Raw genomic sequence first — 96,503 nt, forward strand, 5'->3', positions numbered from 1 at the left:
GGTGAGGCCGAGGGCCTCGGCCGGGTCGACCGGGGTGAGGTGGGCGCGCGGGGCGTCCTGCGTGTTCAGGGTGAGGCGGGCCCGCTGCGCGAGCCCGGCGATGGACTCGGTGAGGGGCCGGGCGCCCAGGCCGTCGGCGACGTCGCGGGCCTGCCGCAGCAGCCCGGCGGCGCGCTCACGATCCGCTTCGGCGCCCGCCCCGGCCGCGGTGGCGAGGAGGGACTCGGCCAGGCGGAGCCGGGCACGGGCGAGGTCGTAGGGGCGGCCGAGGGGTTCGAGCGCGGTGACGGTGGCGGACCAGTCGTCGGGGGCGTCGCGGTCCTCGGCGCGGAGGAGTTCGGCGCGTACCCACGTCTCGTAGGCGGCCCAGACCGGCACGGGCGCGGGGAGCTTCCTGGCCGCCCGGCGGATGCTGTCGATGGCCTCGGTCCGGCCGGGCTCGGCGGCGGGCAGACCGCGCGTATCGGCCTCCGAGGTGGCGGCTGCCAGGAGCAGGGGCCAGGTGTAGCGCTGGGTGCCGGGCGGGAAGCCCGTGGCCAGGGCCCGTTCGAGCTCGGCGCGTGCCGTGGCGACGCCGGAAGCGCGGTCGGCCTCGCCCGCCGCGATGCCGAGGGCGGCGGTGACCATGGGCAGGGAGTACTGCGGCATGAGGCCGTGCAGGCCGTAGTGGTCGCGGGCCACGGTCAGTTGGGCGGCGGCTTCGGCCACGTCGCCGCGGCCCAGGGAGACGACGGCGAGGTGCAGGGCCGAGCTGGCCCGTGGTTTGACGCTGAGCGCGCCGCGGCGGGCCGCCTCGCAGGCTTCGACCGCCTCGTCCCAACGGCCGAGCGAGAAAAGGGATTCCGCCTGGTTGACCTGGACCCAGCTCTCGGTGTCCGTGAGTCCGTACTTCCGGCAGAGCGCGAGGCCCTGCTCGCCGACCTCGATGGACTCCAGGGAGCGGCCCACGCCTTCGAGTACCGAGGGCAGGTTGACATGGATGTGCGGGATCCTGGAGACCAGGCCGGGCGGTGCCACGCACCGGTCCCTGACCGCGTACATCTCCGCGAAGCCCTCCTCGACGTCGCCCGCGTCGACCAGGAGGCCGCCGAGGATGAGCCGGGCGTTGAGTTCGGTCTCCTCGGCCTTGACCATCCGGGCGTACTCGACGGCACGTTGGGCCGCTGCCAGGGTCTCCTCGCCGGGGTTGTGGAGCATGCCCCAGGAGGCGACGTTGGTGAGGACTTCGGCATGCACCTCGGACGGCGGAAGGCCGCGGACAAGATCCTGGGCGGTGGCGATCTCCGCCCAGCCGTCGCCGCGGCCGAGCGTCGAGGTGAGCCGGGAGCGCTGGATCCAGAACCAGGCGGCGCGCAGGGGATCTTGCTCGTCCTCGAGGAGCCGCAGCGCGCGCTTGGTTATCTTCAGGGCGCGCTCGCGCTCACCGCAGAGACGACCGGCGACGGCGGCCTCCGCCATCAGGTCGAGGTAGCGCAGCGGGGTGGTGGCGGGGTCGCAGCCGCAGGGGGGATAGACCTCTGCGTAGTCGAGGGGGCGCAGTTCGTGGCGTACGTCGTCGGGGGCGTCGTCCCACAGCTCCATCGCCCGTTCGAGCAGGCGCAGTTGCTCGGAGTACGCATAGCGGCGGCGGGCCTCGACGGAGGCGCGCAGGACGGCCGGAAGCGCCTTCGCCGCGTCGTGTGCGTGGTACCAGTAGCTGGCGAGGCGGGCGGCGCGCTGGTCGGCGGCGACGAGCGAGGGGTCGGCTTCGAGGACCATGGCGAAGCGGCGGTTGATCCGGGAGCGCTCGCCGGGCAGCAGGTCGTCGCTGACGGCCTCGCGCACCAGGGAGTGCCGGAAGCGGTAGCCGTCGGCGTCGGGCGAAGGCAGCAGGATGTTGGCGCCGACCGCGGCCCGCAGCGCCTCGATCAGATCGTCCTCCGCGAGCTTCGCCACCGCGGCGAGCAGCGGGTACTCCACGGTCGAGCCGCCCTCGGCGACGATCCTCGCCACCCGCTGAGTGTCCTCGGGCAGCTCCTCGACGCGTACGAGAAGGAGATCGCGCAGGGAGTCGGTGAGGCTCGCGCAGCTGCCGCCGTGCGCGGCGACCGCGAGTTCCTCGACGAAGAAGGCGTTGCCGTCCGAGCGGTCGAAGATGTCGTCCACCAGGGACTGCGCCGGCTCGGCGCTGAGGATCCCCGCCATCTGACGGCCGACCTCACCCTTGCTGAAGCGCGAGAGTTCGATGCGCCGCACGGTCCGCAGCCGGTCGAGTTCGGCGAGGAGGGGGCGCAGGGGGTGGCGGCGGTGGATGTCGTCGGCACGGTAGGTGGCGACGACGACGAGGCTGCCGCTGCGCAGGGTGCGGAAGAGGTAGGCGAGGAGGTGCCGGGTCGAGGCGTCGGCCCAGTGCAGGTCTTCCAGGGCGATGACGACCGGGCGGTCGGCGGCGAGGCGCTCCAGGAGGCGGGCGGTCAGCTCGAAGAGGCGGGCCATGCCTTCCTCGTCGTGCTGGGCGTCGGTGCCGCGACGGCGCTGCGGGGCTTCGCCCAGTTCGGGCAGGAGCCGGGCGAGCTCGCCCTCCTGGTCGGCGGCCGCGGCGTCCACCTCGTCGGGGAGCTGGCGGCGCAGGGAGCGCAGGGCGCTGGAGAAGGGGGCGAAGGGGAGGCCGTCCGCGCCGATCTCGACGCAGCCGCCGAGCGCGACGACGGCGCCTTCGGCGCGGGCCGCCGCGGTGAACTCCTCGACGAGGCGGGTCTTGCCGACGCCTGCCTCGCCGCCGAGCAGCAATGCCTGCGGCTCGCCCGTGCCGGGGGTGTTCCCCCTGGCACGGGCGAGTGCGTCGTTCAGAACTCCCAGCTCATCGGCGCGGCCGACGAACACGGGGCTTACAGACCTGGTCTCCACAGCGGTGAGCATCGCACAGGGTGCGGGGGCCGTGGCAGTGGATATCCCAGGGGCTTCGGCGGACGTCCCCGCGCTCATTACGCGGCCCGGGTGAAGCGGGTGCGCCTCAGGGTCGTACTCACCCGCCCCTCGGTTTCCTGGCGGGCCGAGCGGCGGGCGGCGCGGGCCGCCTTCGCCTCGCGGACGAGGCGGTGGTGGTCGGCCTCGCGGGCGAGGTCTGCGGCGCGGAGCTGGTGCATCTCGTACTCGAACATGGTGACTCCCTGTCTGACTGACCTGACCTGACTCGGTCTTCGGCTTCGCTTTCTGCGATGCCTTTACTTTCGTCTGCCAGGCAGGGGTGGCACATCGGGAGAGTGCCGCATGTTGAGGGAGCGGGGGGCCTTAGGGGAGCGGAAGGGGGCCTTAGGGATCCTTACTGAGTACGCCGGAGGGGCTGACGCATCAGCGTCAGCCCCTCCGGCGTACTCAGTACCTCGCCTCGCCTGCTATCAACTGGTCGACGGCAGCCCGAAGATCAGGTCCGAGTACTTGGCGATCGCGAGCAGCAGGCCGATGACGCCGAGGGCGACACCCGCCCAGGCCACCGACTTGATCCACGGTGCCTGCGGCTGCTGGCTGGGCGCGCCGAACGCGGGCCTGACCAGGACGATGAACCCGACGACCAGCGCGGCGAGCGCGAAGGCTCCGGCGATCAGCGCCGTGATCTGCCACGAGTCGCCGTACAGGGCCTGGATCTGGTCGGCGACGCTCGCCGACTGCTTGGTCTCGAGCTGCCCGACGATGTTCGAGCGCGCCGCGGCGACCGTGCCGAGCCAGCCGCCGGACAGGCCGATCACGCCGAGAGCGGCGGAGACGACGGCTGCGGCGCCCTGGAACACGCCACTGGACTTGGCCCCGGCGACCTCTTCGACCACGACGAGCTCGTCGGCGTCATCGGCGTCGTCGACCTCGACGGCGTCCTTGGCCGCGGCCTCGCCATCGGCGGTCTTCTCCACCTTGACGGCGTCCGTCTCGGTGGCGTCCGTGGTGTCCGCGGCCTCCGGCTCTGCGGGCTTTGCGGCCGTCTCGGCCGCGGTCTCGTCCTCTGTCTTAGTTCCCATGCCCCGCACCGTACGGACGGAGTCTGAGAAGTTTCTTAACGAGCCGCCGAGCCCTCGGCACCGGCTCCCTGCCGTGCCTCCCGCGCCTTCCGCCACTCGGGCGCGAGGACCGACCACACCTCCATGTCGTGCCGCACTCCCTGCCAGGGAAAGCTCTCCCGCAGCACCCCGTCCTTGCGCATCCCCAGCCGCTCGGCCACCGCGATGCTGGGCTTGTTCAAGGAGGAGACCAGCCACTCCACGCGGTGCATACCGCGCACGTCCACCGCCCAGTCGATGAGGACCCGGCTCGCCCTGGAGACCAGACCGCGCCCGGCGGCCGAAGGCTCGAGCCAGACGCCGACCTCGCAGGATTCCGTCGCAGTCTCGAAGATCCGGAAGAACACACTGCCGACGAGCGTGTCCGCCAGCCAGATGCCGTACATCCGCCCGGTGTCGGCGGCCTGCTTGTCGGCGTAGGCCTGGAGCCGCTCCCGTGCCGATTCGAGGTCCGTCACGTTCACGGTCAGGGGCACCCATGGGCCGGCGTACTCCCGGGCCCGATCGATGTGCGTGAGGAATTCCTCGGCCTGCCAGGGCTCGATGGGCCTCAGCTCAGCGTCCTCGCCCAGCGATATCGCGAACATCCCGCTCCTTCGTCCCGTCCGGCATTACGGGGATCTTCGCACTCGCGGTGTCCGGGTTCGAGCGATATTCCGACGGCTCGATGCTGATACGCGGCAGCCAGCGGTCGAGGCGGCGCGGCAGCCACCAGTTGGCGCCGCCCAGCATGTGCATCAGGGCGGGCACCAGCAACGTACGCAGGACGAACGCGTCGAGCGCGACAGCGGCGGCGAGGCCGATGCCGAACATCGCGATGACCCGGTCGCCGCTCAGGACGAAGGCGAGGAAGACCGAAATCATGATCACGGCGGCGGAGTTGATCACGCGGCTCGTCTCGGCGAGGCCGACGCGGACGGCCCGCCGGTTGTCGCCGGTCTCCAACCACTCCTCGTACATCCGGCTGACCAGGAAGACCTGGTAGTCCATGGAGAGCCCGAAGAGGACGGACACCATGATCACGGGCAGGAAGGGTTCGACGGGCCCTGCCGAGCCGAGGCCGAGCAGTTCGCTCCCCCAGCCCCACTGGAAGATCGCGACGACGACCCCGAAGGCCGATGCCACCGCCGCCACATTCATCGCGGCGGCCTTCAGGGGAATGCCGATCGAGCGGAAGGCCAGGAGCAGCAGGACGCAGCCGAGGCCGATGACCACGCCCACGAAGAGCGGCAGCTTGCCGATGATGATCTCCGCGAAGTCGTCGTAGCTCGCCGTGACACCGCCGACCCGCAGGTCGAGCGACGTGTCGGCCTCGGCCCTCGGGATCACGTCGTCACGCAGCCGGTCGACGAGCTCGCTGGTCCGCTGGGACTGCGGGGACGAGTCCGGTACGACGGTGACGTAGGCGGCGGTGCCGTCCGCGTCGTACGTGACGGGGCTGACGGATGCGACGCCCTTCGTCGACTCGAGTACGGGGCCGAGGTTGGCGAGGGCGAGCCGGTCGCCGGCGCCGTCGACGTCCGTGACGAGCGTGAGCGGGCCGTTCACGCCGGGCCCGAAGCCGTCCGCGAGCAGGTCGTAGGCCTGGCGTGTGGTGGACGACGCCGCGTTGTTGCCCTGGTCGGACGTGCCCAGATGCAGGGAGAGCGTGGGCAGGGCGAGCAGCGCCATCACGGCGATGGCGACGCCGCCGAGCAGCTTGGGGTGGCGCTCCACGAAGGCGGACCAGCGGGCGGCGAGCCCGGTGGGCAGCTCCGGGGCAGGGCCGTGCTCGGCGAGCGCGCGCCGTTCGCGGCGGCTGAGCGCGCGCGGGCCGATCCAGGACAGGAGCGCCGGGAGCAGGGTCACCGAAGCGGCGACCGTGAGGAGCACGGTCAGCGAGCCCGCGATCGCGACGCCGTTGAGGAAGCTGAGCCGCAGGATGAGCATCCCGAGGAGCGCGATGCACACGGTGGCGCCCGCGAAGACGACCGCGCGCCCGGTGGTGGCGACCGCGCGTTCCACGGCGACGGCCACCGGGAGCCCCTGCTTGAGGCCCTTGCGGTGTCTGGTCACGATGAACAGGGCGTAGTCGATGCCGACGCCGAGCCCGATCAGGGTGCCCAGCATCGGCGCGAAGTCCGCGACGGTCATGAAGTGCCCGAGCAGCACGATGCCCGCGTATGCCGTGCCGACCGACACGAGGGCCGTGGCGATGGGCAGCAGGGAGGCGGCGAGCGAGCCGAAGGCGAGGAAGAGAACGACGGCGGCGACGGCGACCCCGACGATCTCGGCGGTCTGCGCGCTCTTGGATTCGGTGAGGGCGACAGCGCTGCCGCCGAGCTCGACGTCCAGGCTGTCGGAGCCGGCGGCCTTCGCCGTGTCGACGAGGGCCTGTGCGTCCGCCTTGTCGATGGCGTCGGCCTGCTCGTGGAAGGTGACGGTCGCGTACGCGATGCGGGCGTCGTCACTGATCTGTGTGGCGCCTCGTTCCGTGTACGGGCTGCTGACGGAGGCCACCGCGGGCATCCCCTCGATCTTGTCGAGGGTGTCGGTCATCGTCTGCTCGACGTCCGCCGCACGCACCGTGGTGCCCGCTTCGGTCCGCCAGACGACGGTGTCGCTGTCGCCGCCGAGGCCTTCGAAGCCTTCGTTCAGGAGCTGGGTCGCACGGCCTGACTCGGTGCCGGGCACTTCGTAGTCGTTCGAGTACGCCGGTCCGGCGACGGCCGCGGCGCCGGCGGCGCCGCCGAGGGCCACGAGCCAGAGGAGCACAGCGAGGAGGCGGTGCTTCACACACCATCGTGCGAGTGCTGCCACTGACCGGCTCCCTGATGTGGTTCGTGGATCTTTGTCGGGAACAGTCTTGAATGACCTGGACAGCCCGCAAAGAACGCATGAGCAATGACATAAGCGCCAGAGAGGTACTTTGGCAGGAGCTGGAGATCGTTGGTCCGGTTCGTGGGTTTCCTCACAAGGACACAAAGGGTGTGCGAGGCCCCAAGGGGACCTCGCACACCCTCAGAACTGGGGCTTCAGCAGAACTGGGCTTCAGCCCGACACGCTCGCGTGTCCGTTCTCTATGTGCCCCATCAGACGGCGCCGGAAAGCCGGCTCGCCCGCCGCCGTCACCTGAACGTCGTACCAGCCGTGCTCGTCACCCGTGTGCCAGGCGATCGTGCGACTGCTGCCCGCCTTGACGCGGACGACCCTGGTCCGCTTCCTGACGTCACCCTCGTCCACGTACCCGAGCGGTTCGACGGTGAAGACGAGCTCCTTGTGGCCCCGATTGGCCAGGGTGACGTGGATCTCGCGACGGGTGATCGCGGAGGCGAGCTGCGCGTCGCCGTCCTTGCCGCCCGCGAACTCGCGCCGGAAGCCGTTCGGCCCCGTGATCGTGAAGGCGTACGCGTCCTTGGCCACCGGCACGGTCCAAGAGGCCTCGCGGACGACGTCCTGGTGCTGCGGGACCGTGAACTCACCGGCGTACGGATAGAGCGCGAAGTGCGCGCTGGAGCGGCCGCCATTGCGAAGCCGCACCGAGAGAGCACCGCTCTCGCCCGGCTTCACGTACGCGTCCGGCTGGTAGGGCAGCGGGCGGGCACGCCGGGTGCCGGGCTCCTGGACCGGCATGGACTGCTTCAGCGGCGGCTGCGGGGCCCAGCGGCCGCTGAACGCGGGGATGACACCGGGCTTTTCGACGTCCGGCTGCCGATGGCCGCGCTTGAAGTCGAAGGCGCCGGTGAGATCGCCGGTGACCTTGCGGCGCCAGTCGCTGATGTTGGGTTCCCGCACACCGGTCCACTTCTCCAGGAAGCGCACGACGGAGGTGTGGTCGAAGACTTCGGATGAGACGTATCCGCCGACGGTCCAGGGCGAGACGACGAGCATGGGGACGCGCGCGCCGAGCCCGGTCGGAAGGCCGTTCCACCGCTCTTCCTTGTCGTCCACGCCGGGGACGGGCGGCGGGACGTGGTCGAAGAAGCCGTCGTTCTCGTCGTAGTTGATGAAGACGGCGGTGCGCCGCCAGACCTCGGGGTGCGAGGCGAGGGCGTCGAGGACCTTGTAGACGATGGTCGCGCTGTGGATCGGCGAGGAGACGCTGGGGTGCTCGGAGTCCTGGGCCGACGGCACCAGATAGCTGACCTTGGACAGCTTGCCGCCCGCGACGTCCTTGGCGAACTCCTCCGCGAGCTTGCCGGTGGGCACGCGCCGCAGGCCGCGGTCGAAGAGCGACTTCTCCGCCTTGGTGAGGGTGGCGACGCCCTCCTCCAGGGTGGCGAGCAGCTTCTCGCGCTCGGCGTCGTCCTTGGCGTCGCGCACCTTGGCGTAGAAGGCCTCCATGAAGGTGAGGCCGGTCTTGGCGAGGACCTTCTTGGCAATCGCCTTGAAGGTGGTGAAGAACTCGATCTGGTTGTCGGTGAAGTTCTCCCACTCCGTGTACGTCTGCCAGCTCACGCCCGCCTTCTCCAGGCGCTCGGCGTACGTCCCCCAGCCGTAGCCGGGGTGCTTGCCCTCGTCGTACGCGTCGTTGTCGACGGCCCGCTTGCCGTTCGCCTCGAAGCCGGTCTTGCCGCTCCACAGGTGGTTGCGGTTGGGGCTCGTCGAGGAGTGGATCGAGGAGTGGTAGGCGTCGCAGACGGTGAAGGTGTCGGCGAGTTCGTAGTGCAGCGGGATGTCGTCGCGCGTGTAGTACGCCATGGTCGCCGCGGTCTTGGCGGAGATCCAGCCGTCCATCCAGCCGTCGTGCCAGGCCTTGGCGCCGCCGGTCCAGGAGTGGTCGAGGGCGCCGATGTACTGGAGGTCCTTCTTCTGCGCGGCGGCGGCCTCGCGGACCGGGAAGGGCATGACGGTGCGGAGCACGCCCGGCTGCTCGAACACGGATTTCCCGCCGGGGAGCTGGACGGCGTTGCGGTCGCCGAAGCCGCGTACGCCGCGCAGGGCACCGAAGTAGTGGTCGAACGACCGGTTTTCCTGCATCAGGATGACGACGTGCTCGATCGAGTCGAGCCCACCGCTGCCGGACGCGGTCCTGCCCTGTGCCAGTGCCTGCTGCAACGACGGCGGCAGAAAGGATCCGACGGCGGCGGCGCCGAGTGCGCCACCGCCGACTGCCATCAGGCGTCTGCGCGATATCTCCGGGGACACGTACGACCTCCAGTCGACGACCAATGGTTCTCTGCTGATCCATTGACCTGCTCCGCCGGGACGGTAGTGAAGTCTGGTTTCCCTGTGAAGACTTGGGGACGAAGTCGACGTGAACGGATGGGCGGGGCCCTTCTGATGGATCTCCGTGGGAGAAGGAGCGGCGTTCGGTGCGTGCCCTCGGCGGGCGGTGTGAAGGGTCATGTGGCGGAGCCACCTGTCCCTTTGCGCCGTGCGTTGAGGGTGCGTGCCGGGCGTCGCGACGCCGCGGAGATCCATCAGAAGGGCCCTAGGGCCGACCGGCCCAGAGCGCCACTGTCGACGCCACGAGCGTGAGAGGGACGGTCAGCAATCCGAGCCGCGTGAAGGTCCCCAACTCCGCGTCCGTGCCGTGCTCGTGCAGGATGCGGCGCCACAGCAGCGTGGCGAGGGAGCCGACGTACGTCAGGTTCGGGCCGACGTTGACGCCGATCAGCGCGGCGAGGACGGGGCCGGGACCAGCGGGGGCGACGACGGGCAGAAGGGCCAGGATCGCGGGCAGGTTGTTGATGAGGTTGGCGAGCACGGCGGCGACGGCCGCCACGGCGAGCAGCGCGGGCAGCGACGCGCCGTCCGGCAGGAGCCACTCGATCCCGGAGCCGAGGCCGTTGTCGACGACCGCCTTGACGACGATGCCGAGCGCGAGCACGAAGAGGCAGAAGAGGGGGCTCGCCGAGCGGACGATTCCGGTGGCGGTCGTACGTTTGCGCAGCAGCGCACGGCCCGCGAGGACGGCCGCCCCTGCGAGGGCGGCCCACAGGGGCTCGAGGCCGACGAGGGAGGTGACGACGAACCCGGCGAGTGTCAGGCCGAGGACGGCCAGCGTGAACACGGGCACGGGGGTCGGCTCGGTCTCCTTGGGCTCCAGGGCGCCCGCGGCCAGATCGACGGCGAAGTACCGCCGGAAGGCGACGTACTCGATACCGATGGCGACCAGCCACGGCAACGCCATGAGCAGCGCGAACCGCGTGAAGGTGAGCCCGCTGGCGGTGAGGGCGAGGAGGTTGGTGAGGTTGGAGACGGGCAGGAGCAGCGACGCCGAGTTGGCGAGGTGGGCGGTGGCGTAGACGTGCGGGCGCGGCCTTGCCCCGACGCGGGCCGCGGTGGCGAAGACGACCGGGGTGAGCAGGACGACGGTGGCGTCGAGGCTCAGCACGGCGGTGACGGCGGCGGCCACGCCGAACACCCCGCCGAGCAGCGCCGTGGTCCGCCCTCCGCAGAGCCTGGCGACAAGATCCCCTGCGGCGGCGAAAAGCCCGTCGGCCGCGCAGAGTTGAGCGAGCACGAGCACGGCGGCGAGGAACCCGACCACGGGCAGCAGACTCCCGACCTGCGCGAGCGCGTCCCGCGGGGAGACGGCCCCGAGTCCTACGACGAGCCCGGCAGCGGGCAGCGCGGCGGCGGCCTCGGGCCATTGCCGCGGCCGTATGACGGCGAACGCGAGCACGGCGAGCAGCAGGCCCACGGAGAGGATCTCGGCGGTGAGGGTGTTCAGGGGGACGCTCCGTGGCCCGGGTGGGGCGGGTGGTTCGAACAGCACCCCGACCACCCACTCGATCGCTCCAGGGCAATCGGGTGGGTGAGCGGGAAGAATCCGCCGCGAAGCGGCGGTTCAGGCTCGGGCACGCGCAAGGCGGCGCACCCGCGAAAGGTGCGCCGCCATGGATCCCGTACGAGCCGGAGAGGCTAGCCCTCCACGCCCAGCTTCTCCAGGATCAGTTCCTTGACGCGGGCCGCGTCGGCCTGGCCCCTGGTGGCCTTCATGACCGCGCCGACCAGCGCACCGGCCGCCGCGACCTTGCCGCTGCGGATCTTGTCGGCGATGGCGGGGTTGCCCTCGATCGCCTCGTCCACGGCGGTCGTCAGGGCGCCCTCGTCCGATACGACCTTCAGGCCGCGCTTCTCGACGACCTCGTCCGGCGTGCCTTCGCCGGCCAGGACGCCCACGAAGACCTGGCGGGCCAGCTTGTCGTTCAGGTCGCCCTTGGCGACGAGCTCGGCGACCCGGGCGACCTGCTGCGGGGTGACCGGCAGCTCGTCGAGGGCCTTGCCCGACTCGTTGGCGCCGCGGGCCAGTTCGCCCATCCACCACTTGCGCGCGGCAGCCGAATCGGCGCCCGCCTCGATGGTGGCGACGATCGGGTCGACCGCACCGGCGTTCAGCATCGACTGCATGTCATGCTCCGTGACACCCCACTCCTCACGGAGGCGGTTGCGGCGCACGCGCGGCATCTCCGGGAGACCGGAGCGCAGCTCCTCGACCCACGCACGGGCCGGGGCCACCGGGACGAGGTCGGGCTCCGGGAAGTACCGGTAGTCCTCGGCGTTGTCCTTGATGCGGCCCGACGTCGTGGAGCCGTCCTCCTCGTGGAAGTGACGGGTCTCCTGGATGATCGTGCCGCCGTCGTTCAGGACGGCCGCGTGGCGCTGGATCTCGAAGCGCGCCGCACGCTCCACGGAACGGAGCGAGTTGACGTTCTTCGTCTCCGAGCGCGTACCGAACTCCTCACGCCCGTACGGACGCAGGGACAGGTTCACGTCGCAGCGCATCTGGCCCTTGTCCATCCGGGCCTCGGAGACGGCGAGCGCCTTGATGACCTCGCGCAGCTCGGCGACGTACGCCTTGGCGACCTCGGGAGCCCGCTCGCCCGCGCCCTCGATCGGCTTGGTGACGATCTCGATGAGCGGGATACCGGCGCGGTTGTAGTCCAGGAGCGAGTGCGATGCGCCGTGGATACGACCCGTCGCGCCGCCCACGTGCGTGGACTTGCCGGTGTCCTCCTCCATGTGGGCGCGCTCGATCTCCACGCGGAAGATCTCGCCGTCCTCCAGCTGGACGTCCAGATAGCCGTTGAAGGCGATCGGCTCGTCGTACTGAGAGGTCTGGAAGTTCTTCGGCATGTCCGGATAGAAGTAGTTCTTCCGGGCGAAGCGGCACCACTCGGCGATCTCGCAGTTGAGGGCGAGGCCGATCTTGATGGCGGACTCGATGCCGATCTCGTTGACGACCGGCAGCGCGCCGGGCAGTCCGAGACAGGTCGGGCAGGTCTGGCTGTTGGCGTCCTGCTTGAGCTCGGTGGAGCAGCCGCAGAACATCTTGGTCTTGGTGCCCAGCTCGACATGGACCTCGAGGCCCATGACGGGGTCGTACGTCGCGAGGGCTTCCTCGTACGACACCAGGTCAGTCGTGACAGTCACGGTGAAACTTTCCCTCTCAGCCCAGCAGGACGTCGTCGTCGCCCAGGCGCTTGAGCTCCCGGTAGAGGATCGCAAGGCCGGTGGCGATGGCGGCGGCGGACACTGCGGCGTCGATCAGCCGCAGGGTGTCGTTGTCGGTGCGTGCCATCTTCGCCTGCTTCGCGACACTGATCGCGCCGAAGGCGGTGCTGGCCAGCGAGACGTAGACACCGGTCTTGGACTTCTTGAAGTTCTTGGCCTTCTTTGCCATGGCACTCACAGCGACGGAGCCTCCTCAAGCAGCGGGTGACCCCACCTTTCCACGAAGGCGGCCTCTACGGCAGCGCCCACCTTGTAAAGGCGGTCGTCCTTCATGGCTGGGGCGATGATCTGCAGCCCGACGGGCAGGCCGTCCTCCGGCGCGAGGCCGCAGGGCAGCGACATGGCGGCGTTGCCCGCCATGTTCGACGGGATGGTGCACACGTCCGCGAGGTACATCGCCATCGGGTCGTCGGCGCGCTCACCGATCGGGAAGGCGGTGGTCGGCGTCGCGGGCGAGACGATCACGTCGACCTGCTCGAAGGACTTCTCGAAGTCCTTCGTGATCAGGGTGCGGACCTTCTGGGCGCTTCCGTAGTACGCGTCGTAGTAGCCGGAACTCAGTGCGTACGTGCCCAGGATGATGCGGCGCTTGACCTCGTCGCCGAAGCCGGCCTCGCGGGTCAGCGCGGTGACGTCCTCGGCGGACTTCGTGCCGTCGTCGCCGACGCGCAGGCCGTAGCGCATGGCGTCGAAGCGCGCGAGGTTCGAGGAACACTCGGACGGCGCGATCAGGTAGTACGCGGAGAGCGCCAGGTCGAAGGACGGGCAGTCCAGTTCGACGATCTCGGCGCCGAGCTCCTTGAGCAGCGCCACCGACTCCTGGAAGCGCTGGACGACACCTGCCTGGTAGCCCTCGCCCGCGAACTGCTTGACGACGCCGACGCGCATCCCCTGTACGGAGCCGTTGCGGGCCGCCTCGACGACCGGCGGGACCGGGGCGTCGATGGACGTCGAGTCGAGCTCGTCGTGCCCGGCGATGACCTCGTGCAGGAGCGCGGCGTCCAGGACCGTGCGGGCGCAGGGACCGCCCTGGTCGAGGGATGACGAGAACGCCACCATGCCGTAGCGCGATACGCCGCCGTAGGTCGGCTTGACGCCGACCGTGCCGGTGACGGACGCGGGCTGGCGGATGGAGCCGCCGGTGTCGGTGCCGATGGCGAGGGGGGCCTCGTACGAGGCGATGGCGGCGCTGGAGCCGCCGCCCGAGCCGCCGGGGATGCGGGTGAGGTCCCACGGGTTGCCGGTGGGGCCGTACGCGCTGTTCTCGGTGGAGGACCCCATGGCGAACTCGTCCATGTTGGTCTTGCCGAGGATGACGACGCCGGCTTCCTTCAGCTTGCGCGTGAGGGTCGCGTCGTACGGCGGGATCCAGCCCTCGAGGATCTTGGAACCGGCCGTGGTCGGGATGCCCTCGGTGGTGAAGATGTCCTTGAGCGCGAGCGGGACGCCCGCGAGGGGGCCGAGCTTCTCGCCCTTCTCCCGCTTGGCGTCGACGGCGCGGGCCTGCGCGAGGGCGCCCTCGCGGTCGACGTGCAGGAAGGCGTGCACCTTCTCGTCGACGGCCTCGATGCGGGCGAGGTGGGCCTCGGTGACCTCGACGGCCGTGAACTCGCCGGAGGCGATCTTCGAGGCGATCTCGGCGGCGGTGAGCCTGATGATGTCGATCTTGCTGTCCGTCATGGTGGTTAGTCCTCCCCCAGGATCTGCGGCACCTTGAAACGCTGCTGCTCTTGGGCCGGGGCGCCGGAGAGCGCCTGCTCGGGGGTGAGCGACGGACGGACCTCGTCCGCGCGCATGACGTTCGTCAGCGGCAGCGGGTGGGAGGTCGGCGGTACGTCTTGGTCGGCGACTTCGGAGACGCGGGCGACCGCGCCGATGATGTCGTCGAGCTGTCCGGCGAAGTGGTCGAGCTCTTCGTCCTTCAGCTCCAGACGTGCAAGGCGGGCGAGGTGGGCGACCTCCTCGCGCGTAATGCCAGGCATGCGGCGATCCTCTGGGGGTGGGTGAGTGTGTGGTTGGTGGCCCCAATCCTATGGGGCCCCACCCCATGCCTGTGAAACGGATTCCCTCGGCGGGGGTCCGGACGGCCTCGGCGGGGGTCCGGACGGCCTCGGCGGGGGTCCGGACGGCCTCGGCAGCGGCCCGGACGGTTCCATGCCGGGGGCTCGAGGGCTTCCCGCGGCTACTTCAGCGCGTCGGCCTCTGCGGCCTCCGCCGCCAGGCGGGCCGCTTCCGCCTCCTCCGCGGCGACGTCCACCGGCCGCCGCCATCCGCGGGAGCCCCGCGCCCGCAGCCACGCGGTGGTCTCGTCGGCGGGCATCGCGGCGGCGACGAGCCAGCCCTGTACCGCGTCGCACCCCAGGTCCCGCAACCGCTCCCACGTCTCGTCGTCCTCGACGCCCTCGGCGACGACGAGGAGGCCCAGGGAATGTGCGAGGTCGACCGTGCAGCGCACGATCTCCGCGTCCTCGTTGTCGATGGCGAGCCGCGCCACGAACGAACGGTCGATCTTCAGCTCGCTCACCGGAAGCCGCCGCAGATGCACCAGGGACGAGTACCCCGTACCGAAGTCGTCGAGCGACATCTTGACGCCGTGACCCGTCAGGCCCGCCAAGGTGTCGGCGGCCCGCTGCGGGTCCTCCAGGAGCACGTGCTCCGTTATCTCCAGCTGCAACGCCCCCGGAGGGACCCCGTGCCGGGCGAGCCGCGCCGCGACCGCGCCCGCGAAGCCGGGGGTGTGGACGTCGCGCGGCGACACGTTCACCGCGACCGGGACCTTGAGGCCCATCGCCTGCCACTTCGCCACCTGGCCGAGCGCCGTCTCCAGGACGTACTCCGTCAGGTGCGGCATGAGTCCCGATGACTCGGCGATGGCGATGAACTCGTCCGGCGGCACCTTCCCGCGCTCGGGATGCACCCACCGCACCAGCGCTTCGAGCCCTGCCACCTGTCCGTCGAACTGAACCTTCGGCTGGTAGTGAAGCTCGACATCGCCCGCGTCGAGCGCCCGCCGCAGGTCACCCAACAGGCCTAGCCGGTCAGGGGTGTTGGAGTCCCGCTTCGACTCGTAGACCTCGACGCCCGTGCGGTCGCGCTTGGCCTGGTACATCGCGACGTCCGCCCGCCGAAGCAGCCCTTCCGCATCCATCGCGTGGTCGGGGAAGACGGCGAGCCCCGCGCTGGCCTCGAGGACCAGGGTCAGGCCGTCCAGGTCGAGAGGCGAGCCGAGGGCCGCGACCAGCGAGCGCGCCACGCGGGTCGCGGACGTCGTGGAGTCGGCGATGGGCAGCAGTACGGCGAACTCGTCACCGCCGAGCCGCGCGGCCTCCGCACCGCGCGGCAGGGCCAGCCGCAGCCGGTCGGCGATCTGCAACAGCAGCCGGTCGCCCGCGAGATGACCGAGAGTGTCGTTCACCGAACGGAAGCGGTCCATGTCGATCAGCATCAGGGCGGACCGCGCCCCGATCCGCTCGGCATCGTCCAGAGCCGTCCAGGTCCGCTCGAGGAGCCACTGCCGGTTGGGCAGTCCGGTGAGCGGGTCGCGCAGCTGCTCCTCGGCCCTGGCCCGCGCGATCCACAGGGTGGAGTCGAGCGCGACGAGGGGGATCGCGAAGAGCGGAAGCAGGATGGGTGTCGAGGCGGCGACCACGCAGATCAGCGGCGCGATGCCGAGCAGCGCGACGCCGACGAGCCCCTGTCTGACCAGGGCCGTACGGGTGACCGTCGGCAGGGCGCCGGTGCGCGGAGCGTGGACGTACCAGAGAAGGACCCGGGTGACGACGAGATAGGCGACAGCGGCGAGCGCCACTTCGGGGGCGGAGTACAGGTCCCAGGTCTCGGGCAGCCAGGGCGACTCCGTCGACGGCGATGTGCCGAACGCGGCCATGGCGAGGGCACCGGCGGCGATGCCGAGGATGTCGACAGCGCCGTGCAGGATGCCCTGGCGCCAGCGGTGGCGGCGCGCGACGCCGACGAGCACGACGACGGTGAGGCTGACCATCCCGGCGGGCACCCAGCCGTACAGCAGGAGGACGGCGACGGTGAGCGCGCCGCCCGAGCCCGTGCCGCCCCACCAGCGGTCGCGGCCGAGCGCGACGAGGTGGCCGACGATGAGCCCCGTCAGGACGGCGAGGGACCAGCCGACGGTGCCGGAGGGGAACAGCGCCTGGCGCCCCGTGAACGCGTAGAAGAATCCGGCGCCGAGCACCACAGCGGCCGTCGCCACGACGGCAACCGGAAGCACCGGCCAGGGGTCGCGCTCGTCCCCCTCATGGTCCGGGCCGTGCCCCTCGGAGCTGCGCCAGAGCGGTCGGCGCCGTTCCCCGACGCCGGACACGGCAGAACCGTGCCCCGCCGTGTCCCGGCCGCCCGGGGCCGCGCCCACGCCGAGTTCCTGCGTTCCGTACCCGCCAGTAGTGCTCCAGGCGCGTTCGCGTCGCTCGACCGCGGTGCTCGCGACGACGACGGCGCTTCCGCTCTCCGCCTCGCGCTCGCGTGTCTCCCGTGCCGCTCTGCGTCCGCTGAGCCACGCGCCAGGGCCGCGCCGCAGGCGCGCGCGCAGCCGGGGCTCCGGTGCGGCGCTCTCGGTCGGTTCCATTCCCGTCCCTCTCACAGCCGGCGGTGCCCACGCCACGCGGACTCGGTCCAGAAGTCAGCCGCGTCTGGAAATCCGCCCCCCAAGCTCTTCATGACCAGGGGATACCCCCATCGCAGCGGGGCACGGCAGGCGCACACCTCAACAGTAGGCCGCAGAAGGCTTCTACGGGCAGCAGTCCACTACGGTTGCCCGAATGCGACCCGGCCACCCGTATGCCTCTGGTATGCGCCGAACGGGTGGTCTTCAACCGCTACTCCTCGGTCGGAAGCGCGACTTCCTTCGCCGCTTCCGGTCCCTGTTCCAGCAGGACAGCGAAGCCTTCCTCGTTCAGAACCGGAACCTTCACCTGCATCGCCTTGTCGTACTTCGACCCCGGGTTGTCCCCTACGACTACGAAGGATGTCTTCTTCGAAACGGAACCCGTGACCTTCGCACCCCGGCTCTGCAACGCATCTTTTGCGCCATCCCGCGTGTGGTGCTCGAGCGTGCCCGTCACGACGACGGTGAGGCCTTCGAGCGGACGCGGCCCCTCGTCCTCTCCCCCGCCCTCTTCCTCCATACGGACCCCGGCCGCCCGCCACTTGCGCAGGATCTCGCGGTGCCACTCCTCCTCGAACCACTGCTTCAGGGAGGCCGCGATGGTCGGGCCCACGCCCTCGACGGCGGCGAGCTCCTCCTCCGTGGCCTGCTCGATGCGCTCGATGGACCGGAATTCGCGGGCCAGCGCCACCGCGGCGACCGGCCCGACGTGCCGGATGGAGAGGCCCGTGATGATCCGGGCGAGCGGGCGCTCCTTGGCCGCCGCGATGTTCTCCAGCATCGAGACGGCGTTCTTCTTCGCCTCGCCCTGCTGGTTGGCGAAGACCGTGGCGATCTTCTCCTCGCCGGTCTTCGGATCGCGCTTGGGCAGGCCGCTGTCCTGATCCAGTACGTACGCCTTGATGGGCAGGAGCCGCTCGATGGTGAGGTCGAAGATGTCGCCCTCGTCGAGAATCGGCGGCTCGGAGGGCTCAAGGGGCTTGGTGAGCGCGGCGGCGGCCACATATCCGAAGTTCTCGATGTCCAGGCATTTGCGGCCCGCGAGGTAGAAGAGACGCTCGCGCAACTGGGCGGGGCAGGACTGGGCGTTGGGGCAGCGGAGGTCGATGTCGCCCTCCTTCATCGGCCGCAGCGCCGTCCCGCACTCGGGGCACTCGGCGGGCATCACGAACTCCCGCTCGCTGCCGTCGCGCAGGTCGACGACGGGGCCGAGGATCTCCGGGATGACGTCGCCCGCCTTGCGCAGGACGACCGTGTCGCCGATGAAGACGCCCTTCTTCTTCACCACGTCCTGGTTGTGCAGGGTCGCGAACTCGACCTCGGATCCCGCGACGGTGACGGGCTCCACCTGGGCGTACGGCGTGACGCGGCCGGTGCGGCCGACGCCCACGCGGATGTTGATCAGCTTGGTGTTGACCTCCTCCGGCGCGTACTTCCAGGCGATCGCCCAGCGCGGGGCGCGCGAGGTCGAGCCGAGGCGGCCCTGGAGCGGGATCTCGTCCAGCTTCACGACGACGCCGTCGATCTCGTGCTCCACGGCGGAGTGGCGGTTCTCTCCGAAGTACGTGATGAATTCCCGTACGCCGTCGAGCCCTTGGACCACCTTGTTGTGCTGGGCGGTGGGCAGGCCCCAGGCGTGGAGGAGCTCATAGGCGTGACTGAGGCAGTCGATGTCGAAGCCCTCACGGGCGCCGATGCCGTGCACCACCATGTGCAGCGGGCGCGTCGCGGTGACGCGCGGGTCCTTCTGGCGCAGTGAACCCGCCGCCGCGTTGCGCGGGTTGGCGAAGGGCTTGTCGCCCGCCTCCACCAGGCGGGCGTTCAGCTCCTCGAACTTCTCCATGGGGAAGAAGACCTCGCCGCGGATCTCGACGAGGGCGGGGATGTTGTCGCCCTTGAGCCGGTCCGGGATGTCCGCGATGGTGCGGACGTTCGGCGTGATGTCCTCGCCGGTGCGGCCGTCGCCACGGGTCGCCGCGCGGGTGAGCTTGCCGTCCTCGTACGTCAGGTTCACGGCGAGGCCGTCGACCTTCAGCTCGCACAGGAAGTGGTAGTCGCTGGTGCCGACGTCCTTGGCGACGCGCTCGGCCCAGGCGGCGAGCTCCTCGTCGTCGAAGGCGTTGTCCAGGGAGAGCATTCGCTCGCGGTGCTCGACCGAGGTGAACTCGGTCTCGTACGCCCCGGAGACCTTCTGGGTCGGCGAATCGGGCGTACGCAGCTCGCTGTACTGCTCTTCCAGGGCTTCGAGCGAACGAAGGAGCTTGTCGAACTCGGCGTCGCTGACGACCGGTTGGTCGTTCACGTAGTACCGGAAGCGGTGCTCCTCGATCTGTTCGGCCAGCTGGGCGTGCTGATCCCGTGCCTCGGCGGGCACAGAGCCTTGCTGTTCGACAGCCACCGTTACGTCCTCCCGTTACGTCATACCCAATTACTCAGGGTTGTCCGCGAGTGATCTCGCTGCCCGGCCGCAGTGGGCGAGCACCGCGCGCGAGTACGCGGGAGATGCCCCCGCGAGGCCGCACGACGGAGTGACCACGACCGACTCCGCGAGAGAACCCGGATTCAGCCCCAGCCTGCGCCACAACGTCCTGACACCCATGACGCTACCGGCAGGGTCTGACAATGGGCTGTCCACGCCCGGCACGACACCCGTGAAGAGCTGCGTGCCACCCTCGACGGCCTCACCGATCGCCTCGTCGTCACGCTCGGTGAGCAGCGAGAAGTCGAACGAGATGGCGTCCGCCCCGGCACGGCGCAGCAGCGCGAACGGGACGTCGGGCGCGCAGGAGTGCACGACGGTCTGCCCGTCATGGACCCCCAGGATCTCCCGCAGGGTGCTCTCCACGAGCTGCCGGTCCACGGCGCGGTGGGTGCTGTACTCGCTCGCGGTCTTGATCTGTCCACGCAGTACGCCGACGAGCGAGGGCTCGTCGAGCTGGAGCACGATCCGGCCACCGGGGATGCGGCGGCGTACGTCCGCGAGGTGGGTGCGCAGGCCTTCGGCGAGCGACCCCGCCAGGTCCCGGCAGGCGCCCGGATCGGAGAGTGCGGCCTGGCCGTTCTTCAGCTCCAGGGCGGCGGCGAGGGTCCACGGCCCGACGGCCTGCACCTTGACCGGACCCTCGTACCCCTGGGTGAACTCCTCGAGGGCGTCGAGGTCTTCGCCGAGCCACGCCTTCGCGCGGCGCGTGTCCCGTCCTGGCCGGTCGCCGATCCGCCAGCCGCTGGGCTCCACGCGCGCGTAGAGCTCGACGAGCAACCCCGCGGTCCGCCCGATCATGTCGGCGCCGGGCCCGCGGGCGGGCAGCTCCGCCAGGAACGGGAACTCCTCAAGGCTTCCGGAGACGGTCTTCGCGGCCTCGCGGGCGTCACCGCCCGGCATGGACCCGATGCCGGTGGCCGGGCCCCAACGATGCTCGCTCACTTTCCGGGCCGCACCGTCAGATCGTTGACCTCCGCGTCACGCGGCAGGTCGATGGCCATGACGATCGTCGTGGCGACCGACTCCGGGTCGATGAAGCGGGAGGGGTCGTACGCCTTGCCCTCCTGCTGATGGACCTTGACCTGCATGGCGCTCGCCGTGCGGCCCGGATAGACGGAGGTGACGCGGACGCCGTTCGCGTGCTCCTCGGCGCGCAGGGCGTCGGCCAGGGCCTTGAGTCCGTGCTTGGAGGCGGCGTAGGCGGACCAGTCGGCGTGCGCGCTCAGGCCCGCGCCCGAGTTGACGAAGACCACGTGCCCCTGGGCGACGCGGAGCTGGGGCAGGAAGTGGCGGGTCAGCTCGGCGGGGGCGATGAGGTTGACGTTGAGCTGGTGCCGCCAGGACTTGGGGGTGAGGTCGCCGACCCTGCCGAGGTCCACGACGCCCGCGATGTGGAGCAGGGAGTCGACGCGGTCGGGCAGCGACTGGTGGCCGAACGCCCAGGAGAGCTTGTCGGGGTCGGAGAGGTCGCCCACGAGCGTGGTGGAGCCGGGGAATTGCGCCGCCAGTTCCTTCGCCCGGCCCGCGTCCCGTGCGTGCAGGACGAGGACGTCGCCGCGCGCGTGGAGACGACGGGCGACTGCCGCGCCGATGCCGGAGCCTGCCCCGGTGATCACATGTGTTGCCATGCGCCCATCGTCGCACCCCGGCAGGCGCAGATCAGCGCGTGCCCATGCACTCTTCCAGGTAGGCGAGGGCGCCGACGGCCTCCTCGGCGAAGAAGACGAGGCCGGTCAGCGGCACCGGCAGGAAGCCCTCGTCCTCCATGCGGTTGAACTGCTCCTTCAAGCCGTCGTAGAAACCCGCCGAGTTGAGCAGGACCACCGGCTTGGTGTGCTTGCCGTGCTTCTTCAGCTCAAGGATCTCGGTGGCCTCGTCCAGCGTGCCCGTGCCGCCGACCATGATCACGACGGCGTCGGCCTTCTCCAGGAGCAGCGCCTTGCGCTCGGCGAGGTCGCGCGCGATCACCATCTCGTCGGGCGCGGAGACAGCCCTGGCCTTGGCGGCGAGGAAGTCGACCGAGACGCCGACGAGACGCCCACCCGCCTCCTGCACACCGTCCGCCACGACCTTCATCAGACCGCTCTCCGAACCGCCCCACACCAGGGTGTGGCCGCCCTTGCCGAGCAGTTCGGCGAATTCACGCGCGGGACCGGTGTAGCGCTCGGGGAGGTCGGCTGCGGAGAGAAAGACACAGATGTTCATGGCTTCACCGTACGATCCGGCACTGACAGCCGGGAAGAAGGCTGCCCGCCACAGCGCTGTAGTGGACAACGACCGCTCGCAGAAGGGCACTCATCGTGACCGCAGGACACAAGATCACCATCGAGCAGGGCACCGATCTCGTACGCGTGGTGCGGGACGGCCAGGTCGTGGCCGAGAGCCGACGGCCACTGCTGCTGCGCGAGACCGGCTTCCCCGTGCGCTACTACCTCCCGCCGGAGGACGTACGCACCGATCTCCTGACTCCGTTGGACACGACGACGTACTGCCCGTTCAAGGGAACGGCGTCCTACTGGTCGCTGCCGGGCGGCAAGGACGGCGAGGACACAGCGTGGGGATATCCCGAGCCGAAGGACGCGGTGGCGCAGATCAAGGACCACTTCTGTTTCTACGAAGTAGAAGTAGAAGCAGAAGCCGCGTGAGGTCGCTCCGAAAGGGCTAGACCGCCGCCGTCGCCCGCTCCGTAGTAGCGATCGTCGCCGACCCCACCACGCGCGTGCCGTCGTACAGCACGATCGCCTGGCCGGGAGCCACACCGCGTACGGGCTCGTCGAAGGAGACCCGTAGCTCCGAGCCGTCGACCAGCTCCGCGCGCACCGGCGTCTCTCCGCCGTGCGCCCGCAGCTGCGCGGTGTACGTGCCGGGCCCGGCGGGGGCCGCGCCGCACCAGCGGGGCTTGATGGCCGTCAGGCCCGTGACGTCGAGGGCGTCCACCGGGCCGACGGTCACGGTGTTGTTCACCGGCGAGATGTCCAGGACGTAGCGCGGCTTGCCGTCGGGGGCCGGGGTGCCGATCCGCAGGCCCTTGCGCTGGCCGATGGTGTAGCCGAAGGCGCCCTCGTGGGTGCCCAGCTTGTTGCCTTCGGCGTCGACGATGTCGCCCTCCGCCTTGCCGAGGCGCGAGGCCAGGAAGCCTTGGGTGTCGCCGTCGGCGATGAAGCAGATGTCGTGGCTGTCGGGCTTCTTGGCGACGGCGAGGCCGCGCTGCTCGGCCTCCGCGCGGATCTCCTCCTTGGTGGTGAGCGTGTCACCGAGGGGGAACATCGCGTGGGCGAGCTGCCGGTCGTCCAGGACCCCGAGGACGTACGACTGGTCCTTGGCCATGTCCGATGCGCGGTGCAGCTCGCGCGTGCCGTCGTCGTTCACGACGACCGTGGCGTAGTGCCCCGTCACGACCGCGTCGAAGCCGAGCGCGAGCGCCTTGTCCAGGAGCGCGGCGAACTTGATCTTCTCGTTGCAGCGGAGGCACGGGTTGGGGGTGCGCCCGGCCTCGTACTCGGCGATGAAGTCCTCGACGACGTCCTCGCGGAACCGCTCGGCCAGGTCCCAGACGTAGAACGGGATGCCGATGACGTCCGCGGCCCGGCGGGCGTCGCGCGAGTCCTCGATCGTGCAACAGCCTCGCGCGCCCGTGCGGAACGATTGCGGGTTCGCCGAGAGTGCCAGGTGCACTCCGGTCACGTCGTGCCCTGCTTCGGCGGCACGGGCGGCGGCGACGGCGGAGTCCACGCCGCCCGACATGGCGGCGAGTACGCGAAGGGGGCGGGGGCGCTGCGGGGTCCGGTTATCAGTCATAGCTCTAACAGGGTACGGGCCCGCGGGAACCAGCCGCCCGTGAGTAAGCGTTGACGATCACATGGGGGAAGAACTGGAAGAACAGGACACGACAGCGGAGCGGGGGCGGGGGCGCCGGGGCATCGACCGGCGGACGCTCCTGATCGGCGGCGCGGTGGCGGCCGCCGGCACAGCGGTGCTCGCGTCGGACGAGCTGAGCCGCCTGTGGTGGCGGCTGCCCGGCGTGGTCAAGAAGCGCAAGGAGGGCGAGGTCGACGCCCGGGGTGCGCAGTGGGTCGCCGCCTCCGACTACAACTGGCGGCGCGCGGACCGTCCCGACGACTACGGAATCGACATGGTCGTCATCCACGTGGTGCAGGGGGGTTACGCGACGGCCTTGAGGGTGTTCAAGGACCCCGCCCACGGAGCCGCGGCCCACTACGTAGTGCGTAAGGACGGGCACGTCGCCCAGATGATCCGCGAGCTGGACGTGGCGTTCCACGCGGGGAACAAGAGCTACAACGAACGGAGCATCGGCATCGAGCACGAGGGCTTCGTCGACAAGAAGTCCTCATTCACCGACGCCATGTACGAGTCGTCGGCGCGGCTCACCGCCGGAATCTGCAAGCGGTACGACATCGCTGTGGACCGGAAGCACATCATCGGGCACGTGGAGGTGCCGGGCACGGACCACACCGATCCGGGGCCGCACTGGGACTGGGACCGGTACATAGAGCTTGTTCGGAAGGCGCGCACCGCCCTTGCCTGACCGAAGGGAGCGGCCTTACCGGAGGTGCACCGGCAGCGACTCCACCCCGTAGACGATCGACAGTTTGCGGAACGCCAGCTCCTCGGGGGCGACCGCGAGCCGTATCTCGGGGAAGCGCTTCACCAGGGCGGGGTAGGCGGCGCGCAGCTCCATGCGGGCCAGTTCGGCGCCGATGCAGCGGTGGATGCCGTAGCCGAAGGCGAGGTGACCGGAGGCCTTGCGGTGCGGGTCGAAGCCGCCGCCGTCGGGGGTGTACTTGGCGTCGCGGTTGCCGCCGCTCAGGGAGCACAGGACCAGGTCGCCCTTGGGGATGTGCACCCCGGCTATCTCTATGTCCTCGCGGGCGAACCGCGGGAAGGCCACCTGCACGACGGTGAGGTAGCGCAGCGCCTCCTCGACGAAGGGCCCGGCCGCCGCGTCGTCGTCGCGCAGCCGCGCGGCGGTCTCCGGGTCTTGCAGGAGCAGCAGGGAGCCGAGGGCCACCATGCTGGCGGTCGTCTCGAAGCCGCCGGTGAGGATGCCGTCGGCGAGTCCGGCGAGCTCCTCGTCGTCGACTGTGTCGCCGTGCTCCTTCACGATCATGCCGAGCAGTCCGTCGCCCGGGTTCTCGCGCTGCTTCTTGACGACGTCCCTGAAGTAGGAGAGCGAGGCGGACATGGCGCCGAAGGGAGCGGTGGCCCCGCCGAAGAGGTCGAAGCGCTCCATGGCCAGCTGCTGGAAGTCGTGGCGGTCCTCGTACGGCACGCCGAGCAGCTCGCAGATGGTGAGCGAGGGGATCGGCAGCGCAAAGGCCTGGACGAGGTCGACGGGCCCTTCGACGGCCTCCATCGCATCGAGCCGCTCCTCGACGATGGCCTCGATCCGGGGCGTGAGCCTGCGCAGCCTGCGCATCGTGAACTCGGGCGTGAGGATGCGGCGCAGATGGGTGTGGACCGGGGGGTCGCTGAAGCCGAGGCCGCCGGGGTTCTGCTCCTCGACCACGCCCGCGTTGCCCGCGAGGTTCGTGAAGTCGTTACTGAAGCCGTCGGTCGCGCCGAGGACGGCCTTCACCTCGTCGTAGCCGGTGACCACCCAGGCGTCGATGCCGAAGGGCAGCGGCACCTTGGAGACGGGCTGCTCCGCCTGGTGCTCGGTGAGCCGTGCCACCGGGTCGAGTCCTTCGCGCCGCATCGGGGCGAGCAGGGGCTCGGGCAGCCGCGAGATCGCCGAGGCGCTGATCCCGTTCTTCTGGATCCTGGAGAGGTAGATGCGCCCGAGCCGCGCGGCGATACGAGAGCGGAGGTTCGCCTTCAATGTGAACTCCATGAGGGGGTTGTCGTACGGCCCCGAACGCGCGGAGCGGACTCGCGAGCGGCAAGCATAGACGCGAGCGGCAAGCATAGATCGGCGGACTGTGGGCCTCGTAGCCCGTTCCTGCTGTGGTGTGGGCCTCGTAGCCCGTTCCTGCTGTGGTGTGGGCCTGGTAGCCCGTTCCTGCTGTGGTGTGGGCCTCGTAGCCCGTTCCTGTGCCTGCGCGCCCGACAGCACCGCAAACGGACGTCGGCCTCAGCTCAGCCCCGCCGTCCGCGCCCGCTCCACGGCCGGGCCGATCGCCTGGGCCACGGCCTCGACGTCCGCCTTCGTGGACGTGTGCCCGAGGGAGAAGCGCAGCGTGCCGCGGGCCAGGTCCGGGTCGGTTCCGGTGGCGAGCAGGACGTGGCTCGGCTGGGCCACGCCCGCCGTACACGCCGAGCCGGTCGAGCATTCGATGCCCTGGGCGTCGAGCAGCAGCAGAAGGGAATCCCCCTCGCAGCCGGGGAAGGTGAAGTGCGCGTTGGCGGGCAGCCGGTCGACCGGGTCTCCCCCCAGGATCGCGCCGGGGACCGCGGAGCGCACGGCGTCGACCAGATCGTCCCGCAGGGCGCCGATCTCGCGAGCGAACCACTCGCGCTGCCCGGCCGCGTGGTGCCCGGCCACAGCGAAGGCGGCGATCGCGGGCACGTCGAGGGTCCCGGAGCGCACATGGCGCTCCTGCCCGCCACCGTGCAGGACGGGCACGGGACTGTATTCGCGGCCCAGGAGCAGCGCCCCGATGCCGTAGGGACCGCCGATCTTGTGCCCGGAGACGGTCATCGCCGCGAGCCCGGACGCGCCGAAGTCGACGGGCAGCTGTCCATAGGCCTGTACCGCGTCGGCGTGCAGAGGGATGTCGAACTCCCTTGCCACGTCGGAAAGTTCACGGATCGGCTGAATGGTGCCGATCTCGTTGTTGGCCCACATGACGGTGGCCAGGGCGACGTCGTCGGGGTTGCGCTCGATCGCCTCGCGCAGCACTTCGGGGTGTACGCGGCCGTAGGAGTCGACGGGGAGGTACTCGACGGTGGCGCCTTCGTGCTCGCCGAGCCAGTGCACGGCGTCGAGCACGGCGTGGTGCTCGACGGGGCTGGAAAGGACCCGGGTCCGCGCGGGGTCGGCGTCGCGCCGCGCCCAGTACAGGCCCTTCACGGCGAGGTTGTCCGCCTCGGTGCCGCCCGCGGTGAAAACGGTTTCGCTGGGGCGCGCGCCGAGCGACTCGGCGAGCGTCTCGCGGGCCTCCTCGACGGTACGTCGCGCCCGGCGCCCCGCGGCGTGCAATGAGGAGGCGTTGCCGGTGACGGCGAGCTGGGCGGTCATCGCCGCGATCGCCTCCGGGAGCATCGGAGTCGTCGCTGCGTGGTCGAGGTAGGCCATGGTGCGCACGATTCTACGAGCCATGCGGAGGCCCGCGTCCCAGTGGTGCCTGCCGGTGTCAGCCCGCGAGACCCCACGACACGGTGTTGTCCATGGACATGAGCGCGGCGAGGACGACGAGATCGGCCACACCGAGCCCGAGTCCGAGGATCGCGCGGCCCTTTCGGCTTGTCCCGCGCAGGAGCGCGATGCCCGCGAGGACGATCGCGATCGGCCCGAGGAAGAGGTTCAGGACGAGCAGCCCGAGCAGGCCGAGGACGAACGAGGCGACGGCCATGCCGTCGGTGTCACGCCGACCGGTGGGGGCGGGGGTGGAAGGGGCTGCGGCGCCGGAAGGGGCGGTGGCAGAAGGCTTGGTAGTGGTGGCGGTGAGTGCCATGGTGCGACTCCTTGCAGGTGCCGGGGTGCCGGGGTGCCGTACGGATCAGATCAACGGATCAGTGGTGCCGCGCTCGTAAGTTGCGTCAGCCGTCGCGTCAGCAGTCGCGTCAGCAGTCGCGTCAGCGGTTGCGTCAGCTGGGTCGCGCTCACGACCGGCGGCGTGCGTGCCGCTCGCGGACCGCGAACACCACGAGCCAGACGCCGATGACGGACGCGGCGATGACGGAAATGGAGAGCGGCGCATGGGCCACGGCGCCCAGCGCGACACCGAGCAGCAGGAGGGCTGCGACGAGGAACAGCATGGGATGCCTCTCGTGTGGAAGTATTCGGTGAACGCTTGTGGTTACAACTGTTCACTGACTCCGGAGTCTACTCCCCTTCCGGCTTCCCAATCTCGGAGAACAGTTGTTAACTGCATGGCATGAGTCACACTCTCGGCATCCGGCAGGCCCAGAAGCAGAAAACCCGGCAGGCACTCCTCGACGCGGCGCTCCAGCTGCTCGAGGAGCAGAGCCTGAGCAGCCTGGGCCTGCGCGAGGTCACCCGAGCCGTGGGCGTGGCCCCCACCGCTTTCTACCGGCACTTCCGCGACATGGCCGACCTGGGCGTGGCCCTGGTCGAGGAGGCGCTGAACAGCCTGCACGCCACGCTCGTCGCACTCCTCGCGGCGACCGGCGACGGCGAGGAACGCATCGCGGCCGCGGTCGAGTTGATCGTCGCGTATGTGCGCACGCACCCCGCCCACGTCCGCTTCATCGCCCGCGAGCAGCACGGCGGCGTACAGGCGGTGCGGGCCGCGATAGGCGATCAACTCGACCTGTTCGCACGGGAGGTGAAGGACCAGTTCGCCCAGGAGCCCGAGTCGGCGGGCTGGGACGAGGACGACCTCATGATGCTGGCCAGGATGTACGTCGACCACATGGTGATGACGGCGTCCGCACTCCTGGAGGCGACGCCGGACACCGAGAAGCGGGTGGCGGGCGCGGCGCGCCGACAGCTGCGTCTGGTGTCGCTCGGGCGGTACCACTGGCTGGACAGGTAAGGAGCTCCTACCCTTACGCCCATGACGACCGATCGTGACTGGACACTCGACCAGACCTTCGCAGGACCGACCGGCACCGTCCGCTGGAGGGCCATCGGCCCCGAGGACGCGCCGCCCGTCGTCCTGGTCCACGGCACGCCCTTCTCCTCCTACGTCTGGCGGGGCATCGCCCGCGCGCTCTCCCGCGAACACCGCGTGTACGCATGGGACCTGCCGGGATACGGAACGTCGGAGATGCGCTCAGGGCAGGACGTGTCGCTGGCCGCCCAGGCCCGCGTCCTCACCGAGCTCATCGCGCACTGGGGCCTGGCTGATGCCGAACCCGCCGTCGTGGCCCACGACTTCGGTGGCTGCGTCGCCCTGCGCGCCCACCTCCTGCACGGCGCCCGCTACGAACGTCTCGCCCTCGTGGACCCGGTGGCCCTCGCACCCTGGGGCTCCCCCACCTACCGCCTGCTCGGCGCGAACGCCGACGTCTTCGCCCAGCTGCCGCCCGCGCTGCACGAGGCACTGGTGCGCGAGTACGTGACTTCGGCGAGCCACCGCGGTCTCCACCCGGAGGTGCTCGACCGCCTGGTCGAGCCGTGGTGCACGGACGAAGGCAGGCCCGCGTTCTACCGGCAGATCGAGCAGAACGACCAGCGCTTCACCGACGAGATCCAGGGCAGGTACGGCGAGTTGAGCTTCCCCGTCCTGATCTGCTGGGGCACGGACGACACCTGGATCCCGGTGGAGCGCGGCCATGAGCTCGCCAAGCTCATCCCCGGCGCCGAGCTGCACCTGATCGACGGCGTGGGGCATCTCGTACAGGAGGACGCGCCCGCCGAGCTCACCGGCGAGCTGAGCCGTTTCCTGAGTGCGGGCCGGTCGCTGCGTACAGGTCGGTGATCGCGGCGGCGGCGTCCGCCAGCTCGGCGCGCACCTCGGGCGGTGAGAGCACCTCCACCTGGGCGCCGAAGGAAAGCAGCGTGCGGACTTCGCCGACGACGCCGTACCCGAGACGCACGGTGATCCACTCGCTCTCGCCGTCGTCATCGGGGGGTGCGCCGAGCCGGTGACCGTTGAGCCGCAGGAACAGTTGGAAGCGGTCGCGCTGCACACGTGCCGTCACCTCCACACCCACCGGGCGGTCCTCGACCTGACGCTTCAACACACCCCATACGTCGGCGAGTTCGACGCCGGCCCGGCGCTTGACAGGAGCGTCCGTGACGGCAGCCGTCCGCACCCGGTCGGCACGGAAGAGCCGTGGTGCGCCGCGCCGGTCGGCCACCAGATACCAGACGCCCGCCTTCGATACGAGGCCATAAGGGTCCACGGTGTAGCTGCTCGGCTCCGTGTCACCGCTGTGCCGGTAGCGCAGACGCAGCCGACGGTCGGAGAAGACGGCGTCCTGGAGCACGTCGAGATCGGCGACGGCCTGATCAGAGCCGCGGGGCCCCGGCATCCAGCGCGCCGAGTCGACCAGGATGCGACGGCTCGTCAACTCCGCGGCGGGACGGTGTGGTTCGGGCAGCGCGGCCATGACCTTGCGCAGCGCTGAGCCGAGCGCCGCGTCGAGCCCGAGCGCGGCGTGCGCGCCCTGCGCGGCCAGGATGAACAGGGCCCGCGACTCGTCCGCCGTGAGCCCCGTGACATCTGTACGGAATCCGGCGAGCAGCGCGATACCGCCGTGCCGGCCACGCTCGGCGTACACCGGGACGCCGGAGGCGGAGAGGGCCTCGATGTCGCGGTAGATGGTGCGTACGGAGACTTCGAGCCGGTCGGCCAGTTCATGGGCGGGGACCCGGCCGCGGGTCTGGAGCAGCAGCAGGATCGAGAGGAGCCGGTCGGATTTCACCCAGCCAAGGATGACGGAAAGAGATGACGGAAAAAGCTGGCTCCGGCTGTCTGGTCAAGAGGATGGGGGTGGCAGAGGGAGTGACGGAGGGGGCCCTGTCGTCCCTTCCCCCGTACTGCATATGATTCTGGCGTGTTCGATTCCCGGCACATCAGGTCATTCCACGAGGTGGTCAGGACCGGTTCCTACTCCGCCGCCGCCCGCTCGCTGGGCTATACGCAACCGGCGATCACCCAGCAGATGAAGGCGCTCGAACGGTCCGTCGGCACCGTCCTGTTCACCAGGGTCGGCCGCAGGATGCGGCTGACCGAAGCGGGTGAGGCGCTGTCCCGGCACGCGGGGGTCATCCTCGGCAACATCAATGCCGCCCAGCAGCAGATGAACGCCATCACGGGCCTGCGCACCGGGCGCGTCCGCATCTGCGCCTTCCCCAGCGCCAACGCCACGCTCATCCCCGAGGCGCTCGCCCGGCTCGCGGCCAGCCACCCCGGAGTACGCGTCGAACTCCAGGAGAACGAACCGCCCGAGTCGCTCCAGCGCCTGGTGCACGGCGACTGCGACATCACGCTGGCCTTCCACTATCCCGGGCTGCACGAGGACGTACCGGACGAGGTGGTCGAAATCCCGCTGATGGAGGACCAGTTGACGGTCCTCATGCCGTCCCGCCATCCGCTGGCCCGGCGCCGCTCCGTCAGGCTCATCGACCTCGCGGAGGAGCGCTGGATCGCGGGCTGCCTGCGCTGCCGAGCCAACTTCCTGCACGAATGCGCCGAGCAGGGCTTCACGCCGGACATCGCCTTCACCACGGACGACAACCTCGTCATCCAGAGCCTGGTCGCCGAGGGCCTCGGGATCGCGATGATGCCCGGCCTCGTCCTCAACTTCCTGCGCCACCGGGAGGTCGCGGGGCGCGCCCTCGATCCGGCGTCGCGGCGGCAGGTCTCGGCGTACGCGCTCCGGGAGCATCTGCGGATTCCCGCGACGGCGCTGGTACTTGAGGAACTGAAGGCGGTCGCGGCGAACCGGGTGGGCTGCTGAGGCGTACCGCCACCACTCACACCTCCATCTATAAGCGGGAGTTGGGATACGGCTTAGAAACTGTCGTTGGACGTGATGGATGGGCGGCGGGACGCTTCCCGTATGAACGCCTCCACCACCGCGTACCGCGCGGCCCGCACCACCGGACGCCTCGACGCCCTCGTCGCCGGTGTCCGCGAAGCCGTCGGCCGGGGCCTTCCGCCGGATCTGACGGCGTATCTGGTCGGCGAGCGGCTCGCGCCGCACCTGAGCGCGGCCGATCTGCTGACCGATGAGCAGTGCGAGGGCGATCCCGCGCGCTACCGGCAGCATCTGCTGCACGCCGAGCACGACGGCAGCTTCTCCGTGGTCGGCCTGGTCTGGCTGCCGGGCCAGCACACGCCCGTCCACGACCACGTCTCCTGGTGCGTGACCGGCGTCCACGAGGGCGTGGAGCACGAGCGGCGCTACCGCCTCGTCCCCGCGACATCCGGCGCGGCGGCGCGGCTCGTCGCCACGGAGGACCTGACCAACCAGCCGGGCACGGTCTGCGGTTTCGCGCCGCCCGGCGATATCCACCGGGTCTGGAACGGCGGTACGGGGCGGGCGATCTCGCTGCACGTCTACGGCGCGGACATCTCCCGCCTGGGCAGCAGCGTGCGCCGGGAGTACGAACTGCCGGTCGACCGCTGATGGTGCTGCTCGGTCCGCCCGGTCCGCTCGGCCGGCGGACACGCGAAGCGCCGTCGGCCGCGGGCCGCCCGCTGCCGGGGCTCGCCCTTGCCGGGCTCGGCGTCGCGATCGCGTGGGCGACGCACGCGCTGATCCCCGCGGTGCCGATGCTGACGGCGGCAGTGGTGCTCGGCCTCGCGGCGGCGCATGTGCCGGGTGTGCGCGGTGTCGTACGAGGCCGGGGCAGGGCAGGGCTCTCCCTCGCCGGAAAGCGGCTGATGCGGCTCGGCATCGTCCTGCTCGGCCTGAAGCTGAGCCTGGACGACGTCCTTGGCCTCGGCTGGGCGACGGTCGCGATGGTGCTGGGGGTGGTGACCGCGACCTTCCTCGGGACGTGGTGGCTCGGCCGCCGGATGGGCCTGCCGGGCGATCAGCCGCTGCTCATCGCCACCGGGTACGCGATCTGCGGGGCGTCCGCGATCGGGGCGGTGAGCGAGGTGAGTGAGAGCGAGGAGCGGGACGCGGCGGTGTCGGTGGCCCTTGTGACCCTTTGCGGGACGCTGGCGATTGCCGTACTCCCCCTGCTCCAGGGGGTGTTGGGCCTCGACGACGCGGAGTTCGGCCGCTGGGCCGGGGCGAGTGTCCACGACGTGGGCCAGGTGGTGGCCACCGCGCAGACCGCCGGGGCGGGGGCGTTGGGGGACGCGGTCCTGGTGAAACTGATGCGGGTCGCTGCGCTTGCCCCGCTGGTGGCGGCGGTTTCCCTGTCCCTACGGGCCCGCAGGTCCGCTGCGCGGGGCTCCGTGGCGAAGCGGCCGCCGGTGGTGCCGCTGTTCGTGGCGGGGTTTGTGGGGATGGTGGCGGTGCGGAGTACTGGCTGGGTGCCGGGTGCTGCGCTGGGCTTGGCGGGTCACGCCCAGGAGCTGTTGCTGGCGGCGGCCCTGTTCGGTCTTGGCGCTGCGGTGGATCTGCCTTCGCTCGCGCGAACGGGCTGGAGGGTGGCGGTGGTTGGGTTGTGTGCGTGGGTGGTGGTGGCGGGGATTTCGTATGGGGGTGTGGTCGTGGTCGGTTAGGGGCTTCCTGTTCCCCAACCCCGCCCCTTCCCGAAAACCCGCTGCGCGGGGGCGTCCTCAATCGCCGGACGGCTGAAAGATTTCAGCCGTCCGGCGATTGAGGACCGGGGTCTGGGGCGGATCCCCAGGTAGGTCCGGGGCGCAGGCACGCCACGTGGCGGAGCCGCAAATGTCACAGCCGGGAAGGGGCGGGGTTGGGGAAATACTCCCCACTCAGCCCAGCCTCACCCTCGCCAGCTGCCGAGACTGAGCGACCAGGCGGTCTTCCGCGTCCCAGACCTCCGCGTCCTCCTCCAGGAACCCCCCGGCGAGGTTCCGCGTGGTGATGGACACCCGAAGAGGGCCCGGCGCGGGCCTGGCCCGTACATGCACCGTCAGTTCCACCGTCGGGACCCACCCGGAAAGGCCCAGCTCAAAGGCCGTCGGCGGCAACGCGTCCACCGCGAGCAGCAGCGACAGCGGATCCGCGTCGCGGCCGTCCGCGAGGCCGAACCAGGCTCGCATCTCCCCCTTGCCGGAGGGCTGGCCGAGGGCCCAGCCCAGGGTGGCCGGGTCCAGCTTCAGGAAGAGGCGGTCGCTGATCGCCGAGCTGCCGGGGACGGGACGGTGATCCGGCGCGTCCTGCGGGCCGAAGCACTGGTCGAGCGGCGGCAGCTCCGGCGGCTCGGCCGTGGTGCGTACGTCGTCGGGGAGCCCCGCCAGATCCCCGTAGGAGGCGAGCACCCGGATCCGCTCGACCTCGCGCCCCTCGTCGTCGTACTGGAAGAGCGAGGCCTGCCCGGTCGACAGGGTCCGCCCGGACCGAGCCGTGTCCGTGCGGATCACGGCGGGGCCGGGGTGGGAGGCCGTCAGGTAGTGCGCGGAGATCGTGAAGGGGTCGGAGTGCGGCAGGGCGTCGGCCAGTGCGCGGCCGATGACCGCGAGGAGATAGCCGCCGTTGACGGCGCTGATGATCGTCCACCCGGCGGAGAGCTCGATGTCATAGACACCGGGCTCCCGCCGGGTGACCGCGGTGTCGCGGTCGAACTCGCTGTCGCCGATGCTCGCGGGCACCGCTACCGGTACGAATGTCGCCTCTGCCATACCGGTAACGTACAACATGTAATTACTGAGCGGTAGCTTATTCCGATGGGTGGGACGCTACGGGTAGCTCACGAGGTTCGCCACATTGCTCGCCCCGTCCGAAGGCCCGCCCGTCCCGTTGATCACGTGCTGGATCGTGCCCGTGCCTCCGAGCGACACCGTCACCATGTCGTGGAACTTCACCCCGTCCCGCTGCGGCACCTCGAAGGCGTGCTCGGCCGCGACGGACCTATTGACGTTGAAGAAGCAGTACGAGCCGAGCCCCCACGCCTCGTGCTCGGTGACCGAGTCGGCCACCTTGTACGCCGCGTAACCCTTCGAGTTCCCGTTCATCCAGGCAGCCTGGTCCGGCGGGTCGTAGGGCATCTCGTTCTGGTAGAAGTACGTCCGGCCACCCTCGCCGTTCCAGATCGTCTGATGCTTCTGGTAGTGCTCGACGAACAGGCCGTACATCGTCACGTCGTCGCCGTTCACGATCAGGCCCGTGTCCGCCGTGTTCGTGTTCCAGCCGACGCCGTCGCCGTGGTCGGCCCGCCAGATCCAGGTGTGGTCGCCGATGACGTCCGAGCTGTTGACGACAAGGCTCTTTGTCGCCTTGCCCACGGCCGCTCCCCCGACCCGGAAGTACACGTCGTGCAGCGAGGTCGGGTTCGCGGCGTGGTCCGCGTCCGCGCCCTCGCCGCCGACCTCCATCAGCGTCTCCGAGTTCCTCGTCCCCGCGTCGAAGAGGACGCCCGCCACGTTCACGCCGTCCACGTCGGCGACGGTCATCGCCGTCACCCCGCCGTCCGGGATGAAGGTGGCGAGCCCCAGACCGAGTACGACCGTGTCGGACTTCGTCACCTTCAAGGTCTCGGAGAGGTGGTAGACGCCCGGAGTCACCAGGAGGTTCTTGCCGTCCGCGAGGGCTCCGTTGATGTCGGACGCGCTCGCGCCCGGCTTCACGATGTAGAAGTCGTCGATCGGCAGCGATTTCCCGGCCGGGGCGCCGCCGGACCAGCTCGTGCCGCTGCTGTCCTTGCGCACACCCGGCACGAACACCTTGTAGGCGTCGCCCTCGTCGACGTACAGGAAAGGCTTCTCACGCGAGACGGGAGTCTGATCGACCTTGGTGTAGGGCGGCTTGGGGAAGTCGCCCGCGGGCGCGTTCTTCGCGCCGACGAACACCATGTTCCAGTTGGAGCCCTGCCAGCTGCCCCAGTCGGTGTTACGGGAGAGCCACTGCTGCTGCGAGCCGGAGTCGACCTGTCCGTCGACCTTGGTGTCGGCGAGCAGTCCGCCGCTCGACCAGCCGCCGTCGTCGAGCTTCAGGTCACCCTTCAGATGCATACGCCGGTAGGGCGCGGCCTGCGAGACGGCCCAGCGGTCGGCGCCGGCCTTCGGGGTCACGGCGAGGTTCTCGGCGCCGCGCCAGAAGTTCTGGGTGGCGTTGCCCTGGAACCAGTCGGCCTCGGCGTGCACCGCGCCGCTGATGTCGGTGTCGTCGGGCGAGAGGCCCAGTCCGGCGATCTGCGTGTAGAAGCCGATGTTCGCGTCCACGTCGTCGTACGAACCGGGCTTGAAGAGCAGCGCGCGCCGTTCACCGCCGAACTGGTTGGTCTCCTGCTGCTTGAACACCTCGTCCAGGCGGCCCTGGACGGTGTCGTGCGACATGGACGGGTCGAAGACGTCGACGTTCGGGCCGAGGTCCGGGGCGTCGGCGGCGATGGTCGTGGTCGTGCGCTTCGTCTTCGCCGGGGACTGTCCGGCGTCGGCGCTCTGCATCGTGACGAGGGCGAGGGTGCCTGCGGCGAGGGCGAGCGCGGCGGCGGCCGGGAGGGCTCGACCGCGCCTTCTGTGGGTGAGATGCATAGTGTCCCTCCTCGTCAGCCCGTGTACCGGGCGAAGATCTTGGTGAACTGCCAGGGCTCCTGGTCCGCTCCGGAGCAGGTGTCGTCGTTCGGGTACGCGCCGGGGCAGGGGCGGTCGCGGTTGACGGACCAGAACGCGAGGCGGGCCAGGTGGTGCTCCTGGGCGTAGCCGAGGATCGTCTCGAAGTCGGCCGGGGTGACGGTCTCCTGGACGTCCGTGATGCCGTTCATCGAGGAGAGGCCGCTGTGCCGGTAGGCCGCGTCGTCGCTGTAGCCGTAGGCCGCCTTGACCGTGTCCTTCAGGCCGTCGGTCGCCTGCTTCGTCAGCTCGCCCATGTTCTGGCCCGCGCCGCCGAAGTCGAACGGCATGATCGTCCAGCCGTCCACTTCGAGGCCGGAGTCGGCGGCCCGCTTGATCATGCTGTCGTCGGGGCCGCTCTGGTCGCTGGGGAAGGTGACGTAGGTCGTGAGGCCTTCGTTGTCCGCCTTCACCTTCTTGAGGGCGTCGATCGTCTTCTGCTGTACGGCGGGGTCGTTGTAGGCGTCGCCCTCGATGTCGATGTCGATCGCCTTGAGCCCGTAGGCGTCGATCACCTTCTGGTACGCGCCCGCAAGCGCGCCGGAGTCCGCACAGGACTCCTCCAGCTTGTGACCGTTCGCGCCGCCGAAGGAGGGGACGACATCGCCGCCGCCCGCGCGGACGGCGTCGACGGTCTTCTGGTCGGCGCCGCCGGTCAGCGGGCGCGAGCCGTCCCACTTGGGGTCGCAGTCGCCGTCGCTGAGCACGAAGGCGAGCGTGAACCAGCCGACGCCGGTGGCCTCCTGGACCTCACTGGGGTCGGGGGGATCGCCCCAGCCGTTGTAGAGGTAGGGGGCGACGGCCGGAGGGGCGGCTGTGGGGGCGGGGTCCGCCTGGGCGGTGGCTGCCAGGGTGGCGCCAGCGGTCGCCGTGACCATGACAATACCCAGGGATATGAGCCGGGTTCGCTTCCTCATGGGGCCTTCCAGAACGTGGGGGGAGGGAAGGTTGGTCCAGACTTAATTCAGTGCTTGAGTTAACTCGTGAGGAAGTTGGGCGTCAAGGGGCAGGATGGGGCCTGATCCGTTCAACTTGTGAACGGGCACGCCCAGTTGGCGCGCCCCTAGGGCGTCTCGTCCGCGTCCACCACCTCCACCGCCGTCGACCGCCGGTGCCAGGCCCGTGGCGCGCGCCAGTGGTAGCGCAGCGCGAGCAGCCGCAGGACGAACGTCGTGATGACCGCGAGGCTGCTGGTGAAGGCGTTCACCATGTCGTAGTTGATGCAGAACGCGACCATCGCGGAGCCGACGATCGCGGGCACGGCGTAGAGGTCGCGGTCCCAGCGCACCAGCGAGGGCACCTCGTTGGCGATGATGTCGCGCAGCACGCCGCCGCCCACCGCCGTGGCGAGACCCAGGGCGGCCGACGGGACCAGGCCGAGGCCGTAGTCGTACGCCTTGATCGTCCCCGCGACGCAGAAGAGACCGAGCCCGGCGGCGTCGAAGACGTTCACCGCGAGCTGGGTGCGCTCCACCTCGGGGTGCAGGAAGAAGACGAGGAGGGCCGCGAACAGCGGGGTGATGAAGTATCCGAGGTCGGTGAAGGCGGCGGGCGGCACCGCGCCGATGACCACGTCACGAATGAGCCCTCCGCCCAGCGCGGTGACCTCGGCGAGTACGGCGATGCCGAAGACGTCGAAGTTCTTGCGCACGGCGAGCAGCGCCCCGGAGATCGCGAAGACGAAGATCCCGATGATGTCGAGCGCGTGCTGGACGGAGGGACTGAACAGATCCTGAATCACGCGACATTCTTACCTGCCCGCCGGTGCGCGCCCGACGAGGCCATGCCCATCGGGCTTACAGAGCGGGCTTGCCCTTCGTGAACAGCCACGTCTGGAAAAGACTGTCCAGCTGCTTGCCCGAGATCTTCTCGGCGAGCCGGATGAAGTCGTCGGTGTTCGCGTTCCCGTACCGGTTCTGCGCGGTCCAGGCCGGGAGCAGCTTGAAGAACGCCTTGTCACCGATGCGCTCGCGCAGGACCTGGAGCGTCATCGCGCCACGCTGGTACACGGCGGAGGCGAACATCGTGTCGCGCTGCGGGTCGCCGACGACCGTCTGCCAGAAGGCCGAGTCGCCGGGGCGTGCGTTGTAGCCCGCGAGGAAGGAGTCATGGGCGGACTGGGTGCCCTTGTGCTCGGTCCACAGCCACTGGGAGTAGGTCGCGAAGCCCTCGTTGAGCCAGATGTCCTTCCACTTGTCGACCGAGACCGAGTCGCCGAACCACTGGTGGGCCAGCTCGTGGGCGATGGTCGACTCGCTGCGGATCGCGGAGTAGACCGGCTTGGTCTGGGTCTCGAGGGAGAAGCCCGCCTGCGGCATGTCGTCGACGATCGCGCCGGTCTCCTCGAAGGGGTAAGGACCGAAGATCTTCGACCAGTAGTCGGTGACGTCGGCCGTGACGCCGTACACGTCGACGTTGTTGCTGTTCTCCAGTACGGGGTCGATGGCTACGTAGATCGGGGTCCCCGCCGGGGTCTTGCCCTGCTTCACGTCGAACTTGCCTATCGTGGCGGTCGCCAGATAGGTCGCCATGGGCTTCTTCTCACGCCAGTGGGCGACGGTCTGCCCGCCCTTGTCGTACGTGTCGACCAGACGGCCGTTGGAGACCCCCGTCAGGCCCTTGGGGGCCTTGATGCGGATGTCGAAGGCGGCCTTGTCGCCCGGGTGGTCGCTGGACGGGAACCAGGTCGAGGCGGCGTTGGGCTCGCACGCGACGAAGACGCCGTCGGTGGTCTTCATCCAGCCGTAGTCGGAGCCGAAGACGATGGGGCCGCTCAGCGGTTCGGGCACGCCGCCGTAGGTGACGGTCACGGTGAAGTTCTTGTTCTTGCCCAGGCTGTCGCGCGGGCTGATGCGGATCTCGTCGCCCTCGCGCGTGAACTGCGCCCGTCTGCCGTTCACGTCGATTCTCGTCACCTCGAGCTTCTGGAGGTCGAGGTCGAAGGAGGACAGGTTCTGGGTGGCGCGCGCGGTGATCGTGGTGCGGCCGTCGAGGCGGTCCGTGTCGGGGTTGTACGCCACGTCGAGGCCGTAGTGGCTTACGTCGAATCCGCCGTTGCCGAGCTGCGGGAAGTACGTGTCGCCGACGCCGTCGGAGCCCGGGTGGGGTGCGGGTGCGGCGGCGATCAAGCAGAAGGAGAGGGTCGCGGTCGCGACCGCCCCCAGACGTGCCGAACGGGAGAGTGCCATGAGTCATCCCTTCGCGCGTGTTCCGATGAAACGGACACGCAGACTCTGCACTCTCCCGTATGGGCGTGTACATGACTTGGTGCCTGATTTTTACCAAGTCATCAGGCGCTACTGGTCAGTTGACTCCTGACCCTTGGATTCCACTTCGGCTTCCGCTTCGGGGGCCACAGCGGCTTCCGTTTTCGACTCCGCCTTCGGATTCTTCGGAGCCTCCGGAGTCTTCGGAGCCTCCGGAGCAGCAGCCTCCTCCACAGCCGTCTCCTCCGCCTTGCTCACCACGGACACCACCTCGATCGCCTCCTTGGCGACCTGGAGCAGCTTGGTGTCGCCCGGCGCCTGGTCGTCGGCGTTCTCCGGGTGGTGACACGCGACCTGGTGGCCGGAGGCGAGGGCGATCAGCGGCGGTTCGGTCTTCGCGCAGATCTCCGTCGCCTTCCAGCAGCGCGTGTGGAAACGGCAGCCGGTGGGCGGGTCGATCGGCGACGGGACGTCACCGCGGAGCAGGATGCGCTCGCTCTTGACGCCGCGCCGCCTGGGGTCGGGCACCGGCACCGCGGAGAGGAGCGCCTTGGTGTACGGGTGCATCGGCGTGGAGTAGAGGTCCTTGCGGTCCGCGAGCTCCACGATCTTGCCGAGGTACATCACCGCGATGCGGTCCGAGACGTGCCGGATGACCGAGAGGTCGTGCGCGATGATCACGTACGTGAGGCCGAGCTCGTCCTGGAGGTCGTCGAGGAGGTTGACCACCTGCGCCTGGATGGAGACGTCCAGGGCGGAGACCGGCTCGTCGGCCACGACCAGCTTGGGCCGAAGCGCCAGCGCCCGCGCGATGCCGATGCGCTGGCGCTGACCGCCGGAGAACTCGTGCGGGTAGCGGTTGTAGTGCTCGGGGCTGAGCCCCACCCGCTCCAGCATCTCCTGTACGTGCTTCTTCAGACCGCCCTCGGGCTTGACGCCCTGGAGCTTGAACGGCGCACCGACGATCGTGCCGATGGTGTGCCGCGGGTTCAGCGACGAGTACGGGTCCTGGAAGATCATCTGCACGTCGCGGCGCAGCGGCCGCATCTTGCCGGTGTTCAGGTGCGTGATGTCCACGCCCTCGAACTCCACGCGCCCCGCGGTCGGTTCGAGCAGACGGGTGATCAGCCGGCCCATCGTCGACTTGCCGCAGCCCGACTCGCCCACGACACCGAGCGTCTCACCCGGACGTACGTCGAACGAGAGGCCGTCGACAGCCTGCACTGCCGCCACCTGGCGCTGCAAAAGCCCCTTCTTGATGGGGAAGTGCTTCACGAGGCCTTCGACCCTGAGCAGCGGCTCGGGAGACTCCGCGGAGCTCTTCGCGGAGCTCTTCGCGGAGCTCTTCGCGGAGCTCTTCGTCTGCGCCGGGATCGTCATCTCCTGGCCCTTGCCCTTCGCCAGATCCGTCGCCTGGTCTTTCGCTTCGTCTTTCACAGCTTCGGCGCAATCTCTTCGGTCCAGATCCGGGTGCGCTCGTCCTGCGACATGTGGCAGGCGGTGAAGTGACCCGGTGCGACCTCGTGCAGGTCGGGGCGCTCGCGGCGGGTGATCTGGTCCTTGGGGATGTCGGCGTACGGGCAGCGCGGGTTGAAGGCGCAGCCCGACGGCAGGTTGATCAGGCTGGGCGGGGAGCCCTTGACCGGCACGAGACGGTCGGTCTCCTCGCGGTCGATGCGCGGCATCGACCCCAACAGGCCCCAGGTGTAGGGGTGCTGGGGCTCGTAGAAGACCTTCTCGGCGGTGCCGCGCTCGATGCACCGGCCGCCGTACATCACGAGCAGCTCGTCCGCCATCTCGGCGACCACGCCCAGGTCGTGGGTGATCATGATGACCGCGGAGCCGAACTCCTTCTGAAGATCCCGGATGAGGTCGAGGATCTGCGCCTGGACGGTGACGTCGAGGGCGGTCGTCGGCTCGTCCGCGATGAGCAGCTCGGGGTTGTTCACCAGGGCCATCGCGATCATCGCGCGCTGGCGCATACCGCCCGAGAACTCGTGGGGGTAGCTGTCGACCCGCTTGTCCGGCTGGGGGATTCCCACTCGGTCGAGCATCTCGATGGCGCGCTTGCGTGCGACCTTCTTGTTCACGTCGTTGTGGACGCGGTACGCCTCCATGATCTGCTGACCGATGGAGTAGTACGGGTGCAGCGCGGACAGCGGATCCTGGAAGATCATCGCCATGTCACGGCCACGCAGCTTGCGCACCTGGTTCGGGTCCGCGCCGAGCAGCTCCGTGCCGTTCAGCCAGATCTCTCCGGAAAGCTGCGGCTTTCGGCTGCCGTACTGCCCCGCGGTGTGCAGGCCGAGGATACCGAGCGAGGTGACCGACTTGCCGGATCCGGACTCGCCGACGATGCCGAGGGTCTTGCCCTTCTCCAGCTGGAAGCTGAGCCCGTCGACGGACTTGACCAGGCCGTCGTCGGTCGGGAAGTGCACCTTGAGGTCGCGTACTTCGAGGAAGGCGGTGGGAGCGACCGAGTCGGCGACGGGTTCTCCGACCGCCGATCCAGTCTTGTGCAGTTCGGTCATCCCAGCCTCACTCGCGGGTCGATGACGGCGTACAGAAGGTCGACGACGAGGTTGGCGAGGGCGATCGCGAGCGATGCGCACAAGGTGACGCCGAGGATCACCGGCAGGTCCTTGGTGCTGATGGCCTTGACCGCTTCCAGGCCGAGCCCCGGCAGGTTGAACGTGGATTCGGTGAGGACGGCGCCGCCCATGAGCACGCCGAGGTCCAGGCCGAAGACGGTCAGGATCGGCGTCATGGCGGAGCGCAGCGCGTGCCGTCTGATGACGGTGGCCTCACCGAGCCCCTTGGCGCGCGCGGTGCGGATGTAGTCCTCGCCGAGCACTTCCAGCATGGTCGCGCGGGTCAGTCTCGCGTACATGGCGGCATTGAGGAACGCGAGCACGATCCACGGCAATATCAGTGTCTCGAACCAGACGTTGATCGGATCGTCCGTGGTGAGGGTGTCCTCGATGTTCACCCAGCCAAGGGTGTGGACGAAGAGACCCATCGAGATCATGCCGGTGAAGAAGACCGGCAGCGAGACGCCGCCGAGGGCGGTGATCATCGCGGAACGGTCCCAGACCGTGCCGCGCTTGAGCGCGGAGACCACACCGGTGGTGACACCGGCGATCAGCCACAGCACACAGGCACCGGCGGCGAGCGCCGCGGTGACGGGCAGGGCGTCCTTGAGGGTTTCCCAGACCGGGGCCTCGGTACGGAAGGAGTATCCGAAGCAGGGGGCCGGACAGTGGGTGACGTCGGCCCCGTTGGCGTAGTCACGCCCCATCGGGATGCCCTTGACGAAGTCCCAGAACTGGACGAGCAGCGGGTCGTCGAGACCCAGTTTGATCCGGATGCCCGCGAGCTGCTCGGCACCGGACGACTTCCCGGCGAAGAGGACGGCGATGTCCTGTCCCGCCCACTTGGGCAGCATGTAGAAGACGGTGAAGGTCGCGAGCAGTACGACCAGCACCATGACGACAACGGCGATCAGGCGCCGGATGAGATAAGCAAGCACTGTGCGCGGCCCGGCGGTGGCCGGGACCCCCTCGTGAGGGGTCCCGGCCACCGCCCGAGGCCATCACCTGCCCTTCGGACTGGCGGGATTCGGCGGTGGGACTGCCTTGCGGCGGCTGCCTTGCGGCGGGGACTACTTCTTGTCGTTCACACCGAGCGACACGTAGTCGTAACGGCCGCTGTAGGCGGCGGAGGAGTAGACGTTGGTCGCCCGCGGTCCGCGCCAGGTGATGTTCTTCTCGTAGATGAAGGGCATCCAGTACGCCTTGTCGACGACCTCGTGCGCCAGGTCGGTGTAGATCTGACCGGCCTTCTCACGGTCGACCTCGGCGATCGCGGAGTCGAAGTACTTGTCGATCTTCGGCTCGTCGATCTGCGACTCGTTGTAGTTGCCGTTCTCCGCGATGAAGCGGCTGTCGAACAGCGGCTGCGCGTAGCCCTGGCCGGTCGGGAAGTCCGGACCCCAGCCCGCCATCGTCATGCCGATGCCGCGCTTCTTCACCACCGACGGAGAGCCGGTGATGCTGGAGGAGTCGGCACCGTCGATCGCGTCGACCTCGGCCTTGATGTTGACCTTGGCCAGCTGCTCCTGGAGCGCCGTGGCGGCGTCCACCTCGCCCGGCTGGTTGTTACGCGCCGAGATCTTGGTCGAGAAGCCGCCCGGCTTGCCGCACTGCTTGAGCTCGTCCTTGGCCTTGGCGGCGTCCGGCGCGCCCTTGCGCTTCAGGATCCCGTACGGGTCGTAGTCGTCGTTGCCCTTGATCGACTTCGGGAAGACGCTGGTGGCGATCTCACCGGCGGCGACCGGGCCGCCACGGGTCTTCTGCAGGCCCGCGAAGTCCGTCGCGTAGAAGACGGCCTTGCGGCAGTGCTCGTCGTCGAACGGCTTCGTCTTGGTCACCAGAGCGACGTAACGGACGAAGTCCGTCTGCATGTTGTCGACATCGTTCTTGTGATCCTGAATGGCGGTGGTGCGACCCGACTGGGTCATACCGGTGCCGTTCATGTCGATGTCGTAGTCGCCGTCCATCAGGCGCTTGTCGTTCTCTTCGAGGTTCGCCGAGATGGTGACCGTGATCTTGTCCGGCAGCGCGGGACGGACCGGGTCGGCGGCCTTCTTCCACTTCGGGTTGCGCACCAGCGTGATGCTCTTGCCCGCGCTGTAGTTCTGGAACTTGTACGGGCCCGAGGAGAACGGGCGCTGGGTGTACTTGGCGCCGGTGTCCTCGGACTGCTTCACCGGGCTGCCCGACGGCATCGCGAGCATCTGCTCGAAGTCGCCGTTCTTCTTGGGCAGCTTGAAGATGATGGTGTTGTCGTCCGGCGTCTCGATCGCCTTCAGACCCAGCTTGTCCTTCGACTTGTCCTCGTAGGGGCCCTTGTACTCGCCCTTGGGGTCAAGCGTGGACTTCAGGTACGCGGGACCACCGGTGATGACCTTGGTCGCCCAGATGCGCTCGATGCCGTACTTGATGTCCTTGGAGGTGAGCGCGGAGCCGTCCTCCCACGTCAGGCCGTCACGCAGCTTGTACGTGTAGGTCTTGCCGTCCTTGCTGATGTCGGCGGTGGACTTCGCCATGTCGGGGACCAGCTTGTTCGACGCGGCGCCCGGCTTGGTGTCGTACGTGATCAGCGTGCGGGTGTAGTACCGCATGAAGTCCCACGTCATGCCGTAGTACGCGCGCTGCGGGTCGGCCGAGTCCAAGTCCTGCTTCGCGATGAACTTGAGCGTGCCGCCCTTCTTCGCCGACGCGTTGGCGACCTTGCCGATGCCCGCGTTGTAGCCGGCGCCCTTGCTGTCTTCGTCGTCGCTGCCGCCGCCGCATGCCGTGGTGGTCATCAGCGCCGCTACGACGAGGGCACCACCAGCGGTGAGCCGTCGTTTAGAGGAACCTGTGGGCATTTCTCGCATCCTCCGAGATTCGCGGTCCTTGGCTTTGACTGCCTCAAGAACCATGGGAAGAGCCACCTGACGCTGCGGCAGGGGCAAGCCAGTTGGAGCTGTTTACCGAGTTCCCTTGGGGTCAAGGGCGTCGCGCAGCCCGTCACCGAAGAGGTTGAAGGCGAGCACGGTCACGAAGATCGCCAGGCCGGGGAAGACCATGAACATCGGGTCGTGCTCGTACGTCGCGAGGGCGTCCCGGAGCATTCCGCCCCAGGAGGCCGTCGGCGGACGTACACCCGCGCCGAGGAAGCTGAGTGCCGCTTCGGTGAGGATGTTGGTGGGGATCATGAGCGTCGCGTAGACGGTGATCGGCGCGACCAGGTTCGGCAGCAGCTCACGGAAGAGGATGTGCCGTTGACCGCCGCCGAGGCTGCGGGCCGCTTCCACGTACTCGCGTTCGCGCAGCGACAGGGTCTGGCCTCTGACGATGCGCCCGACGTAGGGCCAGCCGAAGAAGCCGATCACCAGGATCAGTACGGCGATGCGTACGCCGCTGCCGGTGAGCCCGAGCAGATCGTCGGGCAGGACCGAGACCAGGGAGATCACGAAGAGGAGCTGCGGGAAGGAGAGCAGCACGTCCATGACCCGGCTGATCAGCGCGTCGATCCAGCCGCCGAAGTAGCCGGCGATGATGCCGAAGAAGGTGCCGAGCACCACGGCCACCACGGCGGCCAGGAACGCCACGAGGAGCGAGATGCGCGCTCCGTAGACGATCCGGCTGAAGACGTCGCGGCCCTTGTTCGGCTCGACCCCGAAGAGGAAGTCCGGACTCACGCCGCCGAACGCGCCCTTGGGCAGGTTCGTCAGGTCTTCCAGCTCGTCCTGGTGGAACTCGTTGGGCGGGTGGCCCAGCAGGGAGACGACCAGGGGCGCGAAGATGGCGACAAGGACCAGGACGATCACGGTGATACCGCCGGCCAGGGCGACCTTGTCCCGCTTGAGGCGGTTCCAGGCGATCTGTTTGAGGGACCGCCCCTCGACCTTCTTCACCCCTGCATCAGCTGCGGGAGCGACATCCTCTGTCGGGTCCGCGTCCGCAGGTGTGTCATGCAATGGTGCCGTCATCGTGGCAGGGACCCCTCTCAACCGGTGGTGACCGGCCCGCACTTGCCGCTGTAGCGACGTGATCAGTCCGTCGTGCACTGGGGCGAAGCGCCCCTGGTGCGGGAGTCTTCATCGCGGTTGCGATCTGTTACCAGTCTTGACAGGGAATGGATGCGCAACCGTGATGCTGATCGAGGTGTTCCGTTATCCGGACGCAGGTGAACGAGGGGCGAACACGGGGCAGTTGGGTCTCAAGGTGTCACGGGGGTCCATAGAGCCCCTCCACCATCAGAACGGACATCGCCGCCGTCAGGGCTGGTGCGCGAGCCGCCGTGGCCGGTTCAGGGCGTCTTCAGGCCTGCTTCAGACCCGTTCCGGACGCGCTTGGGACGCTCTCCGGGCGCGCCTCGGACGCGCCTCGGACGCTCTCCGGGCGCGCTTCGGACGCGCTTCAGTACTGCGCGGGGTAGCCGTATCCGCCCGCGGGCGCCGGGGCCGCCTGGGCCTCGCGGTCGTAGAACGGCCGGGCGTTCGCGCGCAGCCACATGGCGATCGGGTCGTAACCGTCGGACATCGCGACGGTCGACACCGGCAGTCCTTCGGGGACGGCCGCGATCGACTGCTGCATCATCGTGCGCACCCCGTCCACCGAATGCGGCGACGTGTCGTACACATCGAGGCCGATGGCCAGATACGGCGCGCCGAGCGCGGGCTGCACCCAGGCGCGGCGCAGCGAGCGGATCGCGGGGGTGCGGTGGGCGTTCTGCGTGAGCAGGGCGTAGAACTGCGGGATCTCGATGGCCGGCTCGGTGAGCCGCAGCGGTCCGGCGGGCACCAGGTCGAGGCCGGACGCGATGCGGCGCAGGTCGAGCCAGGGGATGCCGACGCCGCCGCCCGGCGCGTGCGGGTTGAGCCAGAGGCCGTAGTGGTCGGGGTAGAGGGTGCGGGAGATGTCCTGCCCGCTGACCACCTCGTACGAGCGGTTCCAGCCACTGGCGGAGAGCTCCTGGGCGGAGGTCACGCACGGCGCGTACCCGAGGCCCTCGACCTCCATGTTCCCGTACTGGGCGTCGGGGGATCCGGCCTGGCCGTGCCAGAGCAGCATCCAGAGCTGGTCGGCGGCGAGCGCCCGCAGGAGCGCCTCGTAGGCGTCGTAGCGCCCCGGCGTCACCTGGCGCAGCATGTGCTCGACCTGCCCGGCCGCAGCCGTGCCCGACGCACTCACCCTTAACCGCCCCTTCGCGATGACCCGCTGACCCGATCGCCTGATGGCCCCGGGTCATGAAACCAGCTTAAGCGGCGATCCTGACACCGACTTGACGTACGGCGCCCTCACCCGCGTACCTACACATGTCCGTGCTCTCGCCCGGGGCTCTGCCCGAAGAAGGGCCGCACCCGCTCCCGCATCCAGTCCCCCACCGGGTCCTGGGCCACATCGAGCAGTACGAGGTTCACCGGCCACGGCACCGGAGCGTGCCCGAGCGCCCTGCCCACGGCCTCCATCGGCAGGTCGCGCGCGTTGCCCTCCCAGGAGGCCAGTTCGATGCCGACGAACAGCGTGGGGTCCTCGCCCTCGACGCTGGCCAGGCAGCGGCGGGCGCTCAGGACGACCCCGATGGCCTCGAACTCACGGGCGGCGGCGGACAGGAAGTCCACCGGGTCGTGCTGCCAGTCCGGCTCGAAGAGGCGTACGCGACCGCCGCTCGCGGGGCCGTCGAGCGGGGTGCGCCCGCCCCGGCAGAGCTCGGCGACCGCGGGCGGCGGCAGCGGGACACCGACCGTGCCGTCCGGGTTGACCGCGATGCCCAGCTGCGGGGGAAGGCCCCGCGCGAACTCCACCGCGGGGGCCACGGTGCAGCCCATCCGGCCGCCCGTGGCCTGTTGGAACTGCTGCTCGGAGCTGAAGACCGGGACGTACGCCTGGCCTTCGATCTCCAGCGTGGGCAGGTCGAGGGTGCCGCTGTCCGGCGCCCCTCCGTTCGGCAGCGGGATCCAGAGGTGGCTGCGGCCGAGCACCTCCACGATGCGGGCCCCCGCGGAGACCTGCGGCCCGCCGGGCGCGCCGAGGGATGCCGCGAGCACCTCTTCGAGTTCATTGCCCGGCCATCCCCCGTACGGATGGGCGTGCGCCTGCGCCGGAATGTCCATCTCTCTAACCCCTGCTAACCCCTGCTCGGTCCCGCTCTGCCTGCGGCACGACCCTAACGTGACGGACGGCTCAACCACCGAAGCCGATCCCCCGCAGCACCCCTGCCGCCGTCCGGTCGATGAGCACCGCCGAGCCGCAGCCGCGCGGCAGATCGCCCCGCTCGGCGGCGCCGACGAGGCGGCCGACCGTCCTGCGGTGGCGCGCGAAGGCGTACCGCGACACGCCACGGCCGCGCGCGAGCTGCCCCTCTATGGCGGTGTCCGGCTCCACGTCGAGCAGCAGCAGATGCAGCGTCGTGCCGCGCCGCGCGGCCTCCCGGGCCAGCCAGCGGCGCACCCACGCCTGGGTGCCGCAGTCGTGCACCACGACGCCGTCGCCGGAGCGCAGGGCGCGGCGCAGGCCCGCGTAGTGCGCGAGGCGCACCAGGGGGCGGTAGACCGCGTACGGCAGCAGGCGCGGCATACGCAGTGCCCAGCGGTCGCGGGTGTCCTGCGAGTCGATGCGCGGGCCCGCGACGGCTCTGCGCATCAGCGTGGACTTGCCGCTGCCCGGCAGACCGGAGACGACGATCAGGTCGCCGGCGCCGAACGTCAGCCGGTGCGGGCTGTGACCCGTCCGCTGCCGCAGGTCCCGGACGACGGCCGCGGGCAGGGGGCCGCAGCTCTCCCTGGTGGGGGCGGTGGCCTGTTTGGGCAGGGCCACCCCCGTGTTGGTCGCGTAGAAACTCGTCCTGCGCACCGTGATCGGCCTCCCCATAGCGGTCACGTATCTGCTTCCCGCAGCTTCCCCGGCAAGTGTAAAGAGAAGGTAATGCGGCACAACAGCGCCGGGCCCGGGGTTTCCCCGGAACAGCACAGCGGGCCTTGCACTGCCCTGTGACGCGGGCGCGTGCAATGATGGGCGCGCAAACTCCATACAGGCCGCTTGAATCCGCGCGGGAGAGTTCCCGGTAGCCGTCGTACGACGCACCGGGGCGCCGAAGGAGCAAGTCCCTCCCTTGAATCTCTCAGGCCCCGTACCGCGCGGGCGAGGCACATCTGAAAAGCGGGCCGCCCCGGCGGCTCCACCCAAGGTGCAAGTCACGACCCCCTGATACAGACGTACTGATACAGACGGGTCGTGATGAACCTCTCAGGTTCCGATGACAGATGGGGAGGATCGACCTCGCCCGTCATGCCCTGGGAGTTCCACATATGAGTACCGCCCCCCGTCTGACAGCTCTCGATGCCGTGCATCGATCGCTCGGCGCGACCATGACCGACTTCGCGGGCTGGGACATGCCGCTCCGCTACGCCAGCGAGCGCGACGAGCACATCGCCGTCCGCACCAAGGCCGGTCTCTTCGACCTCTCCCACATGGGCGAGATCACGGTCAGCGGCCCGGCGGCCGTGGACTTCCTGAACTTCTCGCTGGTCGGCAACATCGGCTCCGTCGGTGTCGGCCGCGCCCGCTACACGATGATCTGTGCCGAGGACGGCGGGATCCTGGACGACCTGATCGTCTACCGGCTCGGCGAGCCCGAAGCCCCCGAATACATGGTCGTCGCCAACGCCTCGAACGCGCAGGTCGTCCTCGACGCGCTCACCGCCCGCGCCGACGGCTTCGACGTGGAGGTCCGCGACGACCGCGACGCGTACGCGCTGCTCGCCGTCCAGGGTCCCGAGTCCCCCGGCATCCTGAAGTCGGTCACGGACGCGGACCTGGACGGCCTGAAGTACTACGCGGGCCTGCCCGGCACTGTCGCGGGCGTGTCCGCGCTGATCGCCCGCACCGGCTACACCGGCGAGGACGGCTTCGAGCTCTTCGTCGCGCCCGGCGACGCCGAGAAGCTCTGGAACGCGCTCATGGAGGCCGGCGAGTCCGTCGGCCTCGTCCCCGCCGGGCTCTCCTGCCGCGACACGCTCCGTCTCGAGGCGGGTATGCCGCTGTACGGGCACGAGCTGACCGCGGAGCTGACGCCGTTCGACGCGGGTCTCGGCCGGGTCGTGAAGTTCGAGAAGACCTCGCAGTCCGACACCTTCGTGGGGCGCGCGGCGCTCGCGGCCGCCGCCGAGCGCGCCGAGACCGCTCCCCCGCGCAAGCTGGTGGGCCTGATCGCCGAAGGCCGCCGCGTCCCGCGCGCGGGCTTCTCCGTGGTCGCCGACGGCAAGGTCATCGGCGAGGTCACATCCGGCGCCCCGTCCCCGACGCTCGGCAAGCCGATCGCGATCGCATACGTCGACGTGGAGCACGCGCCCCCCGGCACCGAGGGCGTCGGCGTCGACATCCGCGGCACGCACGAGCCGTACGAGGTCGTGGCTCTGCCGTTCTACAAGCGCCAGAAGTGACACTTCTAGCGCTGTAGCGACTCCCGCTGGTGACGCTTCCGCCCCCGTGGTACCCCGGAAGTGACCCCACGCACATCTTTCCCGTTCCGCAGCACCCACCCGCGTACAGGAGAATTCAGGTCATGAGCAACCCCCAGCAGCTGCGTTACAGCAAGGAGCACGAGTGGCTCTCGGCCACCGAGGACGGTGTGGCGACGATCGGCATCACGGAGTTCGCGGCCAACGCGCTCGGTGACGTCGTCTACGCCCAGCTCCCTGAGGTCGGCGAGACCGTGACCGCGGGCGAGACCTGCGGCGAGCTCGAGTCGACGAAGTCCGTCAGCGACCTGTACTCCCCCGTGACCGGTGAGGTCACCGAGGCGAACCAGGACGTCGCGGACGACCCGTCGCTGGTGAACTCCGCCCCCTTCGAGGGCGGCTGGCTGTTCAAGGTACGGATCTCGGAGGAGCCGAAGGACCTGCTCTCCGCGGCCGAATACACCGAGCTCGCAGGCAACTAAGAGCCTTCCGGCAACTAAAGACCCTTAGGGACCACCTGATGTCGCTTCTCAACACCCCTCTCCACGAGCTGGACCCGGACGTCGCCGCCGCCGTCGACGCCGAGCTCCACCGTCAGCAGTCCACCCTGGAAATGATCGCCTCGGAGAACTTCGCTCCGGTCGCCGTCATGGAGGCCCAGGGCACGGTCCTCACCAACAAGTACGCCGAGGGCTACCCCGGCCGCCGCTACTACGGCGGCTGTGAGCACGTCGACGTCACCGAGCAGATCGCCATCGACCGGGTCAAGGACCTGTTCGGCGCCGAGTACGCCAACGTCCAGCCGCACTCCGGCGCCTCCGCCAACCAGGCCGCCCTCTTCGCGATCGCCAAGCCCGGCGACACGATCCTCGGCCTGGACCTGGCGCACGGCGGCCACCTCACCCACGGGATGCGCCTGAACTTCTCCGGCAAGCAGTTCAACGTGGTCGCGTACCACGTCGACGAGGCCGGTCTTGTCGACATGGCCGAGGTCGAGCGCCTGGCCAAGGAGAACAGCCCGAAGGTGATCATCGCGGGCTGGTCCGCCTACCCGCGCCAGCTGGACTTCGCGGAGTTCCGCCGGATCGCCGACGAGGTCGGCGCGTACCTGTGGGTCGACATGGCGCACTTCGCCGGTCTCGTCGCCGCGGGTCTCCACCCGAACCCGGTGCCGTACGCGGACGTGGTCACCTCCACCACGCACAAGACGCTCGGCGGCCCGCGCGGCGGCATCATCCTGGCCCGCAGCAAGGAGTTCGCGAAGAAGCTGAACTCCGCGGTCTTCCCCGGCTTCCAGGGCGGCCCGCTGGAGCACGTGATCGCGGCGAAGGCCGTCTCCTTCAAGGTAGCGGCGACGGACGACTTCAAGGAGCGCCAGCAGCGCACCCTGGACGGCGCCCGCATCCTGGCCGAGCGCCTGGTGCAGGACGACGCGAAGGCCGTCGGCGTCGACGTCCTGTCCGGCGGCACGGACGTGCACCTGGTCCTGGTGGACCTGCGCAACTCCGAGCTCGACGGCCAGCAGGCCGAGGACCGCCTCCACGAGGTCGGCATCACGGTCAACCGCAACGCGATCCCGAACGACCCGCGTCCCCCGATGGTGACCTCGGGCCTGCGGATCGGTACGCCCGCGCTGGCGACCCGTGGCTTCCAGGACGACGACTTCCGTGAGGTCGCCGACATCATCGCCGAGGCGCTGAAGCCGGGCTTCGACGCGGAGTCCCTGAAGGCCCGGGTCTCGGCCTTGGCGGACAAGCACCCGCTGTACCCCAACCTGTAGCACTTTCGTACGCTTTCCTTCGTACAAACCTTCGGGGCACCGCGCACACTGGACAGTGCAGACAGTGAGTGCGGTGCCCCGGTTCATACCCCGCTTTTCCTAGATCTTTTCGTAGTTCTTTCATCGCTCTTTTCGTAGTTCTCTGCACCACCCCGGCAGACAACGGCGTCTACCAACCACCTTTGGAGTTTCTCGTGGCCCTCTCGGTCTTCGACCTGTTCTCGATCGGCATCGGCCCGTCCAGCTCCCACACGGTCGGTCCCATGCGCGCCGCCCGCATCTTCGCGAGCCGCCTCAAGAACGAGGGCCTGATGGCCCACACCACCGCCATACGGGCCGAGCTCTACGGCTCCCTCGGCGCGACGGGCCACGGCCACGGCACCCCGAAGGCGGTGCTTCTCGGCCTGGAGGGCGAGTCGCCGCGCACGGTGGACGTGGAGTCGGCGGACGACCGCGTCGAGGAGATCAAGTCGGGCGGCCGCATCAACCTCCTCGGTATGCACGAGATCGACTTCGACTTCGCCGAGGACCTGGTCCTGCACCGCCGCAAGGCCCTGCCGTACCACGCCAACGGCATGACGATCTTCGCGTACGACCATGAGGGCGCCCTCGTCATGGAGAAGACGTACTACTCCGTGGGCGGCGGCTTCGTGGTCGACGAAGACGCGGTCGCGGGCGAGAACCCGATCGTGCCGGAGGACACCGCCCTCAAGCACCCCTTCCGCACCGGCGACGAGCTGCTGCGCCTCGCCGCCGAGACCGGCCTCTCCATCTCCGCGCTGATGCTGGAGAACGAGAAGGCGTGGCGCACCGAGGCGGAGATCCGCGAGGGCCTGCTCGACATCTGGCGCGTGATGCAGGCATGCGTGTCCCGCGGCATGTCCCGCGAGGGCATCCTGCCCGGCGGCCTCAAGGTCCGCCGCCGCGCGGCCAACTCGGCACGCCAGCTGCGCGCCGAGGGCGATCCGCAGGCCCGCGCCATGGAGTGGATCACGCTGTACGCGATGGCGGTCAACGAGGAGAACGCGGCGGGCGGCCGGGTCGTCACCGCCCCGACGAACGGCGCCGCGGGCATCATCCCCGCGGTCCTGCACTACTACATGAACTTCGTGCCCGGTGCCGACGAGGACGGCGTCGTCCGCTTCCTCCTCGCGGCAGGCGCGATCGGCATGTTGTTCAAGGAGAACGCCTCGATCTCCGGCGCCGAGGTCGGCTGCCAGGGCGAGGTCGGCTCCGCCTGCTCGATGGCGGCGGGCGCCTTCGCCGAGGTGCTCGGCGGCAGCCCCGAGCAGGTCGAGAACGCGGCCGAGATCGGCATGGAACACAACCTCGGCCTGACCTGCGACCCGGTCGGCGGCCTCGTCCAGATCCCGTGCATCGAGCGCAACGGCATGGCGGCGGTGAAGGCCGTGACCGCGGCGAAGATGGCGATGCGCGGCGACGGCAGCCACAAGGTGTCCCTCGACAAGGTCATCAAGACCATGAAGGAGACCGGGGCCGACATGAGCGTGAAGTACAAGGAGACGGCGCGGGGCGGGCTTGCGGTGAACATCATCGAGTGCTGATGGTGTGGCCGGTGAGGATGTCGGCCGCCGCTCCCGTCGTGGTCAGGGGCGGAGACGCCTTGGGACGGTCGACGGTGAAGTACTCACGGAAGTCGTCGCTGGGTTCGGTCGCCATGAGGCGCAAGGTGCGCTTCCAGTCGCCGCCGTCGGGGCCGTCCTTCGCCCAGAGGTCGAGCAGGGAGCTGCCGACGCGGCCCTGGACCTCGTCGCCCGGGTCCCACTCCGGGGTGGTGGCGTCGTTCTCCAGGCTGGTCGCGGCGCCCGACTCGTCGACGTAGCGGCGGTCGCCCAGGACGTACGCGGCTGTCGCGTCGGCGAAGCCCTCGGTCCAGGCGCAGGTGGTGGAGCTGCGCCGCTCGACGTAGTGCGGGGCGCAGTGGGTCGCCTCGGGGAGGTGGCGCTTGTAGAGCTGCCATTGGAACCAGTGGCCCGCCTCATGGAGCACGAAGTGCTCGGAGTCGGTCATGTCACCGGCCGCGATGACGTAGTTGGTCCTGTCGAGGTCGAAGTATCCGGCGTCGTCGGGGTCCGCGTCCCGGCTCTAGACGAAGGTCAACTCGTCGCATTTTCCCGTGACTTGATGCCGGGTCCAGCAGTCCGATGCGGGGTTGTCGCGCTTCCAGTAGAGGAGGTTGAGGGTGTCCACCACGTGCCAGGCGTTGCTCATGGCCGCGGGCACCTTCACCGTGCCGAGGTTCTGGTTGGCGGATATGTCGGTGCGTGCGGCGGAGTCGAAGGTGTACTCCGTGTTCTGGGTGCGGTTCCTGATGACCCGCCAGCTCTCCGTACTGCTGGAGCGGAACCTCATGTGGGCCTCGGGCAGAGTGCCGGACTTCGCCCCGTAGCAGGCATGGAACCTGCCGGTTCCGCTGTCCGTGATTCCCGAACTGAGCTTGTGGGGCTTGGAGTTGGTGGAGGCCTTGCCCCACAGTTCCCAGTTGGCGTTGCGGGCGGGCGCGGTGACCAGGGGCTTGCTCGGGCCCGCTTCCGCGTCGCGGTGGTCGTACGTCAGGGTGCCGGTCAGGCAGGCCTCGGTACGGTGTTCGCCTCCTCTTCCACCGCCGCACGCGGTGAGGAGGATCAGCAGCAGCGCCGCGGCGGCTGCGGGAATCTTGAGTCTTCGTGGCATGGAGGGCACCGGCTCCGCCGCTAGCACGTGGCGCCGGAACGGACCGGCTTCAGGGCGGTGAGGTAGGCGTCGACGGCGTCCGTGACGCAGGCGTTGCTGCGGCCGTACGCGGTGTGGCCAAGGCCCTCGTACGTCAGGAGCATTCCGCCGGGGAACTGGTCCGCCAGGCTCTCGGCCTCCTCGTACGGGGTCGCCGGGTCGCCGGTGGTGCCCACCACCAGGACCGGGGGCACGCCCTCGGCGCGGACCTTGTGCGGGCGCTGGGTGCCTGCGGGCCAGTCCTCGCAGGTGAGTTCGTCGGTCACGCTCGACGTGCCGTAGACGCCGGCGGCCTTGTCGGCGCGGCCCAGGGCGTTCCAGTACGGCTGGGCGGTGCGGGGGTGGGGGGTGTCGAGGCAGCTGACGGCGACGATGGCCGTATCGCTGTTGTCGGGGGCGGCGGAGTCACCACGTGCCTTGCGGCGGGAATCGGGGGCCGGTTCGTCGGTGGGCTCGGTGGGCTCGGTGGCCGACGCGAGGTCCGCCAGTTTGGTGCCGTCGCCATCGGCCGCGTCACTCAGCGCATGGGACAGGCCCTCCCAGTCGTCCTCCGGCCCGTACATCGCGGTGGTGACGACATCGAGCACCATCCGCGCGTCGACGCCGTACTCGTCGCCGTCGACCGGCAGCGGTTCGTCGGCGGTCTGCTCGTACAGACCGTCGATCAGGTCGGCTATCTCGTCGGGCGTGCGGCCGGGGCAGCTGTCGCCCGCGACGTCCGCGCAGTAATCGGCGTAGTCGTCGACGGCCCGGCGGAAGCCCACGGCCTGGCTCATGGCGCGTTCCCTCCAGCCGAGGGACGGGTCGACGGCGCCGTCCAGGACCAGTGCGCGGACGCGGTGCGGGAAGAGTTCGGCGTACGAGGTGCCGAGGCTCGTTCCGTACGACCAGCCGAGGTAGGTCAGTTTCCGATCGCCGAGGGCCGCACGCAGTACGTCCATGTCGCGGGCCGCGTCCTCGGTGCCGACCTGCCGCAGGATGCCGCCGCTGCCCTTCACGCAGGCCGCGGCGGTGGCACGGGCCCCCGCGAGCGCGTGGGCGCGGTCGCGCGCGGTCCGCGGGTAGAGAGGCTCCGCCTCGCCCTCCCCGTCCTCCTCCGCGCACTTCACGGCGGGCTTGCTGCCTCCCACGCCTCGCGGATCGAAGGAGACGATGTCGAAGCGGGCGCGTGCCTTGGTACCGAAGGCCTCGCCGTTGTCCGACTTCAGGTCGTCCACGCCACCGGCCCCCGGACCGCCCGGGTTGTAGACGAGCGACCCGATCCGCCGGTCCGGATCGGCGGTGGCAGCCTTGGCCACCGGCAGGACGAAGGTCTTGCCGTTCTCGGGGTGGGAGTAGTCCCGGGGGACGGTCAGCCTGGCGCACTCGAGGTCGCCGCAGTCCTTCCACTTCAGCGTCTGCCCGTAGAAGGACTTCAGCGCCGGGTCCTGCTCCGGTCCCGGTCCGGCCACGGCGGTACAACCGACGAGCGAGGTGGCTCCGAGGACGGCCACGGTGAGTGGGAGGGCAAGAAGGAGAGGGTGGCGGCGGACTGCGCGGTTCAACGGTTCGCTCCCGAGATCGATTCGGGCCAGCGTGCCGGGACCATGCTGAGGATTTGATGAGGAGCCTCCCCAAGACGGCCCTGGACGGCTTCCGGGCGGCTTCCGGGCGGCTTCCGAACGGCCCCCGTCAGCCCGCCGAACGGGCCCCCGTCAGCCCGCTCCCGTCGGCAGCCTCAGCACGAACCGAGCCCCGCCCCGCTCCCCCGAGAGCCCGGTCAGGCTGCCCCCATGCGCATGGGCCACCCAGGCCGCGATGGAGAGACCGAGCCCCGTCGACCCCGGCGCCCCCGCCCCGCTGCGAAAGCGCTCGAAGAGGGCTCCCGCCACCTCGGGCGGCAGACCTGGCCCCGCGTCGTCGATCGTCACCGTGCCGTCGAGGGTGACCGTGACGCGGACGTCGGCGGGCTCCCCGGGGGCGTGCCCGTGGGCCAGCGCGTTGCCCAGCAGATTCGCCACCGCCCGGCGGACCAGATCGGGGTCGGCCACCACCACGGTGTCCTCGGTCTCCACCGTCACCCGGTGGCCCGCCGCCGGGGTGTCGTCGACGACCCCCTCCACCAGCTGGTCGAGCCGCAGCGGCTCCCGAGCGAGGGTCTCGACGCCGGACATCAGCCTGGCCCGGGTCAGCAGCCCGTCGACGAGTCCGCCCATCCCGTCCGCGAGACGCAACGTACGCCGCAGCACATCCGTACTGTCCGTCTCGCCGCGCAGCGCGGTCTCGGCGAGCGTGCGCAGCGAGGCGGCCGGTGTCCGCAGGTCGTGCGCGGCGTCGGCGAGGAACGCCTCCTGCTGGCTCAGGGCCGCGAGCGCGGGGCGGATCGCGCGGCCGGAGAGCAGGTGGCCGACCGCCGCCGACAGGCAGATCAGGACGGCGCACGCCCCGGCCACCAGCCACGTCAGGCGGCGGTGGGCGGCCCGCTGGTCGGACGTCTCCGCCATCGTGACGATGGCGCCCTGCGGGCCCTCGCCCTCCACCGCGTCGGGGGCGTAGAAGGGGTCGGCGAGCAGCCGGACCGGGTGGCCGTCCGTCGTGTCGCGGTCGGCCGCCGTCGTGTCCTCGGCGTGGATCGCGGCCTCCCCCGCCTCCCGTACGACGGCGGGGCCGACCGTCAGGCAGGGGCGGCGCGGCGCGTGGTCGACGTGGAGGTCGGCGTTCCTGTCCTGCGGCACCGAAAGGACCGTCAGGGGCGGGCAGCCCGTGCCCATCGTCTCGGTCAGCTCACGCGCGTCGAGGCGGCCGTCCTCGTCCGTCACGAGGAGGCCGATCGCCCAGCTGGTGTCCTGGCTCATCGACTGGTCGAGCTGCTGGCGCCACCGCCGGTCGTCGCTCTGGACGGCGAACACCGCCATGCCGATCAGACCCACGGCACTGGTCAGGGCGAACAGCGCGGTGATGCGCCGACGCAGCCTGCGTACGCGCGCGGTCGGAGTGAGCGGTGCCGACCGCGGCCTCATGAGTCTCCGGGGGCCAGCCGGTAGCCGACCCCGCGCACGGTACGGATCAGCGGCGGGTCCCCGAGCTTGCGGCGCAGCTGGGAGACGAGCACCTCCAGGACGTTGGACTGCGGCTCGGTCATCTCGTCCCAGCAGCTCTCGATGAGTTCGGCGCGGGGCACGGCCTGGTCGGCACGGGCCGCGAGCGCTTCGAGGACGGCGAACTCCCTGCTGGTGAGCGTGAGCAGCAGACCGGCCCTGCGCACCTGCCGCCGCGCGGTGTCGATCTCGACGTCGGCGACCTGGTGGACGGGCGGCCTGACGACTCCCGATCTACGGCACAGACTGCGCACCCTGGCGACGAGCTCCGGCACGGCGAACGGCTTGACCAGGTAGTCGTCGCCCCCGCGCGCGAAGCCCTCGACGCGGTCGGAGACGGTGTCGCGCGCGGTGAGGAAGAGGACGGGGACGGCCCGGCCGGTGCGGCGCAGCTCCTCCACATAGGTGGCGGCGTCCCCGGAGGGCAGCATCCGGTCGAAGACGGCGCAGTCGTACGTGTTGACGAAGAGCGCCTCGTCGGCCTGCGGCAGGTCCGCGGTCTCGTCGACGGCGAGACCGGCGGCGCGCAGCGCGGCGGCCACGCCGAACCGCAGATTGTCGTCGTCCTCGACCACCAGTACTCGCACGGGGCCAACCCTATCCACCAGGGGTGGAGCTGCCCGGACGCTCAGCGCGGAGCGCCCCCCCTCACCGCGCGTCACCGCGCGAAGAACAACGCCTCCGCCCCCACCGGCCGATACCCCGCCGCCTGAAAGGCCCGCACACTCCGCGCGTTCCCCGTCGACTGCTGCGCCCACACCACGTCCCCGTCCGGCACCAGATGCCGGGCGGCCCCGGCCAACGCCCTGCCGAGCCCCCGATGACGTACGCCCTCTTCGACCTCGATCGCCGCTTCCCAGCGCCCGGCGAGCCCGCGGCCGATCACCAGCACGCCACCGCCCGCCGTACCGCCCGCCGTGGACCACACCCGTACGTCGTCCCGGCGCTTGCGGGCGCGGACCACCCGCGGGTGGTCCGGGTCGTCGATCTCGCGGAGGCCGAGCTCGGGTCCGGGAGCGCCGGGCAGGGCACCGGCCACGGTCATCAGGTCGGTCGTGTCCGTGGAGCGGCCCGTGCGCTCGTGGAAGGCGGCGAGGAAGAGGGGGTTCATCGTCGCGGCCAGCGGATCGCAGTCGAGGGAGGCGAGCGTGGCGTGCACCCACTGCGGGTCCTCGTCCGTGAAGACCACCGAGTGCGCGGTGAAGGAGATCACGCCCGCGTCGCGGTGGCACGGCTGGGGCACGACGGTGGTGGTGCCGTCGGGCCGCGGAAAGTGCCCGCGGGCCGCGACGGCGAGGATCGTCCCGAGCGCGGCAGGGGTGCTGGCCATGGGCGTACTCCTTGTGATCGCGTCCCCGGACGGCCGATACCCTAGCCCCCGTCAGTAGCGCACCAAGAAGGGGTGGATCCGGTGGCGGACATCGAGGAAGCACGCAGGACGTTCGAGCAGTTCGACGCGGACGGCGACGGCTTCATCACGGCGGCCGAGTGGAAGTCGGCCATGGCGAAGATGGGGGACTTCTACGTCACCGAGACGGTGGCCGAGGCCGTGATCGGCGCGAAGGACACCGACAAGGACAAGCGTCTCTCCTTCGACGAGTTCTGGGCGAGCCTGAACAAGTAGCGGGAGTACGTCGAAGGGGCCCGGCACGCGAGAGTGCCGGGCCCGTTCCACGCGTGGCGCAGGCTGAACTCCGGGAAACGCTGGGGCGGTTGCCCGTCCGCGACGAGTAGCGCTTTGCCGCGGGCACCACCCCTACTTGGTCGTGTGCGTGGGGTAGACCTGAACATCTGTGTAGGCGCCCTTGATGTCCCCAGCGCCCGCGGGCCACTTCAGGTCCACGGTGTGGGTCTCGTTCGGGGGCGTCACCTGGATGTCGGTCGGGTGCGCGAGGCTTCCGCCGGTGTTGTCGATGTCGTAGGCGAGGTTGAAGACAGCGGCGTCGCCGGGCTTCAGGGTAGTGATTCGCGGCTGGGCCTTGCCGCGCTCGATGGGGCTCGATGTGTTGTCGGTGTCCTTGATGTCGACGCCCGCGAAGCCCGTCGCCGAGCAGGTGGCCGAACCCCGGTTGACCATGGTGATGTCGATCCTGCCGGAGACCTCGTCGGGCGCGGCGTCCGTGGCGTCGATGGCCAGGTCCTCCGTCTTGCAGAACGTGACCTTGCCGCTGGTATCCGTCGCGCCGTTCGCGGCGCCGGCGTCGGTCTTGGTGTCCTCACCGGAGCCCGACTTCGCGTTGCCGGCCTCCGAACCGCCGGAGCCCGAGCCGCCCTCCGGCTTCGAGCCGCCGTCCGAGGACGAAGAAGACGAGGACGAGGAGCCCTTGGAGGACGAGTCCTTCCCGGAGTCGTCGCCGCCACAGGCGGTGAGCGAGAGGCTGGCGGCGACGCTGATGGCGGCGAGAGCGGTGATGCGGGTGTACTTCACGGTGTTCCCCCAGAAGGAGCGCGGTGCGTGTGGTCTGAAGTATTTGTATCTCGCACCGAGTTACAGGCCATGCTCAGCGACGTCTTCGTTCTGTCACAGGCGTATTCACCCTGGGCCGGGGTCCGGGGTCAGTACCCGATGGCCTCTCGGAGAAGCAGCACGGTGCCGCGCCCCGGACGGGGGTCCGCGTTGAGGATGAGCAGGCGGTTGACGGCGCTTGGCATCCCGTACACCTCCTGGGAGCGGACGCTCTCCAGCGGGAGGGCGTGCTCCTCGACGCGGCGCAGCGCTGTGTTCAAGTCGGGCACCACCTTCTGCGCGCCGATGATCCAGACCGCGTGGGCGGCGCCGCCCGCGTTGGCAGGGAGTTGGCTGCCGCTGCCCGAGGCAAGGACGAGCGAGCCGGTCTCGGTGACCGCGGCGACGCTGTTGACGACGTAGTCGGGTACCGCGACCAGCCTTCGGATCTCGTCGGCGCCGGTGGCACGGTCGATGGCCGCGATGCTCGGCCTGATGGCGTCGTACCGGCCGTCGGCGTTGATGTCTTCCTTCTTGTAGGCAAAGCGGGTTGCCAGGTCAGGCACCTCGAACTGGGCACGATCGGTGAACAGTGGGCCCAGCTCGATACCGCTGAGCGTGGTGGCTTGCAGGCTGGTGGACTGGTCCAGGCGTCGATTCACAGCGGGTTCCATTCGTCGGCGGTGCTCCGGGGTGGGCGGCCCTGCCCGGAGGACGCGTATGAGGAGCGCGCCGAAGGTGATCACGACCAACGAGACCAGTGCCGTGGTGATGACAGCCTCGGTCACCTTGGAGCGCACCCGGCGCCGGGCCCGGTAGCCATCCCGGCGGCTCACCACGACGGCACCCCGACCGCCGACCACCGACCACCGACCGCCAACCGCAGACCACCGATCGCAGACCGGGGCGTACGGGCCGCCTATCGGCCCCCGTCGCCCCCCGCCCCCTCAACCCCGTACAACCGCGCCGAAGCATCCACATGCGCCAGCCGCCGCATCGCGTTGAACACCGCCTCCCCCAGCACCGTGCCGATCACCACGCTCTCCACCAGGTCCTCGACCGCCACCCGCCGGTCCACGTAACCGAGGTCGGCGCGGGCGACCAGCTCGGCGGCGTCCGCGTACTCGTCGAGCAGTTCCGTGAACGCTCCGTGGCCGACCCGGTCCATCGCGGCCAGGGCACGTGAGAGGTCGGCGGCCGCGGGGTTCGACTCGTGGGTCTGCCAGCCGCGGCGGGTGATCAGGTCCTCGACCGCCGTCCGCGCTGTCGCCGCCTCCGCGTCGTCGTCGGCAGCCCCCTCCGCGCCAAGGCGGTCCGCCGCCGCGCCGAGCACCTTGTGCAGCGGGCGCTCGGGGTCGTCGACCGCGCCGAGCACCTCCGCGATCGCGGCCACCTTCAGGCCGCCCACGTCCAGGAGGGCGCGAATGAGGCGCAGCCTGCGTTCATGCGCCTCGTCGTACTGCGCCTGGTTGGGGCTGCTCAACTCGCCCGGCGGCAGCAGCCCTTCACGGACGTAGTACTTGATCGTCGGCACCGGCACACCGGTCCTGCGACTCAACTCGCCAATACGCACGGACTGCCCACTCTCCTGCCCATCTCCTGCCCACTCCCCCTCTTCGCGCCCCCGCCCGCTCGCCACTCTGCCATCGGCTGCGCCCTTGCCATCCCCGATTCCCATCATAGATAGTGTCGCTATCGGATAGTGGTCAGCACCACTATCCATAACGTCCATTCAAACTCTGCTCCGGAATCTGGGGGATCTCTGTGTCTTCATGGCGCTTATGGCATCGGCCGCTCGTCGCGTTCTCCGCGTCCATGGCCGTCCTGGCCGTCGTGTCCGGCATCGGACTGATCGTCGACGACCGCGTCCTCGTCGGCTCGCCGATCTGGTTCAAGCCGTTCAAGTTCTCGGTCTCGTTCGTCGCGTACGGACTCTCGCTCGCCTGGCTGCTCTCGCTGCTCGACCGGGGCCGACGGGCAGGCTGGTGGGCAGGCACAGTCGTCGCCGCGTCGAGCCTCATCGAGATGGTGATCATCACCGGGCAGGTGGTGCGGGGCAAGCGCAGCCACTTCAACCACCAGACCCCGTTCGACGAAGCCCTGTTCAACGCGATGGCCGTCACCGTCGTCATCCTGTGGCTCGGCACTCTGCTCATCGCGATCCTGCTCCTTCGCGCCCGCATCGCCGACCGCGCCTCCGCCTGGGCGATGCGTTCCGGGATCGTCATCGCCCTCGCCGGAGCCGCCGTCGGGTTCCTCATGACCCAGCCTGCGCCCGGCCAGCAGCGGGGCACCTCCCCCATCGTCGGCGCGCACAGCGTGGGCGTACCGGACGGCGGCCCCTCCATGCCGCTGACCGGCTGGTCGACCACCGGCGGCGATCTGCGGATCCCGCACTTCGTCGGTATGCACGCGCTACAGCTGCTCCCGCTGCTGCTCATGGGCCTGACGGCGCTCACGGCGCGCCCCCGATTCCGTCGGCTCGCCGACGAGCACGTGCGGCTGCGGCTCGTACTCCTCGCCTCGACTTCGTACGCGGCCGTCTTCGCCCTGGTCACCTGGCAGGCCCTGCGCGGCCAGCCGCTCAACCACCCGGACGGCGCGACGCTGACGGCGGCGGGGCTGATCATCGGCGTCACGGCCGCAGGCGCGTACGGAGCCCTGCGCGACCCGACCGGCCGCGGCAGGCGCCCAGTTCGAGTTCGAGCAGCCGACAGCGATGACGGCGAAGCAGCCCACAAGGAGCTTGTGCGATGACCGGATTCCTCTTCGAACTCTCCTTCTACCTGGCCGCCCCGGTCTGGCTGCTCATGATCTTCGCGCCGGGGTGGCGGACGACGGCCCGCATCGCCGCCTCACCCCTCACCGTCGTACCGATCCTCGCCGTCTACCTCGCGATGGCGCTGCCCGTCTTCCCCGAACTCTGGGCCGCCGTCAGCCGTCCGGACATCGACGGGTTCCGCGAACTGCTCGTCCTCGCCAACGGGGCGGGCGCGATCTGGGCTCAGGTCATCGCCTGGGATCTGCTGATCGGGCAGTGGATGTACCGCGAGGCACGGCGCATCGGCATCCATCCGCTGGTGATGGGGCCGCTCCTTGTCCTGACGATTCTCCTCTCACCGTTCGGACTGCTCCTGTTCCTGCTGTTGCGGGCCATGCGGACCGTGCGGGCGAACCGTGATCAGCCGCGGCCGCTGGTGGGCTCAGGCTCCGTGCCACGCTGATCGACGGCAGCGCGCTCCAGGACCTCCGGAATACTTCACCCGTTCCGGAGGTTGGCTCCGCTACGAGACCAGCGAACCAACCCCGGAAGGGCGAGTCATGAAGATCGGCATCATCGGCGCGGGCAACATCGGCGGCAACCTCACCCGGCGCCTCACCACCCTCGGCCACGACGTCTCCGTCGCGAACTCCCGTGGCCCGCAGACCCTCACCGACCTCGCCGCGGAGACCGGCGCGACACCGGTGACGGTCGAGGAGGCCGCACGGGGTGCCCAGGTCGTGGTCGTGACCATCCCGCTGAAGGCCGTCCCGAACCTGCCGTCCGGCTTCCTGGACAGCGCGGCCGAGGGCGTCGCCGTCATCGACACCGGCAACTACTACCCGCAGCAGCGCGACGGCAAGATCGCCGAGATCGAGGACGGCCTGACCGAGAGCCGCTGGACCGAGCAGCAGATCGGCCACCCGGTGATCAAGGCCTTCAACGGCACGTACGCCCAGGACATCCTCGACAAGCCGCAGCCCAAGGGCACCCCCGGCCGCGTCGCTCTTCCGGTGTCCGGCGACGACGAGGACGCCAAGAAGGTCGTACGCGACCTCATCGACGCGATCGGCTTCGACACCGTCGACACGGGCGGACAGGACGAGTCGTGGCGCCAGCAGCCGGGCACTCCGGTGTACGGCCTGGCGTCGGACACGGACGCGGTCCGCAAGGCGCTGGACTCGGCGTCCCGCGAGCGCACGGCGGAGTGGCTGGCCTGACCCCGCCGGGGGGGACCTACGGCGTCGCCCAGTCCCGAAGGTCGTCCTCGCTGTCGAAGTCCGCGACGTTCTTGTCCAGCGGCGTCGACGTGTACTGATGGATCAGCCACTTCGCCTTGATGCGGGGCTTGCCCGCCGTGACGTAGTCGGCGATCCACAGACCGTCGCCCGCGTAGGACGTGGTGTCGTGGTTGAGCCAGAAATCGCGGTTCGCGTACAAGAGAACCCGGTGGTTCGGCCGCAGCCGCTTCACCTCTCGTATGAAACGGTCCTTCTCCGCGTTGCTCGCCCGCGTGTGCTCGCCCGTCCACTCCCAGTCCGCTGCCAGCAAGTCCCCTGACTTCTCAGGGGACTTGCTGACGAAGTACTCGGCCTGCGCCGTGATGTTCCCCGGCCACAGGAAGTGGTAGAAGCCCACCACACAGCCGCCGTCCCGCGCCCGCTTCACCTGTGCGGTCAGTCTTGGGTTGACGTACGAACGGCCCTCCGTCGACTTGATGATGACGAAGGAGCGGCCGTCCGTGTCGAAGGTGGACTGGTGCGAGCTGACGTCGATGCCTTTGAGCACGGGCGGCCTCCTGAGCGGCAGAGGGGAGGGCAGGTCGGACTGGTCGATCTACCCTTCTCGTGCCCGGTGGCCGCTGTGGTCAACCGTTGAACAGCAGCCGTTGAGCAGCTCAGCGGAAGATCCCCGTGTGGCCCAGCGAATAGCGGCCGGGCTGCGGGTACACCGCCAAGCCGTGCGGGCCGCCGCCTACCGGGATGCGGGCGGTCTGGACGCCGGTGCGGGTGTCGATGGCGTACACCTCGGAGTCGTAACGCCCGGAGAGCCAGAGCGTGTTGCCGTCCGCCGAGACGCCGCCCATGTCGGGGCTGCCACCCTGGGGGAGTTTCCACTTCTTGGTGAGTCTGTTCTTGGGGAAGTCGAAGACGGAGATCGTGCCCTCGCCCCGGTTGGAGACGTACATCTCGCGCGAGTCCCGGCTGACGTACAGGCCGTGGGTGCCCTTGCCGGTGTGCAGGAGTTTCGGCTTGTCGAACTTGTCGCCGCTCAGGACCCACATGCCGTCGGCCATCATGTCGGCCACGTAGAAGGTCTTGCCGTCGGGCGAGACCTTGACGTCCTGCGGCATGGCGCCGTCGAAGGGCAGCTTCTGCTGGTCGACGACCTTCATCTTCTCCGTGTCGACCTTGAGGAGTTCGCCGGAGAACTCACAGGACACGATGAAGTAGCGGCCGTCCGCGGAGAAGTCGGCGTGGTTGACGCCGTAGCAGCTGACCGGTTCGGTCTTGATCTTCTTCATGGTGTGCGGGTCGCGGAAGACCAGCTCACGGTCCATCGAGGCCATCACGATCGCGTACTTGCCGTTGGGCGTGAAGTAGAGGTTGTACGGGTCGTGCACATCGACCGGCTTGCCCGCCTTGCCGGTCCTGGGGTCGATGGGCGTGAGCGTGTGGCCGCGGTTGTTGTTGACCCAGAGCGTCTTCATGTCCCAGGAGGGGACGACGTGCTGGGGCTGGACGCCCACGTCGATCGTGTCGATCACTTGGTACTTCTTGGGGTCGATGACCGAGACCGTGTTGGACGTGGTGTTGGGGACGTAGATGCGGGAGGGGAAGTCCTTGACCACCGGGGAGAGTTTGTTCGGGCGGTCCGCCGCGTAGACGTCCTTCCGGTCGAGGACGGGTGGCATACCGGGGAGGCCCGGCACCACCTTGGCTTTGGGTTTTGCCGCTTTCTGGATGCCCTTGGTGCCGAGGGCTTCGTCCGCACGGTCGTCGCCGTCGGTGCCGCCGCAGCCGGCGAGTGCGGCGGCGACGACGGCACCGGCGGCGATGACCGCTCCGGTGCGCCGGGTGAGGTTCAGGTGCAGGGTCATCAGGTCAGCAACTCCGTGGTCGTCACCGCGCGCAGGCCGCGGCGGTCAAGGTCTTCCAGGACGGCGGGGAGCGCGGCGACCGTGTCCGCGTACCCGAAGTGCAGGCTCACGACGGAACCCGCGCGCACCTCTGATGCGACCTTGCGGGTGACGGCCGGGGCGCCAGGCGAGGTGAAATCGAGGGAGTCGACGTCGTACGAGAGGACGTGCGGGTAGCCCGCGCGATGGGCGAGGCGGGCGACGAGGGGGGTCGCGGTCTCGGCGCGCGAGGGGCGGAACCAGGTGCCGATGGAGCCGGTGAGGCGGCGGAGGCGGTCGGCGCAGCCGGTGATCTCCGCGTAGGCGTCGGCCTCGGACATCTCGTTGACGGTGAGGTGGTGCTGGGTGTGGTTGCCCAGGTCGTGGCCGCCGTCGAGGATGCGGCGGGCGAGCTTCGGGTGTTCGTCGAGCCAGCTGCCGACGGCGAGGACGGTGATCCTCGCGTCCGCCTTCTCGGCGATGGCGAGCAGGGAGCGCGCGATCGCCGGGTCGCCCTGACCGTGGAAGGTGAGCGCGACCTGGGGTCGGCCGCGGGGGCTGTGCGCGATCTGGTCGGGCAGGCCGGGGAAGCGGCGGGGGGCGGGGGCGGCGGCCGGTGCGGCGCGGGGGGCCTTGGGCGGTGCGGCGGGTCGCTCACGCGTGGGGGCGGGGCCGGTCGTGGCGCACCCGGTGGCGAGCGCCCCGGTGACGACAAGGCCGGTGCAGGTGCGCAGGGCGCCACGGCGGTCAGTCTCGATCACTCGGCCATTTAATGGGATAAGGGGGTAAAACACGCTGATTGCCCGGCTTTCAGGCCCTGCGGGTCGGAGGCGCCGAGAGCGGCGGACACCTTGCGGACCCTTGCGGATCACCTGTCACAGCCACAACTTAACCAGCGTTTACCAGGCGGGTGTCCCATCTCACCAAGGATTCACCTTTGAGCTGTCGCAATTTACACCACTATGACCGGATAGGAACTTTTGGAGCACAGGTCCCCGTCTGCCATAGTCGGAGCCGCGACCCCCATTGACCCGGGCTCAGGTCGTCATCAGCGGCCGTGGACCACACCCCAACTGTTCACGGCGCTCCGCGCAGGCCCCCGTAATGCCGCACTCCGGCGACCGGGGGCTTTCGCGTATCAGCGGTCGACTCTCAGCGGTCGATGCGCTCGACTCTCAGCGGTCGGCGACCCGCATCTCGAACCACGTCGTCTTGCCGCGCGGCAGCAGATCCACGCCCCACCGGTCGGAGAGTTTGTCGACCAGGAAGAGGCCGCGGCCACTGAGGTCGAGTTCATGGACGGGCATCAGGCAGGGCAGACCGCGCGAGGGGTCGCGCACCTCGATCCTTATCCAGCCGCGCCGCCGGATCATCCGCAGCCCGAAGACGCGGGCACCGGTGTGCCGCACCGCATTGCCGACGAGTTCGGAGACGAGGAGCACCGCGTCCTCGGTCAGCTTCGGGGAGAGGCCCCAGTGGCGGAGCACGACGACCTGGGTGAGCCTGCGCGCGATGGCGGCAGACTCCGGGCGCGACGGCAGCGGAACCTCCGCGTCCGTCGGATTGCCGAACAACTCCAGCGCCTTGAGCGCGTGTTCGTCCTCAACCGCCGGCGACCAGCGCGCCGCGGTCGCACTCCCGTGCCGCCGCGGCTGTTCGATACCCTCCAGCCCCGCCATGCCCCCCATCATGGCCGCACAGAGCGCTCTCCGGGGCCGTTCCGGCGGAATAAGCCCCCCGGAACCATCCATTCCGGGGAGCCGACTAGGCATATGCCGCTGGCAGTTAAGGACCTACGACACCCCTACTGACCTGCGATGACTACCCGCTTACGGGTGATCACTTACCGCCCTCAACAAGCAAGGCTTAAGGTTCTCTTAAGTCACGCATAATCCGCCCCTTCGAGGGACACGCATGTTGATGCGGCGTCAACTGATCCTCTTCCAGGGGTACTTGGCGGGGTGCTTCCCGGGAATCAGAGGAACTTGGCCTTGCCAGGACCCTCGTCGACGAAGCTGCGCATACCCCGCTCGCGGTCCTCGGTGGCGAAGAGACCCGCGAACCAGGTGCGCTCGAGCGCGAGCCCGGTGTCGATGTCCGTCTCCAGGCCCGCGTCCACGGACTCCTTGGCCGCGCGCAGCGCCAGCGCGGGACCCTTCGCCAGCCGCGCGGCCCACGTGTGCGCCTGCTCGTACACCTCGGCGGCGGGCACGACGCGGTCCACGAGGCCGATGGTGAGCGCCTCTTCGGCCTTCACCATGCGGCCGGTGAAGATGAGGTCCTTGGCCTTGGAGGGGCCGACCAGACGGGCCAGGCGCTGGGTGCCGCCCGCGCCGGGGATCAGGCCGAGCAGGATCTCCGGCTGGCCGAGCTTGGCGTTGTCGGCGGCGATGCGGAAGTCGGCGCAGAGCGCGAGCTCGCAGCCGCCGCCGAGTGCGTAACCGGTGACGGCGGCGACGACGGGCTTGGGGATGCGGGCGACGGCGGTGAAGGAGTCTTGCAGGGCACGGGACCGCACGACCATCGCCGTGTGATCCATGTCCTGCATCTCCTTGATGTCCGCGCCCGCCGCGAACACCTTCTCGCCGCCATAGATGATCACGGCACGTACGTCGTCGCGTCGGGTCGCCTCTTCGGCCAGCTCCTTGAGCCGGTCCTGCAAGGCGATGTCGAGCGCGTTCATCGGGGGGCGGTCGAGGCGGATGGTGCCGACGCCATCGGCGACTTCGAGATGCACAGATGTCATGCGAGGCACGTTAGCCGTGCCTCGCATGACCGTGCGGCCGGGGCCGGGGCCGGGGCCGGAGGAAGGCTCAGGCCTTCCACTTCTCCCAGGACATGTTCCAGCCGTTGAAGCCGTTCTCGGGCTGGATCGTCTTGTCCGCGGAGTTCTTCACGACGACGACGTCCCCCACGAGGGACTTGTCGAAGAACCATCCGGCGGGCGTCTTCTTGCTGTAGCCGCCGCGCACGTCGCTCAGGCCTATGCAGCCGTGGCTGGCGTTCGTGTTGCCGAAGGCGCCGCCCGACCAGTAGTTGCCGTGGAGGAAGGTGCCCGAGTTGGACAGGCGCATCGCGTGCGGGACGTCCTTGATGTCGTACTCGCCACCGAAGCCGACGGTGTCGCCGTTCATGCGCGTGACCTGGAGCTTCTCGCTGATGACCATCTGGCCGTTGTACGTCGTCGTGCCGGGGGCACCCGCGGTGATCGGGATCTTCTTGATCTGCTTGCCGTCCCGGACGACCTTCATCTGGTGCGACTTGGCGTCGACGGTCGAGACCTGGCTGCGGCCGATGGTGAACTTCAGGGTCTTGGCCTGCTTGCCGTAGACCCCGTTCCTGCCCTCGACGCCGTCGAGGTTGAGGTTGACGGTGACCTTCGTGCCCGCCTTCCAGTACTTCTCGGGGCGGAAGTCGATGCGGTCGTTTCCGAACCAGTGGCCCTCGACCGGCACGGACGGCTCGGTCTTGACCTCGATGGCCTTCTCGACGGCCTCCGGGCTTGTGATGCCCCGCGTGAAGTGGACCGAGAACGGCATTCCGACGCCGACCTTCGAGCCGTCCTCCGGCGTGAACTGCCCCATGAAGGTGTTCTTCGGGGTCAGCGTCGTGAACGACGTGTCCTTGGCCGACTCACGTCCTTCGGAGTCCTCGGCGATCGCGTGGACCTTGTACTTCGTGGAGGCCGCGAGGTGATGCGCCGGAGTCCACGTGCCGCCGCCCGAGGCGATCTTGCCAGGAACCGGATTGCCCTTGCTGTCCTCGACCTTGACGTTCGACAGCTTGCCCTTGTCGGCGGCTATCTTCAGGGCGCCGCTGGTGGCCACGGCGTCGGCGCCGTCCTTCGGCGCCACCGTCACGACGGCCGTCGACGGTGCGTTCTTGTCGGCCTTGGCCTTGCCGTCGCCCGCATCCGAACCGCCTCCGCCACCGCCGCACGCCGCGACCAACAGCAGCGTCGCACCCGATGCCACCGCGATGAGGCCCTTGCCGCCCCGTCGCTGCGCGCGCCCCCGCGCACCAACCGACGTCCCCGATATCGGTCGCCCGTTCACGATGTTGTCTCCCCTCGCACGGCCTGGTCAGGCCCGCACCCCAGTGCATCTGCGCGCACAGACACGCGCCTGCGCTAGATAACCACACGGCCCTGACCGATGACTCCCCGCCAATGTCACCGTTCAGTCCCAACTGCGCAGGTGGTACGGGCCTTGCCTCAGCGACGGCCTCCGGGCTTGGCCTCCGGCACGGCTCCGGGCGGTGCCGTCCAGTCCTTCCACTTCATGTTCCAGCCACCGAGACCGTTGTCAGGAGCGACTTCCTTGTCCTCACTGTTGACGACTTCCACCACATCGCCGATCAGACTCCGGTCGAAGAACCACCCGGCCGGGGTCTCCGAGCTCCCGCCCTTCACATCGCGCAGGCCCACACAGCCGTGGCTGACATTCGTGTTGCCGGGGGCGTTCGGCGACCAGTAGTTGCCGTGCAGGAAGGTGCCGGACGTCGTCAGGCGCATCGCGTGCGGGACATCGGGGATGTTGTACTCGCCGCCGAAGCCGACGGTGCGGCTGTTCATGCGGGTCACCTCCAGCATCTCCGTGACCACCATTTTCCCGTTGTACGTCGTGGTCTTGGGAGCCCCAGCGGTGATCGGCACCGTGGAGAGGACCTCACCGTCACGGCGTACTTCCATGGTGTGCTCGGCGGCGTCGACCCGGCTCTGCTGGCTGCGGCCCACCGTGAACGAGAAGCTCTTGTCCTGGAGGCCGTAGACGCCGGGCGCCGCCTGGACGTCGCGCAGGCTCAGGTCGACGGTGACCTTCGTGCCGGGCTTCCAGTACTTCTCCGGGCGGAAGTCCAGGCGGGTGTCGCCGAACCAGTGCGGCCGTACGTCGACGCCCGGCTTCGCGGTGACGCTGATGGCGCGCTGGACGGCCTCGCGGTTCTCGACCTCCCGGTTGAACTCCAGGGAAACGATCATGCCGGTGCCGACCGTGGAGCGGTTCTCCGGTGTCACATAGCCGGTGAACCGCTCCTCGGGGACGTACGTCGTGAACGTCGTGTGCCGGGCCGAGCGGCGGCCGTGGCCGTCGAGGGCGACGGCGTCCACCGAGTACTTCGCCGCGAGCGCCAGTTCACCTTCGTCCAGCGGCTTCCATGTCGTGCCGTCCTCGTCGATGCGGCCCGGCACCGGCTCCTCCCGGGCGTCCTGCACCCGGACGACCTGCACCGATTCGAGGCGCCCGTCGGGGACCTCGACCCGGAGCCGTTCCTTGCCCTTGACGCCCTTGCTGTCGTCGTCCGGAGTCACCCGGATCGCGTCGGCGGGCGACCGTGGCTTGCCCATCAGACGGTCGATGCCACCGCCGTCACCGCTGCACCCCGCGGCTCCGGCCAGCAGTCCTGCCCATGTCATTACGGCGGCCAGCGCGGCCCCTGCGCGCCGTGCGCGCCTCGCTACCTGTCTCACGTCCGTCCCAACGACCGTCCCCCTCCTGGGGAAACGTGAGTGCGACGCACACGCTGGGCAGAACAGTGAGGAGGACGGCGCGGGAGCCATCGGCAAGCCATCGGCTCCGCTCGCGTCGTCCGGTCTGGTAAGCCTCCGCCGCCGGGACGCGGCAGGGGTCGAGCCGCAGGAGGCGGATGGGTGTCCAGCGCAGCCGAACAGGAAGCACTCAGAGGTGCGCGGCGCGGTACGGGCGCGGCCTCCGGGGCCGGGGAGCCAGCCGCCGTAAACGGAACATCGGCGTCGGCGTCGGCGCCTACGTCGCAGTCGACGCCGACCGGAGCGCGCACCGCGACGCGGGCCGCTCCGGACGACCCCGGCCTGCCCGTGTGGCCGGGGGCGCCCACGCCGCTCGGCGCGCGGTTCAGAGTGGGGCCCGACGGCGTCGCGGGCACCAACTTCGCGCTGTGGGCGGGGGGCGCCGAGGCCGTCGAGCTCTGCCTCTTCGACGACGAGGGCGTCGAGACGCGCTGCCCGCTGACCGAGCTGACCCACGAGATCTGGCACGGCTTCGTGCCGGGTGTCCGTCCCGGCCGCCGCTACGGCTACCGCGTGCACGGCCGCTGGGACCCGTGGACGGGCGCGCGCTGGAACCCGGCGAAGCTGCTCCTCGACCCGTACGCACGCGCGGTGGACGGCGACTTCGCCGCGTACGGCCTGCCGCCCGAGGTGTACGGGCACGTCCGGGACTGGCCGCAGCAGCACGTGGCCGACACCGTGCGGGACGACAGGGACTCGGCCGCGTACGTCCCCAAGGGCGTGGTCGTGCACGACGACACGTCGGACGACGAGTGGGCCGACGACCGGCGCCCCAAGACGCCGTGGGCGGACTCGGTCATCTACGAGGTGCATGTACGCGGCTTCACGAAGCTGCACCCGGGGATTCCCGAAGAACTCAGGGGGACGTACGCGGGCCTCGCGCATCCCGCGGCGATCGACCATCTCGTACGCCTCGGTGTGACGGCGGTGGAGCTGCTCCCGGTGCACCAGTTCGCGCACGAGGACCATCTGCTGAGGCGGGGCCTGAGGAACTACTGGGGCTACAACTCGATCGGCTACTTCGCCCCGCACGCCGCGTACGCGGCATCGGGGACGACGGGTGCGCAGGTCGGCGAGTTCAAGCGGATGGTGCGGGCGCTGCACGAGGCCGGGATCGAGGTGATCCTCGACGTGGTCTACAACCACACGGCGGAGGCGGGCGAGCTGGGCCCGATGCTGTCGCTCAAGGGCATCGACAATCGCGGCTACTACCGGCTTCAGCCGTCCGACGCACGGCGGTACGCGGACTACACGGGCTGCGGGAACACGCTCCAGGTGGTGCAGCCGCACGTCCTTCGCCTGATCACGGACTCCTTGCGCTACTGGGTGACCGAGATGGGGGTGGACGGCTTCCGCTTCGATCTGGCGGCGGCGCTCGCGCGTTCCTTCCACGACGTCGACATGCTGTCCCCTTTCCTCGCGGTGATCGCGCAGGACCCGGTCCTGCGGCGGGTGAAGCTGATCGCCGAGCCGTGGGACGTGGGGTCCGGGGGCTATCAGGTGGGGGCCTTCCCTCCCCTCTGGACGGAGTGGAACGACCGCTACCGCAATGCGGTACGGGACTTCTGGCGGGGCGCGCTGCCCGATGTGCGGGATCTCGGCTACCGGCTCTCGGGTTCGAGCGATCTGTACGCCTGGGGTGGTCGGCGCCCGTACGCGTCGGTGAACTTCGTGACGGCGCACGACGGGTTCACGCTGCGGGACCTGGTGTCGTACGAGCGGAAGCACAACGAGGCCAACGGAGAGGGCAACAGGGACGGTTCGGACGACAACCGGTCCTGGAACTGTGGCGTGGAGGGCGAGACCGGCGATGAACGGGTGGCCGGGCTGCGGCGGCGGCAGCTGCGGAATCTGCTGACCACGCTGTTGCTGTCCACTGGGGTGCCGATGCTGGTCGCGGGCGACGAGATGGGGCGTACGCAAGGGGGCAGCAACAACGCGTACTGCCAGGACAACGAGGTCAGCTGGGTCGACTGGGGGCTCCTCGATGACCCCGGGTGGGCGGCGCTGTGCGCGCTGACGTCCCGCCTGATCGCGCTGCGGCACGCCCATCCGGTGCTGCGGCGACGGGCCTTCTTCTCCGGGCGCGCGCACTCGGCGGACGGGCTCCGTGACCTGGCGTGGTTCACCGCGAGCGGCAGGGAGATGACGGAGGCCGACTGGTACGCGCCGGCCGCGACGCTCGGCATGTATCTGTCCGGCCGCGACATACCGGGGCGTGACGTGCGGGGCGAGCCGATCGTCGACGACAGCTTCCTCGCGATCCTCCACGCGGCGGACCGTCCGGGGAGCTTTTTGCTGGCGGGGGCGCCTTGGGCCGAGTCGTACGAAGTGGTGGTGGATACCTCCCTGGAGGAGCAGCGGGCCGCGCCTGGCATCTTGCACTCCGCGGGGGCTGTGGTCACTGTGGGGGCGCGGTCTGTGCTGTTGCTGCGGGTTCGGATGTAGGTACCGTCAAGCGCGGGTGCGTCGTGGCTGGGCGCGCAGTTCCCCGCGCCCCTACGGGGCCCGGAATTAGCTCAGGATGCCGCGGCTGTACGCCGTCGCGACGGCCGCGGCGCGGTCGTTGACGCCCAACTTGCCGTAGATGTGGGTGAGATGCGTCTTGACCGTGGCCTCGCTGATGAAGAGTTCGACGGCGATCGCACGGTTCGACGTGCCCTTGGCGACCAGCGCGAGCACTTCCCGTTCGCGGGTGCTCAGCGGTTCGTTGCCAGGGCCGCGCACGCGGGAGACGAGCCGCGACGCGACGGCGGGCGAGAGAACCGTGCGGCCCTGGGCCGCCGCGCGGACCGCGGTGAACAGGTCGTCGCGGGGCGCGTCCTTCAGGAGGTAGCCGGTCGCGCCCGCCTCGATCGCGGGCAGCGTGTCCGAGTCCGTGTCGTACGTGGTGAGGACGAGGACCCGGGCACGGGAACCCCGCCGGGTGAGCTCGGCGATCGCCTCCACGCCGTTGCCGCCCGGCATACGGAGGTCCATCAGGACGACATCCGGGTCGAGGCGCTCCACCAGGCCGACGGCCTCGACGCCGTCGGCGGCCTCGCCGAGCACCTCGAAGCCGGGCGCCGACTGGAACATGCCGCGCAGGCCGTCCCGTACGACCGGGTGGTCGTCGACGATGAGGAGAGTGATCGGAGTGATCGGTTCGGCTTCAGTGCTCATGGCGGACCAACGGTACGCGAGCCGACACCGCCGTGCCGCCGCCCGGTTCCGACTCGACGGTGAGGGACCCCGCGACCCGCTCGGCGCGGGCCCTCATGCCGTCGAGGCCGAAGCCGCCGGAGCCGGTGCGCTGGATCGTGGCCAGCGGGTCGAAGCCGTGGCCGTCGTCGCGCACGTCCAGGGTGACCTCGCCCGCCATGTAGGAGAGGGTGACGCCGAGGCGGGTGGCTGCCGCGTGGCGTGCGGCGTTGGACAGGGCCTCCTGGACGATGCGCAGGAGTGTCGCCTCGATCTCTTCGTGCAGCGGCTCGGGGGATCCGGTGACCGTGAAATCGGCGCGGACCTCGGTGCGTTCGGACCACTCCGCGACCGTCTTCTCCAGCGCTTCGGGGAGCGCGTCGTGCTCCAGTGCCGTCGGGGAGAGATTGTGGACGGAGCGGCGGGCCTCTCCGAGGCTGTGCCGGGCGAGGGCGGACGCACGGCCCAGGTGTTCGCGGGCCAGGTCGTCGTCGCCCGCGTTCGCGACGACCTGGAGCTGGGCGATGATGCCGGTCAGGCCCTGCGCGATGGTGTCGTGGATCTCGGCGGCGAGGCGGCGCCGCTCGTCGGCGACGCCCGCTTCCCGCGCCTGGACGAGGAGTTGGACGTGCAGGGCGGCGTTCTCGTCCATGGCCTGCTGGAGGGCCGTGTTGGTGTGCTCGAGTTCGATGATGGTGGCGGCCTGGACGCGGGCCCGCTCGTCCTCCTGCACCGCCAGGTGGGCGAAGAGGGCGAGCAGCGCGATGTTCACCGCGAGCAGCCCGCCGAAGACTGTCCAGCCCAGGTCGCCGTCCGGGGGAAGACCGCCCGACTGGGAGCCCGCCATGATGACGGCGGTGGCGAAGAGGCCTGGCTTGACCAGGCGTGGGGGCAGCAGCCGCTCAGCGCCGAAGTAGCCGACGACGGCGTAGAACGCGAAGAAGGGGTTGATCCAGGTGAGGACGAAGGCGATCGCCCAGCGCACGGCGTAGTAGAGCATTCCCGCGGGCGAGGGACCCGGCCGCGAGCGGGCAAGGACGCCCCACCACGCCTGGAGCACGAGACCGGCGCCGACCAGCGTCCAGGCCACGTACCAGTCGTCGCGGCCCATGCCGACGACGCCGCTCGTGGCGACCGACATGAGCACGCCGAACCCGAGGAGGACGTAGGGGCCCCAGAGGTGGAACTGGCCCCAACGCTGCTCGATCATCTTCGTGGCATCCGCCGTGCTCGTGCTCGTACTCGTACTCACGGTCCCAGTGTCGGCCACGCCCTCACCTCGTTCCCACTCATTCCCACCGGAACCAGCGTGTGGCCCCCGCCGTGAGGACCACGGTCCACAGCGCGAGCACGCCGAGGTGGGAGAGGCCCGGCCAGTCGCCGGCCGCCGCGTCGCCCAGGGCCTGGGCCGCGGCGCCGAGCGGGGTGGCCTCCACGATGCGGGCCAGGCCGTCCGGCATCGCCTGCACCGGGAGCCAGACGCCCGCGCTGAACATCATCGGGAAGAAGACGGCCGAGCCGATCGCGTTCGCGGCCTTCGTGGTGCGGGAGAGGGCCGACACGAGGGCACCCAGTGCGAGGCCGCACAGGATCGCGAGCAGCAGCGCGAGCGCGTATCCGAAGGCCTGGCGCGGCAGCGGTACGTCGAAGACGAGGCGGCCCGCGGTCAGGGAGAGCAGGGCGGAGACGAGCGCGGCCGTGCCGTGGATGCCCATCTGCGCGCCGAGCACGGCGGAGGGGCGTACCGGCGTGGTGGACATGCGGCGCAGGATGCCGCGTTCTCGGTAGCCGGTGATGAGCGGCGGCATGGCCTGGAGCCCCGCCATGATCAGGGAGAGCAGCACCGTCACGGGGACGTACGCGTCGACGAGGCGGATGCCGCCGAGTGAGGCGTCGGTGTCCCGGAAGGAGGGGATGGAGCCGAGGACCACCAGGAGGACCGTGGGGAACACCATGATCCAGAAGAGGGCGCCGGGCTCGCGGCGAAAGAGGCGGAACTCGGCCTTGAGGACGGCGGACGAGGCCTTGTTCTTCGCCGTGGTGTGCGGTGCGGCGACGGCGGTGGTGGCGGCGCTCATGCCGTGGCTCCCGTCAGGTCGAGGAAGGCGTCGTCCAACGTGGCGTCGGAGACCCGGAGTTGGTGTGCGGTGATGTGGTGCCGGGCGAGCAGCGTGATGGCGGCGTTGACGGTCTCGTCGGTGCCGCTCAGGGTGTAGCGGCCGTCGCGGTGGTCGACGGAGGTCACCCGCGGCAGGGCGGTGAGTTCCCGCTCGTCGAGGGGCGCGGAGGGCGTGAAGGACATGACGGTGGACCCGGCGGCCCGGCTGATGAGGCCCGCCGGGCTGTCGAGCGCGGCGATCCGCCCCTGGTCGATGACCGCGATGCGGTCGCAGAGGCGCTGGGCCTCCTCCATGAAGTGGGTGACGAGGAGGACGGTGACGCCGCTGTCGCGTACGTCCTCGATGAGCTGCCAGGTGTCACGGCGGGCGCGCGGGTCGAGACCGGTGGTCAGCTCGTCGAGCACGACGACCTTCGGGTTCCCGATCAGCGCGAGCGCGATGAACAGGCGCTGCTTCTGTCCTCCGGAGAGCTTGCCGAAGCGGCTGTCCAGCTTGTCGGTCAGGCGCAGGCGTTCGGCGAGGGGGCGCCAGTCGGCGGGGTTCGGGTAGAACGCGGCGTAAAGACCGAGCGCCTCGCGCACGGTGAGCTTCCCCTGCAGCTCGCTCTCCTGGAGCTGGGCGCCGAGGAGTTGGGTGACCTTGTCGTGGTCGGCGACGGGGTCGAGCCCGGCGACGCGGACGGTACCGGCGTCGGGGACGCGCAGCCCCTCGACGCATTCCACGGTGGTGGTCTTGCCCGCGCCGTTCGGTCCGAGGATGCCGAAGATCTCGCCCTCCTCGACGGCGAAGGAGACTCCGTCGACGACGGCCCGGCCGCCGTAGGCCTTGCGCAGGTCGTGCACTTCGATGATGGGCATGAGTCGAGCGTCGCCGGTGGGCCGGGGTCCTGGCATCGCCCATCGCGCTCGAAGGGGCATCAACCGATCGGTTGATGGAGGGGTACGACTTCGCCAAAACTCGGTGGGCTCTGTCAGTGGCCAACCGTAGGCTCGCTCCTGATGCCGAAACCAGATGCACCGACCAAGGAACCAGTCGAGGAACCAGCCCGGAAAGGGTCCGCGGCGCGGACGCTGCTGCGGCTGTGGCCGTACGTACGCCCTGTGCGAACTCGCCTGTTCAGCGCGGCGTTTGTCGCCGTCCTCGCCTCCTGTACGGGGCTTGTCTTCCCCCTCGTGCTGAAGTGGCTCGTGGACGGCCCGGTGGCGGACCGGGACCTGGCGGGTGTCTGGCTCGGTGCGCTGCTCCTGCTCCTCCTCGGTGTCGCGGAGGCGCTCCTCTTCGGTCTCCGGCGGTGGCTGGTCTCACGGCCGCTGGCCTCGGTCGAGGCGGCGATGCGGGCGGATCTCTACCGCCATCTGCAACGGCTTCCGGTGGCCTTCCACGACCGGTGGGCCTCGGGCCAGCTGCTGTCGCGCGGCACGACGGATCTGATGCTGCTGCGCATGTTCCTCGCCTTCCCGCTGACCTTCCTGGTGGTGAACGGGACGACGATCGTGGTCGGCATGGTCATCCTGGTGGCGCAGGACTGGACGCTCGGGCTCGTGCTGCTCACTCCCCTGGTGCCGCTCGTGATCGTCTGCGCCTACTTCGAGGGCCGGTACATGGCCGTGGCGCGGCGGGCGCAGGACCAGGTCGGTGATCTGACGACGGTCGTCGAGGAGAGCGTGCTCGGCATCCGCATCATCAAGGGCTTCGGCCGCCACCGCAGCCAGGCCCGGGCGTTCCGCGAGCTCTCGCACAAACTGCGGGGCACGGAGCTCGTCAAGGCGCGGCTGCTCGCGGCGATCTACGGGGTGATCATGTCGCTGCCGGAGGTCGCCATCGGCGCGGCACTGGTCCTCGGGACGGTGCGGGTGGCGGACGGCGACCTGTCGACGGGCACGCTGGTCGCGTTCCTCTCCACCGCGCTGGCGCTGCGCTGGCCGGTGGAGTCGATCGGGGCCCTGCTCGCGATGAGCCAGGAGTCGGCGACAGCCACGGAGCGGTACTTCGAGGTGATGGACGCGGAGCCGGAGTCCTCCGCGGCGGCCGTCACCTCCGGAGAAACCTCCGATGCCGCCGGAATCCGCTTCCACGGCGTGGAGTTCCGCTATCCGGACGCACCGCCCGACGCACCACCCGCCCTCGACCGGATCGACCTGCACATACGCCCCGGCGAGACCCTCGCGCTCGTCGGCGCGACGGGCAGCGGCAAGACGACCCTGACGGCACTGGTGCCACGGCTGCACGAGGTGAGCGGGGGCCGCATCACGCTGGACGGCGAGGACATCACGGGGATGGACCGCGAGCGGCTGCGCACGCTGGTGGCGGTCGCCTTCGAGGAGCCCACCCTCTTCTCCGCGACGGTGGGCGAGAACGTCCTGATGGGTGCCGAAGAGGCCGCGGGCGACGCGGAGTTGGAGCGCGCCCTGGAGGTCGCACAGGCGGACTTCGTCCACGCGCTCCCGCAGGGCACGGCCACCCAGGTCGGCGAGCAGGGCCTGAGTCTCTCCGGCGGCCAGCGCCAACGCCTGGCGCTGGCCCGCGCGGTGGTGGGCCGCCCCCGCTTCCTGGTCCTGGACGACCCGCTCTCGGCACTCGACGTCCACACGGAGGCCCTGGTGGAAGCGGCCCTGCGCCGCGTCCTTCGGGACACCACAGCGTTAGTGGTCGCCCACCGCCCCTCCACGGTCCAACTGGCCGACCGCGTCGCCCTGCTCTCCGACGGCAGGATCACCGCGGTGGGCACGCACCAGGAGCTGCTGCGGGGGAACGCGGAGTACGCGTGGCTGATGTCGGGGGCGGGGGTCGCTCCCGCGACAGGGGTGGCGGACCGGGTGTCCGTGGGCGAACGGGCGGAGGCGGGCACGGCGTCCGCACACACACTGATCAAGACGCGGGTCACCCCCACACCAGGGGAAGTGGACCCGGCGGTGGATGGGGAGGGCGCACGATGACCGCATCGACACCGGCGTCACGGACGACAGGTCCGGCGGATCCGACGGACCCGGCGCGGGAGGAGCACCTCGGGGAGCACGGATACTCCGAGGAGGAGAGCCGGGCCGGGCAGGGTGCCGACGCGGGAGAGGCCGAACGTCCCCGGGCAGGCACCCGTACCGAACAGGGCAGCCGGGACGGGGAGCGCACCACTCACCCACCGGGCCACCCCGCAGCACCCTCCGCCACCGAAGACACCGGACCCACCAGCTCTACCGGACCCACCGGCCCCACCGACGACTTCGACAAGGACACCCTCCCCGCGCCCCCCGGCGCCACCGCCGCCCTGCTCCGTTCGCTGCTCTCGCCGCTGCGCCGTCGCGTCATCGTCGCGACCGTCCTGCTTCTCCTCCAGCAGGCCGCCGTCCAGGGCGGTCCCCTCCTCGTCGCCTACGCCATCGACAGCGGTGTGCCCGCCGTCCGTGCCGACGACTACGGGCCGCTCGTCGCGATCGGCATCGGCTATCTGATCTGCGCCGCCGCGTCCGGCGCGTTCCAGTACGCGTTCATCGTGACCTCCGCCCGCGTCAACCAGGACGTGCTGCTCGATCTACGCGGGCGGATCTTCCGCCATGCGCAGGCCCTCAGCGTCGACTTCCACGAGCGGTACACATCGGGTCGGCTCATCTCCCGGTCCACCACCGACATGGAATCCCTGCGGGAACTCCTCAGCGAGGGGTTGGAAGAGCTGATCACCGTCGTCCTGTCCTTCGTCTACATCTCGGCGATGCTGCTCTGGCTCGACCTGGGCCTCGGCGCGGTGGCGGTCGTGTCGTTCGTGCCGCTCTACCTCCTCATCCGCCGGTATCAGCACCGCGCAGGGCCCCTCTTCGGGAAGCGGTCCACCGCGATCGCCTCCGTCATCGTGAAGTTCGCCGAGACGATGAACGGCATCCGGCCGGTCCGCGCCTTCCGGCGCGAACGCGCCAACGAGGCGGAGTTCGGCGCGCTCAACCGCCATCACGAGCGCGCGAACGGCGACGCCATGCTGGAGATGGCCCGCTACGTCGTCGGCTCCCGGCTCGTCGCCAACACGGCCGTCGCGGGCATCGTCCTGTGGGGCGCCTACCGCGTCACGGACGGCACCCTCGCGCTCGGTGTCCTCGCCGCGGCCGTGCTGTATCTGCGGCGCCTGTACGACCCGATCGACCGGCTCGGGATGTTCCTCAACGCCTATCAGTCGGCCGCCGCTTCTCTGGAGAAGGTCGCCGGGCTGCTGGCCCAGACCCCCTCCGTGCCCGAGCCCCGCCCCGACCACGCCCGGCCGCTGCCCGCCCTCGCCTCCGAACACCCCGGCCGCGAGGTCAGCTTCGAGAGCGTGCGGTTCGCCTACCGGACCGGCGGCGAGGTCCTGCCCCGCTTCGACCTGACGCTGCCCGCCGGGCAGACCGTCGCTGTCGTCGGCTCCACCGGGGCCGGAAAGTCCACGCTCGCCAAGCTGCTCGCCCGCTTCTACGACCCGACGGACGGCCGCGTCCTGCTGGACGGGGTCGACCTGCGCGACCTCGCCAACGCCGAGCTGCGGAGGGGTGTCGTCATGGTGACGCAAGAAGCCTTCCTCTTCTCCGGGACCGTCGCCGAGAACATCGCCATCGGCCGCCCGGACGCCACCCGCGAGGACATCGAGCAGGCGGCCGAGGCGATCGGCGCCCATGACTTCATCGCCTCGCTGCCCGACGGCTACGACACCGACGTACGCAAGAGGGGTGGCCGCATCTCCGCCGGGCAGCGCCAGCTCGTCGCCTTCGCGCGGGCGCTGCTCGCCGATCCGGCGGTGCTGATCCTGGACGAGGCGACCAGTTCGCTCGACATCCCGGGCGAGCGGGCCGTGCAGCGCGCCATGCACACGGTGCTGCGCGGCCGCACCGCCGTCGTGATCGCCCACCGGCTCTCCACGGTGGAGATCGCCGACCGGGTGCTCGTGATGGAGCACGGGCGCGTCCTGGAGGACGGCACTCCGGATGAACTCATCGCGGGGAGAGGGTCGTTCGCGGATCTTCACCGGGCTTGGCGGGACAGCGTGGTGGGGTAGTGCGCCGCTCCGGGTTCCGCGTTTTCGTGAGCGGTCGGTTGTCGACTTTTAGCGAGCGCGGGGGGTCACGAGGCCGGATTCGTAGGCAGGGATCACGAGTTGGGCGCGGTCACGCCCGGAAGCCGGAAGGGCGCCGACAGAACGCGCACCGGCGGGATATGGGCCATCGCGGCGGGCTCGGCCGGGACGCTCCTGGCGGTGCTGCACCTGGCCACCTCCAGCGGGGGCCCAGGCACCGGGAACGGGCTCGTCGGCGCCGTCGCGGCCGTCCCGGTGGGGCTGGGCGGCATGTTCCTCGGCCGCCTGGCGCTGACCCGCCTGCGCCGGGCCGGCATCTCGGCCGATCGGACCACCGCCTGACCGACGGATCACGGCCTGACCGACGGATCACGGCCTGACCGACGGATCACGGCGTGCGCGCAGCCACCGCAAGGGGCAGGCCGCCGCACGGACGATGCGCAGGCGCCGCGCGAGCGGTGGGGCAGACCGCAGCTCGGACCGCACAGGCACCTCCGGTAATCTGGACTTTTCCCCCAGAAGGAGATGCGCCAGTGGAGTTCCGGCTGCTCGGAGCGGTTTCCGTCGCCACCGAGACCGGCGAACTGCCGCTCGGCCCCGCCAAGCGGCGCAGCCTCCTCGCCGCACTGCTGCTGCGGCCCAACCGCCCCGTTCCTGTGGACCAGTTGGCGGCCGCGCTGTGGGACCACGAACCGCCGCCGCGCTCCCGCGGTGTCATCCAGGGGCACGTCTCACGGCTGCGGGTCCTGCTGGCCGGAGCGGACGCCGAGGTGTTCGGCGTGGAGCTCGTCACGCAGGGCACGTCGTACGTCCTGCGGATGCCGGAGAGTCTCCTCGACGCCCACCGCTTCGAGGAGCTGGTGACGCTGGCCCGCAGCCAGCGCGCGCCCGCCGACGCCGTGGCGATGTATCAGGAGGCGCTCTCGCTGTGGCAGGGGCCCGCGCTGAGCGGCGCCTGTCCGAGCCCGCCGCTCCAGGCCGCCGCGCATGCGCTGGATGAACTCCGCCTCGCCTCCGTGGAGATGCTGGCCGCGGCCTACGCACGCCTCGGCGAACACAACCGGGCCGCCGCCGTGCTCCGCGCGGAGGCCGAGGCCCATCCACTGCGCGAATCCCTTGCCGCCGCGCTCATGCGGGCGCTGCAACGCGCGGGGCGCCGCTCGGAGGCGCTCGACTGGTTCCACCGCACCCGGCGGCTCCTCGCCGACGAACTGGGGGTCGACCCGGGCCGCGAGCTGGCGGACGCCTACGGGGTGGCCCTGCGCGGCGATGGCGACGTCGAGACGGAAGCCGCGGCTCCAGCCCCGCCACCCGCGCCCGCACCCATACCCGTACCCCCGCAGCGCCCCGCCGCCTCGCTCCCCCCGGACACGGTCGACCTGCTGCCCCGTATGCCCCGCGGTTTCCACGGGCGTACGGGTGAACTCACCGCGCTCTCCCGTGCCGCCGCCGGTGAAGCTCCCGTCTGTCTGGTCACCGGACCCGCGGGCGTGGGCAAGACGGCCCTCGTGGTGCACTGGGCGCACCGCAACCGCGCCGCGTTTCCCGGCGGCCTCCTCTACGCCGACCTGCGCGGCTTCAGCGACACGCGAGAGCCGACCCACCTCGAGGTCCTTCGCGAGTTCCTCCTCGCCCTCGGGATCGCGCCGCGCCGGATACCCGAGTCGGCGAACGGCGCCTCCGCGCTGTACCGCTCGCTGGCCGCCGACCGTCAGCTCCTCGTCGTCCTCGACAACGCGCGCGGCTCCAAGCAGGTCAGAGAGCTCCTGCCGGGCGGCACCCGCTGCGTCACCGTGGTCACGAGCCGCTACCGCCTGCGCGGTCTGATCGCCTCCGACGCCGCGCGCCCCGTCCCCGTGGACGTACTCGAACCGGACGACAGCACGGCCCTGCTCGCCGCGGTGCTCGGCAAGGAGCGGGTCCTCGCGGAGGCGGTGGGTGCCCGGCGGCTCGTGGAGCTGTGCGGCGGTCTCCCCCTCGCGCTCCGGGTCGCCGCCGCCCGCCTCGCCGATCAGCCGGACTGGTCGCTGCGCGCGATGAGCACCGAACTGGCCGACGAATCACGCCGGTTGAGCCTGCTCGACGTGGAGGACACGGGCGTACGGGCGGCGCTCCGGCTCACCGTGCGCAGGCTGCCCGACGAGGTCGCGCACCACTTCGCGCACCTCGGCCGCCACCCGGGCACGCATGTCGACCGCTATACGGCGGCGGCCCTCGCGGGCACGGACCCGGACGCGGCCGAGGCCGCACTCGACCGGCTGACCGCGGCCCATCTCGTCACCCGGACCGCGTCGGGGCACTGGACACTGCACGATCTCGTACGGCTGTACGCGCGCGGCCTGGAGGCAGGACCCGACGCCCTGGTACGGATGCTCGACCAAGGCGTGGCCACCGCGCTGGCCGCGGCGGACGCGGCGGAGCCCAGCGACGAGTCGTGCTTCGAGCTGCCCTCGGACTTCCACCCGCCGCATGCGATACGGAAGTTCGAGGACCGCGGAGCAGCCATGGAGTGGTACGCGGCCGAACGCGACGACCTGATCCTCGCGGCGGCAGCGGCGGACGCCGCCGGGCTGCACGGCAGGACGTGGCGGCTCGTCCTCGGTCTGTGGCCACAAATGGTGTGGCGGGTCCGTGACGACTGGACTCCCCTTCTGGAGAAGGCACTTGGGGCGACTCGAGCGGACGACGACGCCCGAGCCGAGGGCCGGGTCCTGGCCCTGCTCGGCTGGGTACTGACGGAGGAGGGCCGCACGGACGAGGCCCTCGCCCATCTGGAGGCGGCCACCGTGATCGCCGCCCGGACGGGCGATCTGCACGGCGAGGCGACGGCGCTGATCAATCTCTCGCTCGTCCAGGGGGCTCTCGGCAGCCCGGAGGAGGCGGCCGAAGGGTGCGTACACGCGGCTGAGCTGGCGCGCGAGGCGGGCGACCGGCACACCGAACGCCTGGCCCTGCACCACCTCTCCCGGCATCAACTGGACACCAGACAGTGGCAGTCGGCCCTCGATACGTCCCTCACCGCGCTGGCCCTCGCGGGCCCGCCCGGGGAGGGATCGGCGGCGGCCCGCGTCCTGCTGCTCACGGCAGCGGGCGAGGCGCTCCTCGGCCTCGGCGACGAGACGGAGGGCATCCGCCGCCTGGAACGCGCGGCGGACGAGGCGGAGTCGTCCGGCTACGACGAGGGAGCGGTACGCGCGCTCGGCGCGCTGCTGCGGGTGTCGGCGGACGTGGGGCTGCGGGCGCGGTACGACACGGCGATGGTGCGCCTTGCGGACCGGACGTGAGTACCGCGCCACGCCGAAACCCGCAGCAGCCGAGTCCACCCCTCTGACCTGTGGATTCACCCACGTGAGCGGGGCGTCAGCGGTGCGTGAGCGGAACGCCAGCGGGGGCGGTCAGTCTGGTGTCAACAGCGGGAACGACCGGCCGGCCCCGCATCCACCACCGCACGGGGGAACCTCATCATGCGTACGACCCGAATCCGCACCACCGTCCTCGCCGCCACCACCGCCGCACTCGCCCTGACCCTGACCGCCTGCGGCGGCTCGGACGGCTCCGGAGACGACGGCGCGAAGGCCTCTGGGAAGACGACGGAGACGACGGAGACGACGCAGACCACGGAAACGACGGAGACGGGCGGCGGCGCCAAGACAGACGCCACGACGGACGCGGAGACGGACACGGAGACGGACGCGAAGACGGACGCGAAGACTTCTCAGACGTCCAAGGACCAGGCCTCTTCCGGTTCCGGTGCCGCCGAGGCAGCTCCCGCCAAGGCCGCCGCCACCCAGCCGTGCAAGGGCGACGAGATCTCGTACTCCGTACTGCACCGCTTCCCCGCGGAGCAGGGCGAGCACCTCCTGATCACCGCGAGGAACGCCGACTCCAAGTCCTGCTGGGTCACTTCGTTCCCGTCCGTGATGCTCGGCAACACCTCGACGGTCCTGCCCCACTCGTCCAAGGACGCCCCGGGCGGCAGCAGCCGGATCACCATCAAGCCCGGCGGCAAGGTCTACTCCGCCGTGGCCCTCTTCACCGACAACGACAAGACCCATACCTCGGCGGACCTCTCCATCGCCCTGCGCGACCAGACAGGCGACACCGGCCCCGGCGCCGAGACGGGCGCCTTCGACAGCAAGGGCGCGCCGTCCAAGTTCACCTGGTCCGACGCAGAGGTCACGAACTGGAACACCACGAAGCCGTACAACTTCTGAGCGACTTCCGATCAGGTCCCAACTGGGCGTGATGCGCCGATAGTTGACGGCAGGAATCAGCCACGTACCGAATCCGCAAGGTGAAGAGCTCCCCTCGAACAATGGGGAGCTCTTCACGTTGAGCGACCCCTCCGTATACCGAACACGCCCCACCGGGCAGCGAACCAGTTCCGGCCAAGTCTTGGCGCACTCCTGACAAACCGAGCGCGCTGGTGCCACTCTTCCCCTCGATTCCCAGCACCTCCCAGCACCACTCAGCTCCACGATCCACTCCAGCTCCACGTTCTGCCTTGTTCTGCCCGGGCGGCACGACCGCGCCGTCCGGTCGCCACTGGCCGCGTCACCCCGCGGCCACGCAGAAGGAGTCCGTGTTGAGAAGCACCTCCCACAGACCCACCGCTCACCGCCGCGCCGCAGCAGCCGGCGCCCTGACCGCAGTCGCCGCGCTCATCGCGGTGGCCGTCCAGACAGGCCCGGCCTCGGCCGACGACCCGGCCAGAGCGGCATCCGGCACCCCGGCCGCCGCCAAGATAGGCAAGGTCGACCCCGGCTCCCTGCCTCTCAAGCTCTCCCCCGCCCAGCGTGCCGCGCTCCTCAAGGACGCCAACGCCACCAAGGCGGAGACGGCCAAGGACCTGGGCCTCGGCGCCAAGGAAAAGCTAGTCGTGCGTGACGTCATCAAGGACGCCGACGGCACCACGCACACCCGCTACGAGCGCACCTACAGCGGCCTCCCCGTCCTCGGCGGCGACCTGGTCGTCGACGAGGCGAAGTCCGGCAGGACCGAGGGCGTCACCAAGGCTTCGAAGGCGAAGCTCAAGGGCATCGACACCAGCGCCGAAGTGAAGCCGGCGGCCGCCGAGAAGCAGGCACTCGGCGCCGCGAAGGCCGAGGGGTCGAAGAAGACCGACGCCGACCGCGCGCCCCGCAAGGTCATATGGATGGCCGATGGCAAGCCGACTCTCGCGTACGAGACCGTGGTCGGCGGCCTTCAGCACGACGGCACGCCCAACGAGCTGCACGTCATCACCGACGCGGCCACCGGCAAGAAGCTCTTCGAGCGGCAGGGCATCGAGAACGGCACGGGCAACACCCAGTACAGCGGTCAGGTCACGGTGGGCAGTGTCCAGTCGGGGTCGAACTACAACCTCACCGACACCGGCCGCGGCAGCCACAAGACGTACAACCTGAACCACGGCACGTCCGGCACCGGCACGCTCTTCTCGGGCCCGGACGACGTGTGGGGCAACGGCCAGGCCTCCAACGCGGAGACCGCGGGCGCGGACGCCGCCTATGGCGCCCAGCTCACCTGGGACTACTACAAGAACGTGCACGGCCGCACCGGCATCCGCGGTGACGGCGTCGGCGCGTACTCCCGGGTCCACTACGGCAACAACTACGTCAACGCCTTCTGGTCGGACAGCTGCTTCTGCATGACGTACGGCGACGGCTCCGGCAACTCCAAGCCGCTGACGTCCATCGACGTGGCGGCCCACGAGATGACGCACGGCGTGACGGCGGCGACCGGCAACATGCAGTACAGCGGCGAGTCCGGCGGCCTGAACGAGGCGACGTCCGACATCTTCGCGGCGGCCGTGGAGTTCAACGCCAACAACGCGTCGGACAAGGGCGACTACCTCGTCGGCGAGAAGATCGACATCAACGGCGACGGCACGCCGCTGCGCTACATGGACAAGCCCTCCAAGGACGGCGGGTCCAAGGACTCCTGGTACTCGGGCGTCGGCAACGTGGACGTGCACTACTCGTCCGGCATCGCCAATCACTTCTACTACATGCTGAGCGAGGGCAGCGGCGCCAAGGTCATCAACGGTGTCTCGTACGACTCACCCACCTCGGACGGCCTGCCTGTGGCTGGAATTGGTCGGGACAAGGCGTCGCTCATCTGGTACAAGGCGCTCACGACGAAGTTCACCACGACCACCAACTACGCGGCGGCGCGCACCGGCACCCTCGCGGCGGCCGGTGAGCTGTACGGCACGACGAGCGCCGAGTACAAGTCGGTGGCCGACGCCTGGGCCGCGGTCAACGTCGGCACACGTCCCGGCGGCGGCGGTGGCACGGACTTCGAGAACACCGCCGATGTCGCCATCCCGGACAACGGCGCCGCGGTGACCTCGTCGATCAACGTCACCGGCCGTACGGGCAACGCGCCCTCCACCCTGAAGGTCGGCGTCGACATCATCCACACCTGGCGCGGCGACCTGGTCGTCGACCTGGTGGCCCCGGACGGCTCGACATACCGCTTGAAGAACTCGAGTGGGTCGGACTCGGCGGACAACATCCAGGAGACCTACACGGTCAACGCCTCGTCCGAGGTGGCCAACGGCACCTGGAAGCTGAAGGTGCAGGACGTGGCCGCGCAGGACGTCGGCCGCATCAACAGCTGGAAGCTGACGTTCCCGTAGGCCCTGCCAGGACCTGAAGGAACATGCAGACGGCGCCGCTCCGGGTGGTTCGACTCCCCCGGGGCGGCGCACCCATGTGTGGTCGGTATGTACGCAGTTGCGACCGGCGCACGTCCGGCATCCGGTTAACACCCCGTTCGCATTGCGTACATGGACCATCGCTCAACGGACGATTTCCGGCCAACCTATGGCCAGGGTCCTGACATGAACCTGGCTTAACTGACACTCTTCCCTCGCACGGCGCACCAGAACACCAGAAACACCAGAAACACAGAGCCACCCGCACCGCATCTTTCAGCCTGGACAGCCCCCATGCCGTCCAGGCCCCCCACAGAAGGAGCATGCGTGACCCCCCACATATCCCGGAAGCGCTCAACGCTGGTCATCGCCACCGCTGTTGCCGCCGGAGCACTGCTCACCGCCGGTCTGACCACCGGCGCCTCCGCGCAGCCCGACCAGGCGGTATCGCCTTCCGCGCCCGCCGCGCTCTCCACCACGGCCCGCGCGGACCTGCTGCAGGACGCGAGCGCCAAGTCGGCAGCCACCGCCGAGAAGATCGGCCTCGGCGCCAAAGAGAAGCTCGTCGTACGCGATGTCATCAAGGACCGCGACGGCACCACGCACACCCGCTACGAGCGCACCTACGACGGCCTCCCCGTCCTCGGTGGCGACCTCGTCGTCCACACGGCGAAGAGCGGCTCGGTCAAGAGCGTGACCAAGGCGGCCAAGGCCACCATCAAGGTCGCCACCACCTCCGCGAAGGTCGCGACGAAGTCGGCCGCGCTGGCCGCCGAGTCGACCGCCGCGAAGACCGGCGACACCAAGAAGGCCGACGCGCAGACTCCGCGCAAGGTCGTCTGGGCCGCGTCCGGCAAGCCGGTCCTCGCCCAGGAGACCGTCGTCACCGGCGTCCAGAAGGACGGCACGCCCAGCAAGCTGCACGTCATCACCGACGCGGCCACGGGCAAGAAGCTGTTCCAGTACCAGGCCATCGAGAACGGCACCGGCAACAGCCAGTACAGCGGCAAGGTCGAGGTCGGCTCCAAGAAGGGGTCGAGCGGCTTCGACCTGACCGACGAAGGGCGCGGCGGTCACTCGACGTTCGACCTGAACCACAGCGAGAGCGGCGAAGGCAAGATCGTCACGGACGACGACGACACCTGGGGCACCGGCAAGGCGGACGACCCCCAGACCGCCGCCGTGGACGCCGCGTACGGCGCCCAGTTGACGTGGGACTACTACAAGAACGTGCACGGCCGTGAGGGCATCAAGGGCGACGGCAAGGGCGCCACTTCACGCGTCCACTACGGCAAGGCCTACGTCAACGCCTTCTGGGACGACAGCTGCTTCTGCATGACGTACGGCGACGGCGAGGGCGACAAGAAGCCCCTGACGTCGATCGACGTCGCAGGCCACGAGATGTCGCACGGCGTCACCGCGGCCACCGCCAACCTGGAGTACAGCGGCGAGTCGGGCGGCCTGAACGAGGCCACCTCCGACATCTTCGGCACCTCCGTCGAGTTCAACGCCAAGAACACCGAGGACGTGGGCGACTACCTCATCGGCGAAGAGATCGACATCAACGGCGACGGATCGCCGCTGCGCTACATGGACAAGCCTTCCAAGGACGGCCAGTCCCTGGACAACTGGAAGGCGGACGCGGGCGACACCGACGTCCACTACTCCTCGGGCATCGCCAACCACTTCTTCTACCTGCTGTCCGAGGGCAGCGGCGCGAAGGAGATCAACGGGGTCAAGTACGACTCCCCGACCGCCGACGGCTCCAAGGTCGAGGGCATCGGGCGCGACAAGGCCGAGAAGATCTGGTTCAAGGCCCTGACGACGTACTTCACGACGACCACGGACTACAAGGCGGCCCGTGAGGGCACCTTGAAGGCGGCGACGGACCTGTACGGCGCCGACTCCGCCGAGGCCAAGGGCGTAGCCGCGGCCTGGACCGGCGTCGCCGTCAAGTAACCAGTTCCTCCTCGAACGCGGGGCAGGCTGAGCTTCCTCAGCCTGCCCCGCGTTCGTGCTCACCGCATCAACACCCCCGCAGCCTCCCCCGTCCCCTCGGACGGGACCGCCACAAGCCCCAGCTCCGCCCCGCTCGCGAGGAGCCGGTGGGCCGGCAGGATCCGGACCGTATAGCCGAACGGCCCCGTACGGTCCAGGGCGAGCGGCCCCTCGTAGAGGCGCCGCCCCTCCGCGTCGGGCCCCCCGACAGGCTTCAGCGGCACCGGAGTCGCGTCGGCGATGAAGTCCTCGGGGTCGACGCGGCCCGCGATCGTCTGGACCTCCACATCGTCCGGAGTCAGCTCCCCCAGGCACACCCGGACCCGCAGCGAGAGCGTCGCGCCGAGCTCGGCGGTGGTGCCCGTCGCCGATGCCTCGACGTGGTCGACGGCAACGCGGGGCCAGGCCGCGCGGACCCGCGACTTCCAGGAGGCGAGCTCGCCCGCGGCCACGCCCTGAAGGGTGCGATGGGCGCGCGCGGCGGGAACGTACAGCTGCTCGACGTAATCCCGCACCATGCGCCCCGCGAGCACCTTCGGCCCCAGCCGGGTCAGGGTCCTGCGCACCATCTCGATCCACCGGTCGGGGAGTCCTCCCGGCCCCTGCTCGTAGAAGCGGGGCGCGATCCTCCGCTCGAGCAGGTCGTACAGCGCCGCGGCCTCGAGATCGTCCCGCCGGTCGTCGTCCGTGGCGGCACCGTCGGCCGTGGGAATCGCCCACCCGAAGTCCGGCTCGAACCATTCGTCCCACCACCCGTCGAGGACGGACAGGTTGAGGCAGCCGTTCAGCGCGGCCTTCATCCCACTGGTCCCACACGCTTCCAACGGCCGCAGCGGATTGTTCAGCCACACATCGCATCCGGGATACAGCTTCTGCGCCATCGCCATGCCGTAGTCCGGCAGGAACACGATCCGGTGCCGCACCCGCGGATCGTCCGTGAAGCGCACAAGCTCCTGGATGAGCCGCTTGCCCCCGTCATCGGCGGGGTGCGCCTTGCCCGCCACCACGATCTGGATCGGCCGCTCCTCATGCGCGAGGAGCTCCATCAGCCGGTCCCGGTCCCGCAGCATCAGTGTCAGACGCTTGTACGACGGGACCCGGCGCGCGAAGCCGATCGTCAGGACATCCGGGTCGAGTACGTCGTCGATCCATCCCAACTCGGCGCTCGCGGCACCCCGTTGGCGCCATGATGCGTACAGCCGCCGCCTGACCTCCGTCACCAGCTGCGCGCGCAGCTCGCGCCGCAGCTCCCAGATGTCCGCGTCCATGATCTCGGCGACCGCGTCCCACCGCTCCGAGCCGCCCACCGACAGCGCGTACTCCGTCCGCTGCGCGCCGATCTGGCGTGCGCCGAGCCGGAAGACCTCGGGGGCGACCCAGGTCGGCGCGTGCACGCCGTTCGTGACGGAGGAGATCGGGACCTCTTCGGCGTCGAACCCCGGCCACAGGCCCGCGAACATCTCGCGGCTCACCTTGCCGTGCAGGGTGGAGACGCCGTTGGCGCAGCGACCGAGGCGCAGGCCCATGACAGCCATGTTGAAGAGATTGGGCTCGCCGCCCGGATAGGTCTCCATGCCGAGCCGCAGTATCCGCTCGACGTCGATCCGGGGCAGCTCGGCCTCCGGGCCGAAGTGCCGCGCGACCAGCTCACGGTCGAAGCGGTCGATCCCGGCGGGGACGGGGGTGTGGGTGGTGAACACCGTCCCGGCCCGCACCGCTTCGAGCGAGGCGTCGAAGTGGACGCCCTGCGCCGCTAGTTCATGGATGCGCTCAAGTCCCAGGAAGCCCGCGTGGCCCTCGTTCGTGTGGAAGACCTCGGGCTCGGCGTGCCCGCTCAAGCGGCAGTACGCCCTGATGGCGCGCACCCCGCCGATGCCGAGCAGCATCTCCTGGAGCAGCCGGTGCTCGCTGCCGCCGCCGTAGAGCCGGTCGGTCACCTCGCGGGCGCCGGTGTCGTTCTCCTCGACGTCCGAGTCGAGCATGAGCAGCGGCACACGTCCCACGCACGCCTGCCAGACGTGCGCGCGCAGCCTGCGCCCGCCGGGCAGCGCGATGGCGACCTGGCTGGGGGTGCCGTCCGCCTCGCGCAGGAGGGAGAGGGGCAGCTCGTTCGGGTCGAGTACGGGATAGGTCTCCTGCTGCCAGCCGTCGCGGGACAGGGACTGGTGGAAGTAGCCGTGCCGGTAGAGAAGACCGACCCCGATGAGCGGAAGCCCGAGGTCGCTCGCCGCCTTCAGGTGGTCGCCCGCGAGGATGCCGAGTCCGCCCGAGTACTGCGGCAGGGCGGCGGTGATGCCGAACTCGGGCGAGAAGTAGGCGACGGCACGCGGCAGTTCACTGCCGCGCTCGGCGGCCCGCTCCTGATACCAGCGCACCCCGGTGACGTACTCCCGGAGATCGTCCGAGGCCTCGGCGAGGCGGCGCAGAAAGGGCTCGTCCCCGGCGAGGCGCGCGAGCCGCGCGGGCGGCACGCTGCCGAGCAGCCGCACGGGATCGCCACCGGAAGCGGCCCACAGCTCCGGGTCGACGGCCTTGAACAGCTCACGGGTCCCGTCGTGCCAGGACCACCGCAGATTGCGCGCGAGCTCGGTGAGCGGGGAGAGGGGGTCGGGCAGGGCGGGACGTACGGTGAATCGACGGATGGCCTTCATCACGGTGCACCTCTGACGCAGCGGCCGACGGGCGTATGACGGGGCGTATGACGGGGCGTTCGTACATCGCGTATCGACGTGTCGGCGTCCGGGCGTCTCGGTGTCTCGATGGTGTCTCGACGTCTCCACGTGTCGCAACGACGTTAGCGGCGCACGGCCCCTGCCACCACGGCGCGTGGGGGCACGTTCCGGTTCGGGGTGTCAGGGACAGGCCGTCACGGCGGCGATCGCCGCCGTGTCCCAGTAGAACGGCCACACCTCCGTGATCCGTCCCTCCTTCACCGTGACGGTCTGGAGCACAGGGAAGGCGAGTTCACGTCCCGTGGCGCGGGCCCGCGCCCGTACCTGGGTGCGCACCACCGCGGTCTCCCCCGTGGCCAGGAACTCCTGCTCCCCGATCTCGAAGGTCTCCCACGCCTCGCTCATGGCGAGGAGGAAGCGCGCCATGCCGTCGTGGCCGCGCCAGGTGCCGCCGTACGGGAGAGCCTGAGCCTGGTGCATGACGACGTCGGGGGCGAAGTAGGGGGCGAGCAGCTCGAAGGAGGCCTCGCCGGGGCCGCCGGCCGCCAGGTAGCGGGACTCGGCCTCGTACATTCCGGTGAGGACCGTGATCGAGTCTGTCGCGGATGCGGTGTTCTTGATGTTCTCGGTGCTCATGCGGCCAGCGTGACGCTTTCGACGGTGTGGGACTCGCGGGAATCGGACATCGAGTTTCAGAAGATCACTGGGGCCCGCACAGCCACCCGCACTCGTCCGGAAATCGCCGCAACCCTCACAGCACCCCCACGGACGATATGGCCGATTCCCCCCGGCCGTGTGGTCTTGTAGGCCCTCACGCCGCACGAGAGGCTGCCAAGTGGCGCCCGTGGAAACCAGTGGAAACTACCGGGGACCCGGCATGTGCCGGTCCAACTCCACGGGCAGCACGTCAAGTTGGGGAGGGAAGCCAGCGTATGACATTGTCGCGCACGAAGCGTTTGCGGTGGGCGGGAGCCGTCACCGCCGCCACCACGGCTGCGGTGCTTTCGGCCATCACGCTGCCCGCGCACGCCGCCCCCGCCGCTGCCCCGCTGGGGCAGATACTCGGCGCCGGGGAGCCCGGTTCCATCAGCGGGAGTTACATCGTCACACTCAAGGGAGGAACCACGGCCCCGTCGGACGCGGGCCAGGGCGTCGCCGCGAAATACGGGGCGAAAATTCGCCAGACGTACAGCACCGCACTCAACGGCTATGCCGTGAAGGCCGGTTCGGAACAGGCCAAGAAGCTCGCGGGTGACCCGAAGGTCGCATCGGTCACCCAGGACAGCACCATCACCCTGGACCACACCCAGAAGAATCCGCCCTCCTGGGGGCTCGACCGTATCGACCAGGGAAACCTGCCGCTCGACAAGTCCTACAGCTGGCCCGAATCGGCCGGGCAGGGCGTGACCGCGTATGTCATCGACACCGGCATCCGCGCCACGCACCAGGACTTCGGCGGCCGCGCGAGCAGCGGCTGGGACTTCATCGACAACGACGCCACCGCACAGGACGGCAACGGACACGGCACGCACGTCGCCGCGACCATCGCCGGCAAGAGCTACGGCGTCGCGAAGAAGGCCGATGTCGTGGGCGTGCGGGTGCTCGACAACGCGGGCTCGGGGACGACCGCCCAGGTCATCGCCGGCATCGACTGGGTGACGAAGCACGCCCGGAAGCCCGCCGTCGCCAACCTCAGCCTCGGCGGCACGGCGAACGTCCAGCTGGACGAGGCCGTCCGCAACTCCATCGCGTCCGGGGTCACTTACACGGTCGCCGCGGGCAACAACGGACTTCCCGCGGCCCTGTACTCCCCGGCCCGCGTGCAGGAAGCGGTGACGGTCGGCGCGACCGACAGCAAGGACGCGCGGGCGAGCTTCTCCAACTGGGGAGCCAGCCTCGACCTGTTCGCGCCGGGCGTCGACATCACGTCCGCGTGGAACAAGAGCGACACCGCCAAGAACACCATCTCCGGTACGTCGATGGCCTCGCCGCACGTGGCGGGCGCGGCGGCGCTCTATCTGGCCGACCACACAGCGGCCGCACCGGCTCAGGTGAGCAAGGCACTGGCCGACCGTGCCGTGCCGGGCAAGGTGACGGGCCGCGGACTCCTCTCGCCGGACAAGCTGCTCCAGGTCAACAACCCATAGGACAGCGCGTTTCACCTGACCGGCCCCGCCGCACACGGCGGGGCCGGTTCTGTATGCCTGGGTACGGCCTTGCCTCCGGCGCCGACCCGAAGCACCCTCGAATACGACGCCGGTCTCGTATGCGGCCTTACGCGCCAGTAGTTAACAAAGCGCCGGATTGCCCACCCGAAGTTGGTGGGAAGGCTCCCCCGGTACGCACACGGCTCAGTACTGTCAGTCACGAATCGGTACGGCCCCACAAGCGCGGCACGCAGTCCCAGAACCTCTCCACACCCCCGTATCCGCCCCACTCATGTAACGCGGACAGGAGCGGTCATGCCCTCAACTCGCCCGTCGGCGAAGCCCTCGGGAACGGCTCCTGCCGGGGCGCCCAAGCCCCCGGCAGCACAGCACGGCCCGCAGGACAAGCAGGAGCAGCAGGACCAGCAGGAGGCACCCCCGCAGCCCGGCCGGACAGGCCCCCTCGTCGGCCGCATCCCCATCCTCGACATCGCGCCCGTCGTGCACGGCGGCCGGAGGCCGGCCAAAGCCGTGCCCGGCGAGACCTTCCAGGTCACCGCGACCGTCATCCGCGAAGGGCACGAGGCGGTGGCCGCCAACGTCGTGCTGCGTGATCCCGAGGGGCGCGCCGGGCCCTGGACGCCGATGCGCGAGCTCGCCCCCGGCACCGACCGGTGGGGCGCGGACGTCACCCCGGACACGGAGGGGAACTGGACGTACTCCGTCGAGGCTTGGGGCGACCCTCTCACCCAGTGGCGCCACCACGCGGCCATCAAGATACCGGCGGGCATCGACACCGAACTCGTCCTGGAGGAAGGCGCCCGCCTCCACGAACGCGCCGCCGCCACGACCCCCGTGAGCAAGGGCCGCCGCGCCACTCTCCACACCACGGCCGAGGCCCTGCGCGACACGGAACGCCCCGTCGCGGCCCGCCTCGCCGCCGCCCTCACCCCGGAGGTGGACTCGGTCGTCGCCGAGCATCCGCTCCGTGAACTCGTCACCGAATCAGAGCAGTTGCCGCTGGTCGTCGAGCGGGAGCGGGCGTTGTTCGGGTCGTGGTACGAGTTCTTCCCGCGCTCGGAGGGCGCTGTAGTGCGCGAGGGCGAGCCCCCCAGATCCGGGACGTTCCGCACCGCCGCCGAGCGGCT

Annotated in this window: 82 protein-coding genes and 1 riboswitch (1 of these 83 running past the window's edge); of the genes, 25 read left to right on the top strand and 57 right to left on the bottom strand. The window is 70.0% G+C overall.

What is annotated here, in order from left to right:
- From ACGFSB_RS34875 to ACGFSB_RS34950, 16 genes are all read right to left on the bottom strand, one after another.
- On the bottom strand, positions 1-2,898 hold the 5' portion of the coding sequence (locus ACGFSB_RS34875) for an AAA family ATPase (RefSeq protein WP_393407843.1). It extends 207 nt beyond the left edge of the window; 2,898 of the gene's 3,105 nt are visible here — the first part of the coding sequence; the start codon lies at positions 2,896-2,898; its stop codon lies off the left edge, out of view.
- A gap of 65 nt (positions 2,899-2,963) precedes the next feature.
- Entirely contained in the window at positions 2,964-3,140 is a 177-nt protein-coding gene (locus tag ACGFSB_RS34880) for a hypothetical protein (RefSeq protein WP_393407845.1), read from the bottom strand.
- Positions 3,141-3,377: 237 nt separating this feature from the next.
- Positions 3,378-3,989 (bottom strand): hypothetical protein, encoded by a 612-nt coding sequence (locus tag ACGFSB_RS34885; RefSeq protein ID WP_393407848.1) that lies wholly within the window; start codon positions 3,987-3,989, stop codon positions 3,378-3,380.
- Positions 3,990-4,024: 35 nt separating this feature from the next.
- A complete protein-coding gene (locus ACGFSB_RS34890) occupies positions 4,025-4,615 on the bottom strand; it encodes a GNAT family N-acetyltransferase (protein ID WP_393407851.1) in 591 nt (196 codons plus the stop codon).
- The gene (locus ACGFSB_RS34895; protein ID WP_393407853.1) at positions 4,584-6,827 is read right to left on the bottom strand and encodes an MMPL family transporter; all 2,244 of its coding nucleotides are present in this window, start codon (positions 6,825-6,827) and stop codon (positions 4,584-4,586) included. The genes ACGFSB_RS34890 and ACGFSB_RS34895 overlap by 32 nt, the downstream gene beginning before the upstream one ends.
- 231 nt (positions 6,828-7,058) lie before the next feature.
- Positions 7,059-9,155 (bottom strand): phosphocholine-specific phospholipase C, encoded by a 2,097-nt coding sequence (locus ACGFSB_RS34900; RefSeq protein WP_393407856.1) that lies wholly within the window; start codon positions 9,153-9,155, stop codon positions 7,059-7,061.
- Positions 9,156-9,441: 286 nt separating this feature from the next.
- Entirely contained in the window at positions 9,442-10,731 is a 1,290-nt protein-coding gene (locus tag ACGFSB_RS34905; protein ID WP_393407858.1) for an SLC13 family permease, read from the bottom strand.
- A gap of 146 nt (positions 10,732-10,877) precedes the next feature.
- A complete protein-coding gene (gene gatB, locus ACGFSB_RS34910; RefSeq protein ID WP_393407860.1) occupies positions 10,878-12,389 on the bottom strand; it encodes an Asp-tRNA(Asn)/Glu-tRNA(Gln) amidotransferase subunit GatB in 1,512 nt (503 codons plus the stop codon).
- Positions 12,390-12,405: 16 nt separating this feature from the next.
- Positions 12,406-12,639: a hypothetical protein gene (locus tag ACGFSB_RS34915; protein ID WP_393408049.1), complete on the bottom strand. Its 234-nt coding sequence runs from the start codon at positions 12,637-12,639 to the stop codon at positions 12,406-12,408.
- A 5-nt stretch (positions 12,640-12,644) separates the two neighbouring features.
- Positions 12,645-14,150: an Asp-tRNA(Asn)/Glu-tRNA(Gln) amidotransferase subunit GatA gene (gene gatA / locus ACGFSB_RS34920; protein ID WP_393407863.1), complete on the bottom strand. Its 1,506-nt coding sequence runs from the start codon at positions 14,148-14,150 to the stop codon at positions 12,645-12,647.
- A gap of 5 nt (positions 14,151-14,155) precedes the next feature.
- Complete coding sequence (gatC, locus tag ACGFSB_RS34925; protein WP_016642027.1) at positions 14,156-14,452, bottom strand: Asp-tRNA(Asn)/Glu-tRNA(Gln) amidotransferase subunit GatC; 297 nt, start codon at positions 14,450-14,452, stop codon at positions 14,156-14,158.
- A gap of 200 nt (positions 14,453-14,652) precedes the next feature.
- Positions 14,653-17,067 carry a putative bifunctional diguanylate cyclase/phosphodiesterase gene (locus tag ACGFSB_RS34930; RefSeq protein ID WP_393407866.1) on the bottom strand — a complete coding sequence of 805 codons (2,415 nt, stop codon included), beginning with the start codon at positions 17,065-17,067 and terminating at the stop codon, positions 14,653-14,655.
- 250 nt (positions 17,068-17,317) lie between these two features.
- Positions 17,318-19,504 (bottom strand): NAD-dependent DNA ligase LigA, encoded by a 2,187-nt coding sequence (ligA, locus tag ACGFSB_RS34935; protein ID WP_393407869.1) that lies wholly within the window; start codon positions 19,502-19,504, stop codon positions 17,318-17,320.
- A gap of 30 nt (positions 19,505-19,534) precedes the next feature.
- The gene (locus ACGFSB_RS34940; protein ID WP_393407872.1) at positions 19,535-20,530 is read right to left on the bottom strand and encodes a methionine synthase; all 996 of its coding nucleotides are present in this window, start codon (positions 20,528-20,530) and stop codon (positions 19,535-19,537) included.
- Positions 20,527-21,216, bottom strand: coding sequence for an SDR family oxidoreductase (locus ACGFSB_RS34945; protein ID WP_393407874.1), 690 nt, complete (start codon positions 21,214-21,216; stop codon positions 20,527-20,529). The genes ACGFSB_RS34940 and ACGFSB_RS34945 overlap by 4 nt, the downstream gene beginning before the upstream one ends.
- A gap of 31 nt (positions 21,217-21,247) precedes the next feature.
- Entirely contained in the window at positions 21,248-21,793 is a 546-nt protein-coding gene (locus ACGFSB_RS34950; protein WP_393407876.1) for a TIGR00730 family Rossman fold protein, read from the bottom strand.
- Positions 21,794-21,888: 95 nt separating this feature from the next.
- On the opposite strand from ACGFSB_RS34950, the gene ACGFSB_RS34955 reads away from it, so the two are divergent.
- Positions 21,889-22,233 (top strand): DUF427 domain-containing protein, encoded by a 345-nt coding sequence (locus tag ACGFSB_RS34955; protein ID WP_393407878.1) that lies wholly within the window; start codon positions 21,889-21,891, stop codon positions 22,231-22,233.
- Between the two features lie 16 nt (positions 22,234-22,249).
- Here the strand turns inward: ACGFSB_RS34955 and mnmA are convergent, their stop codons facing one another.
- The gene (mnmA, locus tag ACGFSB_RS34960) at positions 22,250-23,386 is read right to left on the bottom strand and encodes a tRNA 2-thiouridine(34) synthase MnmA (RefSeq protein ID WP_393407881.1); all 1,137 of its coding nucleotides are present in this window, start codon (positions 23,384-23,386) and stop codon (positions 22,250-22,252) included.
- A gap of 61 nt (positions 23,387-23,447) precedes the next feature.
- Here mnmA and ACGFSB_RS34965 point away from each other — a divergent pair, with 61 nt between their 5' ends.
- On the top strand, positions 23,448-24,134 hold the full coding sequence (locus tag ACGFSB_RS34965; protein ID WP_393407884.1) for an N-acetylmuramoyl-L-alanine amidase: 687 nt from the start codon (positions 23,448-23,450) through the stop codon (positions 24,132-24,134).
- Between the two features lie 15 nt (positions 24,135-24,149).
- Here ACGFSB_RS34965 and ACGFSB_RS34970 read toward each other — a convergent pair whose 3' ends face one another.
- The 4 genes from ACGFSB_RS34970 to ACGFSB_RS34985 all read right to left on the bottom strand — a co-directional run bounded on the left by ACGFSB_RS34970 (position 24,150) and on the right by ACGFSB_RS34985 (position 27,526).
- The gene (locus ACGFSB_RS34970) at positions 24,150-25,439 is read right to left on the bottom strand and encodes a cytochrome P450 (protein WP_393407886.1); all 1,290 of its coding nucleotides are present in this window, start codon (positions 25,437-25,439) and stop codon (positions 24,150-24,152) included.
- 240 nt (positions 25,440-25,679) lie between these two features.
- Positions 25,680-26,843: a cysteine desulfurase family protein gene (locus ACGFSB_RS34975; RefSeq protein ID WP_393408052.1), complete on the bottom strand. Its 1,164-nt coding sequence runs from the start codon at positions 26,841-26,843 to the stop codon at positions 25,680-25,682.
- 58 nt (positions 26,844-26,901) lie between these two features.
- Positions 26,902-27,222, bottom strand: a complete 321-nt coding sequence (locus ACGFSB_RS34980; RefSeq protein ID WP_393407888.1) for a DUF4190 domain-containing protein — start codon at positions 27,220-27,222, stop codon at positions 26,902-26,904.
- A 148-nt stretch (positions 27,223-27,370) separates the two neighbouring features.
- Positions 27,371-27,526 (bottom strand): hypothetical protein, encoded by a 156-nt coding sequence (locus ACGFSB_RS34985; protein ID WP_393407891.1) that lies wholly within the window; start codon positions 27,524-27,526, stop codon positions 27,371-27,373.
- 119 nt (positions 27,527-27,645) lie between these two features.
- Between ACGFSB_RS34985 and ACGFSB_RS34990 the strand changes: the two genes are divergently transcribed.
- Positions 27,646-28,266 (top strand): TetR family transcriptional regulator, encoded by a 621-nt coding sequence (locus tag ACGFSB_RS34990; RefSeq protein ID WP_393407893.1) that lies wholly within the window; start codon positions 27,646-27,648, stop codon positions 28,264-28,266.
- A gap of 21 nt (positions 28,267-28,287) precedes the next feature.
- Positions 28,288-29,154, top strand: a complete 867-nt coding sequence (locus ACGFSB_RS34995; protein ID WP_393407896.1) for an alpha/beta fold hydrolase — start codon at positions 28,288-28,290, stop codon at positions 29,152-29,154.
- Here ACGFSB_RS34995 and ACGFSB_RS35000 read toward each other — a convergent pair.
- Positions 29,096-30,103: a helix-turn-helix transcriptional regulator gene (locus tag ACGFSB_RS35000; RefSeq protein ID WP_393407898.1), complete on the bottom strand. Its 1,008-nt coding sequence runs from the start codon at positions 30,101-30,103 to the stop codon at positions 29,096-29,098. The two genes, ACGFSB_RS34995 and ACGFSB_RS35000, sit on opposite strands and share 59 nt — an antisense overlap.
- Before the next feature lie 132 nt (positions 30,104-30,235).
- Between ACGFSB_RS35000 and ACGFSB_RS35005 the strand changes: the two genes are divergently transcribed.
- The 3 genes from ACGFSB_RS35005 (at position 30,236) to ACGFSB_RS35015 (ending at position 32,865) form a co-directional block, all read left to right on the top strand.
- On the top strand, positions 30,236-31,141 hold the full coding sequence (locus ACGFSB_RS35005; RefSeq protein WP_393407901.1) for a LysR substrate-binding domain-containing protein: 906 nt from the start codon (positions 30,236-30,238) through the stop codon (positions 31,139-31,141).
- 102 nt (positions 31,142-31,243) lie between these two features.
- Positions 31,244-31,813 (top strand): cysteine dioxygenase, encoded by a 570-nt coding sequence (locus ACGFSB_RS35010; RefSeq protein ID WP_393407904.1) that lies wholly within the window; start codon positions 31,244-31,246, stop codon positions 31,811-31,813.
- Positions 31,813-32,865, top strand: a complete 1,053-nt coding sequence (locus tag ACGFSB_RS35015; RefSeq protein WP_393407906.1) for a YeiH family protein — start codon at positions 31,813-31,815, stop codon at positions 32,863-32,865. The genes ACGFSB_RS35010 and ACGFSB_RS35015 overlap by 1 nt, the downstream gene beginning before the upstream one ends.
- Positions 32,866-33,078: 213 nt before the next feature.
- Here the strand turns inward: ACGFSB_RS35015 and ACGFSB_RS35020 are convergent, their stop codons facing one another.
- The 13 genes from ACGFSB_RS35020 to ACGFSB_RS35080 all read right to left on the bottom strand — a co-directional run bounded on the left by ACGFSB_RS35020 (position 33,079) and on the right by ACGFSB_RS35080 (position 48,505).
- Entirely contained in the window at positions 33,079-33,948 is an 870-nt protein-coding gene (locus ACGFSB_RS35020; RefSeq protein ID WP_393407909.1) for a thioesterase family protein, read from the bottom strand.
- Between the two features lie 57 nt (positions 33,949-34,005).
- Positions 34,006-35,799: a coagulation factor 5/8 type domain-containing protein gene (locus tag ACGFSB_RS35025; RefSeq protein ID WP_393407911.1), complete on the bottom strand. Its 1,794-nt coding sequence runs from the start codon at positions 35,797-35,799 to the stop codon at positions 34,006-34,008.
- 14 nt (positions 35,800-35,813) lie between these two features.
- A complete protein-coding gene (locus tag ACGFSB_RS35030) occupies positions 35,814-36,794 on the bottom strand; it encodes a chitinase (protein WP_393407914.1) in 981 nt (326 codons plus the stop codon).
- Between the two features lie 146 nt (positions 36,795-36,940).
- Positions 36,941-37,618, bottom strand: a complete 678-nt coding sequence (locus ACGFSB_RS35035; RefSeq protein WP_393407916.1) for a trimeric intracellular cation channel family protein — start codon at positions 37,616-37,618, stop codon at positions 36,941-36,943.
- 55 nt (positions 37,619-37,673) lie between these two features.
- Entirely contained in the window at positions 37,674-39,065 is a 1,392-nt protein-coding gene (locus tag ACGFSB_RS35040; RefSeq protein ID WP_393407919.1) for a M1 family metallopeptidase, read from the bottom strand.
- A 108-nt stretch (positions 39,066-39,173) separates the two neighbouring features.
- On the bottom strand, positions 39,174-40,463 hold the full coding sequence (locus ACGFSB_RS35045; RefSeq protein WP_393408054.1) for an ABC transporter ATP-binding protein: 1,290 nt from the start codon (positions 40,461-40,463) through the stop codon (positions 39,174-39,176).
- A gap of 53 nt (positions 40,464-40,516) precedes the next feature.
- On the bottom strand, positions 40,517-41,614 hold the full coding sequence (locus ACGFSB_RS35050) for an ABC transporter ATP-binding protein (RefSeq protein ID WP_393407922.1): 1,098 nt from the start codon (positions 41,612-41,614) through the stop codon (positions 40,517-40,519).
- The gene (locus tag ACGFSB_RS35055; protein WP_393408056.1) at positions 41,611-42,612 is read right to left on the bottom strand and encodes an ABC transporter permease; all 1,002 of its coding nucleotides are present in this window, start codon (positions 42,610-42,612) and stop codon (positions 41,611-41,613) included. Before ACGFSB_RS35055 ends, ACGFSB_RS35050 begins: the two co-directional genes overlap by 4 nt.
- A 132-nt stretch (positions 42,613-42,744) precedes the next feature.
- A complete protein-coding gene (locus ACGFSB_RS35060) occupies positions 42,745-44,514 on the bottom strand; it encodes an ABC transporter substrate-binding protein (RefSeq protein ID WP_393407925.1) in 1,770 nt (589 codons plus the stop codon).
- Between the two features lie 102 nt (positions 44,515-44,616).
- Positions 44,617-45,621: an ABC transporter permease gene (locus ACGFSB_RS35065; protein ID WP_393407927.1), complete on the bottom strand. Its 1,005-nt coding sequence runs from the start codon at positions 45,619-45,621 to the stop codon at positions 44,617-44,619.
- 430 nt (positions 45,622-46,051) lie between these two features.
- Positions 46,052-46,825, bottom strand: a complete 774-nt coding sequence (locus ACGFSB_RS35070) for an enhanced serine sensitivity protein SseB C-terminal domain-containing protein (RefSeq protein ID WP_393407930.1) — start codon at positions 46,823-46,825, stop codon at positions 46,052-46,054.
- 119 nt (positions 46,826-46,944) lie between these two features.
- Positions 46,945-47,748, bottom strand: coding sequence for an enhanced serine sensitivity protein SseB (locus ACGFSB_RS35075; protein ID WP_393407932.1), 804 nt, complete (start codon positions 47,746-47,748; stop codon positions 46,945-46,947).
- A gap of 70 nt (positions 47,749-47,818) precedes the next feature.
- Positions 47,819-48,505 (bottom strand): AAA family ATPase, encoded by a 687-nt coding sequence (locus ACGFSB_RS35080; protein WP_393408058.1) that lies wholly within the window; start codon positions 48,503-48,505, stop codon positions 47,819-47,821.
- Positions 48,506-48,674: 169 nt separating this feature from the next.
- Positions 48,675-48,780, top strand: a riboswitch (glycine riboswitch).
- A gap of 162 nt (positions 48,781-48,942) precedes the next feature.
- Between ACGFSB_RS35080 and gcvT the strand changes: the two genes are divergently transcribed.
- The 4 genes from gcvT to ACGFSB_RS35100 all read left to right on the top strand — a co-directional run bounded on the left by gcvT (position 48,943) and on the right by ACGFSB_RS35100 (position 53,439).
- Positions 48,943-50,076: a glycine cleavage system aminomethyltransferase GcvT gene (gcvT, locus tag ACGFSB_RS35085; RefSeq protein ID WP_393407934.1), complete on the top strand. Its 1,134-nt coding sequence runs from the start codon at positions 48,943-48,945 to the stop codon at positions 50,074-50,076.
- A 122-nt stretch (positions 50,077-50,198) separates the two neighbouring features.
- Positions 50,199-50,576, top strand: a complete 378-nt coding sequence (gene gcvH / locus ACGFSB_RS35090) for a glycine cleavage system protein GcvH (protein ID WP_393407937.1) — start codon at positions 50,199-50,201, stop codon at positions 50,574-50,576.
- A 38-nt stretch (positions 50,577-50,614) separates the two neighbouring features.
- Positions 50,615-51,874 (top strand): serine hydroxymethyltransferase, encoded by a 1,260-nt coding sequence (gene glyA, locus ACGFSB_RS35095; RefSeq protein WP_393407940.1) that lies wholly within the window; start codon positions 50,615-50,617, stop codon positions 51,872-51,874.
- Positions 51,875-52,068: 194 nt separating this feature from the next.
- Positions 52,069-53,439 carry an L-serine ammonia-lyase gene (locus ACGFSB_RS35100; RefSeq protein ID WP_393408061.1) on the top strand — a complete coding sequence of 457 codons (1,371 nt, stop codon included), beginning with the start codon at positions 52,069-52,071 and terminating at the stop codon, positions 53,437-53,439.
- On the opposite strand, the gene ACGFSB_RS35105 is transcribed toward ACGFSB_RS35100, so the two are convergent.
- The 6 genes from ACGFSB_RS35105 to ACGFSB_RS35130 form a co-directional block, all read right to left on the bottom strand.
- The gene (locus tag ACGFSB_RS35105; RefSeq protein WP_393407942.1) at positions 53,426-53,905 is read right to left on the bottom strand and encodes a hypothetical protein; all 480 of its coding nucleotides are present in this window, start codon (positions 53,903-53,905) and stop codon (positions 53,426-53,428) included. The two genes, ACGFSB_RS35100 and ACGFSB_RS35105, sit on opposite strands and share 14 nt — an antisense overlap.
- 75 nt (positions 53,906-53,980) lie before the next feature.
- A complete protein-coding gene (locus ACGFSB_RS35110) occupies positions 53,981-54,568 on the bottom strand; it encodes a hypothetical protein (RefSeq protein WP_393407944.1) in 588 nt (195 codons plus the stop codon).
- Positions 54,569-54,588: 20 nt separating this feature from the next.
- Entirely contained in the window at positions 54,589-56,151 is a 1,563-nt protein-coding gene (locus ACGFSB_RS35115) for an alpha/beta hydrolase (protein ID WP_393407946.1), read from the bottom strand.
- A gap of 150 nt (positions 56,152-56,301) precedes the next feature.
- Complete coding sequence (locus ACGFSB_RS35120) at positions 56,302-57,606, bottom strand: sensor histidine kinase (RefSeq protein WP_393407948.1); 1,305 nt, start codon at positions 57,604-57,606, stop codon at positions 56,302-56,304.
- The gene (locus ACGFSB_RS35125; protein WP_393407951.1) at positions 57,603-58,271 is read right to left on the bottom strand and encodes a winged helix-turn-helix domain-containing protein; all 669 of its coding nucleotides are present in this window, start codon (positions 58,269-58,271) and stop codon (positions 57,603-57,605) included. Before ACGFSB_RS35125 ends, ACGFSB_RS35120 begins: the two co-directional genes overlap by 4 nt.
- A 71-nt stretch (positions 58,272-58,342) precedes the next feature.
- A complete protein-coding gene (locus tag ACGFSB_RS35130; RefSeq protein WP_393407953.1) occupies positions 58,343-59,014 on the bottom strand; it encodes a GNAT family N-acetyltransferase in 672 nt (223 codons plus the stop codon).
- Positions 59,015-59,095: 81 nt separating this feature from the next.
- On the opposite strand from ACGFSB_RS35130, the gene ACGFSB_RS35135 reads away from it, so the two are divergent.
- Positions 59,096-59,308, top strand: coding sequence for an EF-hand domain-containing protein (locus ACGFSB_RS35135; protein ID WP_393407955.1), 213 nt, complete (start codon positions 59,096-59,098; stop codon positions 59,306-59,308).
- 132 nt (positions 59,309-59,440) lie between these two features.
- Here ACGFSB_RS35135 and ACGFSB_RS35140 read toward each other — a convergent pair whose 3' ends face one another.
- The 3 genes from ACGFSB_RS35140 to ACGFSB_RS35150 all read right to left on the bottom strand — a co-directional run bounded on the left by ACGFSB_RS35140 (position 59,441) and on the right by ACGFSB_RS35150 (position 61,703).
- Entirely contained in the window at positions 59,441-60,112 is a 672-nt protein-coding gene (locus tag ACGFSB_RS35140) for a DUF4232 domain-containing protein (RefSeq protein ID WP_393407957.1), read from the bottom strand.
- 128 nt (positions 60,113-60,240) lie between these two features.
- Positions 60,241-60,966: an LUD domain-containing protein gene (locus ACGFSB_RS35145; RefSeq protein WP_393407960.1), complete on the bottom strand. Its 726-nt coding sequence runs from the start codon at positions 60,964-60,966 to the stop codon at positions 60,241-60,243.
- A gap of 83 nt (positions 60,967-61,049) precedes the next feature.
- The gene (locus ACGFSB_RS35150; protein ID WP_393407962.1) at positions 61,050-61,703 is read right to left on the bottom strand and encodes a MerR family transcriptional regulator; all 654 of its coding nucleotides are present in this window, start codon (positions 61,701-61,703) and stop codon (positions 61,050-61,052) included.
- A 242-nt stretch (positions 61,704-61,945) separates the two neighbouring features.
- On the opposite strand from ACGFSB_RS35150, the gene ACGFSB_RS35155 reads away from it, so the two are divergent.
- Genes ACGFSB_RS35155 through ACGFSB_RS35165 form a run of 3 tightly spaced genes read left to right on the top strand, consistent with a single transcriptional unit; the run spans position 61,946 to position 64,111 of the window.
- Positions 61,946-62,887: a hypothetical protein gene (locus ACGFSB_RS35155; protein WP_393408063.1), complete on the top strand. Its 942-nt coding sequence runs from the start codon at positions 61,946-61,948 to the stop codon at positions 62,885-62,887.
- Positions 62,884-63,354 (top strand): ABA4-like family protein, encoded by a 471-nt coding sequence (locus ACGFSB_RS35160; protein WP_393407965.1) that lies wholly within the window; start codon positions 62,884-62,886, stop codon positions 63,352-63,354. The genes ACGFSB_RS35155 and ACGFSB_RS35160 overlap by 4 nt, the downstream gene beginning before the upstream one ends.
- Complete coding sequence (locus ACGFSB_RS35165; protein ID WP_393407968.1) at positions 63,308-64,111, top strand: NADPH-dependent F420 reductase; 804 nt, start codon at positions 63,308-63,310, stop codon at positions 64,109-64,111. The genes ACGFSB_RS35160 and ACGFSB_RS35165 overlap by 47 nt, the downstream gene beginning before the upstream one ends.
- A gap of 16 nt (positions 64,112-64,127) precedes the next feature.
- On the opposite strand, the gene ACGFSB_RS35170 is transcribed toward ACGFSB_RS35165, so the two are convergent.
- The 7 genes from ACGFSB_RS35170 to ACGFSB_RS35200 form a co-directional block, all read right to left on the bottom strand.
- Complete coding sequence (locus ACGFSB_RS35170; protein ID WP_393407971.1) at positions 64,128-64,679, bottom strand: glycoside hydrolase family 25 protein; 552 nt, start codon at positions 64,677-64,679, stop codon at positions 64,128-64,130.
- Between the two features lie 109 nt (positions 64,680-64,788).
- The gene (locus tag ACGFSB_RS35175) at positions 64,789-65,991 is read right to left on the bottom strand and encodes a YncE family protein (RefSeq protein WP_393407974.1); all 1,203 of its coding nucleotides are present in this window, start codon (positions 65,989-65,991) and stop codon (positions 64,789-64,791) included.
- Complete coding sequence (locus ACGFSB_RS35180) at positions 65,991-66,770, bottom strand: polysaccharide deacetylase family protein (protein WP_393407977.1); 780 nt, start codon at positions 66,768-66,770, stop codon at positions 65,991-65,993. The genes ACGFSB_RS35175 and ACGFSB_RS35180 overlap by 1 nt, the downstream gene beginning before the upstream one ends.
- A 414-nt stretch (positions 66,771-67,184) precedes the next feature.
- Positions 67,185-67,688: an ATP-binding protein gene (locus ACGFSB_RS35185; protein ID WP_393407980.1), complete on the bottom strand. Its 504-nt coding sequence runs from the start codon at positions 67,686-67,688 to the stop codon at positions 67,185-67,187.
- A gap of 296 nt (positions 67,689-67,984) precedes the next feature.
- Positions 67,985-68,755: an enoyl-CoA hydratase/isomerase family protein gene (locus tag ACGFSB_RS35190; protein WP_393407983.1), complete on the bottom strand. Its 771-nt coding sequence runs from the start codon at positions 68,753-68,755 to the stop codon at positions 67,985-67,987.
- Between the two features lie 67 nt (positions 68,756-68,822).
- Positions 68,823-70,064: an Ig-like domain-containing protein gene (locus tag ACGFSB_RS35195; RefSeq protein ID WP_393407986.1), complete on the bottom strand. Its 1,242-nt coding sequence runs from the start codon at positions 70,062-70,064 to the stop codon at positions 68,823-68,825.
- A gap of 158 nt (positions 70,065-70,222) precedes the next feature.
- Entirely contained in the window at positions 70,223-71,422 is a 1,200-nt protein-coding gene (locus tag ACGFSB_RS35200) for an Ig-like domain-containing protein (RefSeq protein ID WP_393407989.1), read from the bottom strand.
- Positions 71,423-71,656: 234 nt separating this feature from the next.
- On the opposite strand from ACGFSB_RS35200, the gene glgX reads away from it, so the two are divergent.
- A complete protein-coding gene (gene glgX, locus ACGFSB_RS35205; protein WP_393407992.1) occupies positions 71,657-74,002 on the top strand; it encodes a glycogen debranching protein GlgX in 2,346 nt (781 codons plus the stop codon).
- 66 nt (positions 74,003-74,068) lie between these two features.
- On the opposite strand, the gene ACGFSB_RS35210 is transcribed toward glgX, so the two are convergent.
- From ACGFSB_RS35210 to ACGFSB_RS35225, 4 genes are all read right to left on the bottom strand, one after another.
- A complete protein-coding gene (locus tag ACGFSB_RS35210) occupies positions 74,069-74,716 on the bottom strand; it encodes a response regulator (protein WP_393407995.1) in 648 nt (215 codons plus the stop codon).
- Positions 74,706-75,944, bottom strand: a complete 1,239-nt coding sequence (locus ACGFSB_RS35215; protein WP_393408066.1) for a sensor histidine kinase — start codon at positions 75,942-75,944, stop codon at positions 74,706-74,708. The genes ACGFSB_RS35210 and ACGFSB_RS35215 overlap by 11 nt, the downstream gene beginning before the upstream one ends.
- Positions 75,945-76,023: 79 nt before the next feature.
- Positions 76,024-76,812 (bottom strand): ABC transporter permease, encoded by a 789-nt coding sequence (locus tag ACGFSB_RS35220; RefSeq protein ID WP_393407998.1) that lies wholly within the window; start codon positions 76,810-76,812, stop codon positions 76,024-76,026.
- Positions 76,809-77,711 (bottom strand): ABC transporter ATP-binding protein, encoded by a 903-nt coding sequence (locus tag ACGFSB_RS35225; protein WP_393408001.1) that lies wholly within the window; start codon positions 77,709-77,711, stop codon positions 76,809-76,811. The genes ACGFSB_RS35220 and ACGFSB_RS35225 overlap by 4 nt, the downstream gene beginning before the upstream one ends.
- Positions 77,712-77,852: 141 nt before the next feature.
- Here ACGFSB_RS35225 and ACGFSB_RS35230 point away from each other — a divergent pair, with 141 nt between their 5' ends.
- From ACGFSB_RS35230 to ACGFSB_RS35260, 7 genes are all read left to right on the top strand, one after another.
- Positions 77,853-79,790 (top strand): ABC transporter ATP-binding protein, encoded by a 1,938-nt coding sequence (locus tag ACGFSB_RS35230; protein ID WP_393408004.1) that lies wholly within the window; start codon positions 77,853-77,855, stop codon positions 79,788-79,790.
- A complete protein-coding gene (locus tag ACGFSB_RS35235; RefSeq protein ID WP_393408007.1) occupies positions 79,787-81,862 on the top strand; it encodes an ABC transporter ATP-binding protein in 2,076 nt (691 codons plus the stop codon). Before ACGFSB_RS35230 ends, ACGFSB_RS35235 begins: the two co-directional genes overlap by 4 nt.
- Before the next feature lie 99 nt (positions 81,863-81,961).
- Positions 81,962-82,222 carry a DUF6223 family protein gene (locus tag ACGFSB_RS35240; RefSeq protein ID WP_393408010.1) on the top strand — a complete coding sequence of 87 codons (261 nt, stop codon included), beginning with the start codon at positions 81,962-81,964 and terminating at the stop codon, positions 82,220-82,222.
- A 191-nt stretch (positions 82,223-82,413) separates the two neighbouring features.
- Positions 82,414-85,164, top strand: a complete 2,751-nt coding sequence (locus ACGFSB_RS35245; RefSeq protein WP_393408013.1) for a BTAD domain-containing putative transcriptional regulator — start codon at positions 82,414-82,416, stop codon at positions 85,162-85,164.
- Positions 85,165-85,344: 180 nt separating this feature from the next.
- Positions 85,345-86,094, top strand: a complete 750-nt coding sequence (locus tag ACGFSB_RS35250; RefSeq protein WP_393408016.1) for a hypothetical protein — start codon at positions 85,345-85,347, stop codon at positions 86,092-86,094.
- A 371-nt stretch (positions 86,095-86,465) separates the two neighbouring features.
- Positions 86,466-88,520, top strand: a complete 2,055-nt coding sequence (locus ACGFSB_RS35255) for a M4 family metallopeptidase (RefSeq protein ID WP_393408019.1) — start codon at positions 86,466-86,468, stop codon at positions 88,518-88,520.
- 345 nt (positions 88,521-88,865) lie between these two features.
- Positions 88,866-90,497, top strand: a complete 1,632-nt coding sequence (locus ACGFSB_RS35260) for a M4 family metallopeptidase (RefSeq protein ID WP_393408022.1) — start codon at positions 88,866-88,868, stop codon at positions 90,495-90,497.
- A 59-nt stretch (positions 90,498-90,556) separates the two neighbouring features.
- Here ACGFSB_RS35260 and glgP read toward each other — a convergent pair whose 3' ends face one another.
- Entirely contained in the window at positions 90,557-93,187 is a 2,631-nt protein-coding gene (glgP, locus tag ACGFSB_RS35265; RefSeq protein ID WP_393408025.1) for an alpha-glucan family phosphorylase, read from the bottom strand.
- Positions 93,188-93,388: 201 nt separating this feature from the next.
- On the bottom strand, positions 93,389-93,844 hold the full coding sequence (locus ACGFSB_RS35270) for a nuclear transport factor 2 family protein (RefSeq protein WP_393408028.1): 456 nt from the start codon (positions 93,842-93,844) through the stop codon (positions 93,389-93,391).
- A gap of 296 nt (positions 93,845-94,140) precedes the next feature.
- Between ACGFSB_RS35270 and ACGFSB_RS35275 the strand changes: the two genes are divergently transcribed.
- Positions 94,141-95,355, top strand: coding sequence for a S8 family peptidase (locus ACGFSB_RS35275; RefSeq protein WP_393408031.1), 1,215 nt, complete (start codon positions 94,141-94,143; stop codon positions 95,353-95,355).
- Between the two features lie 315 nt (positions 95,356-95,670).
- Positions 95,671-96,503 (top strand): maltotransferase domain-containing protein (locus ACGFSB_RS35280; protein ID WP_393408034.1); only part of this gene is annotated, 833 nt, incomplete at its 3' end.

This window comes from Streptomyces sp. NPDC048441 (assembly GCF_043200235.1).
In the GTDB taxonomy this organism is placed as follows: Bacteria; Actinomycetota; Actinomycetes; order Streptomycetales; family Streptomycetaceae; genus Streptomyces.

Coding starts and splice junctions, on each gene's coding strand:
- ACGFSB_RS35160 (WP_393407965.1), top strand. CDS start 62,884: ATGACCGGATTCCTCTTCGAACTCTCCTTCTACCTGGCCGCCCCGGTC.
- ACGFSB_RS35030 (WP_393407914.1), bottom strand. CDS start 36,794: ATGAGGAAGCGAACCCGGCTCATATCCCTGGGTATTGTCATGGTCACG.
- gatA (WP_393407863.1), bottom strand. CDS start 14,150: ATGACGGACAGCAAGATCGACATCATCAGGCTCACCGCCGCCGAGATC.
- ACGFSB_RS35105 (WP_393407942.1), bottom strand. CDS start 53,905: ATGACCGACTCCGAGCACTTCGTGCTCCATGAGGCGGGCCACTGGTTC.
- ACGFSB_RS35080 (WP_393408058.1), bottom strand. CDS start 48,505: ATGGGGAGGCCGATCACGGTGCGCAGGACGAGTTTCTACGCGACCAAC.
- ACGFSB_RS35010 (WP_393407904.1), top strand. CDS start 31,244: ATGAACGCCTCCACCACCGCGTACCGCGCGGCCCGCACCACCGGACGC.
- mnmA (WP_393407881.1), bottom strand. CDS start 23,386: ATGACTGATAACCGGACCCCGCAGCGCCCCCGCCCCCTTCGCGTACTC.
- glgP (WP_393408025.1), bottom strand. CDS start 93,187: ATGAAGGCCATCCGTCGATTCACCGTACGTCCCGCCCTGCCCGACCCC.
- ACGFSB_RS34950 (WP_393407876.1), bottom strand. CDS start 21,793: ATGAACATCTGTGTCTTTCTCTCCGCAGCCGACCTCCCCGAGCGCTAC.
- ACGFSB_RS34975 (WP_393408052.1), bottom strand. CDS start 26,843: ATGGCCTACCTCGACCACGCAGCGACGACTCCGATGCTCCCGGAGGCG.
- ACGFSB_RS35185 (WP_393407980.1), bottom strand. CDS start 67,688: ATGGCGGGGCTGGAGGGTATCGAACAGCCGCGGCGGCACGGGAGTGCG.
- ACGFSB_RS34930 (WP_393407866.1), bottom strand. CDS start 17,067: ATGGAACCGACCGAGAGCGCCGCACCGGAGCCCCGGCTGCGCGCGCGC.
- gcvT (WP_393407934.1), top strand. CDS start 48,943: ATGAGTACCGCCCCCCGTCTGACAGCTCTCGATGCCGTGCATCGATCG.
- ACGFSB_RS35110 (WP_393407944.1), bottom strand. CDS start 54,568: ATGCCACGAAGACTCAAGATTCCCGCAGCCGCCGCGGCGCTGCTGCTG.
- ACGFSB_RS35175 (WP_393407974.1), bottom strand. CDS start 65,991: ATGACCCTGCACCTGAACCTCACCCGGCGCACCGGAGCGGTCATCGCC.
- ACGFSB_RS35075 (WP_393407932.1), bottom strand. CDS start 47,748: ATGGACATTCCGGCGCAGGCGCACGCCCATCCGTACGGGGGATGGCCG.
- ACGFSB_RS34990 (WP_393407893.1), top strand. CDS start 27,646: ATGAGTCACACTCTCGGCATCCGGCAGGCCCAGAAGCAGAAAACCCGG.
- ACGFSB_RS35040 (WP_393407919.1), bottom strand. CDS start 39,065: ATGGCACTCTCCCGTTCGGCACGTCTGGGGGCGGTCGCGACCGCGACC.
- ACGFSB_RS35015 (WP_393407906.1), top strand. CDS start 31,813: ATGGTGCTGCTCGGTCCGCCCGGTCCGCTCGGCCGGCGGACACGCGAA.
- ACGFSB_RS35210 (WP_393407995.1), bottom strand. CDS start 74,716: ATGAGCACTGAAGCCGAACCGATCACTCCGATCACTCTCCTCATCGTC.
- ACGFSB_RS34970 (WP_393407886.1), bottom strand. CDS start 25,439: ATGGAGTTCACATTGAAGGCGAACCTCCGCTCTCGTATCGCCGCGCGG.
- ACGFSB_RS34965 (WP_393407884.1), top strand. CDS start 23,448: ATGGGGGAAGAACTGGAAGAACAGGACACGACAGCGGAGCGGGGGCGG.
- ACGFSB_RS35220 (WP_393407998.1), bottom strand. CDS start 76,812: ATGAGCGCCGCCACCACCGCCGTCGCCGCACCGCACACCACGGCGAAG.
- ACGFSB_RS35020 (WP_393407909.1), bottom strand. CDS start 33,948: ATGGCAGAGGCGACATTCGTACCGGTAGCGGTGCCCGCGAGCATCGGC.
- ACGFSB_RS34880 (WP_393407845.1), bottom strand. CDS start 3,140: ATGTTCGAGTACGAGATGCACCAGCTCCGCGCCGCAGACCTCGCCCGC.
- ACGFSB_RS35120 (WP_393407948.1), bottom strand. CDS start 57,606: ATGAGGCCGCGGTCGGCACCGCTCACTCCGACCGCGCGCGTACGCAGG.
- ACGFSB_RS35060 (WP_393407925.1), bottom strand. CDS start 44,514: ATGCCCACAGGTTCCTCTAAACGACGGCTCACCGCTGGTGGTGCCCTC.
- ACGFSB_RS35025 (WP_393407911.1), bottom strand. CDS start 35,799: ATGCATCTCACCCACAGAAGGCGCGGTCGAGCCCTCCCGGCCGCCGCC.
- ACGFSB_RS35200 (WP_393407989.1), bottom strand. CDS start 71,422: ATGACATGGGCAGGACTGCTGGCCGGAGCCGCGGGGTGCAGCGGTGAC.
- glyA (WP_393407940.1), top strand. CDS start 50,615: ATGTCGCTTCTCAACACCCCTCTCCACGAGCTGGACCCGGACGTCGCC.
- ACGFSB_RS35130 (WP_393407953.1), bottom strand. CDS start 59,014: ATGGCCAGCACCCCTGCCGCGCTCGGGACGATCCTCGCCGTCGCGGCC.
- ACGFSB_RS35050 (WP_393407922.1), bottom strand. CDS start 41,614: ATGACCGAACTGCACAAGACTGGATCGGCGGTCGGAGAACCCGTCGCC.
- gatC (WP_016642027.1), bottom strand. CDS start 14,452: ATGCCTGGCATTACGCGCGAGGAGGTCGCCCACCTCGCCCGCCTTGCA.
- ACGFSB_RS34890 (WP_393407851.1), bottom strand. CDS start 4,615: ATGTTCGCGATATCGCTGGGCGAGGACGCTGAGCTGAGGCCCATCGAG.
- ACGFSB_RS35155 (WP_393408063.1), top strand. CDS start 61,946: ATGGCCGTCCTGGCCGTCGTGTCCGGCATCGGACTGATCGTCGACGAC.
- ACGFSB_RS35270 (WP_393408028.1), bottom strand. CDS start 93,844: ATGAGCACCGAGAACATCAAGAACACCGCATCCGCGACAGACTCGATC.
- ACGFSB_RS34985 (WP_393407891.1), bottom strand. CDS start 27,526: ATGCTGTTCCTCGTCGCAGCCCTCCTGCTGCTCGGTGTCGCGCTGGGC.
- ACGFSB_RS34995 (WP_393407896.1), top strand. CDS start 28,288: ATGACGACCGATCGTGACTGGACACTCGACCAGACCTTCGCAGGACCG.
- ACGFSB_RS35250 (WP_393408016.1), top strand. CDS start 85,345: ATGCGTACGACCCGAATCCGCACCACCGTCCTCGCCGCCACCACCGCC.
- ACGFSB_RS35275 (WP_393408031.1), top strand. CDS start 94,141: ATGACATTGTCGCGCACGAAGCGTTTGCGGTGGGCGGGAGCCGTCACC.
- ACGFSB_RS35065 (WP_393407927.1), bottom strand. CDS start 45,621: ATGACGGCACCATTGCATGACACACCTGCGGACGCGGACCCGACAGAG.
- ACGFSB_RS34945 (WP_393407874.1), bottom strand. CDS start 21,216: ATGGCAACACATGTGATCACCGGGGCAGGCTCCGGCATCGGCGCGGCA.
- gcvH (WP_393407937.1), top strand. CDS start 50,199: ATGAGCAACCCCCAGCAGCTGCGTTACAGCAAGGAGCACGAGTGGCTC.
- ACGFSB_RS34885 (WP_393407848.1), bottom strand. CDS start 3,989: ATGGGAACTAAGACAGAGGACGAGACCGCGGCCGAGACGGCCGCAAAG.
- ACGFSB_RS34915 (WP_393408049.1), bottom strand. CDS start 12,639: ATGGCAAAGAAGGCCAAGAACTTCAAGAAGTCCAAGACCGGTGTCTAC.
- ACGFSB_RS35235 (WP_393408007.1), top strand. CDS start 79,787: ATGACCGCATCGACACCGGCGTCACGGACGACAGGTCCGGCGGATCCG.
- ACGFSB_RS34980 (WP_393407888.1), bottom strand. CDS start 27,222: ATGGCACTCACCGCCACCACTACCAAGCCTTCTGCCACCGCCCCTTCC.
- ACGFSB_RS35230 (WP_393408004.1), top strand. CDS start 77,853: ATGCCGAAACCAGATGCACCGACCAAGGAACCAGTCGAGGAACCAGCC.
- ACGFSB_RS35215 (WP_393408066.1), bottom strand. CDS start 75,944: ATGATCGAGCAGCGTTGGGGCCAGTTCCACCTCTGGGGCCCCTACGTC.
- ACGFSB_RS35190 (WP_393407983.1), bottom strand. CDS start 68,755: ATGACATCTGTGCATCTCGAAGTCGCCGATGGCGTCGGCACCATCCGC.
- ACGFSB_RS35225 (WP_393408001.1), bottom strand. CDS start 77,711: ATGCCCATCATCGAAGTGCACGACCTGCGCAAGGCCTACGGCGGCCGG.
- ACGFSB_RS35045 (WP_393408054.1), bottom strand. CDS start 40,463: ATGACGATCCCGGCGCAGACGAAGAGCTCCGCGAAGAGCTCCGCGAAG.